The following is a 114,579-nucleotide window of genomic DNA, read 5'->3' on the forward strand; positions in this document are numbered from 1 at the left end:
CCAGTGCTTATCCCAGAGTCGGGGGCAGGTTACTCACGTGTTACTCACCCGTTCGCCACTGATCCAAGAAGCAAGCTTCTCTTCACCGTTCGACTTGCATGTGTTAAGCACGCCGCCAGCGTTCGTCCTGAGCCAGGATCAAACTCTCCGTAAATGTTTAATAGCCTCACCACCGAAGTGATGGGCACATCTAGTGCCGAAAGCCGCCGGAATAGGCGAACAATCAGCAAGTTTGAAACTGACAGAACAAATCATTACTGACTTGCTTTGTTGTTTAAATGTTTTCCAAAGGAATCTCTTGGCCCTTCACCGCTAGAAACGGATCCAAACCACGAGGTTTTTGGCATTTGACATTGTGCACGCTGTTGAGTTCTCAAGGATCGGACGCACCCGACTTCAGGCCAAAAGGCTGTCGCTCCGGGGCACTTCGATGTTGTTCTGTTTTTCTTGTCGTGATGATCAGATCCAGATTTGGACTGACCGCACGCCATCAAGCCCGACAGTTCGAATGAATTCGCTGCCAACACTTGGAAGTGGTCCCGCTTGAGGCCGGTAAGCTCTTCCGCTTTCCGCACCTGTGGGGTGACAAGAGATGACACTACGCGGGTTAGGAATGCCCCGCAATCCGGGGAGAATCCCGGGCGTGTCGCAAATCGACACCTGCCCGCAATGCGGCCGTAACCTGCCGGTCACACTGCGGGCCGACAGCGTCTACTCGACGAAGACGCCGGCCAGAGTCTTCTTGCCGCGGCGGAGCACAGCCACTCCCCCGGGCAATACCGAACCCTCAACCGTGGCCGCCTCATCGGTGACCTTGACGTTGTTGAGGTACACGCCGCCCTGACCGATTGCGCGGCGGGCCTCACCGAGACTCTTGGTCAGTCCGGTATCCACCAGCACCTGCATGACCTGCGCCTGCGGGAATGTGGTCGTGTTGGGAAGCGCCCGCAGGGCCGCCTCCAGGGTCTCCGGGTCGAGGTCGGCCAGGTCGCCCTGGCCGAACAGGGCCTGGGTGGCCTGAATGGCGGCATCCGTTGCAGACACCCCGTGCACCAGGCTCGTCACCTCGAAGGCCAGCGTGCGCTGGGCTTCGCGCTTGAACGGTTCGGTGGCCACCAGCTGCTCGAGCGCCTCGATCTGCACCCGGGTGAGGAACGTGAAGACCTTGAGCCGGGCGATCACGTCGGAATCGTCGGTGTTCAGCCAGAACTGGTACATGGCGTATGGGCTCGTGAGGGTGGGATCCAGCCAGACCGCGTTGCCCTCGCTCTTACCGAACTTGGTGCCGTCGGTGTTGGTGATCAGCGGGGTGCCGATAGCGTGCACGCTCGTGCCCTCGGCGCGGTGGATGAGGTCGGTGCCGCTGGTGAGGTTGCCCCACTGGTCGCTGCCACCGGTCTGCAGCACACAGTTGTGGCTGCGGTAGAGCTCGAGGAAGTCCATCCCCTGCAGCACCTGGTAGCTGAACTCGGTGTAGCTGATGCCCGCGTCGGAGTTCAGCCGGGCGCTCACCGCATCCTTTTTGAGCATGGTGCCGACCCGGTAGTACTTGCCGATGTCGCGCAGGAAGTCGATCGCCGACAGCGGCGCCGTCCAGTCCAGGTTGTTCACCAGGGTGACGGGGTTGTCCCCCTCCGCGCTGAGGAAGCGGGTGACCTGCGCCTGCAGGTAGCCGACCCATTCGTTGATGACCTCGGGGGTGTTCAGGGTGCGCTCGGCCGTGGGCCGCGGGTCGCCGATGAGGCCGGTGGAGCCGCCGACCAGGCCGAGCGGTCGGTGACCGGCCAGCTGCAGGCGACGCATCAGCAGCAGCTGCACCAGATTGCCCAGGTGCAGGCTGGCCGCGGTGGGGTCGAACCCGCAGTAGTAGGTGATCGGATCCCCGGCGAGCAGGTCGCGCAACGCCGACTCGTCGGTGGAGACGTGGACCAGGCCGCGCCAGGAGATTTCCTCCCAGACGTTGGCGAAAGTGGGATCGTTGGCTTGCTGGGCAAGGATGCTGGGGTCTGACACGAAGCCAGATTACCAGCGTCGGCCTCTCGGGCCGGGAGCCATGGCACCGACACGGTCAAGATATCAAGGCTGCAAGGTGAAGTGGGCTGGATTAATCTTTGAACCTTGATTAGGCTGCATTCAGGATGGAGGCTTAACCAATGTTTGTGATAACCGCCGACCAGATCGACAGCCGACACGATCGGGACCGAGCCAGCGAGATGATCGCCCAGCTGGCCGACCGTCACGCGGCGGCCTTCGCCCTGCCGCCCGACCAGACCTCCGGTGACGAGATCCAACTGCTGGTGCCGGCCGCGGCGGATGCCTTCGCCATACTGCTCGACCTGCACCGGGCGGGATTCTGGAGCATCGGCCTCGGCATCGGCCCCGTCCGCACTCCCCTGCCGGCCAGCACCCGACAGGCCACCGGGGACGCCTTCATCGCAGCCAGAACCGCGGTGACCAGGGCCAAGCGGGCCGAGGCGCGGTTCGCGCTCGATGTGCCGCCGCGCTCCGACGGCGCGGAAGCCGTCGCCCTCTCCACCGGCGCCGAGGTCGAGGCGCTCGTGACGATGCTGCTCCTGCTCCGCGCCCGGCGCACCCCGGAGGGATGGGAGGCCGTCGATCTGCTCGAGAGCGGCCAGCCGCAGACCGCCATCGCCCGCACCCTGGGCATTTCAACGGCCGCGGTCAGTCAGCGCGTGAAAAGCGCGCAGTGGAGAGTCGAGCTCGCGGCGCATCCCGCACTCGTTAGGCTGCTAGACAACCTCGACCGCGACACCAGCGAAACGGATGACCACCGCCGATGACAATCCTCGATTCCTTCTCCGTCGTGCTCTACCTGTACTGGATGATCCTGCTCCTGATCACGATGGCGTCGTTGATCCTGGCGATCCTGGCCTTCCGGCGCGGCTCGCAGCCTTTCGTGATCGCTTCCGCCTGGGCGCTGGGGGTGGCGCTGCTGCTCGCCGCGGTGCCCGTGGGCGACCCGGCGCCGGTGGCGTTCACCGTGGTCATCGCGTTGGCGGCCCTGGTTCTCGCCGTGATCGGCGGCGGTCCGGCTGCGGTGCTTGCCCTGCAGCTGGCGACGAAGGACTCGGTGGCTCCCGGCAGCCACGGCGGCATCATGGTCGGCACCGATCCGGCAGCCGTCGTCGCCGACAGTGCCGCGACCGCCGCGACGCCGACGGCGGTGCACGAGGTGCTCCGCGGCGGCCTCACCATCGGAATCCTCGAACGTCTTGCCGTGGCCGGCGCGATCCTGGCCGGGTTCCCCGAGGCTCTCGCCGTGGTCGTGGCCATCAAGGGCGTCGGTCGATTCACCGAGCTGGCCTCGTCCGAGGCCAGGGAGCGGTTCATCATCGGCACCTTCGCCAGCCTGATCTGGGCGTGCGCCTGCGTCATCCTGGTGAGCCTGGCCCAGTCCTAACCCCGGCGGGCACGACGAAGCCCGGCTCGCTGACAGACAGCGGCCGGGCTTTGTCGTTCGCGCTTCTTAGGCCTGCAGAACCTCGGGGAGTTCCTCGAGCGCCGCGTCGAGCGTGATGTCGACCCCGGTCAGGGCCTTGCTGACCGGGCAGTTCAGCTTGGCGGCGTTGGCCGCGGCCAGGAAGGTCTCGCTGTCCATGCCGGTCACTTCGCCGCGAACGGTGAGGTGGATGCCGGTGAGACGGAAGCCGCCAGCCGGATCAGCGCCGAGGCTCACGTCGGCCGACACGTCCAGGGCTTCGATGGTCACACCGTCGGACGCCAGCTCGGCCGAGAGCTGCATGGAGTAGCAGGCCGAGTGGGCGGCGGCGAGAAGCTCCTCCGGGCTCGTGAAGCCGTTCGCGCTCTCGGCGCTCCGCTTGGGGAACGAGACGTCGTAGGTGCCGAGGCCCGAGCTGGTCAGTTCGACCTGGCCCTCCCCGGCGTCGAGAGTTCCGGTCCAACCAGTGCGTGCGGTACGTGTGGGCATAACGGTGTCCTTTTCTGTGTGGTGGAGTGCTGGAGCCGGCCACGGAGGCCGGTTCGGGTCGGGAAAGATCAGGTGAGCGCGCGCACGCGCTCGGCGAGAGCGGCAATCTGGCTCTGCAGGTCGATGAGTTCGGGCATGGCAAGCCCTGTCGAGGCGCAAATCTGCTCGGCAATCTGCGGTGCGTGACTGCGCATCGCGTCACCGGCCGGGGTGAGGGCGATCTCCACGACGCGTTCATCGTTCGCGGACCGACCGCGCACGACCAGGCCGAGCGACTCGAGCCGCTTCAGCAACGGCGACAGCGTTCCGGAGTCGAGGTGCAACCGGTCGCCGAGTTGGCTGACCGTGCTGGTTCCGGTTTCCCAGAGCACGAGCATGGCGAGGTACTGCGGATACGTGATGCCCAGCGGAGCGAGCAGGGCGCGGTAACGCCCGGTGATCGCCCGAGATGCGGAGTAGAGCGCAAAGCAGATCTGCTGCTCGGGGGGAAGCATCTGTGGGACGGCCATGTTCAGACTCTAACACGGTTTTGCACAATTAGGTTGTACACAATCTAAATGTGCCGCCGAACCGCAATGCTGCTCTCGGCGTGATCAGGCCGGCGCGGGGAGGCTCGGGTGGCGCCGGTAGGCCGAGACGGTGCGGTCCCCCGCAATCCAGAAGCGCCAGGAGAAGTCGGTGCCGCCGCCGGCGCCGGCTACACCGGTGCGCGGCCCGGTCATGGCCGGCACCGGAACGTCGGGGAGGGCGAGATCGAACGGTTCGGCGGCCAGGTCGGCGCCATCCTGGTCGAGCCGGATGCCCATCGCCCGGGTCAGCCGGGCGGGACCTCGCGCCAGGTCGCGGTCGCTGACCGCCGGCCCGCGTCGGTCCCGAGCGTCGTCGATTCCGGAGACGATCTCGCCGGCGCGCAGCAACACACCGGATGCTTCGCCCGCCGGCGAGCAGACGATGTTGGCGCAGACGTGCATCCCGTAGGTGAAGTAGGCGTAGAGGTGCCCGCCTGGACCGAACATGCTGCTGTTGCGCCGGGTCTGCCGGCGGTAGGCGTGCGACCCGGGGTCGGTGCCGGCTCGGTAGGCCTCCACCTCGGTGATCCGCAGCACCGTGTCGCCGTGCCGAAAGCGGGCGCCGAGCAGAAGCGGGGCGACGTCGACCGCGTCCTGGCTGAACAGGTCACGGTCGACGCTCACGCTGCAGCTTCTCTCGGGAGGGTGCCGGTCTCAGCGCACCAGGGCGGAGGCGAGGCTGTGCACGCGGGCGACCAGCGCGGCCCGCTGTTCGGCAACCCGCACGGGGGCGGTGCCGGCCTGGCCGTCACGACGGGTGACCGAGCCCTGAATGGTGAGGACCTCACGCACCTCGGGGATGAGGTGCGGGGAGATCTCCGCCAGTTGCGCGTCGTCGATCTCGTGCAGGTCGAGGCCCCTGGCCTCGGCCACCTTCACCAGGGTGCCGGTGATCTCGTGCGCGTCCCGGAAGCTGACGTGACGTTTCACCAGCCATTCCGCGACATCCGTGGCCAGGGAGAACCCCTGCGGGGCCAACTCGGCCATGCGGTCGGTGTGGAAGGTGATCGTGGCGATCATGCCCGTGAACGCGGGCAGCAACACCTCGAGGGTTTCGATGGAGTCGAAGACCGGCTCCTTGTCCTCCTGCAGGTCGCGGTTGTACGCGAGCGGGAGGCCCTTGAGGGTGGTGAGCAGCCCGGTGAGGTTGCCGATCAGGCGGCCGGACTTGCCCCTGGCCAGTTCGGCGATGTCGGGGTTCTTCTTCTGCGGCATGATCGAGGAGCCGGTGGAGTAGGAGTCGTCGAGGGTGACGAAACCGAATTCGCGGGTGTTCCAGAGAATGATCTCCTCGGCCAGCCGGGACAGGTCGATGCCGATCTGGGCCGTGATGTAGGCGAATTCTGCCACCAGGTCACGGCTGGCGGTGCCGTCGATCGAGTTCTCCACGACGGCGCCGAAGCCCAGTTCGGTGGCGATCATCCCGGCGTCCAGGCCCAGGGTGTTGCCGGCCAGCGCGCCGGAGCCGTACGGGGAGAAGTCGGAGCGCTTGTTCCAGTCGGCGAAGCGTTCCAGGTCGCGCACCAGCGGCCAGCAGTGTGCGAAGAGGTGGTGCGCGAGCAGCACCGGTTGGGCGTGCTGAAGGTGGGTGCGGCCGGGCATGATCGCGGTCTCGTTGGCCTCCGCCTGCGCGGCGAGGGCGTCGATGAGGTCCACCAGCAGCCGGGCGATGACGGCGGCGTGGTCGCGCAGCAGCATCCGCACCAGGGTGGCGACCTGGTCGTTGCGGCTGCGGCCGGCGCGCAGTTTGCCGCCGAGCTCGGTTCCGACGATGTCGATCAGTCCGCGCTCCAGCGCCGAGTGCACGTCTTCGTCGGTCGCGGCCGGCTGGAACCGGCCGTCGTTGACGGCCTCATCGAGGGTGTCCAGGCCGGCGAGCATGCCGGCCAGTTCTTCCTCGGTGAGGTAACCGGCAGCGGCCAGGGCACGAGCGTGGGCGCGCGACCCACGGATGTCGTACCCGGCCAGCTGCCAGTCGAAATGGGTTGACTTGCTCAGGCGCGCCAACTCCGGCGACGGTCCGCCGGCGAAGCGGCCGCCCCAGAGGGCGCCCGCCTCGCCCGCACGGTTGATGCTCGTGTCGCCGGTCATAGCGGCTCCTACTTCGCGGCCTGGTCGCGGCGGGCCGCGATCTTGCTGGGCAGGCTCCACAGTTCGATGAAGCCCTTGGCCATCGACTGGTCGAACGAGTCGCCGGTGTCGTAGGTGGCCAGGTCGAAGTCGTACAGGCTCTGCGTGCTCTGGCGGCCGGTGACGACGGCGCTTCCGGCGTGCAGGGTCATGCGGATGTCGCCGGTGACGTACTTCTGGGTGTCGTTGATGAAGGCGTCCAGCGACTTCTTCAGGCCGGAGAACCAGAGGCCGTCGTAGACGAGTTCGCTCCACTTGGCTTCCACGCCGCGCTTGTAGCGGGCGACGTCGCGTTCGACGGTGACGTTCTCGAGCTCTTCGTGCGCGGTGATCAGGGCGATACCGGCCGGGGACTCGTAGACCTCGCGGCTCTTGATGCCCACGAGGCGGTCCTCGACGATGTCGATGCGGCCGACACCCTGGTCGCCGGCGAGCTTGTTGAGCAGCACGACGGCTTCGAGCGGGGTGACCGGCTTGCCGTCAACGGCCACGGGCACACCCTGGTCGAACGTGATGATGACCTCGGTGGCCGGGCGCGGGATCGACGGGTCCTGCGTGTAGGTGTAGAGGTCCTCGATCGGGGCGTTCCACGGGTCTTCCAGGAAGCCGGTCTCGACCGCACGACCCCAGACGTTCTGGTCGATGGAGTACGGGCTCTTCTTCGACTGCGCGATCGGCAGGTTGTGCAGAGCGGCGTACTCGATGGCCTTGTCGCGGGTGAGGGCGAAGTCGCGCACCGGTGCGAGCGAGGTGAGCTCGGGGGCGAGGGCGGTGACGGCGGCCTCGAAGCGCACCTGGTCGTTACCCTTGCCGGTGCATCCGTGCGCGACGCTGTCGGCGCCGAGGGCGCGGGCGGTGGCGGCGAGGTGCTTAGCGATCAGCGGGCGGCTGATCGCGGAGACCAGCGGGTACCGCTTCTGGTACAGCGCGTTGGCCTTGAGCGCCGGAACGATGTAGTCGTTGGCGAACTCGTCCTTCGCGTCGACGACGATGGACTCCACGGCACCGCAGTCCAGGGCGCGCTGACGGATGACATCCATGTCCTCGCCCTCTTGTCCGACGTCGACGGCCAGGGCCACGACCTCCTTGCCGGTGGCGTCTTTCAGCCAGCCGATGCCTACCGAGGTGTCGAGTCCACCCGAATATGCCAGTACAACCCGCTCAGCCATGGTTCTCCTTCATGATGTGTTCTTGGTTCAAGTTTATTGGTGGGGCGTGCCGGGCTGCGCTAGCGCACGTTGCGCGCGAGCAGCCAGACGAGCAGCGCTTTCTGGGCGTGCAGCCGGTTCTCGGCCTCGTCCCAGATGATGCTCTGCGGGCCGTCGATGACGTCGGCCGTGACCTCGAAGCCACGGTCGGCCGGCAGGCAGTGCATGAAGTGGGCGTCGGCCTTGGCCAGGGCCATCAGGTCGGCGTCGACGCGGTAACCGCCGAGCGTGCCGAGCCGGGTGGCCTTCTCTTCTTCCTTGCCCATCGACACCCAGGTGTCGGTGATGACCACGTCGACGCCGGCGACGGCCTCGGCGGGATCGGTGAAGAGGGCGACGGAGCCACCGGTCGTGGCCGCGATGGCCTCGGCGTCGGCGACGACCTGCGGGTCTGGCGTGTACCCGGCTGGCGACGCGATGCGCACGTGCATGCCGGCGGTCGCACCGGCGAGCAGGTAGGACTGGGCCATGTTGCAGGCGCCGTCGCCGAGGAAGGTGAGGGTCTGGCCGGCCAGGTCGCCGCGGTGCTCACGGATGGTGAGCAGGTCGGCGAGCAGCTGGCAGGGGTGGAAATCGTCGGAGAGGGCGTTGACCACCGGAACGGTGGTGTTCAGCGCCATCTCTTCGAGCCCGGCCTGGCCGTAGGTGCGCCAGACGATGGCGGCGACCTGGCGCTCGAGCACCCTGGCGGTGTCCGCGGCGGTTTCCTTGCCGCCGAGCTGGCTGCTGGCCGTGCTGATGATCAGCGGGCTGCCACCGAGGTCGGCGATGCCGACGGCGAACGACACCCGGGTGCGGGTGGAGGACTTATCGAAGATCACGGCGACGGTTTTCGGTCCGGCCAGAGGCTGGACCGCGAATCGGTCTCGCTTCAGTTCCAGGGCCAGATCGAGGATCTCGGCCTGTTCGGCCGGAGAAATGTCGTCGTCGCGCAGGAAATGGCGGGTCACGGGGTCACTTTCGCTGAATTCGTCGGTGTAATGCGGGATTCCTCCACCTTATCTGGCGGAGACGAGGCCGGGACTCGTCACGTGGGCCAGGGCGGCCCGAAAACGTTCCTCAAAATCGGCCAGCTCGGCGTCGCCCACGATCAGCGGCGGCGCCATCCGGATGCTGGACTCGTTCGCGGCGTTGATGATCAGGCCCTCGGTCTGCGCGGCGGCGGCCAGCTTGAGCGCCACCGGCTCGGTCAGGCCGATGCCGAGTAGCAGCCCGCGACCACGCACTTCGCTGATCAGCGGTGACTCGATGCCGAGGATGAGTTCACGCAGCTGCTCGCCGCGGCGGGCGGCGTTGCCGACCAGGTCGTCGCGCTCGATGACACCGAGCACGGCGTTGGCGGTGGCGGTCACGAACGGGTTGCCGCCGAAGGTGGAGCCGTGCTGGCCGCGCTGGAACAGGTCGCTGGTGGCGCCGAAGGTGACGAGCGCCCCGATCGGCACTCCCCCGCCGATGCCCTTGGCGACGGTGACGGCATCCGGGATCACGTTGGAATGCTCGTAGGCGAACCACTTACCGGTGCGGCCGGCGCCAGTCTGGACCTCGTCGATGATGAGCAGCACGCCGTGCCGGGTGCACAGCTCGCGGGCCCGTTGCAGGTAGCCCTCCGGCAGGTCGATGACACCGGCTTCACCCTTGACCGGCTCGAGGAACAGTGCGGCGACGGTGTCGTCGATTTCCCGTTCGAGCGCGGCGATGGTGGTGTCGATGTGCTGCACGCCGCCGGGGACGGGTTCGAACGGGCCACGCATGAGCGGCTTGCCGGTGAGGGCGAGGGCGCCCATGGTGCGCCCGTGGAACGAGTCGTTCAGCGCGAGGATGCGGCTGCGGCGGCCACCGGCGACGTTGAGGCGGGCGAGTTTGAACGCGGCCTCGTTGGCCTCTGCTCCTGAGTTGCAGAAGTAAACCCGGCCGGCGTCGCCCGCGCCGGTGAGGCGTTTGAGGCGTTCGGCCAGTTCGATCTGGGACGGCGAGGCGAAGTAGTTGGAGATGTGCGCGAGGGTGGCGATCTGGCTCTGGGCGGCGGCGACCATGTCGGGGTGGGCGTGGCCGAGCGAGTTGACGGCGATGCCGGCCAGGAAGTCGAGGTAGCGGGTGCCGTGCTCGTCCCAGACGTAGCAGCCCTCGCCGCGCACCAGCACGGCCAGTGGCGGCGACAGGGTTTTCATCATTGCGTCGGCGTAACGCTCGTGCAGGGTCATGCGGGAACCACCTCAGTACCGATACCGCTACCGGTGAAGATTTCGACCAGGATCGAGTGCGGCACTCGACCATCGATGATCGCCGCCTTGGCGACGCCGCCCTCGACGGCGTCCAGGCAGGCGGTCATCTTGGGGATCATTCCCGATTCGAGATCGGGAAGCAAGGTGCGGAGGGCATCAACGTCGATGACCGACACGAGCGAGTCACGGTTGGGCCAGTCGCTGTACAGGCCGGCCACGTCGGTGAGGATCACCAGCTTGGCCGCGTTCAGGCCCACGGCGAGGGCGGCCGCGGCGGCATCCGCGTTCACGTTGAGGGACTGACCCGGCACGTCCACGTCGGGAGCAATCGAGGACACCACGGGGATGCGGCCGGCGCTCAGTTGCGCGAAAACGGCCTCGGGGTCGACACCGATGACGTCGCCGACCAGGCCGAGGTCGACCTCTTCGCCGTCGATCACGACGCCGCGGCGACGGCCGCTGAACAGACCGGCATCCTCACCGCTCAGCCCGGCCGCCAGGGGGCCGTGCGCGTTGATGTGGCTGACCAGGTCGCGGTTGATCTGGCCGGTGAGCACCATCCGCACCACGTCCATGGCCTCGGGGGTGGTGACCCGGTAGCCGCCGCGGAACTCGCTCTCGATACCGAGGCGGGCGAGCATGGCCGAGATCTGCGGGCCACCGCCGTGCACGACGACCGGGCGGATGCCCGCGTACCGCAGGTACACCATGTCCTCGGCGAAGGCGCGCTGCAGTTCCTCGCTGACCATGGCGTTGCCGCCGAACTTGACGACGATGATCTGGTCGTGGAACTTCTTCAGCCAGGGCAGCGCCTCGATCAGCGTGGCGGCTTTGACCTTCGCCTCGGCGGGCGTGTTGTCGACGTCGTCGAGGGTGGGCACCGGAGGCACGGGTGGGCCGGCGGGGGCGGAAGCGTGAGCGTTCATCAGCTGGAGTACGCGCTGTTCTCTTCGACGTAGTCGTGGGTGAGGTCGTTGGTCCAGATCGTGGCGCGGGCGGTGCCGGCGTGCAGGTCGATGACCACCGAGACGGCGCGTGGGGTGAGGTCGACGAGCTCGCGGGGCTGGTCTGGCTCCCCCGCCGTGCAGACCTGGATGCCGTTGATGGCCACGTCGATGCCGTACGGGTCGAAGGCCGCATCCGCTTCGGGGATGGTGCCGACGGCGGCCAGCACCCGGCCCCAGTTGGGGTCGTTGCCGTAGATGGCGGCCTTGAACAGGTTGCTGCGGGAGACCGCGCGGGCCACCGTGACGGCCTCGGTTTCGCTCGCGGCGTTGCGAACCGTGATGGCCACGTCGTGCGAGGCGCCCTCGGCGTCGCCCTGCAGTTGCAGGGTGAGGTCGCGGCACAGCTCGGTGAGTGCGGCGGTGAACTCGGCCGGGTCGGCGTCGACGCCGCTGGCGCCGGAGGCCAGCAGGCTGACGGTGTCGTTGGTGGACATGCAGCCGTCGGAGTCGAGCCGGTCGAAGGTGACCCGGGTGGCCTCCCGCAGCGCCGCATCCAGCTGGGCCGAGCTGAGCTGCGCGTCGGTGGTGATCACCACGAGCATGGTGGCCAGGCCGGGCGCGAGCATACCGGCGCCCTTGGCCATGCCGCCGATGATCCAGCCGGCCGGTGACACCCTGGTGGCCTGCTTGGGTCGGGTGTCTGTGGTCATGATCGCCTGTGCGGCCGCGAGACCGGCGACGGTGGATGCGGCGTCGTCGGACTTGAGGGCCACTGCGGCGTCGAAGACACCGGCGGTGAGCTTGCCCAGGTCGAGCTGCTCGCCGATCAGGCCGGTGGAGCAGACCAGCACGTCGCCGGAAGAGACCTGCAGTTGCTCCGCCACGGCCTCGGCGGTGGCGTGTGTGGTCTGGAAGCCGATGCTGCCGGTGTAGCAGTTGGCGCCGCCGGAGTTCAGCACGATGGCGCTGACCCGGCCGTCGGCCATGACCTGCTGGCTCCAGATGATCGGGTTGGCCTTGCAGCGGTTGCTGGTGAAGACCGTGGCGGCGTTGTTGAGCGGGCCGAGGTTGGCCACGATGGCCAGGTCGAGGCCGCCGGACTTCTTCAGGCCGGCGGTGACGCCGGCTGCGGCGAATCCGGCGGGGGCGGTGACGCTCACGGGGCAACTCCATTCGTGCTGAGGCCGCGGGTTTCGGGCAGGCCCAGGGCAATGTTGGCGGATTGGATGGCAGCGCCTGCGGTGCCCTTGACGAGGTTGTCGACGGCCGTGACGGTGACCACGCGGCCGGCGGCCTCGTCGATCGCCAGGCCGATGAGGGCGGTGTTGGCGCCGAGCACGTCGGCGGTGCGCGGGAACTGGCCGCTGGGCAGCACGTGCACAAACGGTTCATCGGCGTACGCGGCGGCCCAGGCCTCGCGCACGGCTGCCGCACTGGTGCCCGGTACGAGGCGGGCGGTGGCGGTGGCGAGGATGCCGCGGGACATCGGCACGATCACCGGGGTGAACGAGATCGTCGGGTCGGTGGCGCCGGCCCAGCGCAGGCTCTGCTGGATCTCGGGGATGTGCCGGTGGGTGCCGCCGACGGCGTAGGGGTTGGCGGAGCCCAGGATCTCGGCGGCCAGGTTGGGCACCTTGAGCGCCTTGCCGGCGCCGGACGGGCCGACGGCGAGCACGGCGACGATGTCGGCCGGCTCGATCACGCCGGCCAGAATGCCGGGGGCCAGGGCGAGCGCGACAGTGCTGGCGTTGCAGCCGGGCGCGGCGATGCGGCGGGCGCCGATGAGCCGGTCGCGCTGGCGGCCGCCGGCGACGGGAAGTTCGGGCACGCCGTATGCCCAGGCGCCGAAGTAGTCGCCGCCGTAGAACGCGGCCCAGTCGGACTCGCTCTCGAGGCGGTGGTCGGCGCCGCAGTCCACCACGAGGGTGTCGGCGCTCAGCTGCGCGGTGAGCGCCCCCGAGGCTCCGTGCGGGAGGGCGAGGAAGACCACGTCATGGCCGGCCAGGGTGCTGGCATCCGTGTCGGCCAGCACGAGGTGGCTCAGCGAACGCAGGTGCGGCTGCACGTCGACCAGGCGCTGGCCGGCGTTGCTGTGCGCGGTGACCGTGCGCACCTCGAAATCGGGGTGAGCGGCCAGCAGACGCAGCAGCTCACCGCCCGCGTACCCACTCGCGCCCGCAACCGCTACCGAAAAGACCATGGATCAAACTTACTCGGGTGCTGCCGCAGCGCTGCAATCGCGAGGTGCCCCGCTGACTGCTCGCGGCACGCGTTCGTCCCGGCGGCACGTGTTGCAACACGTGCCGCCGCAGGTTAGACGTGCCGCGACCCCGCCCGGGCTCTCCACCGGTGCGAATGATGGGGCCGGGCGGGCAGCAGCTACTCGCGCAGGTGCGCCCCGTGGCGGGCCGCGGCGAGCTCCACGCCGGCCAGCTTCGCGTCGCTGGCCTCCTTGGCGGTGAGGGTGCGGTCCGGCGCCCGGAAGCGCAGCGCGAAGGTGAGCGACTTCTGCCCGGGCTCGATGCCCGTTCCGCGGTAGTCGTCCACCAGCTCGATGCTCTCCAACAGTGTTCCGCTGCCCTCGCGCACGGCGGCGAGCACGTCGCTGGCCGGCACCTGGGCGTCGACGACGAGCGAGAGGTCCTGGGTGGCGGCGGGCTTGGTGCCGATCACGGTGGCCTGCAGTTCCCCGGTTACCTGGGCGAACACCGCGGTCAGGTTGAGCTCCACGACCGCGACCACGGCAGGCAGATCGGCGCCGCGCGCCACGGCGGGCAGCAGTTCGCCCGCGAAGCCCACCGACAGCTCGCCGGCATCCGTCGCCACGAACAGTTCGGCGGTGCGGCCGGGGTGCATGGCTTGGTGGGCGCCCTGGCGCACGAGGATCGGCAGACCGACGGCGAGGCCGATCTGGGCGACGGCGGTGAGGGCGTCCTGCCAGGATGCGGCGATGGCCGCCTGGCCGGGCTGGTGGCGCACGGTGTTACCGAGCAGCACGATGCCGGCGGTGAACGGCTGCGGCGGGATGCCGGCGTTCAGCGTGGCCTCGAGCTCGGCGCTGGGCCGCACGGCGGCGGGGGGCACCACGGTGCTGCCGTAGCTGACGCCCTCGACCGGGCGGAAGACCGAACCGAGTTCGAAGATCGCCAGGTCGGTGGCGCCGCGGGAGAGGTTGCGGTGCGCGATCTGCAGCAGGCCGGGCAGCATCGAGGTGCGCATGAACGGCGCCTCGCCGTCGAGCGGGTTGGCCACCTTGATCTGCGGAACCGTGCTGCTGACCGGGTCGCCGAACAGGTTGTTGGCCTTCTCGGCGACGAACGGGTAGGCGAGGACCTCGGTGTGGCCGGTGGCGGCGAGCACCGTGGCGACCTGGCGCTTGAGCTGCTGCGTGCGGGTGAGGCCACGGCCGGGCGGGGCGACGGGCAGCACCGACGGGATGCGGTCGTACCCGACGATGCGGGCGACCTCCTCGGCGAGGGTCCACTTGTCGGTGAGGTCCGGGCGCCAGCTCGGCGCGATGACGGCCAGGCCGTCCGCGGTCTCCGTCATCGAGGCGCCGATCTCGGCCAGCGAGGTGCGCACCTCCTCGCGGGTGTAATCCAGACCGATCAGGCCGGAGACGAACCCGGTGGGCAGGTCGATCGGGGCGCGTTCCGGGGTGGCGTCGTGCAGCGAGCCGAGTCCGTCGGCCACTCCCCCGGCGAGTTCCTCGAGCAGCTGCACCACGCGGGCGGCGGCCACGGCGGCGACCTCGGGGTCGACACCGCGTTCGAACCGGCGGGAGGCCTCGCTGGGCAGCTTGTGCCTGCGGGCGGTGCGGGCGATCGACACCGGGTCGAAGTTGGCAGCCTCGATGAGCACGTTGGTGGTCTCCGCACCGATCTCGGTGGTCGCCCCGCCCATCACGCCGGCCAGGCCTATCGGCCCGGATTCGTCGGTGATCAGCAGGTCTTCAGCGTTGAGGGTGCGAGTGACGTCGTCGAGGGTGACGAGCTTCTCGCCGGCCGTCGCACGGCGCACGGTGATGCCGCCGGTGAGCTTGTCGAGGTCGTAGCCGTGGATCGGCTGGCCGAGTTCGATCATCACGTAGTTGGTGATGTCCACGATCAGCGAGATCGAGCGGATGCCGGCCAGCTTGAGTCGGGCAATCAGCCAGGCCGGCGACGGCCGGGTGGGGTCAACGCCGCGCACGACGCGGGTGACGAAGACGCTCGCGCCGATGCGGCCACGGATCGGGGCGACATCGTCGATCGAGACCGGGAACACTTCGGTGGAGGGCGTCGCGGTGACGGCCAGGGCCGGGTCGCGGAAGGTGGCGCCGGTGGCGTGCGCGTACTCGCGGGCCACACCACGGATGGAGAACGCGTAGCCGCGGTCGGGGGTGACGTTGATCTCCACGGCGGAGTCGTCCAGGCCGAGCAGGCTGATCGCATCCGTGCCCACCTCGGGGTCGAGGCCGAGGTCGCCGAGCACCAGGATGCCGGCAGACTCGTCGCCGAGGCCGAGTTCCTTGGCCGAGGCGATCATGCCGTCGGACACGTGCCCGTAGGTGCTGCGGGCCGCGATCGGGAACGGGCCGGGCAGCACGGCGCCGGGCAGGGTCACGACGACCTTGTCACCGACGACGAAGTTGTGCGCACCACAGACGATGCCGTGGATGGCGGGGCCGCCGTCGGCGGCGAGGTCGCCATCCGCGGCCACCCGCACCTGGCACCAGTTGATGGTCTTGCCGTTGGTCTGCGCCTCACCGACGAATTCGAGCACCTCGCCGACCACGATGGGTCCGGTCAGCTCGAAGCGGTGGATCTCTTCTTCCTCCAGGCCCACGCTCACCAGGGCGGCGTGCACGGCTTCGGGGGTGGTGCCGGGTTCGAGGTCGACGAATTCGCCGAGCCAGCTCAGGGGAACGCGCATCAGACGGCCATCCCATACTGCTGGCTGAACCGAACGTCGCCTTCGACCATGTCGTGCATATCCTTCACATCGTTGCGGAACATCAGTGCTCTCTCGACCCCGACGCCGAACGCGAATCCGGAGTAGACGTCGGGGTCCAGGCCCGCGGAGCGCAGCACATTGGCGTTGACCATGCCGCAGCCGCCCCACTCGATCCAGCGGGCACCGTCCTTGAAGGTGGGGTGCCAGAGGTCGAGCTCGGCGCTCGGCTCGGTGAACGGGAAGTAGTTGGGGCGCAGGCGCACCTTGGCCTCGTCGCCGAACAGCGCCTTGACGAAGTGGTCGAGGGTGCCGCGCAGGTGGGCCATGGTGAGGCCCTTGTCCACGGCGATGCCCTCGATCTGGTGGAACACCGGGGTGTGGGTGGCGTCGAGCTCGTCGGTGCGGTAGACCCGGCCGGGCGCGATGCGGTAAACGGGCGGCTCGGTGCCGAGCAGCGCACGCAGCTGCACGGGCGAGGTGTGGGTGCGCAGCACCAGGTGCGCCTCTGGCGGGTCGATGAAGAAGGTGTCCTGCATGGCGCGGGCCGGGTGGTCCTCGTCGAAGTTGAGCGCGTCGAAGTTGAACCATTCGCTCTCCAGCTCTGGTCCTTCGGCGACCTCCCAGCCCATGCCCACGAACACGTCGGAGACGCGCTCCTGCAGCAGGGTGAGCGGATGCCGCGCCCCGGCACGCCAGGTGGAGGCTGCGGCGGTGACGTCCACGGCTTCGGCGGCGAGCTGGGCGGTGGCCTCGGCTTCGACGATCGCGGCTTCGCGGGCGCTCAGCGCCTGGTTGACCCGGGCGCGGGCCTGTCCGACGAGCTTGCCGGCGGCGGCCTTCTGGTCGCCGGGCACGCTGCGCATGAGAGCGTTCAGAGCGGCCAGCGGCGAGGCCTCGCCGACGTGCGCTGAGCGCACGGCCTTGAGGGCGGCGGAGTCGGTCGCGGCGTCGATGGCCGCGAGGGCGGCGTCAACGGCCGCGGCGACGGCGGGTTCGGTTATTTCAGTGGGGGCAGACACGAGACCCAAGTTTAGTGCCCGGCCGCAAGTCGATTTGCGGCCGGGCACCCGGGTCTAGATTGCGCTGGCGCCGCTCGGCATCGGCTCGGGGGCCGGCTCGACGGCCTTGCCGAGCTTCGACCCCGACCGGCGCGCGATGATCCGAGCGATCCAGGAGAGGGTGAGGTTCATCGCCAGGTAGATCGCGAAGACCACGAGGAAGAACGAGAAGGCATAGCGGTTGCCGAAGAAGTCGGGCAGGTTGCGCACACCCACGCGGAGCAGTTCGCTGTAGCCCACGATGAAGGCCAGGGAGGTGTCCTTCAGCAGCACGACGAGCTGGGCGATGATGATGGGCAGCATCTGCCGGAACGCCTGCGGGAATTCGATCCGGAACCGGGTCGACAGCGGGGTGAGGCCGATCGCGAGACCGGCTTCGCGCTGACCGCGGGGCAGCGACTGGATGCCGGCCCTCAGCGCCTCGCCGATGATCGCGCCGTTGTACAGCCCGAGCGCCAGGACGCCGGCCCAGTACGAGCCGGTAGCGAAGACCAGCAGGATGAAGAGCATCATCAGCAGCACCGGGATGCCGCGCACGAACTCGAGCACGAATGCGGCCGGAACCCGGATGAGCTTATGGTCGGCCGAACGGATGAACGAGAAGAACACGCCCAGGCTCAGGGCGAGGACCGCGGCGACTCCGGCCATCTGGAGGGTGGCGGCCACGCCGTTGCCCAGGGTGCGCCAGACCTGCACGTCGGTGAAGACATCCCACCTGGTCGCGTCCCAGAGGCCGGGCTGAATGGCACCGTTGGCGCTCATCTTCGGCGCTCCGAGAGCGAGAATCAGAACGATCAGTCCGGCGAGGATGGCGATGATGCCGACGACGGAGATGACGAGGGAACGGGTGCGGGCCTTGGGCCCCGGGGCGTCATACAGAACTGATGTCATCGCAGAACCGCCACTTTCTTTTCCACCCGGGCGGCGATCTGGCCGAGTGTGATCGTGATGATCAGGTAGAAGGCGGCGACCGCCAGAAGGATGGGGATGACTTCGTCGCCGCGCAGGTTGGTCACCTGGCGGGCAGCCCCGAACAGCTCGAAGACGAAGAAGGCTCCGGCGACCGAGGTGTTCTTGGTGAGCGCGATGAACACGTTGATCAGCGGCGGGATGACCATCCGGACCGCCTGCGGCATGATCACGTAGGCGAGGGACTGGCCGAAGGTGAGACCAACGCTGCGCGCGGCCTCGGCCTGCCCGACCGGAACACCGTTGACGCCGGAACGCAGCGCCTCGGCCACGAACGGGGAAGTGTAGACGGTGAGGCCGATGACGGCGAGGGGGAAGTACCCGGGCGCGAACTGCAGATACGGCAGCATGGTCGCGGTGAAGAAGAGCACGAGGGTGAGCGGCGTGTTGCGCACGATCTCCGTGTACACGGTTGCGAAGCCGCGAAAGGATGCCACGGGCGAGATCCGGAGGGCCGCGACGATGACTCCGAGCACGAGCGCGCCTGAGCCGGAGAGGATCAGCAAACCGAGGGTGTTCCTGAAGCCTTCCAGGAAGGTCGGCAGGTTTTCGATGACTGCGTCCAAGACTCACCTCCTCTTCTGTAGTGGGTTTTTCACGATGGGGTATGGGGGTGGAACAACCGATCGGGACGGCCAGTGCGGCCGCCCCGATCAGGGTGTGCGGTGTCGCCTAGTAGCGGTCGACTGCCGGCGGCTCGGGCGTCTCGAGCACGGAACCCGCGGTCGCCTCCCAGGCGGAGGCCCAGGAGCCGTCCTCGTAGGATGCTTCGAGAACGTCGTTGATGAAGCCGCGGAACTCGGTGTCGTCCAGCGCCAGGCCGATGCCGTAGGGCTCCTCGGTGAACGGAGCGTCGACAACCTCGAACTCACCGGCGTTCTGGTCGGCGAGGCCGGCCAGGATCACGTTGTCGGTGGTGACGGCCGCGACGTCGCCGCTGCGCAGCGGGCCGAGGCAGTTGGAGTACGCATCCGTGGTGATCACGTTGGTGGTGTACTCGGCGATGTTCGCCTCTGAGGTCGAGCCGCTCACCGTGCAGACGGCCTTGTCGGCGAGGTCTTCCGGTCCGGTGATGCCGTCGGGGTTACCGGTGAGCACGAGCAGGTCCTGGCCGGCCTGGTAGTACGGTCCGGCGAACGAGACAACTTCCTTGCGCGTGTCGTTGATCGTGTACGTGGCCACGACCAGGTCGACGTCACCGTTCTGGATGAACGGCTCGCGGTTGGCTGAGACGGTCTCAACCCAGTTGATGCCGGATTCGTCGATGCCCAGCTCGGCAGCGATCAGCTTGCCGATTTCGACGTCGAAGCCGACCGGCGTGCCATCCGGGCCGAGGAGGCCGAACAGGGGCTGGTCGAACTTGGTGCCGATGGTGATCTCGCCGGCCTCGTTCAGTGCTGCCATGGTGGTGCCCTCGTCGAAGGTCACGTCTTCGGCAACGGGTGCCTCTTCTGTCGACCCGGCGCCGGAGTCGGTGCAACCGGTCAGCGCAAACGCTCCGACCAGGGCGATGGCTGAGATCATTAGACCTTTGTTGCGTCTCATGGTGTCCTCCTGTGTGCTGTGTGCTGTGTTCTCGCGCACCGATTAGTGGGCAAGTATTTTGGAGAGGAAGTCTTTCGCTCTCGAGCTCTGGGGGTCGGTGAAGAACTTCTCCGGGGTGGCCTCTTCGACGATGTCGCCCTCGGCCATGAAGATGACCCGGTCGGCCGCCTTACGGGCGAAGCCCATCTCGTGCGTGACGACGATCATGGTCATGCCCTCGTTGGCGAGGTCCACCATCACTTCGAGCACCTCATTGATCATCTCGGGGTCGAGCGCGCTGGTGGGCTCGTCGAGCAGGATCAGCTTGGGGTCCATGGCCAGGGCACGGGCGATGGCCACGCGCTGCTGCTGGCCGCCGGAGAGCTGGGACGGCATCTTCTTGGCCTGGTTGGCCACACCCACGCGTTCGAGCAGGGTCATGGCCTTCTTCTCGGCGTCGGCCTTGCTCATGCCGCGCACCTTGATCGGGCCGAGGGTGACGTTCTCGAGCACCGTCTTGTGCGCGAACAGGTTGAACGCCTGGAACACCATGCCCACATCGGCGCGCAGCTGCGCGAGGGCCTTGCCCTCTGCCGGCAGTTCCTTGCCGTCGATGGTGATCGAGCCGTTGTCGATGGTCTCGAGACGATTGATCGCCCGGCAGAGCGTGGATTTGCCCGATCCGCTCGGGCCGATGACCACAACCACCTCGCCCCGGTTGACCGTGGCGTTGATGTTTTTCAGAACGTGCAGTTCCCCGTAGTTCTTGTTGACGTCGGTCATGACGACCAGGGGTTCACCCCGGCGTACGGTGATGTTGGACGTCGCCGGCGATGCGTCTGTTGGCTCCATACCCCCAACTTAGGCCGTGAGGCGCCCCCTCGACCACCTTTGACGCGGCTATATCCCGGTCGGTAACCCAAACGTAATAGACGCCCGACCGGGAAAGATGCTAGGCCCGCTGCGAGAAAGCGCTCTCGTACAGGCACACGGATGCGGCGGTGGCGAGGTTCATCGATTCGGCGTGCCCGTAGATGGGAACGGTGATCGAACGGTCGGCCACGGCGAGGTCTTCCTCGGTGAGGCCGCGAGCCTCGTTGCCGAACAGCCACGCGGTGGGAGCGGCCAGCAGGCCGCTGTTGCGGGCCTCGAGCAGGTCGTCGCCCTTGATGTCGGCGGCCAGGATCTGCATGCCGGCGAACTTCGCCCGCTCCTGCACATCGGCCAGGGTGACGCCCACGGCGACGGGCAGGTGGAAGATCGACCCGGTGGACGAGCGCACCACCTTGGGGTTGTACAGGTCGACGCTGCGACCGGTGAAGATCACGGCGTCGGCGCCGGCGGCATCCGCTGCCCGGATGATGGTGCCGGCGTTGCCGGGGTCGCGCACCTCTTCGAGGATGGCGATGAGCTTGGGCTCGTTGGCGAAGATCTTCTTGATCGAGGTGGGAAACTGGTGGCAGACGGCGACGAAGCCCTGCGGGGTGACGGTGTCGGCCATCGTCTCGAGCACCTGCTCGGTGACGAACTCCACGTCGACGCCGGCGACGACGGCGGCATCGCCGATCTCGGTGTAACGCTCGAGCGCGGTCGGGGTGGCGTACAGCTCCACCACGAGTTCGGGGCGGAAGGTGAGGGCTTCGGAGACGGCCTGCGGACCCTCGAGGAGGAACAGTCCCGTCTCGGAGCGGGCGGCTCGGTTCGCAAGTTTCGCGACGGCACGCACGCGAGGAGATCGGGGGTTATCTAGCATGCATCCAGTTTAGTTGCCGCATGGCCAGGCGCCGGAATGCCCCGCCGGGCATGCAAAACGGGAGCGACCGCCAAAGGCGATCGCTCCCGTGAGACAAGCGGGTGTGACTACTTCGCAACCTTGGGTGCGGAGGTGTCGGCCGGCAGTGCTGCCTTGGCGCTCTCAACGATGGCCGCGAAGGTGGCGGGCTCGGTGACGGCGAGGTCGGCGAGGATGCGACGGTCAACCTGGATGCCGGCCAGGGCGAGGCCCTGGATGAGGCGGTTGTAGGTCAGGCCGTTCGCACGGGACGCAGCGTTGATGCGCTGGATCCACAGGCGACGGAAGTCGCCCTTGCGTGCACGACGGTCACGGTAGCTGTAGACGAGGGAGTGAGTGACCTGCTCCTTGGCCTTGCGGTACAGACGCGAACGCTGACCGCGGTAACCGGCAGCGCGCTCAAGAATGACGCGACGCTTCTTGTGGGCGTTGACGGCCCTCTTTACTCTTGCCATTTTCTAATTCCTTTAGGGGTACGGGGCCTAGTGGCCGAGAAGCTTCTTGATGGCCTTGACGTCGGCCTTGGCGAGAACCTGGTCCTGGTTCAGGCGGGACTTGCGCTGCGTGCTCTTGACCTCGAGGTTGTGGCGAAGTCCGGCCTGCTGCTTCATGATCTTGCCGGAGCCAGTGACCTTGAAACGCTTCTTTGTCCCAGAGTGGGTCTTCTGCTTAGGCATTCTTTTCCTCCTGTTTGGCTGCTTTATCTGCAGCTCTATGTGCATTGGCCTCTGCCTTGGCCTCTGATTTGTTCTTCAGCGGGCCAATCACCATGACCATGTTTCGACCGTCGATGGTCGGGCTCGATTCCACGGAACCGAACTCCGCCACATCCTCGGCAAATCTCTGAAGCAGACGTACACCCTGGTCGGGACGGGACTGTTCACGGCCACGGAACAGAATCATGGCCTTGACCTTGTCGCCGGCCTTCAGGAAGCCTTCGGCGCGCTTGCGCTTGGTCTCGTAGTCGTGCTTATCAATCTTGAGACGGAAACGAACCTCTTTGAGGATCGTGTTCGCCTGGTTGCGCCGGGCTTCTTTCGCCTTCTGCGCAGCTTCGTACTTGAACTTGCCGTAATCCATGATCTTCGCGACCGGCGGCTTGGACGTGGGGGCTACTTCGACCAGATCGAGGTCAGCCTCCTGTGCCAGGCGCAGGGCGACATCAATCGCCACGACCCCAACCTGTTCGCCGTTGGGACCAACGAGACGGACTTCGGGGACGCGGATACGGTCATTTGTACGGGGATCGCTGATGCGTCTCTCCTCTACTCAAGCATCGTGGCTACAGCCTGACAACGGATGTCGTCCGGAGACGAAGAGGAGACAATCGCGCACACAATTCCCGGGATCTGGAACATTTCCTTGTTCCGTCACTCATCAATCACGTGCGGCACCCTATCTGCCGTGCCTGCTGGTAACCAGCGAGCGACGGCGGAGTGCAAACTACCCGGTAACCTTTATGAAGCGGTCAAGCGCGGGTGGGAGATTATCCACTTTCGTACCGAGACTTTCATCTCGGAGCCCGGGTAAGCATAGCAGAGGAAACCAGTGAGCGACAATATCGACCAGGACCAGTCCGGCCAGGCCACCAGGGACATCGCGGATGTGGCGGCGGTGGAGATCATCACGACCGCGGCGGTGCACCTGATGAGCGCGTCGGCCGTGAAGGTCGGCCTCGCCGACGACCCCGACACGCAGATCGACCTGGATGAGGCGCGCAAGTTGATCACCGCCCTCGCCGGCCTGATCACGGCATCCGCCCCCGACATCTCGGACATGCACGCGCGCAGCCTGCGCGACGGCCTGCGCTCGTTGCAGCTGGCGTTCCGTGAGGCGTCGAGCATCCCCGACCCGATCGGCCAGGGCCCGGGGGAGAAGTTCACCGGCCCGGTCAACTAGCCCTCCCTCTACACCGCACCACGTCGCTGGTCGAGCCTGTCGACGCCGTGCTGAGCCTGTCGAAGTAGACCCCGTGAGCCGGCCTCACCAGGTCTCGACAAGCTCTACCGACGTGTGGGCGCGACCGTGCGCACTTCAGGTCTGGCAGCGCGGGCACCAGTAGGTGACCCGCTTTTCCAGTTCGCTGCGGCCCAATTCGCCCGAGCGGATGCGCGTGCCGCACCGCCGGCAGGGCTGCCGTTCCCGCCCGTAGACGAAGGTGCGCGCGCCCCGGCGCAGATTGCCGGTGGTGGTGCGCTCCGAGCGATCCCGGTTGGCGGTGATCAGCCGGTGCGCGAGCGCGACCAGTCCCTCCACGTCGGTCACCGCCGTGATCGGACGGGTGGGCAGCACCCCGCGCAGAAAACAGAGTTCGTTCACGTAGACGTTGCCGAGCCCGGCGAGGTTGCGCTGGTCGCCCAGGGCCACGGCCACCGGGCGCTCCCCCTCGCCGTCGCCGACCGCGGGATCGCCGGTCGCCTCCCCCGCCGCCCGCAGCCGGCGCACCGCCTCGGCGGAGTCCCAGCCCGGCCCGAGCAGATCGGGGCCGAGGTAGCCGAGGTGCTGTTCGTCGTCCGCGGTGGCAAAGAGTTCCAGGGTGCCCAGTTCGAAGCCCACGGCCACCCAGTCCGCGGTCTCGAGCACAATGCGGGCCTGGAACGCGGGTCGCTGCCAGGCGGTGCCGTGCCGGTAGAGGTGCCAGCTGCCCTCCATTTTCAGGTGCGAGTGGATGCTGGTCTCCCCCACGTGCGCCACCAGGTGTTTGCCGCGGCTGATCACCTCGTGCACAACCTGGCCGGTCAGGTCCACGGTGGCGTAGGCGGGCACGCGGATGTCGCAGCGCGTGAGCGTGGCGCCGTGCAGGGCCTCGTCGAGGCTGCGGGCGCTGCGGTAGACGGTATCGCCCTCAGGCACTGAGCCTCAGCCCCCGCGGGGTTTCGGTGAACCCGGCCGCGCGCAAGGCATCGCCCACCATGGTGCCGAGCACGAAGTCGGCATTGACGGTCTCCACGGCCAGCTTGGGCACCCGCCCTGCGGTGACCGTTGCGGCCAGCGACCGGGTGGCGGCGAGCACGGTCTCGGACGGCGCCGCTCGCGGCGTGCCCGCCTTGACCACCGGGCGGGCGGGGTCGGCAGCGGGGATCGTGCCCGCTCCGGTCTGGTCCGGCTCGGCGCCCTCGGCGCCGGTACCGGCGGCGGCCGGGTCGAACACCAGCACCGACTTGCCGCCGCGCTCCACGTAGAGCACCAGGTGGCCGTCGACGAGCACGACCAGGCCACCGGCCTTGCGCCCAGGCCGGTGACCGGTGCCCTCCGGCAGGGCGGGCCAAGGCAGCACGGCACCGTACGGGTTGGCCGGGTCGGTGGCGGCCAGGGTCACCGCGGTGGGTGCCGACCTGTCGCCACGTTCGGCGCGCTCGACCTGGTCGACGTAGCCGCGCATCCGGTCGATGGTGCCCGCGGTGGCGAATTGGGAGGCGCCGAGACCCTCGACGAAGTAGCCCCTGCGGCAGCGGCCCATCTCCTCGAAGCCGCTGAGGGTCTTGTAGACCAGGGCGAAACCGCCGAGTACGTTCTCGCCCATCACGGCACCGCGGGTGACCACCCCGTAGCGTTCGAGCATAGTCTCGCCCAGCGCGTGTGCGCGGCGGGTGGCGGAGGTGTCGGCGACGGGCACGATCGACCAGCGGCCGGAGACCGTGGGCGGGCCCTGCCGGCTGGGGATGCTGGGCCGGGGCAGGGCGCGGCCGCGGTGCAGCCGGGCCCGCGGCGCGGCGCGGCGGGTGGAGTGCGCGGTCTTGCCGCCGGAGACCAGCGACCGCACCGGGGCGAAGGTGTCGTTGCTCACCAGGCCCGACCAGACCAGGTCCCAGAGGGCGTCGACGAGGGCGGCGTCATCCTGGCTGCCGACCGAGTCGGCCAGCTGGCGGAAGAAGTACCCGCCGCCGCCACCCAGGGTGGCGAGGATCTCCCGCTGCAGCGGCGTGGTGTCCAGTTCGGTGGGCACGGGCAGGGTGAGTGGTGCGGTGTCGGCCAGGTGCAGGCTCACCCAGCCGTCGTTGCCGGCCAGGGTGCCGGCACCGGCCCAGAGCACCTCGCCGGCGTTGGTGAGTTCGTCGAGCATGCCCGGGTTGTAGTCGCTCACCCGGGCGGGCAGGATCAGGGTCTCCCAGGCGGAGGCCGGGATCCTGGCGCCCTCGAGCTGTTCGATCACCGACACCACGCCGTCGACGCCGCGCAGCTTGCCGCCCACGTGCTGCCAGGCCGGCAGGAACCGTCCAAGGGTGGCCTGGTCGACGGGCTCCACCTCGTGCCGCAGCGCCGCGAGCGAGCGCCGGCGTAGCCGCCGCAGCACCTCGGCGTCGCACCACTCGCTGCCGCTGCCGTGTGGGCGGAACTCGCCCTCGACGATTCTGCGGGCATCCGCCAGCCGGCGCAGCGCGCCGAGGGCGATGGCGGTGCCGAAACCGAACCGGGCGGCGACATCGGCGGTGGTGAACGGACCGTGGGTGCGGGCGTACCGGCTGACCAGGTCGCCGAGCGGGTCCTTGACGCTCTCGGTGAACGCCTCGGGGATGCCGGGCGCCAGCGGTACCCCCAGGGCGTCGCGCAGCCGCCCGGCGTCCTCGATCACCGCCCAGCGTTCCTCGCCGGCGATGCCCACTTTGAGGGCGCGGCGGGCACGGGTGAGGGTCTCGAGGTGAGCGCGCGCCTCGGCGAGGCCGGCGGCGGGCGGGGCGGATGCGTCGGCGCCGTCAGGCTCCGGCTCCCCCGCCGCATCCGCCGGGTCAGCCTGCTCGGCCACGCCGGCGGCCTGCAGCCGGGCGGCGACGTCGGCCACGGTGAGCGGCCCGAGGCCGCGGAGCAGGTCGGCGACGCCCTCCACCCCCTTGGCCCGGCGGTCGGGAGCCAGCCGCTGCAGCTCGGCGTCGGTGCGGTCGATCACCACGGGGTCGAGCAGCTCACGCAGCTCCACCCGGCCGAGCAGCTCGGCGAGCAGGCCGGAGTCGATCGACAGGGCCGTGGCCCGGCGTTCGGCCAGCGGCGAGTCGCCCTCGTACATGAACGCGGCCACGTAGCCGAACAGCAGTGCGTTGGCGAACGGGCTGGCCGAGTCGGTGCTGGTCTCCACCAGCCGGATCGCGCGGCTGGCCACCTGCTTGGCCAGGGCCACGAGGGCGGGCAGGTCGTAGACATCCTGCAGGCACTCGCGGATGGTCTCGAGGATGATCGGGAACGACGGGTACTCGCGGGCCACGTCGAGCAGCTGGGATGCCTTCTGGCGTTGTTGCCAGAGCGGCGAGCGGCTGCCCGGCCGGTACCGGGGCAGCAGCAGGGCCCTGGCGGCGCACTCGCGGAACCGGGACGCGAACAGGGCGGAGCCGCCGACCTCGTCGGTGACCAGTTGTTCGAGCTCGTCGGGGTCGAAGACGAAGAGGTCGGCGCCTGGCGGTTCGGACTCGGTGTCGGGAATGCGCACGACGATGCCGTCGTCACTGGCCACGCAGGCGCCGTCGATGCCGAAGCGTTCACGCACCCGGGCGCCAACGGCGAGGGCCCAGGGGGCGTGCACGGTGAGGCCGAACGGTGAGTGCAGGATGACCCGCCAGTCGCCGAGCTCGTCGCGGAACCGCTCCACGACCAGGGTCTGGTCGGTGGGCAGGTGGCGGGTGGCCGCGCGCTGTTCGTCGAGGAAGACCAGCAGGTTGGTGACCGCGCGGTCGTCCAGGCCCACGGCGGTGCAGCGCGCCCTGGCCTTCTCGGGTGAGAGCGCCGAGATCTCGCGCAGGAAGGCGCCGATGGCAGCGCCGAGTTCGGCGGGCCGGCCCAGGCCGTCACCCTTCCAGAACGGCAACCGGCCGGGCTCGCCGAACGCGGGCAGTACGAGCACCCGGTCGTGGGTGATCTCCTGGATTCGCCAACTGGTCGCGCCGAGCGCGAAGACGTCACCGACCCGGGACTCGTAGACCATCTCCTCGTCGAGCTCGCCGACCCTGCGGCCGGTGGCGGAGTCGCCGCCGACCATGAAGACGCCGAACAGGCCGCGGTCGGGGATGGTGCCGCCGCTGGTGACGGCCAACCGCTGGGCGCCCGGCCGGCCGGTGAGCAGGCCGGTGTCGCGGTCCCAGATGATGCGCGGCCGCAGCTCAGCGAACTGGTCGGACGGGTACCGGCCGGCGAGCAGGTCGAGGGTGGCCTCGTACGCCGAGCGGGGCAGGGTGGCGAACGGGGCGCTGCGCCGCACGGCGTCGAACCATTCCTCGGCGTCGATGGGCTCCAGCGCGACGGCGGCGATGGTCTGCTGGGCGAGGATGTCGAGCGGGTTGGCGGGCACCTGCAGCGATTCGATCATGCCCGACACCATCCGCTCGGCCGCCACGGTGGCGTGGATGAGGTCGGCACGGTGCTTGGGGAAGATGATGCCGCGGGAGATCTCGCCGACCTGGTGGCCGGCCCGGCCCACCCGCTGCAGACCGCTGGCCACCGACGGCGGCGATTCCACCTGCACGACCAGGTCGACCTCGCCCATGTCGATGCCGAGTTCCAGGCTCGACGTGGCCACGACGCAGCGCAGCCTCCCGGACTTGAGATCGTCCTCGATCATGGCGCGCTGTTCCTTGCTCACCGAGCCGTGGTGGGCGCGGGCGAGCAGCGTCTCTGCGCCCTCGCTCTGGCCGCTGCCGCCCATCAGCTCCGCCGGTGGGCGGGTGGGCGCACCGCTCTGGCGGGCGACGGATGCGGCGGGGTCGGCCGTGCCCTCCGCCGCGGGGGCACCCGCGAGCACCAGTTCGGCCTCCTCGGCCACGGCCAGCCGGTCGCTGTAGATCTCGTTGAACCGGGCGGTGAGCCGCTCGGCCAGGCGACGGGAGTTCGCGAACACAATGGACGAGGAGTGCGCGAGCACGGCGTCCACGATGGCTTCTTCGACGTGCGGCCAGATCGACCCGGTCTGCGGGGCCGCCGCCGAGGTCGACCCTTCCTGTGCTGGCACGGCGCCGAGCTGGGTCATGTCGTCGACGGGCACCACCACGCGCAGGTCGAACCGTTTCTCGTTCTTCGGCGCCACGATCTCCACCGGGGCCTGGCCGCCGAGGAACCGGGCGACCTCTGAGGCCGGCCGTACGGTGGCGGACAGGCCGATGCGTTGCGCCGGCTTCGCCAGCAGGGCGTCCAGGCGCTCCAGCGACACGGCCAGGTGCGCGCCGCGCTTGCTGGCCGCCACGGCGTGGATCTCATCGATGATGATGGTGTCGACCCCGCGCAGGGACTCGCGCGCCGCCGAGGTGAGCATGAGGAAGAGCGACTCCGGGGTGGTGATGAGGATCTCCGGCGGGGTCTTCACGAGTGCGCGCCGGTCGGCGGCGGGCGTGTCGCCGCTGCGCACGCCCACGGTCACGCGCACGGGAGCCAGGCCGAGCCGTTCGGCGGCCTGGCCGATACCCACCAGCGGGGCGCGCAGGTTGCGCTCCACGTCCACCCCGAGGGCCTTGAGCGGCGAGATGTAGAGCACGCGCGTGCCGGTGGGCGCGGGCGCATCCGTGCTGTCTGTCGTTGACGCGGAGTAGAGCCGGTCGAGGGCCCAGAGGAACGCGGCCAGGGTCTTGCCGGACCCGGTGGGTGCGACCACGAGGGTGTGCGACCCGCGGGAGATGGCATCCCAGGCGCCGAGCTGCGCTTCGGTGGGCGCGTCGAAGGCGCCGTCGAACCACGTGCGGGTGGCCGGCGAGAGGCGCTGGAGGATCTCCGTCATCTCCCTATCCTCCCCGATCCCCCCGACATTGCCCCGAACACCGCCGCCAACTGTTCCCCGTGCGGACAAATGGTCCCGGCGCACCGGGCGCAATTGTCCGCTTCGTTAACAGTTGTCGCTGGCAGCGGGCGGGGCGGGTCAGGCGGAGGCGACCAGCTGCACGCGGAGGGAGTCGACCCCGGTGGCGATCACATCGTCGGCGGCCCAGCGGGCGGCGAGCCTGGCCAGCGTGGCGTCGAGGTCGGCGCGGCTGAGGCCGTCGACGAGTTCGAGGACCACGATCAGTTCGGGGCCGGCCAGCCGGGCGTGCGGGTCACCGGCGGTGAGCTGCACCGAGAGGGCGGCCAGTTCGGTCGTGATGGATGCCTCGAAGGCCGCGGCGACCTGCCGGCTGGCGTAGCTCGGGGTCCACGGTGCGGACTGCGCGATGGCCCAGAGCGCCGGCCGGCGCAGCACGAACTCGGTGTCGGCGGTGGGGTCGAGCACCACCAGGTCGGTGTCCTCCTGCGCGGCGGCGAGAGCCACCCGCACCGCGTCGGCGGGCACGGGCCTGGCGGCCCTGTTCCAGGCCAGCATGGCCTCGGCGGAGGAGAACACCGGCAGCACGGCCCTGCCGTCCGGGCCGGCGACGGTGATGATCGACAGTTCCTGGGTCTTGTCGACCCGCAGGCCGTGCGGGCCCAGACCGTCGGCGGCAGCGGCATCCGCGTCGTCGGCGCCGAGAGCGGTCACCAGCGGGATGAGCAGGCGCGCCGAACGCAGGACGTCCACGACGCCCTCCTCCCCCAGTTCCCTGGCGCGGAACCGCCGCAGGGCGTCGAGCAGGGCGGGTGGCGCGAGGCCGTCGTCGTCGTCGAACTCGGTCGGGTCCACCGACCGGCCCGCCCACGGCTGGCCGGCGGAATCCCCGGCCGGAGCCCCGGGAAGACCGTCCGACCCCTCGGGTCGGCCGGTCGAGCCGAGGTTACGCGCCGGAGACATCCAGCGCCTCGGCGAGGGTGAAGGCGCCCGCGTACAGGGCCTTGCCCACGATGGCGCCTTCCAGGCCAAGCGGAACCAGCTCGCGCAGGGCGGCGATATCGTCGAGGCTGGAGACACCGCCGGAGGCGATCACCGGCCGGTGGGTGCGCTCCATGACCTCGCGCAGCAGCTCGATGTTCGGTCCCTTGAGGGTGCCGTCCTTGGTGACGTCGGTCACCACGTAGCGGGTGCAGCCGGCCTCTTCGAGACGCTCGAGCACCTGCCAGAGGTCGCCGCCGTCCTTGGTCCAGCCGCGGGCGGCCAGGGTGGTGCCGCGCACGTCGAGGCCCACGGCGATCGCGTCGCCGTACTGCGCGATCACACTCGCGGCCCACTCCGGGTTCTCCAGCGCGGCGGTGCCCAGGTTGATGCGCTTGACACCGGTGCCCAGCGCCGCTTCCAGCGAACGGTCGTCGCGGATGCCGCCGGAGAGTTCCACGTTCACGCCGCGGAGCTGCTTGATGACCTTCTTGAGCACGCTGGTGTTGTTGCCCCGGCCGAAGGCAGCGTCGAGGTCGACGAGGTGGATCCACTCCGCACCCTGGTGCGCCCAGTCCAGGGCGGCATCCATCGGGTCGCCGTAGTTGGTCTCCGTGCCGGCCTCACCCTGCGTCAGGCGCACGGCCTTGCCGCCCGCAACGTCGACGGCGGGCAGGAGGACCAGTTTCGGGGTCTTGGTGAACTCGCTCATGGGAGTGCCTTTTTCGTGTTCGTGCGGCCGCGCGCGGCGACCGGCTGGTGGGAAAGTTAGTCGCGAAGGGTGTCGAGCCAGTTCGACAGCAGGCGGATGCCCGCGTCACCGCTCTTTTCCGGGTGGAACTGGGTGGCCGTGAGCGGGCCGTTTTCGACGGCGGCGAGGAACGGTGCACCGTGCTCGGCCCAGGTGAGCCGGGGCACCGGGAACGGTGGCATCACGTCGAGAGTCCAGTTCTGGGCGGCGTAGGAGTGCACGAAGTAGAACCGTTCCTCTTCCAGCCCGCGGAACAGCACCGAGTCGGGGTCGGGGGTGACCGTGTTCCAGCCCATGTGCGGCAGCACGGGCGCCGGCAGCGCCGTGACGGTGCCCGGCCATTCGCCCAGCCCCTCGGTGTCGGCGCCGCGCTCGACGCCGCGCTCGAACATCACCTGCATGCCCACACAAATGCCCATCACCGGTCGGCCGCCGGAGAGGCGCTTGTCGATGATGTCGCCGCCGTGCGCGGCGTTCAGGGCCGCCATCACGGCGCTGAATGAGCCGACGCCGGGCACGAGCAGTCCGTCCGCCTCGAGGGCGAGCTTGCGGTCGCCGGTGAGGGTCACGTCGGCGCCGGCCAGCTCCAGCGCCTTCACGGCGGAGTGCACGTTGCCTGTGCCGTAGTCGAGGACGACGACGCTGGTCATAGCGCACCCTTGGTCGAGGGGATGCCGCTCACGAGCGCGTCGTAGGCCTTGGCCTGGCGGAAGGCGCGCGCGAATGCCTTGAACTCGGCTTCGGCGATGTGGTGCGGGTCCCGCCCGCCGACGACGGTCACGTGCACAGTGAGGCCGGCGTTGAAGGCGATGGCCTCGAACACGTGCCGCACCATCGAGCCGGTGAAGTGCCCGCCGATGAGGTGGAACTCGAATCCGGCCGGCTCGCCGGTGTGCACGAGATACGGGCGGCCGGAGATGTCGACGACGGCCTGCACGAGGGCTTCGTCCAGCGGCACCAGGGCGTCGCCGTACCGGGAGATGCCAGACTTGTCGCCGAGGGCCTGCTTGATGGCCTGGCCCAGCACGATGCCGATGTCCTCGACGGTGTGGTGCACATCGATCTCGATGTCACCGGTGGCGCGCACCGTGAGGTCGGTCAGGGAGTGCTTGGCGAACGCCGTCAGCAGGTGGTCGTAGAACGGCACGCTGGTGTGGATGTCGCTCACCCCGGTTCCGTCGAGATTGATCGAGAGATCAATGCTCGATTCGCTCGTTTCGCGCTGCAGGTGGGCGCGACGGGGCGAGGGCGTGACAGTACTCATGCCGCTAGCTTATTCGGCTGACGGACGAAGCCGTGCGATCGCGTCGAGGAACGCGGTGGTCTCCGCTTCGGTGCCGGCCGAGACCCGCAGGTGACCGGGGATGCCGACATCGCGCACCAGGATGCCCTCGGCCAGCAGCGCCTCGAACGTGGCCCGGGGATCGGCCACCCCGCCGAAGAGCACGAAGTTGCTGCCGCTGCGGAGCGGCAGGAAGCCCAACCGGCCCAATTCGGTCACCAGACGGTCGCGCTGCCGTCGGATGTCGTCCACCATGGCGAGCATCTCGCCGCTGTGGGCGAGCGCGGCGACGGCGGCCGCCTGGGTGAGCGCAGACAGGTGGTACGGCAGGCGCACCAGCCGCAGCGCATCCGTGACGGCCGGGTCGGCGGCCAGGTAGCCCAGTCGCACACCGGCGAAGGCGAAGGCTTTGCTCATGGTGCGGGAGACCAGCAGTCGTTCCCGGCCGGGCAGCAGACTCACCGCGCTCTCGGTCCCGTCAGGAGCGAACTCGGCGTAGGCCTCGTCCACCACCACGATTCCCGGGGTGGCGTCGTAGACGGCCCGGATGGTGTCCAGCGACAGCGGTGTGCCGGTGGGGTTGTTCGGCGAGCAGAGGAAGACGACGTCCGGCGTGGTCTGGCGCACCCACTGCACCGCGGTGTCCGGGGTGAGCTCGAAGTCGGCGTCGCGCCCGCCGGGGATCCATTCGGTGTCGGTTCCGGACGCGAGGATCGAGTACATCGAGTAGGTGGGCGCGTAGCCGAGCAGGGTGCGGCCCGGTCCGCCGAAGGCCTGCAGCACCTGCTGCAGCACCTCGTTGGACCCGTTCGCGGCCCAGATGTTGTCGCGGGTCAGCCCCTGACCGAGGTACCCGGCGAGGGCGTCGCGCAGCGGGGTGAACTCACGGTCCGGGTAGCGGTTGACGGTGAGGATCGCGTCCGCGAGGGCCTGGGCGATGTCGGCGGCGACATGAGGGGGGATGGGGTGGGTGTTCTCGTTGACGTTCAGAGCCACCGGCACGTGCAGCTGCGGTGCACCGTAAGGGATTTTTCCGCGGAGGTTGGCACGCAGGGGCAGGTCGTCGAGGCTGGTCACCCGAACAAGCTTAGTTGCGCGGGCCCGGGCACCTCGGTCGGACCGGGTCAGTAGGCGGCGGGAAGGGCGAGACGCTGACCGGGCTGCACGGCGTCCGAGGCGAGCTGGTTGAGGTTCACGATGTCGGCGATCACGTCGCGCGGGTCCTGCTTGGGCGCGATGGACTGCGCCAGCTCCCACAGGGACTGGCCCGATTCGACGGTGATGTATTCGAACGCCGCGGCGCTCACGCTCGAGGTGCCCTCGGCGGCGGCGACGCCGCCGTTGACGGCAACGGCGACGGACCCCAGGACCAGGGGCAGGGCGGCGAGGGTGGTCAGGACGACGCGGCCGCGGCGGGTGAGTCGCAGGTGCGTTCGGGGCGCGACCGGCGCCGTGGCGTGGCCGATGGTGCGGGTCGACCGATCGACGGCGATCGTGCCGGGCTTCACTGCATATGCTGCGCTCATGTCAGACCTCCTGGTAACGCATCCGGCCCTCGGCCGGGAGGGCCGGATGCGAATCTATGTTCCGAATATATCTTCGAGTGTTCGAACAATCAACCCTGTTTCCCGATATTATGAAAAGAGATTTCACAACACACTCGAATGCATGTCTTGTAATCTCCGCCGGTTTGGCTACAGTTTCGATTGGGTAGCAGTACTCAAACAGACACCACCGACATTGGCTTCCGACGGCGTCGCGGGGATCGCCGAGGCAGCACCGAGACACCACCCGGGCCGACACATCGGCACCGAACCGATCTACCAAGAGGAGCGACAAACGTGGCACAGGAGAGCACACCTCGGGACAAGGGCACCACTCGGCGCCGTAAGAGCCTGAGCGATAAACAGCGTGCCGTTATGGACGTCATCCAGCGGTCGGTGCGTGACCGTGGGTATCCGCCGAGCATGCGCGAGATCGGTGACGCCGTCGGCCTCTCCTCACTGTCGAGCGTCACCCACCAGCTACACCAGCTCGAGCTGAGCGGTTACCTGCGTCGTGACCCGAACCGGCCCCGCGCGCTCGAAGTCCTGATCGAGCTGCCGCAGTCCACCGACGAGGTCACCCCGGGCGCCCCGGATGACTACCAGGCCGGCATCCAGGTCGGTGACGCGGCAATGGTGCCGCTCGTCGGGCGAATCGCGGCCGGTATCCCGATCATGGCCGACCAGCAGATCGACGAGATCTTCCCCCTCCCCCGCCAGCTGGTGGGCAAGGGCGAACTGTTCATGCTCAAGGTCGTCGGTGACTCCATGATCGACGCCGCGATCTGCGACGGCGACTGGGTCGTCATCCGGCAGCAGAAGACCGCGGAGAACGGCGAGATCGTGGCGGCCATGCTCGACGGCGAGGCCACCGTCAAGGTGCTGCGCCAGCGCGACGGCCACACCTGGCTGCTCCCCCGCAACACCAACTTCGAGCCGATCCTGGGCGACTACGCCGAGGTGCTCGGCAAGGTCGTCGCGGTGCTGCGCTCCGTCTGATCCCCGCACCACCGCAACAGGCCAGGCCCCCGCGAGGGGACCTGGCCTGTTGCTGTGTCAGCGTGCGAGTCAGACCAGCGTGGCCCGCACCGCGCGGGTGGCGTCGACGATGTTGCCCAACGAGGCGACCGTTTCGGCGTAGCCGCGGGTCTTCAGTCCACAGTCCGGGTTCACCCAGACTTGGCGGGCCGGGATCGACTGGAGCGCCCGCTCGAGCAGCTCGGTGATCTCCGCGACCCCCGGCACTCGGGGCGAGTGGATGTCGTAGACACCAGGGCCGATGCCGTGATCGAACCCACTGGTCTGGATGTCCTGCACGACCTCCATCTTCGACCTGGCGGCCTCGATGCTGGTCACGTCGGCGTCCAGGTTCCGGATCGCATCGATCACGGCGCCGAACTCCGAGTAGCAGAGGTGGGTGTGGATCTGGGTCCGGTCGGCGACTCCGGCCGTGGCGAGCCGGAACGCGCCGACGGACCAGTCCAGGTAGTGGGCGTGGTCCCTCTTCTTCAGCGGCAGCAGTTCCCGCAGTGCGGGCTCGTCGACCTGCACCACCTGGATGCCCGCGGCTTCGAGGTCGGTGATCTCGTCGCGCAGGGCGAGCGCCACCTGCCGGGCGGTGTCGCCCAGCGGCTGGTCGTCACGCACGAACGACCAGGCCAGGATGGTGACCGGCCCGGTGAGCATTCCCTTGACCGGCTTCTCGGTGAGCGTCTGGGTGTAGCTGCTCCACTCCACGGTGATGGGCTGCGGCCGGGACACGTCACCCCAGAGAATGGACGGCCGGGTACAGCGGCTGCCGTACGACTGCACCCAACCGTTCTCCGTCACGGCGAACCCGTCCAGGTTCTCGGCGAAGTACTGCACCATGTCGTTGCGTTCGGGTTCGCCGTGCACCAGCACGTCCAGGCCCAGGTCCTCCTGCAACTGCACGACCCGTCCGATCTCGGCGCGCATCACGTCGCGGTAGTCCTCGGCCGCAAGCTCACCGGAGACCAGTCGGGCGCGCGCCCGGCGGATGTCACCGGTCTGCGGGAACGAGCCGATGGTGGTGGTCGGCAGCGGCGGCAGGCGCAGGGCCTGGCTCTGGGCGGCGAGGCGCGTTTCGTAGTCGCCGCGGCTGAAATCAGCCGGGGTGAGGGTGTCGAGGCGGGCCCTGACCGCGCCGTCGCGCACGCCAGGTGACCCTCGGCGGTCCGCGAGCGATGCGGTGGCGGCATCGAGCTCTGCCCGGATGGCGCTCAGGCCCGACGTGAGGCCGCGCGCCAAGGTGGCGACTTGACCGATCTTCTGGTCGGCGAAGGCCAGCCACCCGGTGAGCTCGGCGGCGAGCTTGGTCTCGTCCTCGACGTCGTGCGGCAGGTGCTGCAGCGAGGTGGAGCTGGAGACCGCGATGTTCTCGCTCAGGGCGCTGAGCTCACCGAGGGTGTCGAAGGCGCCGGCGAGGTCGCCGCGCCAGATGTTGTGCCCGTCGATGACGCCGGCCACCAGGGTGACGTCGGCCAGGCCGGGAACGATGGTGGGGACGGTGCCGCGGACAAGGTCCAGGCCGATGGCCTCGACCGGGGTGGCGACCAGCACGGGCAGGGCGTCATCGAGGCTGCCGTAGGGTGCGGCCACGAACAGGGCGGGCCGGGTGGTCAGGCCGCCGAGGGCGTCGTATGCCTGGGCGAGGGCGGCGAGGGTTTCGTCTCGGGGGATATCGATGCTCTCGCTGACCAGGCCGGGCTCGTCCAGCTGCACCCACTGGGCTCCCGCGGCGGCGAGACGTTCGATCAGCTCGGCGTACACCGGCAGCAGGTCGGCGAGGCGGTCGAGCGGGTGGAAGCCGGCGGGCGCGTCGCTGGACGGTTTGGCCAGGAGCAGCAGGGTCACCGGCCCGACGATCACGGGTCGGGTGATGAAACCGTTGGCGACGGCTTCCTCGAACTCCCGCACGATCCGGTCGCTGGCGAGGTGGAAGTGCGTCTCTGGCCCGATCTCCGGAACCAGGTAGTGGTAGTTCGAGTCGAACCACTTGGTCATCTCCAGCGGCAGGTTGTCCCCCGCCCCGCGGGCGAGCGTGAAGTAGCCGGCCAGGTCGAGATGCCCGTCGCCGTCGACGAGGTCGGCGAACCGGGCGGGGATGGCCCCGACGGCCACCTGCGCGTCCAGAACCTGGTCGTAGAAGGAGAAGCTCTCCGGGATCGACGAGTCGGTGCGACCCAGGCCCAGGCTGGAGAGGCGTTCACGGGTGGCCTGCCGCAGTCCCGCGGCGGTGGCCTCCAGCTCCGCGGCGTCGATCCGTCCGGCCCAGAACGCCTCGACGGCCTTCTTCAGTTCGCGGCGCCGCCCGATCCGCGGGTACCCGAGGATGGTGCCGCTGGGGAACGCAGGAGTGTCTGTCGTTGTCATCACTTGTCCTTCGTGGGGTGGCTGCCGGCGGCAGAGCCACCGGTTGGGCGGGTGGAGTGGGTGCGCCGGGTGTCGGCGGCCGACAGGATGCCGGCACGCTCGAGAACGGCGAGGACCGTCGCGTGCTGATTGAACGCGTACAGGTGCACGCCGGGAGCACCGCCGGCCACGAGCCTGGCTGCGAGGGTGGCGGCGTGAATGATGCCGATCTCCCGTTGGCCCTCGACGGTCGGCTCGACCTCGAGTTGAATCGCGAGGTCACTCGGCAGCTCCTCGCCGGAGAGCTCGAGGATCCGACGCAGCCGCCCCGGGCTGGTCACGGGCATGATGCCGGGCAGGATGGGGAACTCGACCCCGGCCTCCCTGGCCCGCTGGATGAAGCTCAGGTAGTGGTCGGCGTGGAAGAACAGTTGGGTGATGGCGAGGTTGGCGCCCGCGGCCTGTTTGGCCAGCAGCGTGTCGATGTCCTGGGCGGTTGAGCGGGAGCGGGGGTGCCCGTTCGGGAACGCGGCCACGGCGATGCGCACGTGCTCCCGTTCGGTCTTGACGGCACGCGCGCGGGGCAGGCCGGGGATGGGGGTCTCCTGGTATGGCACTCGTTCCGCCTGCACCCGGTGAATGAGCTGCACGAGCTCACCGGCGCTGTGCAGGTCTCCGAGAAAGGAGTCGCCCTCGCTCAGGCCCTCCGGTGGGTCGCCGCGGAGGGCCAGGAAGCTGCGCACGCCGGCGTCGAGGAACTCTCGGATCAGGCTGCTCGCCTCGGCGTGAGACGACCCGACGCAGGTGAGGTGGGCCATCGGGTCCACCCCGGTGTGGCGGCGGATGTATCGCAGCACATCCAGGGACGAGGTGCGGGACGAGCCCGACGCTCCGTAGGTGACCGAGATGAAGTCGGGGCCGGCCGCGGCGAGCGTGTCGATGGTGCCGTGCAGTGCGGTTTCGGCGGCCTCCGTTTTGGGCGGGTACAGCTCGAACGAGAAGGGTGTGTTCGGCGGACAGCGGGGGTCCGCGGACGTGGACTCGATGGACGCTGTCATGATTCCTCATTCGGCATGGTCGGTGACGCTTGCGAAGGCCAGGCGGCCGCGGACCGCCCTGAGCGCAGGCGGATGCTCGCGGGCGGGTGCCGGGCTCGGCTGTCGCTCCATGCCGGGCGGCGGTGCTCCCGGCGACGATGCAATGACTCTAACGGCGGTCATCGGGGCAGCCCAGCAGGATGGGCGAATATTACGTTCCGGGGCAGCTACGCGTTAACGACAGCGGGCGGCACCCCCTCCGTCGAGCGGATGCGGGTGCCGCCCGGGGGCGTGCCAATGGTGCGGTGTTGCGGTCTGCTGGTGTTACGGCGCGATGGCCGGGGCGACCACGAACGGTGTGAACTGGGCCTCGATGCCGGGCGAGACCAGCGCGGTGACCAGGGTGCCTGTCTCGGCGTAGTCGAGCGCGAGCACCTTGCCCTGTTCGTGCAGAATCGGGATCAGGTCGCCCCGGTCGTACGGGATCAGCAGGTCCAGGCGGATTTCCGGCCGGGGCAGCATCGTCTCGATGGCGGTGAGGACCGCGCTGATGCCCTCGCCGGAACGCGCGGAGACGAAGATCGCGTGCGGGGACAGTCCGCGCAGCACGAGCCTGTCGTCGTCGGTGACCAGGTCGCTCTTGTTGAAGACGACCAGTTCGGGGATGGCGCTGGCACCGACCTCACCGATGACTTCCCGCACCGTGGCCAGCTGGCTGGCCGGGTCGGGGTGGGAGGCGTCGACGACGTGCACGATGACGTCGGAGTCGGCGACCTCCTCGAGGGTGGACCGGAACGCCTCGACCAGTTGGTGGGGCAGGTTGCGCACAAAACCGACGGTGTCGGTGAGGGTGTACAGCCGGCCGTCCTCGGTGGTGGACTTCCGCACGGTGGCATCCAGGGTGGCGAAGAGCGAGTTCTCCACGAGCACGCCGGCCTTGGTGATCCGGTTGAGCAGGCTGGACTTGCCGGCGTTGGTGTAGCCGACGATCGCCACGGAGGGCACCGCGTTGCGCTTGCGGTTGGCCCGCTTGGCCTCGCGGGCCGGCTTCATCTCGACCATCTGCTTGCGCAGCTTGGACATCCGGGTGTGGATGCGGCGACGGTCCAGTTCGATCTTCGTCTCACCGGGGCCACGCGAGCCCATGCCGGCGCCGGCGCCACCGACCTGGCCACCGGCCTGGCGGGACATCGAGTCACCCCAGCCGCGGAGGCGGGGCAGCAGGTAGGCGAGCTGGGCCAGTTCGACCTGCGCCTTGCCCTCCCGGCTCTTGGCGTGCTGGCTGAAGATGTCGAGGATCACGGCGGTGCGGTCGATGACCTTCACCTTGACGACGTCTTCGAGGGCGCGCCGCTGGCTGGGTGCGAGCTCGGTGTCGGCGATCACGGTGTCGGCGCCGAGCGCCGCCACGATGGAGGCCAGTTCGAGCGCCTTGCCCTTACCGAGGTAGGTGCTGGGGTCTGGGGTGGCGCGGCGTTGCAGCAGGCCGTCGAGCACCGTCGCTCCGGCGGTTTCGGCCAGGGCAGAGAGTTCTCGCATCGAGTTCTCGGCGTCGAGCAGGCTCCGGGCGGAGTACACCCCGATCAGAACCACGTTCTCCAGGCGCAACTGCCGGTACTCGACCTCGGTGACGTCCTGGAGCTCGGTGGAGAGCCCGCCCACGCGGCGGAGCGCGTTGCGGTCTTCACGCTCGGTCTGTTCGCCGTCGTGGTCGCCGCCATCGAAGCCGCCGTCGGCCGGGCGGGCGGACAGCGCCTGCGCCGTTCCGCTCGCGAACAGCGAGTAACCGGTCGACCGGCTCTCGGCACTGGCCAGCACGCGCGCAACTACGTCATCGTCGTCGTGTGGAGCGTTTATATCAGTCATTGCTTTAACTCTAGTTCCTCTTTTTTCGATAAGTTCGCTGTATGGCTTCCGAACACTATTTCTCGTCGACTCCGGGCAGCGACCTGAAATTGCGGAAGATCACCGTGAAGATCGCCGGTGCGATCCGCGAGGTCACGACCGCGAACGCGATTTTCTCCCCCGAACACATCGACACCGGCACCAAGGTACTGATGCGCGAAGCGCCGCTGCCTTCCGGCGGCGGTGATGTGCTCGACCTCGGCTGCGGCTGGGGTCCGATCAGCCTGCACCTGGCGCTGGCCGACCCGTCCGCCACGGTGTGGGCGGTGGACGTGAACGAGCGAGCCCTCGAACTGGTGCGGATGAACGCCGCCAACCTCGGCCTCACCAACATCAACGCCGTTCTGCCCCAGGATGTTCCCGACTCGGTGTCCTTCGCCGGCATCTGGTCGAACCCGCCCATCCGGGTGGGTAAGGCCGAGCTGCACGCCATGCTCGAGCGCTGGCTGCCGCGCCTGACGCCCGGCACGGATGCCTGGCTCGTCGTGCAGCGCAACCTGGGCTCCGATTCCCTGCAGCGCTGGATCGCCGAGGAGTTCCCCGGCCAGCCCGGCGCGCTCGAGATCGAGCGTTACGCCACCGACAAGGGCTTCCGCATCCTCAACGTCCACAATCCCGCCTGACCTGCAGCACGGCTGCCTCACGGAGGCAACCCGGGTCAGCCCGCGGTCAGGCGAGTTTCAGGGTGCCGGTGAAGACCAGCTCGGCCGGGCCGGACAGGCTCACGTGCTCGCCGTCCTCGGTGGGGAACATCCGCACGCCCAGCACACCGCCAGGCACCTCGACCCGCCATTGGTTGGGCGCGCCGGCGCCGGCCCAGTGCCGGGTGGCCAGGGCAGCGGCGACGGCGCCGGTGCCGCAGGAGAGGGTCTCTCCGCTGCCGCGTTCGTGCACGCGCATGCGGATGCGGCCGACGCCGTCGACCACCAGCGGGTCGTGCGGCAGCACGAACTCCACGTTGGCGCCCCCGGCGGGGTCGGGGTCCAGCTGCGGGATGAACGTGAGGTCGACCTCGGTGAGTTCGTCTTCATCGGCGAGGGCGATCACCACGTGCGGGTTGCCCACGTTGATGCCGAGCCCCGGGCGGGCCACGGCGAGGTTCTTAGCCCGCACCAGGGTCTCCCCCGGTTCCAGGCGCCAACGGCCCAGGTCCACCTGGTAGCCGGTGGCGTTGCGCTGTACGTCGCGCACTCCGCTGCGGGTACCGATGGGCAGGGTCTCCCCCGCACCCAGCTCGGCCAGGCCCTGGTCGAGCAGGAACCGGGTGTACACGCGGATGCCGTTGCCGCACATCTCCGAGACCGTGCCATCGGCGTTCCAGTAGTCCATGAACCACTCGGCGGTGTCGTCCTCGGCCAGGGCGGCGGCGCCCGCGTCGAGGTTGGCCGAGCGCACGGCACGGATGATGCCGTCGGCGCCGACGCCGAACTGGCGGTCGCAGATGCCCCGGATCTGCTCCGGGCTCAGGTCGAGCCGTCCGTCGGGGTCGGCGACCAGGACGAAGTCGTTGCCGGTGCCGTGCCCCTTGGTGAACTGCAGATCAATGCCCATCTGCCCAGTTTAGGGACTCGGCAGCGGTGCGCCGTCTCCGGCCAGGTGGGTCGCGGCCTGGTCCACCCGGTCGGCATCGTCGGCGTCGATCCAGTGCGTGTTCGGGTCACGCTTGAACCAGCTCACCTGTCGGCGGGCGTACCGGCGGGTGAGTTGTTGGGTGGCCTCGACGGCCTCGGCCCGCGACAGGGTGCCGCGCAGCTGACCGAGTGCCTGGGCGTAGCCGATGGCCCGGCTCGCGGTGACGCCCGTCTCCAGGCCGGCGGGAAGCAGCCCGTGCACCTCGTCGACCAGGCCGGCCGCCCACATCCGCTCGACCCTGGCATCGAGGCGGGGGGTGAGCACCTCGCGGGGCAGACGCAGCCCCAGGGTCACCGACTGCGTCCAATAGACCGGGTCGCCGGGCAGCACGGCCACGTGCGGTGCGCCGGTCAGCTCGACGACCTCGAGCGCCCGCACGAGTCGGCGTCCGTTGCTGGCACCGATGCGTGCGGCCGATTCCGGGTCCACGGCCTTCAGCCGCTCGTAGAGTGTTCCTGGGCCCTGGTCGGTGAGCTCGCCCTCGAGGCGGGCGCGCACCTCTGGGTCGGTGCCGGGGAACTGGAAGTCGTAGACGACCGAGGAGACGTAGAGGCCGGAACCGCCCACCAGGATCGGCACGGCCCCACGGTCGACGATGTCGCTGACGGCGGCCCTGGCCTCCCCCTGATACCGGGCGACGGTGGCCTCGTCGGCCACGTCGAGCACGTCGAGGAGGTGGTGCGGCACTCCGCGGCGATCGGCCAGGGGCAGTTTGGCGGTGCCGATGTCCATGCCGCGGTAGAGCTGCATGGCGTCGGCGTTCACGATCTCGGCCGGCCGGCCGGCCTCGATCAGGCGGGTGGCCAGGTCGAGCGACAGCTCGGACTTGCCGGTACCGGTGGGCCCGACGATGACAACCAGCACCGGGGCTAGCGTTCCGCGTCGTCGACGGGGTAGATCGGGATGGTGGTGGCGCCGCCGTGCTGGTTCAGGTTGCTGAGGTTGAGGCTGGGTGCCGACGGGCCGCCGACGCGCAGGGTCGGCAGGCCCAGGGAGACGGCGCCGCCGGCGGACGCGGCCGGGGCGGGGACTCCGCAGGACTCGGCCTCTGCGCGGTCCCAGGCCTCGCCGGAGATGGTGCGGCGGATGCGCAACGGCGCACCGTCGAGGGAGTCGGCGATGAGGTGGAACGGTGCGGCCTGGGTGACCGTCACGGTGACCATGTCGCCGGGGCGGGGCAGGTCGCTGCCTGCGGGCACGTCGAAATGCACGAGGCGGCTGTCGGGTGCGCGGCCGCTGAGCCGATGGGTGGCTCCGTCCTTGCGGCCCTCACCGTTGGCGACGAGGAGCTCGACCTCGCGGCCGATGACCTTGCGGTTCTCCTCCCAGGAGATGCGTTCCTGCAGCGCGATCAGGCGCTCGTACCGGTCCTGCACGACGGCCTTGGGCACCTGGTCGGCCATCGTGGCGGCGGGGGTGCCAGGGCGGATCGAGTACTGGAAGGTGAAGGCCGTGGCGAACCTGGACTCCTCGACCACCCGCATGGTCTCGAGGAAGTCCTCCTCGGTTTCGCCGGGGAAGCCGACGATGATGTCGGTGCTGATCGCGGCGTCCGGCATCTGTGCGCGCACCCGGTCGAGGATGCCGAGGAACTTGGTGGACCGGTAGGAGCGGCGCATGTCTTTCAGCACCTTGTCCGAGCCAGACTGCAGCGGCATGTGCAGCTGCGGCATCACGGCGGGGGTCTCGGCCATCGCGTCGATGACGTCGTCGGTGAAGGCGGCGGGGTGCGGGCTGGTGAAGCGGATGCGTTCGAGCCCGGTGATCTGGCCGGCCGCGCGCAGCAGCTTGCCGAAGGCGAGCCGGTCGCCGAACTCGACGCCGTAGGAGTTGACGTTCTGACCGAGCAGGGTGACCTCGATGGCACCGTCGTCGACGAGCGCCTGGATCTCGGCGAGGATTTCGCCGGGGCGGCGGTCCTTCTCCTTGCCGCGCAAGGCGGGAACGATGCAGAACGTGCAGGTGTTGTTGCAGCCGACCGAGATCGACACCCAGCCGCTGTAGCTGGAGTCGCGCTTGGTGGGCAGGGTGGACGGGAAGGTCTCGAGCGACTCGAGGATCTCCAGCTGGGCCTCACCGTTGTGACGGGCCCGTTCGAGCAGGCTCGGCAGCGACCCCATGTTGTGGGTGCCGAACACGACGTCTACCCAGGGCGCCTTGGCCAGGATGGTGGCCTTGTCCTTCTGGGCCAGGCACCCGCCGACGGCGATCTGCATGCCGGCGTGCTTGCGCTTGACCGAGGCGAGGTAGCCGAGGTTGCCGTAGAGCTTGTTGTCGGCGTTCTCCCGCACCGCGCAGGTGTTGATCACGACGATGTCGGCCTCAGCGCCGTCGGCCGACACGTAGCCGGCCGCTTCGAGGGAGCCGCTGAGCCGTTCGGAGTCGTGCACGTTCATCTGGCAGCCGAAGGTGCGCACCTCGTAGGTGCGCGCCCGGCCCTCGTCGTCCCTCGCCGCCGGAGACGGCGCGATCACGGTGGCCTCGTGCACTGACGGTTCGGGGGGCGACGGGGTGGCGAGGAATGGTGCGGTGACGCTGCTCATAGTTCCCCCAGCTTACGCGTGCACGCGGAACGTTCTTTAGCGGAACCGGACGGTCGACGTGCGGCCGGACCCACGCCGGGACGCCAGTGCCGCCTTGACGGCATCGCGAACCACCGAGGAGGCGTAGCCCTTGCGCATCAGGAACCCGGTCAGGCGTCGATCGATGGTGGCATCGTCGAACCTGTCCAGCTGCTGCACCCGTTTGAGCGCGAGCTCTGTGGCACGTTCGGCCTCGTCGTCCGGCATCTCCTCGAGCTTCTCGGCGATCAGCTCCGCGTCGAGTCCGCGTTGACGCATTTCGGCGGCGACACCGCTGCGTCCCAGGCCCTTGCGTTCATGGTGGCTGTGCATGATCTGATCGGCGAGTTTCTCCTCGTCGAGGTAGTGCAGCTCGGCGAAGCGCTCGAGAATCTCCTGCACGGCCTCCTCGTCGATATCGGTGGACCGCAGCAGCTTTTCGGCCTCGACGACGGACAGCGAGCGGCCGCGGAGCCGCTGAAGCAGCATCTTCTCCGCGTGCTCGCGTTCCTCCACCGCCAGGTCCGCCGCGTCGTCGGCCTGCTCGGCCGGGCTCGCCCCCGGCAGGTAGGTCACCGGGGCGAGGCCGCCTCGGGCCGCCCGGGAACCGGCGGCGGCCCGATCAGACGAGGGCTCGAAGTGCACCATGGCGGCTAGGCGCCCTTACGGGACGCAGCCTTGGACGCGATGCTGGGCACCTTGGCGCCGTCGGTCCCCGTTGCCGCGCCGGTCGCCTCGGCCGCTGCCGCAGCGGTAGCGGCGTCATCCGTGGCCTTCTTCGCGGCCTTGCCTTCTGCCCCGATGCCGAGCTTGTTCTTGATCTTGGTCTCGATCTCGTTGGCCATGTCGGCGTTGCGCAGCAGGAAGTTGCGCGAGTTCTCCTTGCCCTGGCCGAGCTGGTCCCCGTCGTAGGTGTACCAGGCGCCGGACTTCTTGACGATGCCCTGGTCGACACCGAAGTCGATCAGGCTGCCCTCGCGGGAAATACCGACGCCGTAGATGATGTCGAACTCGGCCTGCTTGAATGGCGGCGCCATCTTGTTCTTGACGACCTTGACCCTGGTGCGGTTACCGACGGCTTCGGTGCCGTCCTTGAGGGTCTCGATACGACGGATGTCCAGACGCACGGAAGCGTAGAATTTCAGCGCCTTTCCGCCGGCGGTGGTCTCCGGGCTGCCGAACATCACGCCGATCTTCTCGCGCAGCTGGTTGATGAAGATCATGGTGGTGTTGGTCTGGCTGAGGCCACCGGTGAGCTTGCGGAGGGCCTGCGACATCAGGCGGGCCTGCAGACCCACGTGGGAGTCACCCATCTCGCCCTCGATCTCGGCGCGCGGCACCAGGGCGGCCACGGAGTCGATCACGATCAGGTCGATCGAGCCGCTTCGCACGAGCATGTCGGCGATCTCGAGGGCCTGCTCACCCGTGTCGGGCTGGGAGACCAGGAGGGCGTCGATGTCGACGCCGAGCTTCTTGGCGTATTCGGGGTCGAGGGCGTGCTCGGCGTCGATGAACGCGGCGATGCCGCCGTTCTTCTGCGCGTTGGCGATGGCGTGCAGGGTGAGGGTGGTCTTACCCGAGGACTCCGGGCCGTAGATCTCTACGATGCGGCCACGGGGCAGCCCGCCTATACCGAGCGCCACGTCCAGCGCGATCGACCCGGTGGAGATGGTCTCGACGGGTGCGCGCTCGTCGCTGCCCAGGCGCATGACCGAGCCCTTGCCGAATTGGCGGTCGATCTGGGCGAGGGCGGTGTCGAGTGCCTTCTCGCGGTCTGCTGCTGATGCCATGGTGTGCTCCTTTGGGTCGTGCGCGTGGCGCCTATAGGCTGTCGTTTCGGTTGCCGGGAGGACCCCGGTGACCGTCTTCGACAAGGCAGGTGCGCTGTGTCGTTGACAAACCCGACTGTACGCAGCACCCCAGACACTGGCCGGGGAATGCCACGACGGTGCATAATCCGTCTTCGACCTCTACTGTGGAGGAGCCTACCAACAACCGAACACGCATTCGACGTTGTCACGGTGTGTCGCAGATATATCCCGAGCGGACGTTCGACGTCGGGGCGAGTCAGGTGCGAGCGGGCGGCAGGCCGGCGCCGTGGCGCCTGGCCGGCGGCACATCCGTTTCGTCGCAGAGCGCGAGCCAGACGTCGCGGGCGGGGACTCCGCTCGCGAGGGCCTGGTCCGCTGTTCGTCCGAGCGCACCGAGGACCAGGTCGCGGGTGAGAACCCGGCCGTAGCCCTCGCCGAACTCGTCGTTCAACGCTTGGCGAAACTCGCTCAATCGCATGCTGCTGTACTTCCAGTTGCTGGGGGCATTTGGGCGCCGCCGTGGGGGAACGGGACTAGCGCACCATCATGCTGGCATCGAACTTCGCCACCAGTTCGTCCGGCACGGTGTCGGGGAATCGATCGATTCCCTCGATGACGGCCAACCGGTCGCCGACTTCGCGCATGATCACTGAAATGGGGGTGTCCAACGCCTCTGCGACGGAAGCGAGAATCTCCGAGGAGGCTTCCTTCTGGCCGCGTTCCACTTCGGACAGATAACCGAGGGCCACGCTGGCCTTGCTGGCAACCTGACGCAGTGTGCGCCCCTTCTGCAGACGGAAGTCCCTGAGCACATCGCCGATTTCCTGACGAACAAGAATCATCGGAACCTCCTTCTTCGTGCTGTCTGAACTGCTGGGGCCCACTCAACCGGTCAGTTTCGTGTGGCGGATGGCCAACAGTACTCTATCCATCCGACACCTTGAGAGTACCCAACGGTGACTGGACTTTTCTTGTGAATATGTGTTCTGTAACCCGGTGGTAACACGAACTATTCCGACAATTCCGGCTTTCCGGTTTCCCTCAGCCGACACACAGCTTCGATGGCGGCTGCAACGGTTTGCGCGCGAATGCCGGCACGGTCGCCGTGCAGCAGCAGGGCGAGCGCCCAGGACCGGTCCCCCGTGGCCACGCCCAGGTACACCGTGCCGACCGGGCGGCCGTCCTGTTCGTCCGGTCCGGCGACACCCGTGGTGGCCACGCCGATGTCGGCCGGCCGGCCGTCGACGGCCAGCGCCGACCGCACACCGATCGCCATCTGCCGGGCGACCTCCGGGTGCACGGCGCCGTGTTCGGCGAGCAGTGCGGCGTCCACGCCCAGCACCGACTGCTTGAGTGCGGTGGCGTAGGCCACCACTGCCCCGACCACGACCGCGGATGCACCGGGAACGCGCACCAGATCGGCCACGAGCAGGCCACCGGTCAGGGACTCGGCGACCGCGATGGTGAGGCCGGCGGAGGTGAGGTCGGCGATCAGGCCGGATGCGGCATCCGTGCGGGCGGTCACGTCAGGACTGGTGCGGCTGCCGGTTGACCCGGCGGGCCGCGACGAGGTATTCGACGCCGGTGTAGACCGTGAGCAAGAGCGCGATGGTCATGGTGATCGTGTTGACCCAGTGGATCCAGTCGCCGAGGATCAGCCAGAGCGGCAGCAGCGCCAGCGAGATCGCCACCGACTGGGCGATGGTCTTGAGCTTGCCGCCGCGGGAGGCGGGAATGACCCGGTCGCTGAGCATGGCGAAGCGGAACACCGTGATGCCGATCTCGCGCACCAGGATGAGGATGGTGACCCACCAGGGCAGCTCCAGCAGGATGGACAGGCCGATCAGCGCGGCACCGGTGAGGACCTTGTCGGCGATCGGGTCGAGCAGCTTGCCGAGGTCGGTGACGAGGTTGTACCGCCGGGCGATGGCACCGTCGATGCCGTCGGTGGCGATCGCCACGATGAAGAGCACGGCGGCCCACCAGCGCAGAGCGCCGTCGGCGCCGTCGTCGACCAGCAGCATCCAGAAGAACAGCGGTGCCAGCAGGATGCGCACCACGGTGATGATGTTCGGCAGGTTCCAGTTCGAGGACACCGCCGGGGTGGTCGGGGTTGCCATGGGTCAGTCCCTGTCCGTGAGTTGCCAGGCGTCCTCGTCCGAGTCGCCCTCTTCCTCAGCGTACCCGTCACTCATTTTCGCGACCGGGTCGTCGGCGTAGCGCGGGTCGGGCGAGGACTGCTCGTGCGCCTGCGAACGCTGGGACTCTTCGAACTGCGACTTGGCGGTGGCGGCGTGCTGTTCGGCATCCGACCCGCGCAGCTTGGCCAGTACGCTGGGCAGCTGTTCGGCGGTGACGAGCACGTCACGGGCCTTGGAGCCCTCAGACGGACCGACGATCTCGCGGGATTCCAGCAGGTCCATCAGGCGGCCGGCCTTGGCGAAGCCCACCCGGAGCTTGCGCTGCAGCATCGAGGTCGACCCGAACTGGGTCGACACGACCAGTTCGGCGGCGGCGAGGAGCACCTCGAGGTCGTCGCCGATGTCGGAGTCGATCTCCTTGCGGGGCGCCTCGGCGGAGACGTCTGGCCGGTAGTCGGGCCTGGCCTGCTGGGTGACGTGCTTGACGACCCGTTCGATCTCGGCCTCGTTCACCCAGGCGCCCTGCACCCGCAGGGCCTTGGAGGCGCCCATCGGCAGGAACAGGGCGTCGCCCTGACCGATCAGCTTGTCGGCGCCGGGCTGGTCGAGGATGACCCTGGAGTCGGTGACGCTGGTGACGGCGAAGGCCAGGCGGGAGGGCACGTTGGCCTTGATCAGACCCGTGACCACGTCGACGCTGGGTCGCTGGGTGGCCAGCACCAGGTGGATACCGGAGGCGCGGGCGAGCTGGGTGATGCGCACGATGGAGTCTTCGACGTCACGCGGGGCGACCATCATCAGGTCGGCGAGCTCATCCACCACTACGAGCAGGTACGGGTAGGGCTTGAGCTTGCGGGCGCTGCCGGCCGGCAGCACGATCTCGTTGTTCACCACGGCCTTGTTGAAGTCGTCGATGTGCCGGAAGCCGAAGCTGGCCAGGTCGTCGTAGCGCATGTCCATTTCTTTCACGACCCACTGCAGCGCCTCAGCTGCCTTCTTCGGGTTCGTGATGATGGGCGTGATCAGGTGCGGCACACCGGCGTATGCGGCGAGTTCGACCCGCTTGGGGTCGATCAGCACCATGCGCACGTCACTCGGCTTGGCGCGCATGAGCAGGCTCGTGATCATCGAGTTCACGAAGCTGGACTTACCGGAGCCGGTGGAACCGGCCACCAGGAGGTGGGGCATCTTGGCGAGGTTGGCGATGACGAATCCGCCGCCGACGTCCTTGCCAACGCCGATGGTCATCGGATGCGTGCTGTTGGTCGCCGTGGCGGACCTGAGGACGTCGCCGAGGGTGACGATCTCCCGGTCGGTGTTGGGGATCTCGATACCGATGGCGCTCTTGCCGGGGATGGGCGAGAGGATGCGCACCTCGTTGGAGGCCACGGCGTATGAGAGGTTCTTGCTCAGCGCGGTAACCCGTTCGACCTTGACTCCAGGGCCGAGTTCGATCTCGTACTGGGTGACCGTCGGGCCGCGGGAGAAGCCGGTGACCCTGGCATCCACCGAGAACTGGCTGAGGACCTCGGTGATGGACTTGACGACCTCGTCGTTGGCCGCCGATCTGGCCTTGGCCGGGGGGCCGGCCGTGAGGGTGGTGGCCGCTGGCAGCACGTAGGGCAGCACGGGCTGTTCGCCGAAGGTGATCTCGGTCGCGGACCGGTCGACCGCCGTGGCGGCCGCGTCGAGCTCGTCCAGGCCGGACAGCACGTCGGTGGGGTCAGTGGGGTCGTCGGCCTGCAGGCCGGTGGCCCGCGGCAGTGCCTCGACCTCTCCGGTGTACCGCTTGATGGCTTCCTCGGCCTTGAGCAGGTCTTCGAGAACCTCGGTGCCGTAGTGGTCCTGACCGCGCACAGCCGGCGGTTCGGCGGGCTCGAGGGCGGTGTCGAAGCCGCCGATGGCGGCCTCGGGACCGCGGTTGAGCAGGGTGCTGAGCGGGTCGGCTGCCGGCGGGTCGGCCTCGTGCCGGTCGCGGGCCGCCTGGCCGCTCGACGCGGAGGAGACGGCGCTGGAGAAGTCGGGATCTTCCTCCCGCTTGCTGGTGTTGCGGCGCCACCAGGGCAGCACACCCTCGTCGGTGTCGTCGTCCTGGGCGGGGTCGAGGCCGTCCAGCTCGATCTGCTTGGTCTTGAGGGCCTGGATGCGTTCCTGGCGGATCTCCTTGGCGGCCGCGCGTTCTTCCGGCGCGGGCAGCGGGGTGCCGAACAACCAGCCGTAGAGCTCGCGGCTGCGTTCGCCGATCTTGTTCGGCGGGGTCTTGGTGATGATGAAGAGGCTGAGGATCAGCAGCAGGATCACGACGATGGCGGCGCCCACCGTGGTGATGAGGAAGATCAGCGGAGCCGCGATCATCCAGCCGAGGACACCGCCGGACAGCGCGAGCACTTCGACGCCCTGGGTGGGTTCCGGCTGCCCGCCGAAGATGTGGCAGAGGCCGGAGACCGTGACCAGGAGCAGGGACAGGCCGATGCCGATGCGGCCGTTGTCGTGCACGGAGCTCGGATTGCGAAACAGCCAGACGGCGAACAGCAGCAAGATCACGGGCAGGGCGAAGGCCAGTCGGCCGAAGAGGGCACCGAAGGTCCAGGCATCCAGGGTCTGGGCGATGGGATCGTTGATCAGGAACCACTCGACCACGGCACCCGCGATCGCCAGCAGCACCAGGAAGAAGGGCAGGCCGTCGCGGCGCTCCTCCTTGGACAGCTGCTCGGGGCCGAGCGCGCGGGCGGCGCCACCGGCCACGTGGGCCAGGCCCATCCACAGCCGCACGGCGAGGCCGGGCTTGGTCTCGGCCGCGGGGAACTTCACGGTCTTCTGGGAGGTGGTGGTGCCGGCTTTGCCGCGCGCGGTCGTTCCGGATCCGCGCGCAGGCGTGCTGCGGGCACGCCCGGTCGACTTAGTGCTCGTAGCCATGTGTCCCACGGTACCGCCGGTCGCCGACATCGGCGTGAGCCCACGCCCAATCCGGCCCGCGAAAGCGGTCGTGTGGCGGTCTCAGCCTGGCGGAGGTGACCACAGGACCGCTTTCGCGAAACATCAATAACGGATGGCGTCGATGACCTTGACCCGCACCGCCACCAAGGCGGGCAGCAGGCCGGCGAGGGCGCCGACTCCGGTGGCGCAGGCGAGGCCGAGCAGGGCCGCCTCGACCGGGAACGGCGGGAAGTCGGTGACCATGCCCTGGCCGATGAAGCCCTGCACGGTGGGGTTGGTGACGATGAGGACGGCCCCGATCACCCCGACAACGCCGGCCACGACGGTGGCGACGATGCTCTCCATCATCACCGAGAAGAACACCCGGCCGGCGGTGGCGCCGAAGCTGCGCCGCACGCCGATCTCCCGGATGCGCTGCTTGAGCGTGACCAGGGCGATGTTCACCAGGCCGAGGGCACCGAGAAGCAGTACCAGGCCGGCCACTCCGGCGACCAGCAGCTTGATCGACGCGAACGGGTCCTCGGCGTACGCGGCGTAGTCCTGACGGCTCGCCGACGCCTGGGTGCCCTCTCCGAGCGCTCCCACCGCGTCGCGCTGCAGCGCAGCGGTCAGGTCGTCGCTGATCGCCGGAGGCACCCACAGCTCGTAGTTGGGGATGCTCCCGCCGGACGCCAGCTGCTCGGGCGTGGTGAGGGCCGTGAGGGTGTCCATCAGCAGGTACATACCCGGTTCGGTTTCCCAGGTGTTCACCGGGTAGACCCCGGTGATCACCGCGGTGGTCGGCGTGCCGCCCAGCAGGGTGGTGGTGGGGTGCGTGGCCAGGTCGGGGCGGCCGAGCCGGTCGTAGAAGATCTCATTGATCAGCACGGCCGGTGCGAGGCGCTCGGCGTCGCCGGCGGTGAACCAGGCCCCCTCTGACATCGTCACGCGGTGCATCGTGCCGTATGGCTGGTCGACGCCGATCACCTGAACGGGCACGGCGCCATCCGTGAACTGCACGGTCTGGGTGGAGTAGAGCACTCGGCTGGCGTAGTCGATGCCGTATCGGTCGAGCGACGTGCTCCAGAAGTCCTGCATCGCGTCGGCGTCGACGGCGCTGCCGTCGCTCGTCGACACGTACAGCGACAGGGTCGCGCTGCGTCCGCCGCTGCGTTCGTTCTGTTCCACGATGGACTGCTGGGCGACGGCGCCGAGGCCGACGACGGTGGTGATGGCGCAGACCGCGACGGCCACACCGATCAGCGAGAGCATCACCCGGGTCTTGTGGATGCGCAGCTCCTGCCAGGCCTCGACGAACGAACCGACGACGTTGCTGAGCAGCCGGTTCACGCCGGCACCGCCACGAGCTGGTGCTGCGGCGCATCCGGTTCGACGGATGAGTCGGTGACGGTGAGCACGCCGTGGTCGAGCCGCAGGTGCCTGCTGGCCAGCGCGGCGATGGCGGGGTCGTGGGTGATGGTGATCAGCGCGGCGCCTGAGCCGGTGGCGACCTCGTCGAGCAACGCCATCACATCCGCGCCGGTCTCGAGGTCGAGCGCGCCGGTGGGTTCGTCGGCGAGGATCAGTCGCGGGCCGCGCACCAGGGAGCGGGCGATGGCCACCCGCTGCTGCTCGCCGCCGGAGAGTTTGTCTGGCATGGCGCCGAGCCGGTGGCCCAGGCCGACCCGGTCGAGCATCTCGGTGGCGATCCGGGCCCGCTGCCAGAACTGCTTGCCCTGCGCGTAGAGCAGCGGGGTCATCACGTTCTCCAGCGCCGTGCGGCCCTGCAGCAGGTTGAACTGTTGGAAGATGAAGCCGACGTCGCGGCCGCGCACCCGGTCGCGTTCGGCGGAGGAGAACGACTTGACCGGGCGGCCGTCGAACTCGAGGACTCCCGTGGTGGGGTTGTCGAGCAGGCCGAGCAGGTTGAGCAGTGTGGACTTGCCCGATCCGCTGCGGCCCACGATCGAGACCCGGTCGCCGACGGCCACGTCGAGGTCGACGCCGCTGAGGATGGTCAGCGGGGGTGCGTCGACGAGCTGCACGGTGCGGGTCACGCCCGCCAGGTGCAGCAGGGTCACTGGATCATCACCCCGGAGTCGTCGCAGAAGGTGCTGCCATCCGGCATGACGGTGCAGCCGTCCATGGTCGGGGCGACGGCGCCCGGCACGAACTGGTTGACCAGGTCGCCCTCGGCCAGGCCGTCGACGACCTGCACGTTGGTGCCGTCGTTCATGCCCAGGGTCACCGGGCGTTCCTCTGTGCTGCCGTCCTCGAGGGCGAACCAGACCACGCCGGTCTCGGCGGATCCCTTCACCGCCGTGGTGGGCACGACGAGCACGTTCTCGGCCTTGCCGCCGGCGATGGTGATCTCGGCGGCGAGCCCCGGGAACACGGTGACCTCGGCCGGGATCGAGCAGCTCACGGTGGTGCCGGTGCCGCCGGCGGCCGGAGCGCCGTCTGAGCCCGTCGCATCGGCATCCGCGCCCGCCAGCGGTGTGCTGATGCGCAGGCCGGTGCAGGTGAACGGGGCCGGACCGTTGGTGATGGCGATGGAGGCCTCGGTCGGCTGGGTGACCAGCCGGTACTGCTGTTCGGGGCTGAGCGAGCCGCTCACCGAGTAACTGGGCGGGGCGACCTGGCCGGTGATCTCGCCGATGGCGACGGACTGGCCGTGGATCACGGTGAGGGCGCTGAGCACGCCGTCGGCCGGCGCGAACACCTTCTCGAAGCTGATCGCGGGCTTGGGCTGGGTGATGGTGACCATGCCGGTCTCATCGGTGGTCTCGACCGGGTCGAGCACGGTCTCCACCTTGATGTCGTAGATCTTGTCGCCGGCGGTGACGGTCTGGCCCGCGGCGAAGAAGATCTCGTCGACGGTGCCGACGGCCACGGCCTTGACCGGCACTGCGGCGTCGGCAGACACCGTGCCAGGCAGGGTGACGTCGTTGGTGATGGTGCCCAGGGCCACGGGAACCTGCGGCTCGACGACCTGCCCGGTCGGCTGCGCCGGGTCGAGGGCCTCCGCGGTGTCGGCGAAGAACGCCAGCTTCACCAGGGCCACGGCGATGGCGGCAACCACCAGCAAACGGAGGATCGGAAAGACCCACTTGCGCATCACAGTCACGGACATCCCCCAAGGCTTCGGTTGCACCTGCGCGGTGCGGCTGGCTCGAGCCTAGGGGCTGGCCAGGGCCGTCGGGGCGGGTTTCGGGCAATATCCTCCTGCAGGATGACCCCCCTTTCGGCGGGGTGAGCGAACGCGTCAACCCCCGGCGCCGAGGGCGGTCGGGGGTTGACGGATGGTGCGGGTGGACCGGCTGCTTAGGCCTCGATGATCATCGGAACGATCATCGGGCGGCGGCGGAAGGACGACTGCACCCAGCGGCCGACGGTACGGCGCACCACCTGGGTGAGCGCGTAGGTGTCGTGGCTGCCGCTCTGGGCGGCCTCGGCCAGTGCGGCCTCGATCTTGGGTCGCACGGAATCGAAGACCGAGTCGTCTTCGGCGAAGCCCTTGGCGTGGATCTCCGGGCCGGTGATGATCTTGCCGGTGGACTTGTCGACCACGACGATGATCGAGATGAAGCCCTCCTCCGACAGGGTGCGGCGGTCGACGAGGTCGGCTTCGGTGATCTCGCCGACGGTGGAGCCGTCCACGTAGACGTAGCCGAGGTCGAGCTGGCCGACCTTCTTCACATCGCCGTTACGGAGGTCGAGCACGGTGCCGTCCTCGGCGAGGATGGCCCGGTCGACCGGCACCCCGCTCTGCACGGCGATCTTGGCGTTGGCCACCAGGTGGCGGTACTCGCCGTGCACAGGCAGCACGTTCTTCGGGCGCAGCACGTTGTAGACGTAGAGCAGTTCGCCGGCGGCGGCGTGTCCGGAGACGTGCACCTTGGCGTTGCCCTTGTGCACCACGTTCGCGCCGAGCTTGGTGAGGCCGTCGATGATGCGGTAGACCGCGTTCTCGTTGCCAGGGATCAGGCTGGACGCCAGGATGACGGTGTCGCCAGGGCCGACCTCGATCTGGTGCTCGCTGTTGACGATGCGGCTGAGAACGGCCATCGGCTCGCCCTGCGACCCGGTGGACATGTAGACGATCTTGTTGTCCGGGATGTTCCCGGCCTTCTTGAAGTCGATCAGCACGCCATCCGGCACCTTGAGGTAGCCGAGGTCGGCGGCGATGGTCATGTTGCGCACCATCGAACGGCCCAGCAGCGCCACGCGGCGGCCGTTGGCGTGCGCGGCGTCGAGCACCTGCTGCACCCGGTGCACGTGGCTGGAGAAGCTGGCGATGACGACACGGCGCGGGGCGCGGGCGATGACGTCTTCCAGGACCGGGCCGATGGCGCGTTCGCTCGGCGTGAAGCCGGGAACGTCGGCGTTGGTGGAGTCGACCAGGAACAGGTCGATGCCCTCTTCGCCCAGGCGGGCGAAGTCGCGGAGGTCGGTGATGCGGTTGTCCAGCGGCAGCTGGTCCATCTTGAAGTCACCGGTGTGCAGCACGCTGCCACCCTCGGTCTTGATCGCGACGGCGAGGGCGTCGGGGATCGAGTGGTTCACCGCGACGAATTCGAGGTTGAACGGGCCGAGGCGTTCCTTCTGGCCCTCCTTCACCTGCAGGGTGTACGGGGTGATGCGGTGTTCCTTGAGCTTGGCCTCGATGAACGCCAGCGTCAGGCCGGAGCCGATCAGCGGGATGTCCTGGCGGAGCTTGAGCAGGTAGGGCACCGCGCCGATGTGGTCTTCGTGACCGTGCGTGAGCACGACGCCGACGATGTCCTTGAGGCGGTCCTTGATCGGGGAGAAGTCCGGCAGGATGAGGTCGACACCGGGCTGGTGCTCCTCGGGGAACAGCACGCCGCAGTCGACGATCAGGATCTTGCCGTTGATCTCGAAGGTGGTCATGTTCCGGCCGATTTCGCCGAGTCCGCCGATGGGCGTGACGCGGAGAGTTCCCTTGGGGAGCGCGGGCGGTGCGTATACGTCGTTGGGCATAAGCCCTCCTAGTGTGGAATTGGTGGGTCTGGAAGTGGTGGTGCTGTTTATCTTTTAGCGTGTGGTTCCGGCGACCTTGGGCAGCGCGCCACCGGCGGCTGCGTTGCGGTCTGGCCGGAAGTTGGTGAAGTCGACACCGGGGATGTTGCGGACGAGGTCGATTTCGTCTTCGATCATCGCGGCCTCGGATTCCTCCGGGCCGACCAGCGGCAGGCGCACGCGGGGGCTGCCGATGCGGCCCAGCCCGTGCAGGATGTACTTGGCCGCGACGGTGCCGGGGACGTGGGTCATCACGGCGCGCACGAGCGGTTCGAGCTGCTGGTGTGCGAGCGTCGCAGCCTTGAGGTCGCCCGCGTTGACGGCATCCACCATCTGGCGGTACGGCTTGGCCGCGATGTTCGCGGTGACGCCGATCAGGCCGGTGGCACCGATCGACAGGTGCGGCAACACGTTCGGGTCGTCACCGGAGAAGTAGAGCAGGTCGGTCTGGTTGAGCACCCGGCTGACCTGGGCCAGGTCGCCCTTGGCGTCTTTGACCGCGAGGATGTTGGGGTGCTTCGCGGCACGCAGGATGGTCTCGTAGTTGATCGGGATGCCCGTGCGCCCCGGGATGTCGTACAGGATCACCGGCAGGTCGGTGGCATCCGCGATCATGCGGAAGTGCGTGAGCACACCGGCCTGGGTGGGCTTGTTGTAGTACGGCGTGACGATCATGTTGCCGTCGGCGCCGGCTTTCTCGCTCTGCCTGGCGAGCTGCATCGCGTGCGCGGTCTCGTTGGAGCCGCCGCCGGTGATGATCTTGGCGCGGCCGGCAGCGACATCCTTGCCCACCTCGACCAGGCGGAGCTTCTCCGGGTCGGTCAGCGTGGAGGTCTCACCGGTGGTGCCGGTGACGACGATGCCGTCCGCTCCGGCGGTGATGACGTCGTCGATGTGCTTCTCCACACCGGCCCAGTCCACCTCGCCATCGGCCGTGAATGGTGTCACCAGGGCGACGAGGACCTGCCCGAACGGGTTGAAAGGAGTAGACACGTTTTACAGGGTATCGTCTGCGGCGGCCGCGCGCGCCGCTCGCGGGGTTCTCGCGCACGTCAGATCCCGGCCGTGCGGCGGTTCACGGCGCCCGCACCGGGCCGTGCCGGTGTCATCTGGCGTCACACGAGCCCCCGGTGGGCGCGCCTGGCGTAGTCTCTCGGCATGAATCCTGCCGCCGCCCTGCTCCTGATCGTGCTGCTCGTCGCGGCCACGACGGGGCTGGGCCTGTTCTGGCGGCGCCGGCAGGGCCGGCTCACGGCGGGGTCCGGCCGGGACGCCTGTGAACCGGTGACCGCGGCCCAGCTCGGCAGCGCGGCGTCGTTGGGACAGCAGGCGACACTGTTGCAGTTCTCGACCGAGTTCTGCTCCCGTTGCCCCGGCACTGCCGTGTTGCTGCGCGGTGTGGCCGGGGAGCGGCCCGGTGTGGCGCACCTGGACGTGGACCTCACCCACCGGGCCGATCTGTCGCAGCGGTTCAAAATCCTGCAAACACCCACCACCCTGGTCCTCGACCGTGACGGCCGGGTGCGTGCCCGGGTGGGCGGGGTACCCAACCGGGCCGCGCTGCTCGCCCACCTCGACGACCTGTCCCGCGTCGGCTGAGCCGCCCGCCGTCCGTTCACTTCCCCACAGAGCAGGAACCTCCCCATGACCGATCCAACCAGCCCAGCCCGACAGCCCACCGGAATCGACCCGCGCGGGCCCCGCTTCGGGGCGCTGATCACCGCGATCGTGCTGCTCGTGGTGATCTTCCTCGCGCTGGTGGGCGCATCGGGGGCCGCCCTGGTCGTGCTCGCCGGTCAGACGGTCGTGTTCGCGTGGGGCACCTTCGCCGGCGTGGCGCGGCATCCGTACGGGCTGCTCTACCGCAGCCTGGTGCGCCCGCGGCTGGGACCGCCGGCCGAGCTCGAGGACCCGGCGCCGCCGACCTTCGCCCAGGGGGTCGGGCTCGCGGTGGCCCTGACCGGCGTGGTCCTCGGCCTGGCCGGGGTGCCGCTCGGTGTGCCCATCGCCGCCGCTGCCGCGTTCGTGGCCGCGTTCCTCAACGCCGTGTTCGATTACTGCCTGGGCTGCCAGCTCTACCTCCTGCTGGTGCGGGCGCGCATCCTGGGCCGCACTCCCAGCTCCGCCTGACCCTCCGCCTGACCGCGAGTTGCCCGCCTGACGGGCAGTTCACGAATGGCGCCCGGGAATTTCCTGGGAGCGTACAGGCGTGCCGGTTAGGCTGGTGATCCACTTTCCAGGAGGTATCACCATGGCTTTGACCAGCGAAGCAACCACCGTATGGACCGGCGACCTGATGAGCGGCTCCGGTACCGTCACCCTCGACTCCTCGCACGCCGGCTCCTTCCCGGTGAACTGGAAGGCCAGGGCGGAGGGCACGGCGAACACGACCAACCCCGAGGAGCTGCTGGGCGCCGCTCACGCATCCTGCTTCTCAATGGCCCTGGCCAACATCCTCACCAGTGCCGGTCACGCGCCCACCAGCATCCAGACCACCGCGGCCGTCACGTTCGTCGCCGGCACCGGCGTCACCGGCAGCCACCTGCTCGTCAGTGCCAGCGTGCCCGGCATCACCGAGGAACAGTTCGAGGCCTTCGCCGAAGACGCCAAGGTGAACTGCCCGATCTCGCAGGCCCTCACCGGTATCCCGATCACCATCGAAGCCGAACTGGCCTGAGCGGCAGCCGGACACTCCCATGCGCATACTCATTTCCGGTTCCTCCGGGCTGGTCGGCACCGAACTGCGCCGCCAGCTGCAGGCCGCGGGGCACTCCGTCGTCAGTCTGGTGCGACGCCCGTCGCGCGGTCCCTCGGAGATCCGCTGGGATCCGGCGACGCTGAGTCTTGATCCGACGGCGTTCGACGGCATCGATGCCGTGGTCAACCTGTCCGGGGCGTCAATCGGACGACTGCCCTGGACGAAGGCGTATCGTCGCCAGATCATGGAGTCCAGGGTGCAGGCCACCCGCACGCTGACCGACGCGATGCGCCTGGCCGCCACACCACCGGCGGTGCTGCTCAACGCCTCAGCGGTCGGCGTGTACGGCAACCGTCCAGGGGAAGAGCTCACCGAGGAGTCAGCGCACGGCACCGACTTCCTCGCCACCGTCGTGACGGCGTGGGAAGCGGAGGCCAGACTCGCTCCGGCATCCACTCGGGTGGTCATGTTGCGTACTGGTTTGGTGCTGGCCAAGGGCGGTGCCCTCAAGCCGCTGCTGCCAATCGTCAAACTCGGTCTCGGCGGGCCGCTCGGCCGTGGCACGCAGACCTGGCCGTGGGTGAGCCTGCACGATGAGGCGGCCGCGATCGTGCACCTGCTCACCTCCGAGCTGAGCGGTCCGGTGAACATCGCCGGGCCCGCTCCGGCCACCGCGAACGACGTGATCCGGGCCGTGGCGACGGCCCTGCGCCGTCCGTTCCTGGTTCCGGTGCCGGAGAAGGTGCTCACGCTGGCGCTGCAGGATGCCGCCAAGCAGCTGCTGCTCTCCGACCAGCGGGTGAGTTCGGCCCGACTGCAGGCCGACGGCTTCAGGTTCACGCACCGCACGGCCGCCGAAGCGGTCACCTGGATGCTGCGCTAGCCTCACCGCCGTATCCCGCTTTTCGCGACGCGCGGGTCGCGCGCCGTTTCGCGGGTGGCACGGAGGGTGTTGATTTTTGGGCGTGGCGTTCCGGACCGTGTTTGGATGGTCGGGGAAAATTGATTATGGCTCGCAATTATCGTCCTGTGGATCGTGATCAACCTTTTCTGGTGCCGCCAGATATGCGGGAGTGGTTGCCGGCGGATCATCTGGTGTGGTTCGTCCTCGAGGTCGTCGCGGAGTTGGACACGAGCGTGTTGCACGCGAAGTCCAAGCGCGGTGGCACGGGCCGTGAAGGCTATGACCCGGACATGTTGTTGGGTGTGTTGTTTTACGCCTCGACGCAGGGCATCAGGTCGTCTCGTCAGATCGAGCGGGCGTGTTCGGAGGATGTTGCGTTTCGGGTGTTATGCGCCCAGGACGTGCCTGATTACACGGTGTTGGCGAAGTTCCGCCAGGCCCACCAGGATGCGATGGCTGGCTTGTTCGCGCAGGTGTTGGCGTTGTGTGTTGGTCGGGGTTTGGGCCGGTTTGGGGTGATTGCGGTGGATGGGACGAAGATCAAAGCGAACGCGTCGAAAGAGAAGATGCGCACGTTGAAGAAGTTGCGTGAGCTTGCCGCGGAAGAGTTGGCCGCCGCTGCCGACGTCGACGAGGCTGAGGACGCCGCCCTGGTGCCGTCCGCGAGCGAGGACCTGCCGCCGGGGTTCGAGCCGGGGTCGGATCGCCGGTCCAGGATTCGGGCGGCGATCAAGGACCTCGAAGAGGTCGTCGAGGACGAGAACAAACCCCACGACGACGCGTTGGAGAAACGGTTGGCTAAGGCTGAGGCGAAGCTGGCCCGGTTGGAGGCGAACCGGGCGGCTCTGCAGCAGAAGTATGACGACGCGGTTGCGAATAACCGGCCGACCCGGCCCGCACCGCGGCCGGACACGACCCGGCTTCAGGATGCCCGGAAGGGCGTCGCTCACGCGCACACGCTCCTGGCGCGTTCTGCCGCGCAGGCGGCGAAGGAAGCCTCGGGCGAGGCGGATCGGATCCGCCGGACCCGGCGGATTCTGCAGCGCAACACCACCGACCCGCAGGCCCGGATGATGCACACCCGGAACGGTTACATCATGGGTTACAACGCTCAACTCGCCGTCGCTGAGGGCCAGTTGATCGTCGCCGTGAGCGCGACGGATGCCCCGAACGATCAGGAACAACTCGTGCCCATGATGCGGCAAGTTGAAGCGGCCCTGCAGCACTGCCGAGCCGTGACGGACCGCACCGATCTGGACGTTGGGACCGTCGTGTTTGACAACGGATACCTCTCCGAAGACAACGTCGCCGCACCCGGTTACGACCGTTTGATCGCGCCGGGCCGCGGCACGATGAAGGATGGCAAGTGGGCTGGGAAAGTGAAGGGCCAGGAGGGCCACAAGATCACCGGCGCCGCTCAAACGATGCTCACCAAGCTCGCCTTGCCGGGCAATCAAGAGATCTATAACCGGCGTTCACCGATCGTTGAACCCGTCAACGGGCACCTCAAAGACCGGCGTCGCCTGCGGCAATTCGGCCGCCGCGGCCTCGCCGCTGTTGATGCCGAGCTCAACTTCGACGCGATGACCACGAACCTGATGAAACTCTTCACCCAGGTCTGGCAACCAGCCCGAATCGCGACCTAACAGCCCCTGGGAACCCAGGGCTCCGGCAGAGAAACCGGCCAACACGGGGCCGACCACGCCCGAAAACGGCCGGCGATCAGCCGCATCCGCCTCAAAAGACAAGGTCGCCGCCGCCGACCACCCGAGCCCAAAAACCAGCCGACCACCGACACAAATAATCAACAGCCTCCACGCCACCCGCGAGGCGGCGCTGCACCCGCGCAGCACCCCGGGGTCCACACCCGGCGCGGCCGATGGGCCCTCCTCCCCCGATGCTCCGGGTCGACGTTGTGCACCGTTCCCGGCCCGGAGTACCTCGGCCGGGTCCGTGCGGGCAGAGTCCCTCCATGACCGACCCCCGCCCCCAGCCCGCTCACCTCCCCGAGGTGATCCTTGCCGCCGATTTCCGGCACGCGTTCGGCGTCGACCTGCGCCTGCGCCGAGGTGCCCAACGTGGCATTCTGCACCGCTTGGGGCGGGGTCAGTACACTCCGGCGGAGGTCTGGGCCGGCCTGAACCGCGACCAGCGGTACGCGGTGACGGTGCGCGCGGCAGCGCACAGCCGAACGGGTGCGTTCCCGCTCTCGCACCACTCGGCCGCGGCACTGTGGGGGCTGCCGCTGCTGGCGCACTGGCCGCACGAGGTGCATTTCCTCACCGAGCGTGCGTCCGGTGGCCGGTCGGACCCGGGCATCCGCAAGCACGCGGTGGGCTTCGACGACCAGGACGTCGAGCTGCGCGACGGGGTGCTCGTGACGTCCATCGCCCGCACGGTCATCGAACTGGCCACGGTGGTAGACCTACGCTCGGCGGTCGCCGCGGCCGACCGGGCCCTGGCCGTCGACCGCACAGGCCGCACCCCACCACTCACCGACCGGGCGGCCCTGCTCGAGACCTGGCAACGGATGCTGCCCTTCCGGGGATCCGTGCGGGCGCGCACGGTGATCGACTTCGCCACGGATCTCTCCGGATCCCCGATGAATCGGGCAGCCGCGTCTCGATCGCGCTGGCCGGATTGCCCGATCCGCTGCTCCAGTACCGATTCGTCGTCGACGATCGGGAGGTGTACACCGACTTCTTCTGGCCGTCCAGACGCGGCGTGGGCGAGAGCGACGGTCGGGTGAAGTACTTCGACCCCGTCATGCTCGCCGGGCGCACACCGGCTGAGGTGGTCTACGAGGAGAAGCTGCGTGAGGACGCCATCCGACGCCAGGTCACCGGCTTTGTGCGGTGGGACCACAGCACGGGCATGAGTGTGCCCCGCCTGACGGCCCGCCTCGCCGTGCTGGGCCTTGAGCCTGGCCGTCCGCGTCTGATGGGCTGAGGCCTTGGACACCGCGGCAACGGCGATGCGGGTGCCCGTCGGAGCGGAACCCCACAGAGCCGGCCGGAGGGGCGCAGGGGCGCTAGGAGGCCGACTTCTCCAGGGCCATCGCGGTGCGGAGCGCACCGCGGGCACGGCGGCGGTCGCCGGAGGCGTCGTAGGCGAGCCCCAACCGGAACCAGGCGCGCCAGTCCTCCGGGGCGGCATCCACGGCATCACGGAACTCGGGGAACTGCGCGTCGGCGGCCTCCCGGTACGGTCGCCCGCTCGGCCGGGTCGGCAGATCGTCGATGGGCAGTGCGCCCTCGGCATCAAGCTGCTTGACCAGGCGTTCGCACCTCGCACCGAACAGAATTTCCCGCACCAGCGCCCAGGCGCCGATGATCGGCAGCACGATGAGCGCGACCCCGATGAGGATGCCTTCGGGTTCGCCGCTCTGCACGAACAGCACCGCACGCCAGCCGACGAGCACCAGGTAGAACACCAGCAGAACGGCCATCACGACAACGGCGATGCGACCCTTCATTCGCCGGGCTCCATCTCTGCCTCTTCCGGCCGGGCCGGAGGCACCGGTTGCGCCGGCGCTGCGTCGGCAGTCTCGCCGCCCAGTCCGAGGTCGATGAGCCGGTCGAGGCCGACGGTGACGCCGACACAGTCCCGGGTGGCGGCCAGGGCCACGAGGATGCCGCGCTCGTACGCATCCGCTGAGAGCGTGTTGTGGGTGATGGTGAGGGTCTCCCCCGCGCCGCCGAAGATCACGTCTTGGCGTGCGAGCACCCCGGCCAGACGCAGGCTGTGCACGGGCACGGTGGCCACCTGCTGGCCGCGGGCACGCTGGTCGATGTACGGTGCGGCGACTGGGCCGAGGCCGGCCCTGGCGGCCGCCATCAGCTCGGCGGTGCGCACCGCGGTTCCCGACGGGGAATCGACCTTGGCGGCCTGGTGCGCCTCGACGATCTCGACCGAGTCGAAGAACCGGGCGGCGAGGGCCGCGAACGCCGTGCCCAGCACCGATCCGAGCGAGAAATTGGGGATGATGACGACGCCGACGTCGCTGCGCCCCTTGAGCTTGTGACCGAGCGCGTCGATGCGGGCCTGGGACCAGCCGGACGTGCCCACCAGCACCCGGATGCCGTTGTCGAGCGCGAAGTCGACGACACCCTGGCTGACCGACGGCATCGTGAGGTCGATCGTAATGTCGGCGCCGAGCATCTCGCTCAGTTCGCTGGCCGAGTTGAGTCTGGCGACCACCTCGTAGCCCGGTTCTTTCTCGACCAGGTCGCAGACCAGGCGCCCCATCTTGCCCGTTGCGCCGACGATGGCCACCCGTGTTGTCATACGGCCAATCTACCAAGCGGCAGGAGCGGTTTCGCCGGCGCGCGGCCGATGCGACGTCGACAGCCCAGCTGCTGCGAGCCCGGCGCGGCCCGACGACGACGCCCCCGGGTTGAGAAGGCCGAGAACCGGTGCTTCTATCTGTCGGGTAACACTGCAATGTCCCCAGTCCCAGCGCAGAAGTTCGATGGCGCTTTCCGCACCGAGCCGGAAGAGGTGTCAACGTGGCCGATCCATCCGCCGGAAACGTGCCCGGCCAGCCGGGAGATCGGTCTGCATCCCGCCGCCGGGAAGAGGATGAACTCAGGCGACTGCGCACCGCGGCCCTGTTCGCCGCCGCGGCCGACTCCTCGGCGGAGGCCCGGCTCGGCATCCACCAGCGGATCGTGCTCGACCACCTCGAGATCGCCGAGATCGTGGCGAAGCGTTACGCCGGCCCGCGCTCGGACTGGAGCGACCTGAAACAGGTGGCGAGCCTGGGCCTGATCAAGGCCGTCAAGGGCTTCGACCTGGCCAAGGGCAGTGACTTTGTCGCCTACTGTGTGCCCACCATCGCCGGCGAGGTGAAGCGTCACCTCCGTGATCACGGCTGGTTCGTGAGGCCACCACGCGCGGTGCAGGACCTCCGCGCCCGAATCACCGAAGAGAGCCAGAGTCTGGCGCAGGCCCTCGGCCGCGAGCCATCCTCTCGCGACCTGGCCAGCGCACTGTCGGTGAGGGTGGGCCAGGTCACGGAGGCGCTGCAGAGCGAGGGCAGCCTGCGACCGGTGTCGCTGGACATCGGCCCGGACGCCGACGGTGACGACCTCGCGCACCCGCGCTCCCTGCTGGCCGTGCTCGCCAGCGATGACGCCGTGCTGGAGCAAGCCGAAATGCGGGTGCTCGTGGTGCAGGCCTGCCGGGGGCTCACCGCCCGGGAACGCCACATCGTGTATCGGCGGTACTTCGAAGACTGGACCCAGGCCCAGATCGCCCTGGAGTTGCGGGTCACCCAGATGCAGGTGTCGCGCCTACTCGGCGGCATCCTGGTCAAATTGCGTCGGGAGCTGGGCGTGGCGCCAGCACCACCGGCAGCCCCTGATGGGCCCCGGCACGGTCAACGCGGCCGGCCGAGGGACTCGACGGCGGCGACCACTTCTGCCGACGTCACGGCCAGGAGCGCCGGGTCCGGCTGAGAGGCGAACGGGTCACCGGTCCGGTGACGGTCGCCGGTCAGGGCGATATGCGGCCCGTCGGCCGGAGGCCCCCACAGGGACGGCGGCATCGGCCCGAACAGAACCACGGAGGGCGTGCGGTAGGCGCTGGCCAGGTGGGCGGCGCCGGTGTCTGCGGAGACCACGACGTCGGCATCGGCGATGAGCCCGGCGAACTCGGCCAGGCCAAGGCGCCCTGCGAGATTGGCCCTGCCCGGCAGACCTGCGGCCCGCACGACGGCCGCGGCCCTGGTCTGGTCCGCTTCGCTGCCTGTGACCAGCACCTGTCGGCCGTCGTCGGAGAGGGCTCTGGCCACCGCCGCGAAACGGTCGGCCGGCCACCGCCGGGAGGCGTAAGCCGCGCCCACGTGCACGATTGCCGCTCCGGGCACCACTCCGGGCAGAGCCGGCCGGGCGATCGCCACCTCGGCGGGGTCCGCAGGCATGCCGTGGGCGTCCATCAGCCGGCTCCATCGAACCCGTTCGTGCAGGCCATCCTGCCAGGTAGGTCCGGCCCAGCCCGGCTCGCGGTGCCCGATCTTGCGTCGAGCCGCGAGCGCGTCGAGCAGGCGCGTACTGACCGGACCGCGACCGTGCAGGTTCACCACCACATCGGCCTCTCCGGCGCGCATTTTGATCGGCGCCTGAATTCCAGATGTCGGCAGCACAGCGTGGATACCCCCGATCAGGTCCACCACGGGCTCGAGCCAATCGGGCGTCGCGAGCACCAGCCGATGTTCCGGACAGTTCCTGTTCAGCGCGCGGAAGGCCGGCACCGCGGTCAGCAGGTCCCCGAGGCCCAGGGCGCGCAACACCAGGAGCACAGGTCGGCCCGGATCAGCCGGCGGGCCTGCGGATGCATCTGGCATGCCACCACCATGGCAGCGTTCGGCCGTCACGCCAGTACGGTCCGGCGGACGTTTAGCCCGGCTCCGCCGGGGGAACAGGTTCACCATGACCGAGGCAGGATTCGCAGGCACCCGTGCTGTGCTCTTCGACAGGGACGGCACTGTGGTGGTCGATGTGCCCTACAACACAGATCCCGGCAGGGTCGAGCCGATGCCGACGGCGATCCCGGCCGTGAGGTTGTTGCGCAAATGCGGGCTGCTGGCCGGTATCGTCACGAACCAGTCCGGCGTGGCCCGCGGCCTGATCAGCCATGAGGACTCAGACAGGGTCAACCGGCGCGTCGATGAGATCTTCGGTGGCTTCGACGTGTGGTGCGTCTGTCCACATGCACCGGAGGAACACTGTTCCTGCCGCAAGCCCAAGCCAGGACTGATCCTGCGCGCGGCCGACCGGCTCGGGCTCAGCCCTGCTCAGGTGGTAGTGATCGGCGACATCGGCTCCGATGTCGATGCCGCCACGGCCGCCGGTGCCCGGTCCATCCTGGTGCCTACCCCGCACACCCGCTTCGGCGAGATCTTGGGGGCGCCTGTCGTCGCGCCGGACCTTTTCGCCGCCGTCGACGAGCTCCTCGCCGACCTGCCCTGCAGGAGACGGACGTGACCCGCCGCGTACTCGTGGCCAGGCTGGACAGCCTGGGCGACGTCGTGCTCGCCGGACCCGCCGTGCGGGCCGTCGCGGCAGGCAGGCCGGGCGAAGCCACCGAGGTGTGGCTGTTGTGCGGCCCCCGGGGAGCCCCGGCCGGTCGGCTCCTGCCGGGCGTGCACGAGGTTCTGACCTGGTCCTGCCCGTGGATAGCAGACCCGGCCCCTGCACCCACGCCGGAGAAGGTCGACGAGCTGCACGAGCTGGTGCGCTCCTGCGACCCTGACGAGGCGGTGATCCTCACCTCCTTCCACCAGTCGCCGCTCCCCCTGGCCCTGCTGTTGCGCCTGGCCGGAGTCTCCCCCATCGTCGGCGCGTCAGTGGACTACGCGGGCACTCTCCTGGACCTGCGACTTCGGCCTGGTGATGACTTCCCTGAGGACCAGCCGGAGGTGCTCAGAGCGTTGCGTATCGTCGCCGCCCTGGGGTACACGCTGCCCTCCGGTGATGACGGCCGTCTGCGCCTGCTGCCGGTTGCCCCGGTTTCTGCCGCCGGGTCATACCTCGTTGTGCATCCGGGCGCTGACGCGCCGGCGCGAAGCTGGCCGGCCGAGCATTTCAGGGCGCTCGTGGCGATGCTGACGGACCGCGGCCTCAGGGTGACCGTGACGGGTGGGCCCGGCGAGAGGGAGCTGACCCGGTTCGTGTGCGGGGTCGACGGCGTCGACCTGGGCGGATGCACGGACGCCGCCGAACTGGCCGCGCTGCTGGCCGGTGCGGCCGCCGTGATCACCGGAAACACCGGGCCCGCCCATCTCGCAGCCGCGGTGGGCACGCCCGTTGTCAGTCTGTTCGCCCCGGTCGTTCCGCTCGTGCGATGGGGACCGTACGGGGTCGATTGTGAGATCCTCGGCGATCAGGATGCGCCCTGCCGTGGCAGCCGTGCCCGCACCTGTCCGGTGCCCGGGCATCCGTGCCTCACCGGCGTCTCGCCGACGGATGCCGTAGGGGCGACGTTGCGCCTGCTCTCCCGCACCGGACGGCACAGCGGGCGGAAGGCCGGTGCGGCGTCGTCGGTCACCACGACCGGAGAGGGGGCGGCATGAGGATTCTGCTCTGGCACGTGCACGGCACCTGGGCGGATGCCTTCGTACGGGGCGGGCACGACTACGTGTTCCCGGTGACCCTGCCCGGCGACCCCTGGGGACTCGGCCGCTCCGGTCGCGTCTGGCCGGAGGGTGCCCGCGAGGTGAACGTGGCGGATCTGCGCAACACCGACGTGGATGCGGTCGTTCTGCAGCGCCCACGGGAAATCGAGCTGTGCACCCGTTGGCTCGGCCGCCGCCCGGGCCGGGACCTGCCGGCCGTGTTCCTGGAGCACAACACTCCCCGAGCCGACGTGCCCAACACCAGGCATCCGCTCGCGGACCAGAGCGACATCCCTATCGTGCACGTGAGCCACTTCAACGACCTCTTCTGGGACTGCGGCCGCGCGCCGACCACGGTCATCGAACACGGCATCATCGACCCCGGCGCGCTCTACACGGGTGAGCTGCCCCGGATGGCCGCCGTCATCAACGAACCCAATCGGCGGTGGCGCGTCACCGGAACCGACCTGCTCCCCCGGTTCGGCGCCGCGGGCCCCGTCGACGTCTTCGGGATCCCCGACGGGGCGCTTCCCTCCGGCGGGGTGGAGCACCGCGGCGACCTTCCCACCGGGCGATTGCATGCCGAGCTCGCCAGGCGCAGGCTGTACCTGCACCCGGCGCGCTGGACCTCGCTCGGCCTGTCGCTCATCGAGGCCATGCAGCTCGCCATGCCCGTGCTCGTCCTCGCCAGCACGGAGGCGGTCAGGGCCGTTCCGGCCGAAGCGGGTGCCATCTCCACCGACGTCGAGGACCTTCTCGCCGCGGCCCGCGTGTTGTTGGCGGACCCTGATGAGGCCCGGCGCCGCGGCCTACTGGCGCGGGCTGCGGCGCTGGAGCGTTACGGGCTGCCGACGTTCATCGACCGGTGGGGTGAGGTACTGGGTGAGCTGACCCGGCGAGCGCGACCCGCCTCTTCGACCGCCGCACCAGACGACACGCCGACGACAGCGCAGACCGCGGCCGCCGGCACAGACGGGAGTCGACGATGAGAATCGCCCTGGTATCCGAACACGCGAGTCCTCTCGCCGCGCTCGGCGGCGTGGATGCCGGCGGGCAGAACGTGCATGTCGCCGCCCTCGCCTGCGCACTCGCCAGACTCGGCCACACCGTGACGGTTTACACGCGCAGGGACGACGATTCCCTGCCCGACCGAGTGGACGCGGCGCCTGGCGTCGAGGTGGTGCACCTGAACGCTGGTTCACCGGTACCCGTGCCCAAGGACGACCTTCTCCCCTACCTTCCCGAACTGGCCGCCGGCCTCGCCGCCGAATGGGCCCGGACCGCTCCAGACGTCGTGCACGCTCACTTCTGGATGTCCGGGCTCATCTGCATTTCCGCGGTTCAGACGGTGGCCGACGCCGGCCGACCCCGCATACCAGTGGTGCAGACCTTCCACGCGCTCGGTACCGTCAAGCGGCGGTACCAGGGCCCGGACGACACCAGTCCCCGGGAACGGCGCACCCTCGAACCCTGGGTGGGACAGACGGTGGACGCGATAATCGCCACCTGCTCCGACGAGGTCACGGAGTTGAGCGCGATGGGGGTGGCCCCGTCGACGGTATCGGTTGTGCCGTGCGGAGTGGACCTGTCCCTGTTCAGACCGGACGGCCCGCGCGAGCAGGTGCCGGCGACCCGGACCAGGCTCGCCGTCGTCGGCCGCCTCGTGCCGAGGAAGGGTGTGGAGCTGGTGATCGCAGCCCTGGCCCTGCTCAGGGACGCCGGCAGGGACGACGTCGACCTCCTCATCGTCGGCGGCGGACGTCCCCAGGATGCCATGCACGAGGATCCCGACGGCGTGCGGCTCCTCGGAGTCGCGGCGGAGCACGGGGTGTCCGGCCAGGTGATCCTGCGCGGCCAGGTGCCGCAGGCTGAGTTGCCGGCCATCCTGCGTTCGGTCGCCGTCGTCGTCTGCGCTCCCTGGTACGAACCGTTCGGGATCACGCCGCTGGAGGCCATGGCCTGCGGAGTGCCCGTCGTCGTGGCGAAGGTCGGCGGGCTCACCGACAGCGTCGTCGACGGCGTGACCGGCATCCACGTACCGTCTCGCGACGTGCCCGCCATCGCCGGCGCCGTGCGCAGCCTGCTCGAGGATCCCGATCGGGCTGCGGCCCTGGGCCAGGCCGGACGTGCCAGGGTTGCCAACGGCTATTCCTGGGATCGCATCGCAGCGGCCACCGTCGACGTCTACCGCACCGTGCTCTCCGCGCAGGTGCCGAACGTCACGCCAGGACCCACCGTGACGCCGGCCGCACCGGCCGCTGCGTTCGCTGCTCCACAGGCCTCCGTGGTCACCCGACGAGAGCGCCGGCCATGAGCCCCCGCCCCTCCACCCAGCCGCGATCGCTGGCGGCAGCGGCTCCCGGCGTCGTTGTCACCGCGCACATCGCGGAGCTTGCCGCCGTCGCCGCCACCCTCGCCGCGGAGGCCGAGCGGCTCGACGGCTGGGGCCGGGAGCTCTGCCGACGGCTGCTCGCCGGGCACAGGTTGTTGGCCGGAGGCAACGGCGGCTCCGCTGCCGAGGCCCAACACCTCACGGCCGAATTGGTCGGCCGCTATCAGGGCGAGCGGGCGCCGTTCTCAGCCATCGCCCTGCACGCCGACACCTCCAGTCTGACCGCCATCGGCAACGACTACGGTTTCGAGGAGATCTTCGCCCGGCAGGTGAGCGCGCACGCCCGCAACGGAGATGTGCTGATCCTGCTCTCCACCAGTGGCCGCAGTCCCAACCTGGTGCGTGCCGCAGAGGCGGGCCGTGCCGCAGGCGCCGTGGTCTGGGCGCTCACCGGATCGGGTCCGAACCCGTTGGCGGACATCGCCGACGACCGGATTCTGCTGCCAGGACCGGCCGCCACCGTGCAGGAGGTGCAGTTGGTCGCGGTGCACGCGCTCTGTCTCGCGTTCGAGGAACAGCTCGCCCGCAGCCGGTCCGGCACGGGGTGGGCATCATGAGGATCGTGGTGGTCGGCGACGTGCTCCTGGACGTGGACATCGCCGGCACCAGCGAACGGCTCAGCCCGGATGCCCCGGTGCCCGTCGTCGATGTCACCACCTCCTCGATGCGTGCCGGCGGCGCGGGCCTGGTCGCGGTTCTGCTCGCCGCTGACAGCGCAACCGGACCTGACGGCGCGGAGGTCACCCTGGTCACCGCCGTGTCAGACGACGCCAGGTCCCGTGACCTGCGCAGGGCCCTCGCCGGCGTGCGCACCGTCGCCGGGTATTCACCGGGTCCTACCCCGGTCAAGACGCGCGTGCGCACCAATGACCACGCCGTGACCCGTATCGACGAGGGCTGTGGGCCTGTGGCCGCCCCGCAGGTCACAGCCGCGATGCTCGAAACCGTCGCAGCGGCTGATGCGATAGTCGTGGCCGACTACGGGCGTGGACTGGCTGCCGATCCGGCGGTACGCGAAGCCCTCGACGGGCGGCGTCCCGGCATTCCCCTGGTGTGGGATCCGCACCCACGCGGCGCCCTGCCGGTGGCGTCGGCCACTGTCGTCACCCCGAACCTCGCCGAGGCGGCACTCTTCTCCGGCAGGCCGGCGCAGGGCGTGGCCGGCGCCGGCGAGGCCGCCGGCGCCCTGGCCGCGGCCTGGGGGTGCGGCGCTGTTGTGGTCACGCTGGGCGCTCTCGGCGCGCTCCTGCTCACATCGCCGTACGCTGGCGGGCCGGCCGGCCCCCTCCCGTTGTTCGTGCCTGCCGTTCCGGTCGGCGTCCCGGATGCCTGCGGGGCCGGCGACCGGTTCGCCGCATCGCTGACCCTGGCTCTGGCACGGGATGCCGGCCTGTCGGACTCCGTCAGGGTGGCTGTTCGGGCGGCCGGCGCCTTCCTCACCGCAGGCGGCGTCTCCGCCCTCGGCCGACCGGCCGCACCTCCCCCGGATGCTGCCGGCAGCGCCGCGACCCTGGCCGGCACAGTCCGCGCCGCCGGAGGGACCGTCGTGGCCACCGGCGGCTGCTTCGACCTGTTGCACGCCGGCCATGCCCGCACTCTCGCGGCGGCCCGGCGTCTGGGTGACTGCCTGATCGTGTGCCTCAACTCCGACGACTCCGTGCGCAGGCTCAAGGGCGAGAACCGTCCGATCCTGGCCCAGCAGGACCGCGTGGACCTCTTGTTGGCCCTGGAGTGTGTCGACGCCGTGCTGGTCTTCGACGAGGACACACCCGAAAAGGCGTTGGAGAGCATCCGGCCAGACCTCTGGGTCAAGGGTGGCGACTACACCGGCGCCACCCTGCCGGAGTCGGCCCTGATGCAGAGCTGGGGCGGGCAGAGTGTGACCGTGCCATACATCGCGGCCCGGTCCACCACCCTGCTGGCCGGTGCCCTCGCCAGGGTCGGCTGAGTGGTGGCCGACACCGCCCTACCGCCCAGCCAGCCGTCCGTACACCCGCATCCCCGACACAGACCCTATACCGACCCGGATACCGACACCCGAGGAGCCCTCATGAATGACACGTTCCCCCGCCCCGGCCGCGTTCTCGTCACCGGAGGCGCATCCGGTCTCGGCGCCGCCGTCGTGCACGCGGTGCGCACGGCCGGCGGCCAGCCGATCGTGCTCGACCGGGACCCCGTGCCCGGCGACGGGGTCCTCTCCTTCGCCGTTGACGTGTCCGACAGGGTCGCCGTCGGGGCCGCGGTGCTCGAGGCGGCCGACGCACTCGACGGTCTGGATGCCGTGGTGACGGCGGCCGGCATCGACAGATGCGGGCGGCTGGACGAGGTGGAGGCCGCCGAGTGGGAGCGGGTGATCATGGTCAACCTGCTGGGCACGGTGAACGTCGTGCGGGCCGCGTTGCCGCACCTCCGCCAGACCCACGGTCGCGTCGTCACGGTCGCGTCCTCGCTGGGCCTGAAGGCGGTGTCGGATGCCACGGCGTACTGCGCGTCGAAGTTCGGCGTGATCGGCTTCACCCGGGCGCTCGCGGCGGAGACTCGGGGGCAGATCGGGGTGACGACGTTGATTCCCGCCGGTATGCGCACGAGGTTCTTCGACGACCGAGACGAGAAATACCGCCCGAAGGACGACTCCAAGCTGAACGACCCCGCCAGGGTCGCCGCGGCCGTCACCTTCGCGTTGGCACAGCCGACGGGGTGCGAGGTGCGCGAGCTTGTCATCACCCACGAGGAGGATGATTCCTGGCCATGAGGTCCCGCACGTCGTCGATCACGGGCTCGACCTGCAGACCCGCGACGACCGAGTCGTCGTGGACACAGCGCACCGGACCGCTGAAATCGGCCCCGCATCGGCTGCAGGTCATCGTCCAGGACACGTGCACGCGATGTCGGGCACGCATGAGCGGGCCTGCCGAGAGCAGATTGCCGATCCAGAACAGGCTCACTGTGGCCGTTCCGACGGCCTGCGCTAGATGACGCGGTCCGCTGTCGTTGGCGACCAGGATGTCGGTTTCGGCGAGCACGCCGACGAGGCCGGCCAGGTCGATCCTGCCGGCGAGCGACACCGGCTGGGCCGGTCCGGAGAAAGACGGCACACTGGCAGGCCGCACTGCGGCAGCCAGCACGGCGTCGGCGAGTCCACGCTCGGCTTCGTCGCCGAGCACCACCACCCGCGCTCCGGCGGCCAGCGCGGCCCTGGCCACGTGGCCGAACCTCTCGGCCGGCCAGCGCCGTCTGGGGTCCGTCGCGCCAGGGTGGATGGCCACGACGGGCCCGGACCCGGCTGGCAACAGCTGCGTGCCCCTGCGGCGCTCTGCGCCAGTGACCGCGAGGAACGGTTCCAGCGTCACCGGCGCGGCTCCGGCCAGACCCACCACCTCGAGGGCGCGCACCAGCTCGTGCTGTGTCTGGGCGTACGGCAGGGTGCGCTCCAGCGTCGGCGCGTCAGGCGTGGCCATCCCCACCACATGGCGGGCTCCGATCTCGAGCAGGAACGGGTTCGACTCGCGGCCACCGCCGTGCAGCTGCACCGCCACGTCGAACTCCTGCCGGCGCAGCCGCTGCACGAGCCGAAGGTGCCCGGCGGCGTGCTCGCTTCCGGCGCGCAGCTCCCGCCCGGCCGGGAGTTCCTCCACGTGGTGGATGGGGCCAGGACGCGCCCTCAGGAGCCGGTGGTGCGCACCGGTTCCGAGCAGGGTCAGCTCCGCGCCGGGGTAGGCCGCGGCCAGGGCCGCGAGGGCGGGTTCGACCACCAGCAGATCGCCCAGCCCACCCCCTCGCAGTACCAGGATGCGCCGAACGCCGTCGAACCGGGCCGCCACCGGGCCGAAGGGCGCCGGCAGTCTGCCTCGGGTGTCCTGCCGGTCAGCCACTGACACTCCTTCGTTCGTTCGTTCGTTCGGATCGGGCGGAGGCGGCAATCGCGGCCGGGTCCTTAGTCTTCGTTGTGCCCCCGGAATCCGGAATCGAAACCCGGGTGTGCGCGTGGGCGGATAGGGGTATAGGACCAGCAGGCTCCGCATACCACGCAGCACAAACCGGGCCCCTGACCCGGGCACCGGATCCAGAGCGATCGCCACCCACCAGACCGGAAGGACAGACTGATCACCCACGGCTCGCACCCTCTGGGGCCCGACGCCGCTTGGCGCGGGTCAGGTCCGCTGCGGCCGGACCTGCCCGCAGAACTCAGGGTGGCCGCGCCCGCGATCACCGTGATCGGGGACCACCTCCTCGACGTGTGGTGGAGCGGCACCAGCGACAGGCTCTGCCGGGAGGCGCCGGCGCCGGTGGTCGACCTCGCCGCGCGAGTGATCCGGCCAGGCGGTGCGGCGAACACCGCCATGAACCTCGCGGCCCTCGGCGCCAGAGTGCGCGTCGTCGGGCTGGTGGGTGCGGACGACGCCGGTCGGGCCCTGCGCCGGGCCCTCGGCGACGCCGGCATCGACGTGACCGGGTTGGTCGTGCACCCCGGCGTGAGCACGACCACCAAGACCCGCATCGTCAGCGGCGGTCAGACGCTCGTGCGCGTCGATGACGCGCACCGGGGTGCGCTGCCAGACGACGCCCGACGTTCGGTGCTCGACGCAGCCAAGCGCGCCAGGCTGGTCTCCACGGCCGATGTCTTCGCGGATTACGGACTGGGCCTGTTCGACGCCGACGGCATCCGGGAACTGGCCGGTCACGACACCGTGGCGCCGCTCACCGTGGTCGACGCGCACGATGTCGCGCGTTTTGCCGTCCTGGCCCCCCAGCTGGTGAGCCCCAACGCCGCCGAGGCGGCCAGGGCGCTGGGCCGTCCGGTCCCCGTCGACCACCGCGCCGACTTCTACCTCGAGCACGCCGAACAACTACGCAGCCGCACCGGTGCCGACGTGGTCGCCGTGACCCTCGACGTGGAGGGGAGCGTGCTTCTCGGGCCGGACGGCTCCAGGTACCGCACCGCCGCGTTGCCCGCTCCGGAGCAGAACGCCGCTGGCGCCGGCGACACCTACGTCGCAGCGCTGACAGTGGCGCGTGCGGCAGGCCTCTCCTGGCCGGTCAGCGCGGACCTGGCTCAGGCGGCCGCCGATGTCGTGGTGCGCCGGCCCGGCACCGCCGTCTGCTCCACCGCCGATCTGGTCTATGCGCTCGGCGGTGGCAGCGACCAGGTTCTGACATCCGACGCCGTGGCAGAGCGGATGCGGGTGGAACGTCAGTCCGCCCGCCGCGTTGTTTTCACCAACGGCTGTTTCGATGTGCTACATCGCGGCCATGTCGCCTATCTTCGCCAGGCCCGCCGGCTCGGCGATCTGCTCGTCGTCGCGGTCAACGACGATGACTCCACCCGCCGGTTGAAAGGCCAGGGCCGGCCAGTGAACCCGGTCGCCGACAGGGCGGCCGTGCTGGCGGCGCTCGGCTGTGTCGACTACGTCGTCGTGTTCGACACCGACACACCGATTCCGCTGATCGAAGCCCTGCGTCCCGATGTGTACGCCAAGGGTGGAGACTACACTCCCGACATGCTCGAGGAGGCCCAGGTGGTGCAGTCCTACGGGGGTGAGGTGCGCATCCTGGACTATGTGCCCGCGCACTCGACAACCGCGATCGTCAACCGGATCCTCGGTTCGGCGTCGGTGCGGACCGCCGCGGCCGACTCGTGATCTCCCGGCGCTGGTCCGGTGACTGGGCTTTGCCGCCCGAGCCGTCCTCGGCGAACCTGGAGGTGCTCATCCCGACGGTGGACCGGGCCGCGGAGCTCGCCGTGACACTGGCGGGTCTGGCCGGCCAGGACGATCCGCCGTTCAGCGTCACCGTGAGCGACCAGTCGGAGACCAGCACCGAGTCCCGTGCGGCGGTGAATGCCATGATTCGGGTGCTCCGCGCCCAGGGCAGGGAGGTGCGCTACCTCGAGCACCGGCCCCGGCTCGGACTCGCCGAACACCGGCAGTTCCTCCTCGACCAATCGGTAGCCGACAGCGTGCTCTTCCTCGACGACGACGTGTGGCTGGAGCCGGGCATGCTGACGAGACTCTCGGACGCCCTGGACACGCTGCGATGCGGTTTCGTCGGAGCGGCGGTGCAGGGGCTCTCCTATCTGAACGACAGCAGGCCGGCGCAACGGGAACCGTTCGAGCCCTGGGGCGCCTCCGTGCGACCGGAGGTGCTGCGCAGGGGTTCTCCGCTGGTCAAGCGGATGACCCTGCACAACGCGGCCAACCTCACCCATCTGGCCGGTGAACTCACCCTCGACACCGGCAGCTGGCTCGCGTACAAGATCGCCTGGGTGGGCGGCTGTGTGATGTTCCGGCGGCGGCTTCTGGTCGAATGCGGCGGGTTTGACTTCTGGAGCACGCTGCCGGCCGCTCACGTGGGCGAGGACGTGGCGGCGCAATGGCGGGTGATGGAACGTTTCGGCGGTGCGGGCATCCTGCCCAGCGGTGCCGTGCACCTGGAAGCACCGACCACTGTGCCAGACCGGAGCACTGAAGCCGGCGACATCGTCTTCGGCCCTGCCACGGCAACGTGGCCGGACGACACTGCGCCTGACGGCAGCGGCGCCACGTACCCTTGAGCCATGCCACAGTTCACGGAAGTACCGGTCACCGATGCGGGATCCATCGCCTTGCTCACTCAGTATTTCAGCGACCGCGCCTCCACCTTCCCGAGCTCGGGAGGCTACCGCACGACGTTTCCACCGCCAGAGCAGTTCGTGCCGCCGCGCGGCCTGTTCCTCCTGGTCAGCGAGGACGTCCTGCCGCGAACCTTCGTGGGTTGCGGCGGCATCCGTCGCATCGACGACGGCGAGAACGGCGCGGTGCGCTACGAGGCGAAGCACCTCTGGCTGCAGCCGCAGGTGCGCGGCCGCGGTTGGGGGCGTCTGCTGCTGGCCGAGCTGGAGCGGCGGGCCCGCGGGTTCGGCGCCACGGAGATGGTGCTCGACACGAACGCCAGCCTCGAGGCGGCCGGTGCGCTGTACCAGCGCTCTGGTTACGAGGATGTGCCGCCGTACAACGACAATCCCAACGCCACCAACTGGTACCGCAAGCTCCTCGTCTGACCTTCCCAGCCGCCAGGCCCCAGTGCGGCCGTCCGCGCCGGCATAACTCCTGCAGTTCACCGCGGCGCCAGCCGACGGATGCCGGAATCACGCGGAACTGCTATCGCGCCGGCAAGATTCTGCAGGAGTTATGCTCTGCAACGGCCGGGTGGGGCGAGGCAGCGGCAGCGGCAGCGGCTCAGAACAGGAGCGGTTCCGGCAGGCCGGTGCGCAGTTCGACGGGCAGATGGCCGAGGTCGTTGTGGGTGACCAGCGACCAGGGCCGGCCGGGCTTCTGCTGCAGCACGGTGAGACCGCAGTTCGCCTGGTTGATGCTGATCCACCGCCAGTCCGGGGCGCCAAGCACCTCGCGCACGAACCAGCCGATTACGAAGTTGTGGGTGATCAGCAGGTCGTGCCGGGGGCCGCGCTGCGGATGCAGGAACTCCGCCGCGGCGTCGTCCATCTGGGCGCGGCCGGCATCGATCTGCTCCTCGCTGACCGAGTTGAAGAACGGCGAGTACGACTGCGGCATCTCGGGGGCGCGCCCGGTCGGCACGCAGTCGAAGAGCAACGGTGAGGCCACCGGGGTGAGCGCAGGCAACCGGTCGGCGATGATGTCCGCGGTCTCGGCGGCACGCTGCAGCGGCGAGTGCCAGGCCCCGGTGAATGGCACCCCGCCGAGGCGTTCGGCAATGAGGTGGGCCTGGCGCTTCCCGCGCGGCGAGAGTGGGCCGTCCGGCAGGCCGTATTCGGCATCCTGTTGTTCGCCGTGTCGCACAAGGTAGAGGTACTGGGGCATCATCGCCCTTTCGGTTGCATTCGGTGGAGCGAGCCGGGTCTGGGACTGCTGTGGAGCGTCTGGTTCAGGTGGAGCGGCTGGTCAGGTGGGTCAGGTCGCGCAGGGGGGTCAGTAGAGCGGGTCAGGCCGGCGGAGCGGCCACCGGGCGCGGAACGATGCCATCGAAGACGGTGTCGTCGAGCGCACCGACGGCGGCGACGGAGAACGGCCGGGAGGACATCTCCACCGCGAGCTGCTGCACGTCGTCCGCAGTGACCAGCGCCAGGCGGCGCAGCGCCTCGTCCAGGTCCACGAACTCGCCCAGGGTGATCTCCGAGCGGCCGAGCCTGGACATCCGGGTGTCTGAGTCTTCCAGGGCCAGGGCGGATGCGCCGGAGAGCTGGCCGGACGCTCGCGTCATCTCGTCCGCGGTCACACCGTGTTCGGCGAGGCGGTGCAGCTCGTCGAGCATGATCTCGGCGACCTGCCCGGCCTTCGTGGGCGTGCAGCCGGCGTACATGCCGAAGATTCCGGCATCGGAGTAGCCGGGCGCGAACGAGTAGACCGAGTAGGCCAGGCCGCGCTTCTCGCGCACCTCCTGGAACAGGCGGGACGACATGCCGCCACCGAAGATGGAGGTGAGCACGTTCATCGCGACCCTGCGGTCGTCGGCGGCGACGAGCCCCGGTACGCCGATGAGCAGGTTCGCCTGCTCGAGCGGGCGGTGCACCACCGAGATGGGCTGCCCCTGGCTGATCACGGCGGCGGTGCCGGAGCGACGCCCGACCGGTGCGGCGTACTCGCTCAGATCCCAGCCGGCCTGCAGCAGCGCCCGGGTGACGGCGGCAACGAGCACGTCGTGGTCGACGGCACCGGCCACGGTGACCACGAGATCCTGCGGCCGGTAGTTGGCCCGGTAATGTTCCCAGACCGCGTCCCGACTGGCGGCGCGGATGGTGTCTGGGCTGCCGCCGATCGGGCGGCCCAGCGGATGCCCGCCCATCACGGCCTGGAAGAACCTCTCGTTGGCCACGTCGGCCGGGTCGTCATCGGCCATCGCGAGTTCTTCGAGGATGACGCCGCGCTCGGTCTCGAATTCTGCCGGGTCGAGCAGCGACGAGGTGATCATGTCGGTGAGCACCTCGACGGCCATGGTCAGGTCGCGGTCCTGAACCTTGGCGTAGTAGCAGGTGTATTCCTTGGCGGTCATCGCGTTGTGCTCGCCGCCGACGGCGTCGAAGGCGATGGCGATGTCGAGTGCGGTGCGCTGCTTGGTGCCCTTGAACAGCAGGTGTTCGAGGAAGTGGGTCGAGCCGAAGTGGCCTGGCTGTTCGTCGCGAGAGCCCACGGCGACCCAGTAGCCGATGGTGAGGCTGCGACTGCCTGGCACCTGCTCGGTCACGATGCGCACACCGCTGGGCAGAACGGTCCGTCGCACGAGGGACTCGCCAGCGGCCCGAAACGATAGTTCGGTCAGGTCAAGAGGAAATTCAACGGCACCGTTCATATCCCTTCCACCTTACGACACCGCGCCGGGCGGAACCTGTTGCACCGGGCCGACGGGGGAAACCGGCGGCTCCCGGTGCCCTATTGCCCGGCGCCGGGTCGTGTTACTGTCGCGCTGTCGAAGGCCGGTGCCCTCCCCAAAACGCCGGGTTCGACGCCTCCCGCCGAACCGGGAGGACGCCGCACAACAGCCGTACCCGGGCGACCCTAGCGCCCGGCACGATCCGATGGTGGTCGGTCGCCCTGGCGGCCGGCCACTGTCGTGTCGACACCCAGTCGTGTCGACACCCCGTCGTCGATACCCCGTCGGTGGCACCCCGTCGGTGGCACCCTGTCGATGCCGGTGCCCGCGAGCTTACGCGGACACCCGACCGAGATCGACCATGTCGGCCCGGCCCAGTCGCACCGACGCCGCGGCCACCAGGGCGTCCACGTGTTCCGGCCGGCTCGCGCTGGCCACGGGCGCCACCACATCGGCCTGGGCCAGCAGCCAGGCCAGGGCGATGCTCGACGGCGCCACACCGTGGTCATCGGCGATGCGCTCCACCGTGGCGAGCACCTTGAGTCCGGCGCGGTTGAGGTATGCGGATGCGCGCCCGGCGCGAACCGTGTCGGTGAGGTCGGACTTGGAGTGGTACTTGCCCGTGAGAAAACCGTGCGCGAGCGCGAAGTACGGCATCACCGCAAGGCCCTGCGCATGGGTGACCAGGGCCAGGGCGGATTCGAACGAGACCCGGTTCATCAGGTTGTACGGGGTCTCGATGGCGACGAAGCGGGGCAGCCCGTTCGCGGCGAGCACCCTGGCCTCCATCAGGCGTTCGGCCGTGAAGTTGGAGGCGGCGAGGTGGCGCACGGTGCCGCTGCGGATCAGGGTCTCCATCGCACCGAGGCTTTCTTCCAGCGGCACGTCCAGGTCGTCGTAGTGGAAGTGCAACAGGTCGATGTGATCGGTGCCGAGGCGTTCGAGGGAGGCGTGGACCGCACCGACGATGCTGCGGGGAGACAGGCCGGGGTTGTCGCGGTTGCGGCCGATCTTGGTGGAGATGACGATGTCGTCGCGCACCCCGCGGGTGCGCATCCAGGAACCGATCACGACCTCGCTGCGACCGGCCGCGTAGCTGTCTGCCGTATCGAGGAGGTTGCCGCCGAGTTCGTAGTGCCGGTCCAGGATCGCCATGGCGGTGTCACCGTCGGTGGTCCAGCCGAACACACTGCAGCCCAGTGCAAGCGGGTGCACGCTGAGGTTGGTGTCGCCGATGGTGCGGCGCAGAGCACGCTGGGGGATGCGAGCGGTTGCGGGTGTCCTGGCGATCGATGCGGAGTCCAGCAGGCCCGCTGATGTGACCTCGACGCCCACGTTGCCCGCCTGCACCCCGTGAGTGCTCACACCGCCCCTGACCACCATCACCAACCGTCCTGCCTACCGTCATTCAGCCGCGCCAACCGCTCTATACAGCCGAGAATAACCCGATCCGCGTATTCCGCTGGGGGCGCGCGGTAAGCGTTACCGAAACGTGCGGGATACCCACCGAAACAGCCCAGGAAGGGCGCTCCCAGCCGCCGGTCCGGCTGCGAGAGTAGTCTTTTCGGCATGTCACCCACCGCGCTTCACGACATCCCCCTCACCCTCATCGACGGCACCCCCACCACCTTCGGCCGATTCGCCGGCAAGACCGTGCTGGTGGTCAACGTGGCCTCCAAGTGCGGTTTCACGCCCCAGTACGCCGGCCTCGAAGCCCTGTACCGCCGGTTCGCCGACGACGGCCTAGTCGTGCTCGGAATGCCGTGCAACCAGTTCATGGGCGAGGAACCCGGTAGCGAAGACGACATCCAGCAGTTCTGCCAGCTGAACTTCGGGGTGACCTTCCCGCTCACCGCCAAGATCGACGTGCGCGGCAAGCACCAGCATCCGCTCTACGCCGAACTCACCGCGTTCAAGAAGGGTGTGCTGCCTGGCCTGATCAAGTGGAACTTCGAGAAGTTCCTGGTGAACGCGGACGGCGTCGTGGTCGACCGGTTCGCCTCCACCGTGGAACCGGAGTCTGACCAGCTGGTCGCCGCGATCGAGAAGGCGCTGGCAGACAAGGCCGCCTGAGCGGGCCGGTCAGGCGTCCCAGCTGCACACGCAGAGTTCGTTACCCTCCGGGTCGGCGAGCACCCACCAGTCCGGCGCGTGTTCGTCGGTGAGCAGTACTCCCCCGACATCGACGATGTCCTGCACCCGCTGTTCGCAGTCGGCTATCGGCACGTACACGTCCAGGTGGATGCGGTTGCGCTCGGTGCGCTGGATCTCCATGTGCTGGAACCACACGCGCGGCCCCGTGCCACGCGGGTCGAGCAGTTCGATGTCGCCCGCCTGGCCCGATTCCAGGTAGCCCAGACCGACCCGCCAGAATGGCCGGACCGCCTCCTCGTCGCTGCAGTCGATGGCCACGTCGGTGCGGGACGGCGGCAGTTGCGTCGCCTCGATCGACTGGGCCGCGGCCAGCTGTTGGATGCGCAGGGCGAGGTTCAGGTCCCGCTGGGTGACCCCGCCGGCATCGTGGGAGCTCAGCGTGAAGCCGACCTCACCGAAGGTCAGGGTGACGTCGGGGTGATGGTTCAACGCATCGGCCTCGGCCGCGACGGCGTCGACGAGGGCCACTCCCGCCGCGAAGGTGCGCGTGCGGTAGCCGGCGTACAGGGAACCTTCCAGGTGGATGAAGTCTCCCCCGGCGAGGACCGAGTGGGTCTGGGTGGGGGTCAGGGTCTCGCGGCTGTCGGTCACCCGACCACTCTCCCGCTCCCCGTGCACCGGGTCAAGCCTGGTGGTCTTCGCCGAGGCTGGCGCGAGCAGGTTCGGCGACCCGCGAAAAGCCGACCGCTTCCGCCTCGCGCACCCATATCCCGCAACAGTGCGCATTGTGCCCTGTTCGAGGGACATTGTGCGTGCTAGCGTCAGGCAGTATGCACCGTCTGGATAAAGTCGACTTCGAACTCCTCCGGGCGCTGTGCGCCGAACCGCACAGCAGCTTCGTGAGCCTTGCCCACACCCTCGGACTGTCCCGCAACACCGTGCAGGCGCGGATGACCCGGCTCGAGGAGTCGCAGGTGTTCCTCGACTTCGACCGTCGCATCAGCGCCGCGGCGCTGGGCTACCCGCTGACGGCGTTCATCGAGGTGTACATCGAGCAGAAACAGGCGGCGGAGATCATCGCCGCGCTCACGCAGATCCCCGAGATCGTGCAGGCGCACGGCATGAGCGGTGCCGCAGACCTGCTGGTGCGGGTGGCGTGCGCCGACGCGGAGGACCTCTTCCGGATCGACCGCACCATCCTCGCCTGCGACGGGGTGGAACGCACCGAAACCTCCCTCGCCATGGGTGAGCTGATCCCGTTCCGGGTCACACCGCTGCTCGAGCGCGGTGTGCAGCCGCGCGGCTGAACCACACCAACCGCACCAGCCCCGGCCGCCGCATCCGCTGCACGCGCAAAAAACCCGTCCTGCCGAAGCAGGACGGGCTTTCTGTCTTACCGACGCACCTGGCGAGAGGTGGTCGGCAGAACTAGTGACTAACCTTCGGCCGGAGCTTCGGGTCCCTCTGATGCGGCGTCGCGACCGTGCGTGTCGGCCTCATCGGCGAGGACCGGAGCGAGCGAAAGCTTGCCACGGTCGTCAATCTTGGTGATCTCAACGAGGACCTTCTGGCCCACGCCGAGGACGTCTTCGACGTTCTCCACGCGCTTGCCGCCGGCGAGCTTGCGCACTTCAGAGATGTGCAGCAGGCCGTCCTTGCCCGGGAGGAGCGAGACGAAGGCGCCGAAAGCGGCGATCTTCACGACAGTTCCGAGGAACTGCTCGCCGACCTCGGGGTTGGTGGGATTCGCGACGGAGTTGACCATGATGCGAGCGGCCTCGGCCGACGGACCATCGACAGCGCCGATGTACACGGTGCCGTCTTCCTCGATCGAGATGTCGGCTCCGGTCTCGTCCTGGATCGAGTTGATCATCTTGCCCTTCGGGCCGATGAGCTCGCCGATCTTGTCGACGGGGATCTGCACGCTGATCACGCGGGGCGCGGTCGGTGCCATCTCGTCTGGGGCGTCGATCGCGGCGTTCAGCACGGCGAGGATCGTCGTGCGAGCATCCTTCGCCTGCGTCAGCGCGCCGGCCAGGACCGACGCGGGAATGCCGTCGAGCTTGGTGTCGAGCTGGATCGCGGTGACGAACTCGGCCGTGCCGGCAACCTTGAAGTCCATGTCGCCGAGGGCGTCTTCGGCACCGAGGATGTCGGTGAGAGCCGCGTAGCGGGTCTTGCCGTCGACGGTGTCGGAGATGAGGCCCATCGCGATGCCGGCGACCGGTGCGCGCAGCGGCACTCCGGCGTTCAGCATCGACAGGGTGGAGGCGCAGACGGAACCCATCGAGGTGGATCCGTTGGAGCTGAGCGCCTCGGACACCTGACGGATGGCGTACGGGAATTCCTCCCGGCTGGGCAGCACGGGAACCAGGGCACGCTCAGCGAGCGCTCCGTGGCCGATCTCGCGACGCTTGGGCGTGCCGACCCGACCGGTTTCACCGGTGGAGTACGGCGGGAAGTTGTAGTTGTGCATGTAACGCTTCTTGGTGACCGGGCTCAGGGAGTCGATCGTCTGCTCGAGCTTGAGCATGTTCAGCGTGGTGACACCCAGGATCTGGGTCTCGCCGCGCTGGAAGATAGCGGAACCGTGCACGCGCGGGATGACCGCAACCTCGGCGTCGAGCGGGCGGATGTCGGCCAGGCCGCGTCCGTCCATGCGAACACCCTCGTTGAGCACGCGGGAGCGCACGACGAGCTTGGTGACGGACTTGTATGCCGCGCCGACCTGGTTGTTGGCGGTGGCGGGCAGCTCGCCGGCTTCGACCTTGGCCGCGATGGCGGTCTTGACGGATGCCTTGAGCACGTCGTCGGCATCCTGACGCGCGATCTTGTCGGCGATCAGGTAGACGTCCTTGAGGCCGTCGTACGCGAGGGCTGCGACGGCGTCGTAGGTCTCGGGGGTGTACGGCGGGAACAGCGGGTAGTTGCCGGTGGGCTTGGAGGCCGCGGCGGCCACCTGCTGCTGGGCGACGACGAGCTGCTTGATGAACGGCTTGGACGCCTCGATGCCCTCGGCGATGACCTCTTCGTTCGGCTTGATGGCGCCGCCCTGGATCAGCGTCCAGGCGTTGTCGGTCGCTTCGGCCTCGATCATCATGATCGCGACGTCTTCGCTGCCATCGGCATCCGTCACAACGCGGCCGGCGACGACCATGCTGAACACGGCGTCAACGACCTGCGAGTGCTTCGGGAAGGCGACCCACTGGCCGGAGCCGTTGTCGTCGGGGATGAGGGCGACGCGGACGCCACCGATCGGGCCGGAGAACGGCAGGCCGGCGATCTGGGTCGACATGGACGCGGCGTTGATGGCCAGCACGTCGTAGTACTCGTCGGGCGCGATGGCCAGAACGGTCACGACAACCTGGATCTCGTTGCGGAGTCCGTCGACGAACGACGGGCGCAGCGGCCGGTCGATCAGACGGCAGGTGAGGATCGCTTCGGTCGACGGGCGACCTTCGCGGCGGAAGAAGCTGCCCGGGATGCGGCCAGCGGCGTACATGCGCTCTTCAACATCGATGGTCAGCGGGAAGAAGTCGAAGTTGTCCTTCGGCTGCTTGCTGGCGCTCGTGGCGGAGAGAAGCATGGTCTCTTCGTCGATGTAGGCGGCGGCTGAGCCCTGTGCCTGCTGGGCGAGACGCCCGGTTTCGAAACGGATGGTGCGCTTGCCGTACTTGCCGTTGTCAATAACGGTTTCGGCGAACGTGATTTCTGGACCCTCCATATGGGGGTTCTCTCCTTTGTTTAGACTCGTTTGCCCGTGTGGCGCGCGAGTGGGACATCGGAGCAGGATCAGGCAGGACTAGCTGCCGAACATGTGTTGGGCGCTGACGTTGCTGGCCACCAGTAGAAATTCACCAACGGCGCCTGGTCAGGCGTGTTGGGAAACCACCACCGAGGACCAGCGTCTTGCCAGTCTGCTCCGGGTGTTGCGCGGTGAATCCGAAGATCCACCTCGTCAAGCCTAGCAGAGCAGGGCTTAAACGATAGGGATGCGGGCGTCGAAGACCGGTCCGTCGGCGCAGACCAGCGGGCCCTCCACGCTCGCGTCGGTGCGCACAGGGGCGGCGCAGCCGTGGCAGTAGCCCAGGCCGCAGGCCATGTGCGCCTCCAGCGACGCCTGCACCGGCACGCCCCAGAAGGCGCCGAGTTCGGCGGCCAGCCTGGCGAGCACGCCGGCGCCGCAAACCATGACGACATCGGGCGGGGTTCGCTCCGGAGTCGATGCGTCGAAGTGGTCGCGCAGCCGGGCGGCCAGGGTGGTCAGGGCGCTAGAACCGTCTCGGTCGGTGGCTTCGAGCACCCGCACACCCAGTTCGGCGCAGTCGGCCCGGCCGAGCAGTTGCTCCGGGCGTTGGCCGCTGAGCACCATGGTGGTGCGGATGCCCAAAGCCGCGGCATCCTCGGCGGCGCCCATCACGCCGCAGATACCGACGCCGCGGCCGATCAACAGGGCGGATGCGGCACCGGCGGCGAACTCGAAGCCGCGGCCGAGCGGGCCGGTCACCTGCAGCGTCGCACCGACGGCAACGGCGGCGAGGGCACGGGTGCCGCGGCCGACGATGCCGTAGATCAACTCGATGGTGCCGGGCGTTCCGGGTCTTTCGGGTGTGCCGGCGATGGCCGCTCGGCGACGGTGGATGGCCATTGGGCGCGGCAGGAGGATGCGGTCGCCGCCGCTGGGCGGCACCGTGAGCATCACGAACTGGCCGGCCTGCGCGGTGTGCGCGATGGTGCTGCTGGCCAGGACCAGCCGGCGGTAGCGCTCCCCCACCGGCTCGTGCACGAGAACCTCGGCGTCGTCCCAGACCGGTTGCGGGCGTGGCCCGGCCTGGCGCGGACGCACCGAGATGAGTCCGTCCAACGCCGCGGCATCCGCCTCGGCACAGACCCGCGCCTGCGCGGCGGCCGCCCGGCGCGCCGCGTCAGCGGTCCTGCGCTCGTCGAGCGTGTCAATGCTCACAGTGCGGCCTCCAACTCGAGCAACTCGCGGATACTGCCGAGGCCGGCAATCAGGCACCGCTCCCGCAACCCCCGAGCCACCTCCACCGCCGCGAACGGCCGCGCGAAGCTCGCGGTGCCCACCTGCACGGCGCTGGCGCCCACCGAGAAGTAATCCAGGGCATCCTCGACGCTCTCGACGCCGCCGCAGGCGATCACCGGGATCTGCACCGCCCGCGAGGCGAGCCAGACCAGGCGCAGCACGATCGGCTTGATCGCCGGCCCGGAGAGGCCGCCGATGACGTTGCCGAGAATCGGCCGGCGCGTGAGCGCCGCCAGCGGCATCGCGGGGATGGAGTTGGCCACGCAGACCCCGTCCGCTCCGGCTTCCTCTGCGGCCAGGGCGCAGTCGGCGATGGACGCGACCAGCACCGGCAGTTTGACGATGATCGGCCGATCGGTGACGAGGCGAACGGCGGCAACGACAGCGCGGATGGCGGCGGGGTCCGAGCCGATGTCGGTGCCGTCCCGGTCGAGGTTGGGGCAGGACACGTTGAGCTCGTAGGCGGCTCCGTGCTCGCCGAGGGCGGCGACGACCGGGGCGTATTCGCTCACCCGGTGCCCGCCGACGCTGATGATGGTGGGCACGGTCAGGGCCGCGTAGCGCGGGTGCAGTTCGTCCAGGTAGCCGGCCGGGCCGCGACTGGGGATGCCGACGCTGTTGACCATGCCGGCGGGGATCTCGGTGAGCCGGTGCACGGGGTTGCCGCCGCGGGCGGAGCCGAAGACGGTCTTGGTGACGGTGGCGCCGAGTTCGCCCACGGGGATGAGCGCGCCGAGCTCCGGGCCGAAGCAGCCGGATGCCGGCATGACCGGGGTGTGCAGGGTGAGGTTGCCGATGCGCACGGAGAGGTCAACGGCGGGGGCACCGGCTGCCGTACCGACCGGCGCGGCGGCGAAGAACGCGGCGCGGGCATCCGGCTGGTCGGTGTCTGAACGTACGGCGACCATGTGACGACCTGTCTGCGCGGTTGTCACGGCGTCCGTCTCTCAGGACGCACTCTCTCCGGCGCACCGCGACTCAGTCTGCCGCGCACCCCGCGCCGTCAGCAGAGCCGAAAGTCCCGGCAGCTGCTCGCTCGGATGCCCGGCCACGCACTGAACTAGCGGGGCGGGAACATGCCGGCGGGGTTGAAGTCCGCTGGCAGTTCGAACGGGTCGCGCACCCGGCTGGAACGGTCGGAGCGGGCGACGAGGGCCGAGAGCTCGCCAGCGGCACGTTCGATGCGTGCCGGCAGGGTCTGCACCCGGCTATCGATGCGTCCGCCGTCGCCGGTGCCCCAGTCCTCAGAGGCGGCGAACACCGAGGTGGGCACCACCACGGCGTGCAGGTAGGTGAACATCGGCCGCATCGCGTAGTCCAGCGCCAACGAGTGCCGCGCCGTTCCGGCCGTCGCGCCGATCAAGACGGGCTGGTCGGTGAGACTGCGGTTGTCGATGACGTCGAAGAAGCTCTTGAACAGGCCGCTGTAGCTGGTGGTGAAGATCGGCGACACGGCGATCAGGCCATCCGCTGCGGTGACGGCCTCGATCACCTCTTCAAGCCTGGGGTTGGCGAAACCGGTGAGCATGTTGTTCATCACGTCCTGCGCGTAGTCGCGCAGTTCGTAGGTGACCACCCGGGTCGTGACGCCCTCGTCGGCCAACCGCGCCACGGTGGCCGTGGCGAGCTTGTCGGCGAGCAGCCGGGTGGAGGAGGGCTGGCTGAGCCCGGCGGAAACGACGGCCAGAGTGCGCTCGGTCACGACTACGCCCCGGTCTTGCCGGCGCCGGCCAGGCCGAACGCGGCCCCGGTCGCCCGGCGGTGCGGTGCGATGGCGCCGGCGGTGTCGAGGTCGTCGCGCACACCGGATGCCGCGGCCGCGGGTGACGAGGAGCGCTCGGCGGCCAGCCGCAGCGACTCGTGGGTGGGGCCATCCGGCACATCGGCCGGGCGGTTCTTCGCGAACTCACGGCGCAGCACCGGCACAACCTCCTCGCCGAGGATGTCGAGCTGCTTCAGGACCGTCGCCAGCGGCAGGCCGGCGTGGTCCATCAGCCAGAGCTGGCGCTGGTAGTCGCCCACGTAGTCGCGGAAGCCGAGGGTGCGGTCGATGACCTCCTGCGGGCTGCCGACGGTGAGCGGGGTCTGCGAGGTGAACTCCTCCATGCTGGGGCCGTTGCCGTACACCGGGGCGTTGTCGAAGTATGGCCGGAACTCACGCTTGGCGTCCTGCGAGTTCTTGCTCATGAAGACCTGGCCGCCGAGCCCGACGATGGCCTGCGCTGCGGTGCCGTGGCCGTAGTGCTCGAAGCGGTTGCGGTAGTACTTCACCATTTTCGCGGTGTGCGAGGCGGGCCAGAAGATGTGGTTGGAGAAGAATCCGTCGCCGTAGTAGGCGGCCTGCTCGGCGATTTCTGGGCTGCGGATGCTGCCGTGCCAGACGAATGGCGGCACGCCGTTCAGCGGGCGCGGTGTGGACTGGAAGCCCTGCAGCGGGGTGCGGAACTGACCTTCCCAGTCGACGTAGTCTTCCCGCCAGAGACGGCGCAGCAGGGCGTAGTTCTCCAGGGCGAGCGGGATGCCCTGGCGGATGTCCTGGCCGAACCAGGGGTAGACCGGGCCGGTGTTGCCGCGGCCCAGGGTGAGGTCCACCCGCCCGTCGGCGATGTGCTGGAGCATCGCGAAGTCCTCGGCGATCTTCACCGGGTCGTTGGTGGTGATCAGCGTCGTCGCGGTGGAGAGGATGATCCGCTCGGTCTTGGCCGCGATGTAGCCCAGCATGGTGGTCGGCGACGAGGGCACGAACGGCGGGTTGTGGTGCTCGCCGGCGGCGAAGACGTCGAGTCCGACCTCTTCGGCCTTCTGCGCGATAGTGAGCATGGCCTTGATGCGGTCGTGCTCGGTGGGGGTCTGCCCCGTAGTGGGATCGGTGGTCAGATCGCCGACTGTGAAGATTCCGAACTGCATTTCCAGCCTCCAAGACTCAATGCGTTTGCATGTATGTGGGTGACAACGGCAGTCCGGGAGATCTTATTCCCGGCGCCGCTCCCCGCGCTGCTCCCGCCGTGGCTAGCGGCGTGGCTAGCGGCGTGGCTAGCGGCGGGGCCACCCGGTTTCCCTGGGATCGGGGTCCAGGGTGAGGCGGGCGAGGGTGTGCTGGATCGCGACGGCCGCCGCGCCCCTGGCCCAGGACGAGGTGCCGCCGTCATCCACGCTGATTTCCAGCGGGGTGGCTTCAGGGTCGCGACCGGCACGCGCCGCCTGTACGATCTCCGCCGACACGATGTTCCACAACCCCATCCCCTCACCGGAGAGCACGATCGTGTCGACCATCGCGAGGTTGGTGATCAGCGCCACCAGCCGGCCCAACGCCCGGCCGGACGCCTGCAGCACGCCCAGCGCGAGCGGGTCGCCGGCTCCAGCGAGAGCCAGTGCCTCCGCGTAGCCGACCTCGCGTCCCAGCAGCCGCCCCGCCTCTGAACGGATGGCCGACTCGGTGAGCATGGCATCGGAGCAGCCCGGGTGGCCGGCTTCGCAGACCGGGCCGTCGGGGTCGAGTGGCACGTGGCCACCCAGGCCCAGGCCGCTGTTGCGGGTGCTGATGACCGCGTCGTTCACGACGAGCCCGTAGCCCACCCCCACGCCGATGGTGAGCACCGCAAAACTCGCGGCCCTCCGCCCGGCCCCGAACCACTGCTCGGCGGCGGCGAGGCTGGCCACGTCGTTCTCGATCAGCACCGGCACGCCCAGGCGTTCCTCGAGGGCGTCGGCCAGGTTGACGTCCCGCCAGCCGAGGAAGGGAGCGCGGGTGACGACGCGGGCGCCGGTGACGTTGCCGCCGACGGACACACCGACCGCCGCGACGGTCTCGGTGGCGGAGAGCTCGCCGATCAGCGCGACGAGGTCGGCCACGACGGAGTCCACCGTGCGGGCGGCGAGGGTGCGCTCGGCCGACCCGAGCTCGGTGGTGCGCAGATCGGTCAGAACTCCGAAGGCCTCGTCCGCGGTGAGTTTGATACCCACGAACCGGCGGCCGTCCATCCGCACATCCAGCGGCCGGGTGGGCCGCCCCACCCCGGTGGTGCTCTCGTCGCTGACCTCGACGAACAGCCCCCGGTCGAAGAACGGCCGGCTCAGCCGGGTGAGGCTGGCCGGAGAGAGCTGGAGGCGGCGCCCGAGGTCCCCGCGGGAGATCGGGCCGTGCATGAGGACGGCCCGGGCCAGGGCCAGGGCGGACTCACTGAGCGGCGCTTGCTGGAGGGGCGGACTAGCGTCGGTATTCCCGAACAAAATGATCGCCTCCCTGGCTCCCGAGCGGGTAGCGTCTCATCTTGACATACCGGCCCACCCGCACCCGCTGCCGCCCACCGGGGGTGACCCGCTAGATTGGGCGGAGGACTTCTTTCCACCAGAAAACCAATTCGAGCCGCTGGATGCGCGTCTGCCTGGACGACTCCCCGGCCAGGAGGACCCCACGTGACCAGTGTCGACGACCGCACCCCCACCGAGCCCACAGCAGCCGAGCCAGAGCCCGCCGCGACGGCGGCGCCGTGGTGGACCACTGCCGTGGTCTACCAGGTCTACCCGCGCAGCTTCGCGGACTCCAACGGTGACGGCATCGGCGACCTCAATGGGGTGCGCGGCAAGCTCGACTACCTGGCCGAGCTCGGCATCGACGCGATCTGGCTCTCGCCGGTGTACCCGTCCCCGCAGCACGACAACGGGTACGACATCCGCGACTACCAGGACATCGACCCGGTGTTCGGCAGCCTCGCCGAGTTCGATCTGCTGCTGGCCGAGGCCCACGAGCGCGGCATCAAGATCGTCATGGACCTGGTGGTGAACCACACCAGCGACGAGCATCCGTGGTTCGTCGAGTCGCGCTCGTCACTCGACAACCCCAAGCGCGATTGGTATTGGTGGCGGCAGCCGGGCGCGGCCGGCGGCGAGCCGAACGGCTGGGGCAGCGCGTTCAGCGGCCCGGCCTGGACCCTCGACGAGACGACAGGCGAGTACTACCTGCACCTGTTCGCCACGCAGCAGCCCGACCTCAACTGGGAGAACCCCGAGGTGCGCCAGGCCGTGTACACGATGATGAACTGGTGGCTGGACCGCGGCGTCGACGGGTTCCGGATGGACGTGATCAACTTCATCGCCAAGCAGCTGGAGCTGGTCAGCGGGCCGGAAGCGTCGACCCGCGGCGGCTCCCCCATGGGAGCGCAGATCCACGACTACCTGCAGGAAATGCACCTGGCGGTGTTCGCCGGGCGCACCGGTGAGCACCTCACCGTGGGCGAGATGCCCGGCGTGAGCATCGACGACGCCGTGCTGTTCACGGATGCGGCGCGCGCCGAGGTCGACATGATCTTCCAGTTCGAGCACGTCTCGCTGGATCAGGGCACGCACAAGTTCGACCCGCTGCCGCGCGACCTGGTGCCGCTGAAGAAGAGCCTGGCCCGGTGGCAGGACGGCCTGGCCGAGACCGGCTGGAACAGCCTGTACCTGAACAACCATGACCAGCCCCGGTTGGTGTCCAGATTCGGCAACGACGAGGAGTTCCGCTACGAGTCGGCCACCCTGTGGGCGCTCGTACTGCACCTGCACCGTGGCACGCCCTACATCTACCAGGGCGAAGAGATCGGCATGACCAACGTGCGCTTCGACGGCATCGAGCACTACCGCGACATCGAATCGCTCAATCACTATCGCGAGGCCGTTGAGCAATTCGACCAGTCGCCGGCCAGCGTTCTGGCCGGGGTGCACGCCATGGGCCGCGACAACGCGCGCACGCCCATGCAGTGGGACGACTCCGCCCACGCCGGTTTCAGCGCCGGCACCCCGTGGTTGGCGGCGAACCCGAACTACCCGCGCATCAACGTCGCGGCCGACCGGGCCGCAGAGCGCAGTGTCTTCGCGTTCTACCAGCGCCTGATCGAGCTGCGCCACACCGACCCGGTGGTGGCGCTCGGGGCCTTTCAGTTGATCGAACCCGACCACGAGCAGCTGTACGCGTTCACGCGCATCCTGAACGGTCAGACCCTGCTGGTACTGGCGAACGTGTCGGATGCGCCGTTGACGGTGCAGGGCGAATGGCTGCCAGACGACATCTCGGGGGCGACGCTGCTGCTGGGCAACTACCCCGGTGACGGGTCAGCCGCGCTGCGCCCCTGGGAGGCCCGCCTCTACCGGCTCTAACAGAGCCGCTTCTGTGATTCGGGAACAGGTGAGGGGAGCTGGGCGGGCTACTTCTCGCCGCGGAGCGCACGTTCCTCGCGTTCGATCTCCTCGCGACGGGTGGCGTCGACGAGGAGCTTGGCGTTGATGCCCACCAGCGAGTGGCGGCGGCCGTAGGCGAAGTACACGGCGAAGCCGAGCGCCAGCCAGATGGCGAACCGCGCCCAGGTGAGGGTGGTGAGGTTGAGCATCAGCCAGAAGCAGAGCACGGCCGAGAGGATCGGCAGGAACGGCGACCACGGCACCTGGAACGAGCGCTTGAGGTCCGGGCGCTTCTTGCGCAGCACCACCACGGCGATGCTCACGAGCACGAACGCCGACAGGGTGCCGATGTTGATCATCTCTTCGAGCACGCCCACATCGGTGAGGCCGGCGATCAGCGCGACGGCGGCACCGGTGATGATCTGGATGCGCACCGGCGTGCGGCGCTTCTCCGAGGTGACGCTGAGCCAGCGCGGCAGCAGGCCGTCGCGGCTCATGGCGAACAGCACCCGGCTGAGGCCGAGCAGCAGCACCATGATCACGGTGGTGAGGCCGGCCAGGATACCGATGGAGATGACCTGGGCGGCCCAGCCGGCACCTACGGCGATGAACGCGGTGGCCAGCGAGGCGTTGGGGTCTTCGGCGAGCACGGTGTACGGCACCATGCCGGTGAGCACCAGGCTGACGCCCACGTAGAGCACCGTGACGATGGCCAGGCCCGCGAAGATGCCGCGCGGCAGAGTCTTCTGCGGGTTCTTGACCTCTTCGGCGCTGGTGGCGACCACGTCGAAGCCGATGAAGGCGAAGAACACCAGCGAGGCGCCGGCGAGCAGGCCGAACACGCCGTACTGCGCGGGGGCGGCACCGGTCATGAAGGAGAACAGCGACTGGGTCCAGACGTCACTGCCGACGCCATCCGTGGTGGGCACGGCCTCGGGGATGAACGGCGAGTAGTTGGCCGGGTTGATGAAGAACGCGCCGACGATGATGACGAACAGCACGATCGCCACCTTGACGATGGTGAACACGCTGGCCACCCGAGCGGAGAGCTGGGTGCCGAGCACGAGCAGGGTGGTGAAGATGGCGACGATCACGAAAGCGCCCCAGCTCACATCCAGGCCGATCACGTTGATGGTGGCGGGGATGTCCCAGTCCCAGAGCGCGAAGACGTTGCTGAGGTAGATGCCCCAGTACTTGGCGATCACAGCGGCGGCGGTGAGCATCTCCAGGATCAGGTCCCAGCCGATGATCCAGGCCAGCAGTTCGCCGAGGGTGGCGTAGGTGAAGGTGTACGCGGAGCCGGCGACGGGCACCGCTGAGGCGAACTCCGCGTAACACATGATCGCGAGGGCGCAGGTGACCGCGGCCAGGATGAAGGCCAGCGTCACGCTCGGACCGGCGTAGCTGCCGGCCGCCTTGGCGCCCACCGAGAAGATGCCGGCACCCACGGCGACCGCCACTCCCATGATCATGAGGTCCCAGGTGCCGAGGGTGCGTTTGAGGCTGTGCCCCTTCTCCAGGGAATCCTCGATCGAGGATTCAATGCTCTTGGTCCGCCAGAGACTCATGGGTGTATCCGTTCCGTGTAAAGCTCAAGTTTAGGGCCGCGTGTGCCCGTTGGGCAGACCGAAAGTCCCGGCAGGCAACCTCAACGTTTCGTGAGTATCCCGGCGCAGGCATCCGCCTCTGGCTAACGTGGAATGGGTGTCGGGTTCCGGTCGGATCCGCCGACCACCGATCAATCACCCGATCAGAAGGAGAGAACACATGACGACCACCGAACTTTCCGGCAAGCGCATCGCCTTCCTGCTCACCGACGGTTACGAAGACAGCGAGCTCTCCAGCCCCTGGCAGGCCGTGACGGATGCCGGCGCCACCGCCGTCCTGGTCTCCCCCGCCACCGGCAGCATCACGGGCAAGAAGGGACATTCCCAGTACGTCGACCTCGCCGTGGCCGAAGCCAAAGCAGACGACTTCGATGCCCTCGTCCTCCCCGGCGGTGTCGTGAACGCCGACCACCTGCGGATGGACACCGACGCGATCGCCTTCACGCGGGACTTCTTCGCCGCGCACAAGCCGGTTTCGGCCATCTGCCACGCCGCCTGGATCCTGATCGAGGCCGGCGTGATCGAGGGGCGCACCCTCACCTCCTATCCGAGCCTGAAGACCGACCTGGTCAACGCGGGCGCCACCTGGGTGGATGAGGAGGTGGTGGTGGACCAGGGCCTGGTCTCCAGCCGCACCCCGGCCGACTTGCCGGCGTTCAACGCCAAGGTGATCGAAGAGATCACAGAGGGCGCACACGCCGGTCAGACGCTGTAGCCGCTCAGCCGGGACGCCTGGCGTTGGGCAGCTGAAGCACGGCCTCCGCGGCCTGCTCGAGGGCCCGGCCGTAGGCTGCGCCGTGACCGGCGGCGTGCACGGCCAACGGATGCAGCTGGTGCAGCTGGTGCAGCGGGGTACGTGCCCGCCAGCCGGGCACCAACCGTGCGGCCGACTCGTAGCCGGCGGTGATGTCGTCGAGGAAGGGGCAGCCGAACAGGGCGAGCATCGCCAGGTCGGTCTCGCGGTGACCACCGTGCGCGGCCGGGTCGATCAGCACCACCCCGTCCGCTGACCACAGCACGTTGCCGGTCCACAGGTCACCGTGCAACCGGGCCGGCGGGGCGCCGTCGTCGAAGTCGCCGGCCTCGATGCGGGCGCAGGCGGCGTGCACGACCTCGGACTGGCGCGCCGTGATCCCGCCGACGTCCAGGGCGATGTCGAGGTATGGCAGCACCCGGAAGCGCGCGTAGAAGGCACCCCAGGTGGGCTCCTCGGCGGCCGGCAGGCTGCGGTTGCCGATGAACAACGGGCCGCTCCAGGCATCCGGTGGCGCACCGAAAGCCGTCGCACCGGCCGAGTGGGTGACCGACAGGGCGGCGCCGAACGCGCGCGCGGCGGCCCGGGTGGGCGGCACCTCGTCGACGGTCTCGAGCACGATGTGACCCGGCTCAAGGTCCAGCACCTGCGCCGTGCGCACTCCGCCAGGCACCGCCAGCCACACCAGCCCGGCGGCCTCGGCCTCGAAGAAGCCGGACGGTGCGCCGTGGCGACGCTTGTTGAAGCCGCGGGGGTCTGCGCCGAAGTCGGTCATCTCTCCACTGTGGCCGCATGCGCGCCCCGCCGCACCCCCTTCGCCCCGCGTGCCGGGAGAAAAAGATGTCAAGGCAGGGTTGACATCAGGGTGCTCGTCAAGACATTCTTGACACATGAAGACCACGACCGAGTTCCCACGTCCACGCTGGTACGCCGCCGCCGTCATCGGTGCCGTACTCGCCATCGCCGGCTTCTCCGCCGCCGCCGCACTGGTCGACGACGACCTGGCCGACGGTGTTTTCGGTTTCTTCACCGGCATACTCGCCGCGTTGCTGCTCGCCGCGGTGCTCTGGGTCGAAATCGGCCGGTACCGGCTGGCCCGCATGCGCGACGCGGCGGCCCTCGACGCGCTCGAGCCCCTCCGTGCCGCCTCAGACACCGGTGTGGCCGCCCCGACCAGCCGCAGCCAGACCACCGAGCGATGACGGTTCAGCCCGAGGGACGCATCCCGACCCTGCTCACCACCGCAGAGGCCACCGCGGTGCGGGACGCCGTGGCCGAGGCCGTGCTCGGCGCCCCGGCCGGCCTGCGTGCCGATCTCGAGCGCGACCCGGATGCCTACCTCCGCCTGGTCAGTGCCAGCCGGACGGCCGCGGAGGAAACCAGTCGGATCCTGCGGGACTCGATCAACGGCGCCCGCGCCGCTGGGCACAGCTGGGACACCCTGGGCAAACTCCTCGGCGTGAGCCGGCAGGCCGCTCAGCAGCGGTTCTCCAGCACCAGCCAGCCGGCGCCGGCGCGCTCGGCAGACGCCGGGCAGCCTGCCCGCAAGGTGCTGAGCCCGGTCACCGCGTTCGACGAGATGGCCCTGCTGGCCGCCGAGGGCCGCCGCGGCTGGCACGTGGTGGATTTCGGCACCCTGTTCCACGTGCTGGAGGCCTCCGACCGGCAGTGGGAGCACCGCCGACTGCTCTGGACCCCTGGCAATGCCGCCCGGCGGCACCTCGAGGCCGACGGCTGGAGCCTGGTGCGCGAGACGACCTTCCCGTGGGGCTACTACACCCGGGAGCTCGATGCGCCGGCGGAGCCGGTCTGACCCGCGGCATCCGGGCACACAAAACGGGCCGCCACCCGAGGGTGACGGCCCGTTTCGAAGAAGATCGCGTTATCAGCGAACCATTCGGCTACTACCTAGCGGCGCAGGCCGAGACGCTCGATGAGCGAGCGGTAACGGTTGATGTCCACGTCGGACAGGTAGCCGAGCAGACGGCGACGCTGACCAACCAGGAGGAGCAGGCCACGACGCGAGTGGTGGTCGTGCTTGTGCTCTTTGAGGTGCTCCGTGAGGTCGAGAATGCGCTGCGTAAGCATTGCAATCTGGACTTCGGGGGAACCCGTGTCGCCCGGGTGGGTAGCGTACTTTTCGATGATCGCCTTCTTAGCATTAGCTTCGAGTGCCATAGATGGGATCCCCTTTCTCTCACTGCGCGGTGCTCGGGGCAGAATGCCTGAGCTCTCTTTATCCGCGGCCGTTGAACGGCAACCTCAAGAGCTTAGCAGAGTTGACCCTCCCCCGCCGGATGCGGGTTCCTCCCCGCGCGAACCACCACATCAAGCGCGGGTTGGGCGAGCCCGCGCTCACACTCGCCGATGATTGAATAGTCCTCCCCCGCGTGGGGGATGCACAGCATCAGCACGAGCACCAGCCGCACGACACGAGGAGCACTCCCGATGGCATCGAACAGCGTGAACCAGAGCGCCTCCCCCGTGACCACCTCGCCGGCGAGCACTCCGACATCCGGTGATATCACCCTGTCGCTCTCGGCGACGCCCGTGCTCAGCTACGCCCTCGCCTACAACCGCATCAACGTGGTCGGCCGGGTGGGCGTCGACAACCGCGGCCCTGCCCTGCGCGAAGCCGTGCTGCGGCTCGAGGTGGTCAGCGCCGGCGACACCGTCGGCAGCGCACGCGACCTGCTCGTCGACCTCGCCGCCGAACGCCCCGCCACCTTCACGGATGTCTCCCTCACCGTCGACCCCGCCGCGATGCTGCTCATCGAGGAACAGCGCCCGGCGGAGATCCGCGCCAGCCTGCTGGTCGGCGGCACCGTTCTGGCCGAGGCCGCAACGCCCATCCAGCTGCTCGCCGCCCAGCAGTGGATCGCCCAGCCCGTGGAGCTCGCGCTGGAGATGCTCTCCGCGCACGTGCTGCCGAACCACCCGGAGATCCCTGCCCTGCTGGGCGAGGCCGCGGAGCTGCTCGAAGCGCGAACCGGTTCGGCGGCGATGCCGGGCTACGGCCACGGGCCCGAGCGGGTCGACCAGGTGGTCGAGGCCGTGTTCGACGCCATGCGGGCCCGCGGTATCCGTTATGCCACCCCACCGGCCAGTTGGGCCGACGAGGGCCAGAAGGTGCGCACCCCCGGCGAGGTGCTCGGCAGCACGCAGCCGGCCGCCGGCGCGGACGAGGCCCCAGAGAGCGACGCGCCCATCGCGGCAGACACCACGGCAAACCTCACGGCAGGCTCACCGTCCGGCCCGCTGCCCACCGGCGGCGTGGGCACCTGCCTCGACACCGTGGTCGTCCTGGCGGCCGCCCTCGAACGGGCCGGGCTGCATCCGTTGCTCTGGGTCGTCGCCGGGCACGCGTTCCTCGGCTACTGGCGCGAGGAGGAGACCCTCAATGCCCCCGCGCTCACCGATGTCGCCGAGGTGATCAACCTCATCGACCTCGACCTGATCCGCCTCCTCGAGACCACCGCGGTCACCGACCGGCACGCCGGCACTCCGGTCAGCTTCGCGCAGGCACAGCGCTCCCCCTACCTGCAGTGGCTCGCCGACCTCGGCACCGTGATCGGCGTCGTCGATGTGGTGCAGGCGCGCCGCACCCACATTCGGCCGTTGCCGGCCCGCACCGTGGCCGCGGACGGCACCGTGATCGTCACCGAGTACCGGCCCGGCGAACCGGCCGCCACCTCGGCAACCGCCCCCGGTACGACGGATACGACTCCCGCCGGAACCCCGCCCGGTGCCACCACCGCGACCTCGGCCCCCGCAGCGGCCGCCGAGCTGGCCACCCCACCGCGCATCAGCCAGTGGAAGAATGCGCTGCTCGACCTCAGCCTGCGCAACCGGCTGATCAACTTCACCGAACGCGGTGCCCTCGCGATGACCGTGCCCGACCAGCAGCTGGCCGGCGTGGAGGACCTCGTCACCGACGGTACCGGCCTTTCGTTGCTGCCCGCGGACCGGATGAGCACGACGGACAAGGAGCGCGGCACCCGATTCGGCCGGGACCTGCCCGTCGACCAGCTCACGGCCGTGCTCAACGACAAGCACGCCGTGTACGCCGACGTCACCGATGCCGCATACGCCACCAGGCTGCGGGCGCTGGCCTACAAGGCGCGCACCGTGGTGCAGGAGACCGGCGCGAACAACCTCTACCTGGCGTTCGGGTCGCTGGTCTGGACCGTGAACGACCGGGAGCTGCGCAGCCCGCTGGTGCTCGTGCCCGTGGTACTCGAACCGGCCGGCCGAGGCGGCGACTACCGGGTGCGGCTCGACGAGGCCGGCGCCTCCACCCCCAACTACTGCCTGCTCGAGAAGCTGCGCCAGCTGCACGGCCTCACCATCCCTGGCCTGGCCACTCCGGCGGAGGATGCCGCCGGCATCGATCTGGCCGCCGCGTTCCGCGCCACCAGGGAAGCCCTGCTGACCGCCGGCCTGCCGTTCCGGGTGGAGGAGACCCTCGACCTGTCCATTCTGCAGTTCGCGAAGTTCCGGCTTTGGAAGGACCTCGACGAGAACTGGCAGACCCTGGCGCAGAACTCCCTGGTCAACCACCTCGTGCACACCCCAACCCAGCCGTTCGTCGACCCGGTGCCGCTGCCGCACGCCGTCGACCTCGACGCTCTCGGCGCCGAGTGCCCCGTTCCCGGCGACTCGTCGCAGCTCGCCGCCGTGGCCGAAGCCATCGCTGAACGCACCTTCGTTCTCGAGGGCCCTCCGGGCACGGGCAAGTCGCAGACCATCACCAATCTGCTCACCCGTGCCGTCTACGAGGGCAAGAAGGTGCTCTTCGTCGCCGAGAAACGCGCCGCCCTGCAGGTGGTGCAGGCCCGCCTGAACGAGGTGGGCATGGGCCCGTTCGCCCTCGACCTGCACGACAAGGCCAGCAAGCCGGCGGCCGTGCGAGCCCAGATCCGGCAGGCCCTCGAACACGAGGTGACCGTGGACGGCCAGGGCCTGAAGAACGACCTCGACGTGCTCGGCACCGCCAGGCGCGGCCTGGCCAGGTACACCGACCGGCTGCACGAGGAGAACAACGCCGGCCTGTCGTTCTACTCCGCCCGCACCGCGCAGCTCACCGCCGACGACGACGTGCGGGCGCTGCCCGTGCCGGCCGACCTGCCCGCGCGCATCACGGCCGACGAGCTGGCCGAGCTGCGACGGATGCTGCGGGACCTGCCAGACGTGACCGATCCGGTGCGGCCGCGGCCGCAGCATCCGTGGGCATTCGTGACCGCCCCGCCGGCCACCCCACTGGACCCGGCCCAGGTGGCCAGGGCCGCCGCCGCGCTCGACGAGGCGCTGGCGGCCCTACCCCGCACCGACGGGACGAACACCGCCGGGACGAACACCGACCCCGCCGCCGCGGTGGTCGCCACCGTGGCCAGCCCCACCGAGTTCGTCACCCTCGGTCGTCTCGCCGCCGCCGATCGGGTACCCCTGGCGACGCTCGACGGCACCCGCACCCCTGCCTGGGTCGCCGCCGCTGCCGCCGCCGAACAGGCCACGACGGCCTTCAGCCAGGGCGCCCACCCGGCACTGACCGTGCTCACCCCCGGCGCCCTGCGGCTCGACGCCGCGGCCCTGCACCGTGACGCCCAGGCGGCGGATGCGTCGGGCTTCTTCGGTCGGCGCGGCCGCCGGAAGGCCGTGCTCGCCCGCCTCACCGGCGACCTGCGTCCAGGCGCGAAGCTGCCCCTCGGCGCGCTCTCCACCGTCACCGGTCAGCTCGCCGACAGCCACGCCGAACTGCTGGCCCTGCGAGCCACGGTGCGTGCCGTGGACGGCGTGAGCATCGACGACGACTGGAACCCGCTCGCCGGAGACACCCCGCAGACCGGCCGCGACCTGCTGGTCGGCCGTCTGGCCTGGCTGCGCTGGGCAGGTGGCGTCGTGGCGCCGGACCACCGGGAGCTCGGCGCCGATTTCGTGGCCGCGCTGCGCGAGTACCTGGAGCCGGAGAACCCGGCAAGCCCGGCCAGGCCCGATGCCGCCCTGGCCGCCGCACTCGAGCGTGCCCTGCTCGCGCTGCAGGCCGTGCTCACCGCCACCGGGGCCGGGCCGGCCGCCGTCACCGCCTGGGCCGCAGACGGCGGACTGGTGTCGGTGTGGAGCCGCGGCGCCGACGAACGCGACGCGCAGGCCCCCGGCCTGCCCACCCTGGTGCGGTGGGTGGCGCTGCTCGAACACCTGCAGCCGCTCAGCCGGCTCGGGCTCACGGCCGCGCACGCCGCGATCCTCCGCGGCGAGGTCGACGCCGACGACGCCGGGCTGGCGTTCGAGAAGGGCCTGGCCATCGCATCCGTCGCCGAACGCGGTCAGGCCACCACCCTGGACCAGTTCGACCCGGCCGCGCAGAACCGGTCGATCACCCGCTTCACCACCTCCTCGGGCGCGGTGCGCAGGCACCTGCCCACCTTCATCCCGTACAGCGTGCTGCGTCGGCGCACCATCGGCGCCACGGCAGGTGCTGTGGCTGATGCCACGGCTGAGACGGATGCCGCCAGCACGGCCAGACTGGGCCTGCTCAAGCGTCAGCTCGACCGGCAGCGCGGCGGCATGGGGGTGCGCGAGCTGATGCACGAATTCGGCGACCTGATCACCGACATCCTGCCGTGCATGCTGATGAGCCCGGAGTCGGTGGCGCGGTTCTTCCCCGCCCAGGCCGACCTGTTCGACATCGTGGTCTTCGACGAGGCCTCGCAGGTGCGGGTGTCCGATGCCGTCGGTGCCATGGGTCGGGCCCGGTCGGTGGTGGTCGTCGGCGACAGCAAGCAGATGCCGCCCACCTCGTTCGCCGAGTCCGCGATCGGCTCCGGCGACGACGACGGCGACACCCTCGAGTTCGTGCGCGACGAGGAGTCGATCCTGTCGGAGTGCGTGCAGGCGCAGGTGCCCAGCAAGTGGTTGTCGTGGCACTACCGCAGCCAGGACGAGTCGTTGATCGCGTTCAGCAACCGGGCGTACTACCGCGACCGGTTGTCGTCGTTCCCGGCGCCGCATCACGGCGGGGTCACCGACGGTTCTGCTGGCAGTGTCGGCTCGACTGGCAGTGCCGGCTTGACTGACAGTGCCGGTGCGGATGCCGCCGCCGGCGTCGCGGGCTACGGTGTGAGCCTTCGCCGGGTCGACGGCTCGTTCCTGCGCAGCGGAAAGGGTAAGAACCTGCGCACCAACCCGGTCGAGGCCGAGGCCATCGTGGCCGAGATCGTGGCCCGCTTCGCCGCCGACCCGGACGGCGTGCCCTCGATCGGTGTGATCACCTTCAACGTGCAGCAGCGGGCCCTCATCGAGGGAAGCCTGCGCGACAGCGGCGATCACCGCATCGTGAGTGCGTTGGAGAGCGACAGTGACGGCCTGTTCGTGAAGAACCTCGAGAACGTGCAGGGTGACGAACGCGACACCATCCTGTTCTCCACCGCGTTCAGCGCGGATGCCTCCGGCCGGCTGCCGTTGAACTTCGGTCCGCTCAACCTGCCGGGCGGCGAGCGCCGCCTGAACGTGGCGATCACCCGGGCCAGGCGCCAGGTGATCGTGTTCAGCAGTTTCGCGCCCGCCGACCTGCGTGCGGAGGAGACCATCTCCGCCGGGGTGAAGGACCTGCGCGCCTACCTCGACCTCGCCGCCGGCGGCTCCGACGGGCTGGCCAGCCCGCTGCGGCAGTCCGGCGCGCTGGACCGGCACCGGGAGGAGATCGCCGAGTCCCTGCGCGAGCGCGGCTTCGCGGTACACACGGATGTGGGACTCTCCGACTTCCGGGTGGACCTGAGCGTGGCGACCATCGGGGCGCCCACGCATCCGGTGATGGCCATACTGCTCGACGGTCCCACCTGGGCCGCCCGCCGCACGGTCTCCGACCGGGACGGGTTGCCGGTCGAGGTGCTCTCCCGGCTGATGGGCTGGCCGGCGGTGGAACGGGTGTGGATGCCGGAGTGGCTGGGCGACCGGGACGCCGTGCTCGACCGCCTCGCCGAGCGGCTGAACGCCCTGGATGCCGCCCGCCAGGCGCACGAGGCGGCCGCGCTGGCCTAGCTGCACGCTCGCGGCACGCGTTCGTCCCGGCGGCACGTGTTCCAACCTGGGCCGCCGGGCACAACGCGTGCCGCCGGGAACACCACGTGCCGCGACAACAGCGCAGCTCAGAGCACGGTGAACCCCGCGGCGAGCGGCGCCCGGCCGGTGGCGGCGCGCAGCAGCGGCGCGGCCACCCCCTGGTGCACGGCCAGGTCGGCGAGCACGTGCAGGGTCGCGGCCGCGGCGGCCGCCGGCACGGTCTGCTCGGCGGCCGGCACGCCCTGGCTCTGCAGCAGGTCGCTGGTGTGCACGGTGAGTTCCACCGTGCGCGACGGCAGGTACTCGGCAATCCGGATGCGCCCCGCCGGGGTGTCCGCCGGTTCGGTACCGCTCAGCGTGGCCACCCGGGCCAGCACCCGGGCGGCGATCGCGGCGACGGCGGCCGCCGGCTGGGCGCCCAGGGTGGCGGCGGTCTCCCGTCCGCGCTGGGCGATGATCTCCGGGGTGCCGGCGGCGAGCGCTCGAGCGAAGTACGCGGCCGGGGAGGTGACCTCCACCGGGGCGGCACTGCCGGCGGCATCCTTCTCGGCGGCCAGGTCGAGGTAGGTCTCGACGGTGGAGAGCGCGCGACTGGTGTGCCCGATGAGGTCCCGCACACTCCATTCGCCCAGGCCCACCTCGTTCCAGCCGGCCGGCTCGTCGGTGGCACGCTCGGCAATGCCGGCGGTCACCGACACGAACCACCTGGTGGCCGCGTCGAAAGCGACCACGATGTCTGTCCAGTTCCGCGGAGTCTCACTCATGCCGCCAGAGTAGCGGCACCGTGCTCCCCGGGTACAGGGCGGCCCCGTTTCCTCTCGCCGCCAGGGTCAGAACACCCGTGCGGCGATCTCGGCCGGCGCCCCCAGCAACGCCTCGATCTCGTCGTCGAGCCGCACCAGCGTCAGCGACGCCCCGGCCATGTCGAGCGAGGTGCAGTACTCGCCCACATAGCTGCGTCCCACCGTGATGCCCAGCTCGGTGAGCCGCTCGTGCGCCCGCCCGAACAGGATGTACAGCTCGCTGATCGGGGTACCGCCCAGCCCGTTGATCATCAGCGCCACCCGGTCACCGGCCACGTATGGCAGGTCGTTGACGACGGCATCCAGCATCTCGTCGGTCATCTCGTTGGCGCTGGTCAGCTTGGCGCGGCGCCGGCCGGGTTCACCGTGGATGCCAACGCCCACCTCGATCTCGTCGTCGCCGAGCTCGAACAGCGGTGAGCCCTTCGCGGGTGGCGTGCAGGAGGTGAGGGCGATACCCATGGTGCGGGTGACGCTGTCGACCTTCTCGCCGATGCGCACCAGTTCGTCCAGGTCAGCGCCCTGCTCGGCGGCTGCGCCGACGGCCTTCATCACGAAGAAGTTACCGGCCACCCCGCGCCGGCCCACCGTGTAGGTGGAGTCCTGCACGGCGACGTCATCGTCGATGAACAGGGTCTTCACGTTCACACCGTCGGCGGCGCTGAGTTCCTGCGCCATTTCGAAGGCCATCCGGTCGCCGGTGTAGTTGTTCACCAGCAGCAGCACCCCTTTGGGCGAGGCCAGCAGTTTGGTGGTCTCGTAGACGTAGTCCATCGGCGGTGCGGCGAACACGTCACCGGGGCAGGCGGCGTCGAGCATGCCCCTGCCGACCGTCATCACGTGCGCCGGCTCGTGCCCCGAGCCGGATCCCTGGATGATCGACACCCGGTCGGGGCTGGGGCTGTCGGCGCGCATGATCAGGTTGTAAGCGGGCACGTACTTCAGCGTGTCCGGGTTGGCCAGGGCGATGCCCTTGAGCATCTCGGGGACGTACTGCTTCGGATCGTTGACGAATTTCTTCATGGCTCCCTCTCTGGGCGGTGCTGGCGGTGGCGGTGCTGGCGGTGCTGAGTTGCTGGCAGTGCTGAGGTCAAGCAGTCAGTGCGGTCAGTCGGTGCGCGAGTCAGTCAGTTCGGTCAGTCGGTTCGGTCAGTCGGTGTGGCTGGACGGCCGCTCGGTCTCGACCCGGTCGGCCCACTCGGCGCTGAGCCGTTCCAGGATCACCGCGACCGCCACCGCGCCGGGGTCCGGCGAGCCGATGCTGCGCTCCCCCGTGTAACTGGCGCGGCCGCGTCGGGCCTGCAACATCGAGGTTTCGTCTGCGCTCCGCCTGGCTACCCCGGCCAGGTGCCGCAGGGTGGTGGGCGCGTCGGTACCGGCCGCCAGGTCGCTCTCCAACGCCGCCGCCACGGGAACGAGGGCGTCGAGCAGGGTCTTGTCGCCCAGATCGGAGTGGCCGCGGGTCTTGATGCCGTCGATGGCGTTGCGCAGCATGTCGAGGGCGTCCCTGCCGGTCACCTCGTCCTTGCCCTTGACGGCCATGGACGCGCGCAGGAACGCTGTTCCCCAGAGCGGCCCGGAGGTGCCCCCGATACGCCCGGAGATCACCCTGCCCACCTTCTGCAGGAACGCACTCGGGCTGGACCGGTCGTATTCGTCCCAGTCCGCGAGCACGATCTCGAACCCGCGGGCGAGTGAGTAGCCGAAGTCGCCATCGCCGACGACAGCGTCGAGGTCACCGAACTCTTTCTCGTTGTCCACGCAGGTCGAGGCGATGCTGTGCACCACGAATTCGGTGTCGGCCAGGCTGGTCATGGGGTCTCACTCTCTGTCTGGGCGGCGGCTGTCTGGGCGCCTTCTGTCTGGGCCGCTTCTGTCTGCGCCGTGCTGGCGGATGCGCCGGGTGCCGCCAGAAGGATCGCGGCCAGATCGCTCAGGCGCACGTACCCCCTCGGGCGTATTCCCAGCGGGTCGCGCAGCACCTCGGCGGCGGGGCCGGTCGCCTCCCCCAGGGAGGAGACCACGAGGGCGGCGCCGGCGAAGTCCTCTTCGGCGGTGTAACTGCTCACCGTCACCACCGTGGTCAGACCCGCGGCGAGCGCCGCCTGCAGTCCATTGGCGCTGTCCTCGATCACGAGGGTCTCTGCGGGGGTCGCACCCAGTTCCCTGAGGGCATGCAGGTAGATATCGGGGGCGGGTTTCTTGGCCGGCACGATATCGCCGGCGAACACCCGGAAGCGTTCCGCCAGCTCGGCTCCCACGGCATGCGTGAGCACTGCCCGCACCGACGCGTCGGCGGAGGTCGACGCCACGGCGAGGGTCCAGCCGGCGCGGGCGGCCTCCTCGGTGAGCCGGCGGATACCCGGCCGGCCCGGCAGGACGCCGGCGGCCACCCGTTCGGTGTAGATCGCGGTCTTGCGGGCGTGCCAGGCCCGGATGGTGTCGGCCCAGCCGGCCGGATCGCTTGGCAGACCGAGCTCCAGGGCCAGTTCGGGGGTGAGGATGCTGGTCATCCGTTCCTTACCGCCGCCGATCTTCACCTTCTCGGCGTAGTCGGCGTCGCTCCAGTGCACGGGCACCCCGAACTCGTCGAAGGTCTGGTTGAACGCCGGTAGGTGGCCGTCCCGTTCGGTGTCGGCGAGCACCCCGTCGCAGTCGAAGATCAACGCCGGCATCTCAGGCCTTCCCCGCGCTGCCGAACTGCTCGGCCAGCCCAGTGGTGAGGTTGACGATGTCGGTGCGCACCTTGGCGAACAGCGACGGCGGGTCCCACTTGTCGCGGGCCTGCGCATCCGTGAGGAAGGACAGGTTGGATTTCATGTAGGTGATCTTGAGCGCCGTGGAGATGTTCACCTTGGCGCAGCCGCGACTGATCAGATCGGTGAACTGGGCGTCGGTCATGCCACTGCCGCCGTGCAGGGCGATGGGGATGGGGTGGGCGGCGACGAGGTCGCTCACCCGCTGGAAGTCGAGCACCGGTTCCCGCTTGTAGACGCCGTGCGCGTTACCGATCGACGGCGCGAACACATCCACACCGGTGGCCTCGATAAACCTGAGTGACACCTCCAGGCTCTGTCTGGCGGCCTCGGTGTCACTGCCGACGCCGTCTTCCACACCGGTGATGGACTCGATCTCGCCCTCCACGTGGGCGCCGAAGCTGCGGGCCTGCCGCACCACCTCGATGGTCTGGCGCTGGTTCTCCTCCACCGGCAGGGTGGATGCGTCGAAGAGCACCGAGTTCCAGCCCCGCTCGAGGCACTCCGTGATCACGTCCCGGTCGGGGCAGTGGTCCAGGTGCAGCGCCACCGGCACCTCGATGCCGGCGGTCATCGCCGACCACATCGCGAACAGAACGTCTGACCCGATCGACTTGACGGTCTTCACCGACGTCTGCACGATCACCGGCGAGCGCGCTTCGACCGCCCCGGCGAGGACCGCCTCCATTGTCAGGTCGTTGACGATGTTGATCGCGGGAACGCCGTATTTCTCGGCGAACGCACGATCGACGATCTCCTTGAGAGTGCTCACGGCCATGTGCGCCTCGCTTCCTCGCGTGTTGCTGGGGACTGTAGGCGTCAACCGGGCAACGGGCAATGGGCAGCGCGCAATGCGGCAAGGGCAGCGGGCAGCGCGCCATCGCTCTCACGGCGCACCTCCACGCTCGCAGCACACCTGTGTGCTCGCGGCGCAGGGTAATGCGCGAGTTATCCCCCGCTACGAGCACCACCCTGCGCTGCGAGGGTGGGGCACGGTGGCGCGGGCGCCAGCTAAGCCAGCGCGGGTTGTTTGCTGAGCCCCGGCTCGTTCCAGGTCTTCACGATGGCCCAGCCGACGGCGGCGATGGGCACGGCGAGCACCGCACCGATGATGCCGGCCAGAACGGTACCGGCGGTCAGGGCGACGAGGATGACCAGCGGGTGCAGTTTGAGTGACTGGGCCATCACCACGGGCTGCAGGAAGTTGCCCTCCAGCTGGTTCACCAGCACCACGATGCCGACGACGATCAGCGCCACGACGAGACCGTTCGCGACCAGGGCGACGAGCGCAGCCAGGATGCCGGCCACTGTCGCACCGATCAGCGGGATGAACGACGCGAGGAAGACGATGACGGCCAGCGGCAGCGCCAGCGGCACACCGAGGATGGCGAGGCCGATGCCGATCGCCGCGGCGTCGACGAACGCCACGATGGCCGTGCCCCGCACGTAGCCGCCGAGCACGCGCACCGAGGTGGTGCCGATGCGACGGCCGCGCTGCAGGCGCTCCCCGCGGAACGGGCTGAGGAAGAACTTCCAGATGACGTCGCCGTCCTTGAGGAAGAAGAACAGGATCACGATGACCAGCACGAGACCGGTGAAGAATTCGCCGGCCGCCGCGGCTCCCGCGAGGGCGCCCGAACCGAACTGGCTGCTGGTGAGGAACTCGACGCCCTGGTCGCGGAAGTCCTCGAGCTGGGTGGCGTCGATGGCCAGCGGACCCTCGGTGAGGTAGGTGAACAGCTGGTCGATACCGTCGGAGGCGCTCGTGGCCAGCTCGCTCCACTGATTCTCCACGGCGACCACGATGAGGGTCACAATGCCACCGAAGACGATGATGGCGGTGAGGAGGGTGACCCAGGTCGCCACGATGGGCGACAGGCCACGGCGGCGCAGCCATCCGACGACCGGGCTCAGTGCGGACGCGAGGATGATGGCGATCAACACCGGGATCACCACGAGCTTCACCTGCACGAGGATGAACACGATCACGGCCACCAGCGCGAGCGCCAACAGAATCTGTGCGCTCCGCAGTCCGAGCCAGCCCAGCTTGTCGGTCAGCAGGGTGCGCAGCGTCGTCGGGGCGGATGTCTGGGGAACGGCCTGACGGGCGCCGGAGTTGTCGGGAATTCGCATGTCACCACCCTAAACAAGGATTCGGGGCAGATCCGGGTATAACGCGCAGAGATCGTGGTGAGAACGAAGCGAATTTTTGCCCTCGACGTTCATACAATACACAGGTTTTCACTCTGCGACACCCGTGAAATTCCCAGCGTCGTGGAGTGCAGTGGAGGGTGTTCCGGCGCGGTCTGTTGCCGAGAACGAACCACCGAGAAGCACCACAGAGGATGCCGTGCGCCACAAGCGCGAACCGACCGGTTCAGGTGTCAGGACAGGTATCAAGGAGGATACAAAATGGCAGGAAACAGGGCAGTTGCTTACGAGGGACCGGGCAAGGTCGACGTTATCGACATCGATTACCCCACCTTCGAGCTGAAGGACGGACCCGGCGTGAACCCGGCGAATGTCGGCCGGCAGGTTCAGCACGGTGTCATCCTGAGAACCATCACCACCAACATCTGCGGCTCGGACCAACACATGGTGCGCGGCCGCACGACCGCCCCGACCGGTCTGGTGCTCGGCCACGAGATCACCGGTGAGGTCGTGGAGGTCGGCCGCGACGTCGAATTCATCAAGGTCGGCGACATCGTGTCCGTCCCGTTCAACATCTCCTGCGGTCGCTGTCGCAACTGTAAGGAGCGCAAGACGGGCGTCTGCCTGAACGTCAACCCTGACCGTCCGGGTAGCGCATACGGCTATGTCGACATGGGGGGTTGGGTCGGCGGGCAGTCGCAGTACGTGCTGGTGCCGTACGCGGACTGGAACCTGCTGAAGTTCCCCGACCGGGAGCAGGCCCTGGAGAAGATCCTCGACCTCACCATGCTGTCGGACATCTTCCCGACCGGATTCCATGGTGCCTTCACGGCGGGGATCGGCGTGGGCTCCACGGCCTACATCGCCGGCGCCGGCCCGGTGGGCCTCGCGGCGGCGGTCTCGGCACAGCTACTCGGAGCGGCCGTCGTGATCGTCGGCGACCTCAACCCGGAGCGGCTCGAGCAGGCCCGCAGCTTCGGCTGCGAGACCGTGGACCTCACCAAGGGTGAGCCGCAGGATCAGATCGAACAGATCCTCGGTGTGCCCGAGGTGGATGCGGCGGTGGACGCCGTCGGATTCGAGGCGCACGGCCACGGAAAGGACGCCGGCAAGGAGAAGCCGGCCACCGTGCTGAACTCGCTGATGAAGGTGACCGCGGCCGGTGGAGCGCTCGGAATTCCCGGGCTCTACGTCACGGGCGACCCGGGCGCCTCCACGGAGGAGGCCAAGGTCGGATCGCTCTCGATCAGCCTGGGCACCGGCTGGGCCAAGTCGCTGTCGTTCACCACCGGGCAGTGCCCGGTGATGAAGTACAACCGGCAGCTGATGATGGCGATCCTGCACGACAAGGTGCAGATCGCCAAGGCCGTGCACGCACAGCCGATCAGCCTCGAGGATGCCCCGCGCGGGTACGCCGAGTTCGACGCCGGTGCGGCGACGAAGTACGTGCTCAACCCGAACGGCTACCTCAAGGACTGAGTGAATTCAGACCTGGCTAGCCTGTAGGCAGCGACCGGGATCGGGCGGCATCACGCGGCCCGGTCCCGGTTTGTCGCGCCGGGCGCGGGTAGCCTGATCTGGTCGCATGCCCGCGGCTCCGAGCAAAAGGACCGGCCCCGATGCCCCGCACAGACACCCCCTCCACGCCATCCGAGGCTGAACGGAGAGGCGGCTCCGGCCTGCGCTGGGATGCGATCATCGTCGCCGGCGGCAGGGCCAAGCGGCTGGGCGGCATCGACAAGACCGCCCTGGTCTGGCGGGGCCGCAGCCTGCTCGACGGCGTGGTGGCCGCGAGCACCGGCTCTCGGCGCACCTGCGTGGTCGGATCCGACGCGAACCTCCCCGCTGACGTGGTGCGCGCGGTCGAGCAGCCTCGCTGGGGCGGCCCGGCCGCGGCGATGGTGGCCGGCCTCGACGCCCTGGCCCGCGAATCCGGGGACGTCTCCCCTGGCGCAGGTTCAGCGGGCACAGGTTCGGCGGGAGCGGACTGGGTCGTCGTCCTCGCCGGCGACCTGGTGCGAGCGGACGAGGCCGTGCCATACCTGTTGGCCGAACTCGACAGGCTTCTGACCGCCGCGCAGGCCGGCGCCGCGGCCCACCGAACCATCGACGGCCTGATCAGTGTGGATGCCGGCGGCCGGCGCCAGCCGCTGCTCGCCGTCTACCGGCGTGCGGCTCTGCACTCCTCCGCGCTGCTGCGTGCGGCGGACAACCTCTCGGTGATGAGCCTGATCGGCCCGCTCAACCTCGTGGAATTGCGCCTGCCCGACGCCCTGGCCGACGACGTCGACACCCCGGCCGACGCGGCGAGGCTCGGCATTGTCCTTCCCCCTCCCTCCGCACCGCTGGGCACCCCGCAGCACGAGCGGTGACTGGCTAGCCTTGACTCAGACGACACCGTCGTCGACGATCCTCGAGGAGTCCGCTATGCCCATGATCCACACCGGCCGATCGGCCCTCTGATGGAGTGGTCGGAGGCCAGAGCCACGGTGCATCGGCTCGGCGCGGAGATGCCTCGCACCACCGAGATCGTGCCGCTCACGGACGCCGTGGGACGCACCCTTGCCGGCGCGGTGCACTCGCTGACCGCCCTGCCGAGCTTCGCGTCCTCGGCCATGGACGGCTGGGCCGTCAGCGGCGACGAGCCGTGGCTGCTCGGCGAACCGATCCTGGCCGGCGACACTCCGACGACGGCGATCCTCGCGCCGGGGACCGCGCGGCCCATCGCCACCGGCGCCTGCGTGCCCGCCGGCACCCACGGCATCCTGCGCTCTGAGAACGGTGAGCTGGTGTCTGCCGCCGGCACCGTGCCCACGCTCATCCGCGCGGCGCACACCGGGGCGCACGAGCCGGCGCCCGGCGAGCACGTGCGCGCCCGCGGCGAGGAGTGCGGACTCGACGAACGGATGCTCGAGCCCGGCTGCCTGCTCACGGCCCCGCGGGTTGCTCTGGCGGCGGTGACGGGCCACGACACCCTCACCGTGACGGCACCGCCGACCGTGGAGCTGGTGCTGCTGGGCACCGAGGTGATCGAGTCCGGCATTCCCGGCCCCGGCCAGGTGCGTGACGCGTACTCCCCCGAGTTTCCGGCCCTGCTCAGCGGTTTGGGCGTGCGGCTGAGCGCGCTGCGGCGGCTGCCCGATGACCTCGAGCAGACCATCGACGCCATCCGGTCGAGCACCGCCGCGCTGGTGATCAGCACCGGCGGCAGTGCCCGCGGCCCGGCCGACCACCTGCGCGCCTCGCTCAACGCGCTCGGCGCCACCGTGCTCATCGATGGTGTGCGGATGCGCCCCGGGCACCCCGTGATGCTCGCCCGCCTCATCGACGGCCGCCTGATGCTCTGCCTGCCCGGCAACCCGCTGGCCGCGATGCTCGTGCTGGCCAGCCTGGGTATTCCGCTGATCGACGGGATGCTCGGCCGCCCGCTGGTGCCGCTGGGCCGGGTGACCCTCGCACACGACGTCGCCAACCTCAGCGGGTCGACCCGGTTGGTGGCGTACCGGCTCACGGACGAGGGCGCGGTGCCAACGGCACGTCAGGGTTCCGGCATGTTGCGCGGGCTCGCCGAGGCCGACGGTGTTGCCGTGGTGCCGGCCGGCGGGGCGTGCTCCCCCGAACCCGTCGCCACGGTTCCGCTGCCCTGGTAGCCGGTGTGCCACACCCTTGTCGGTGACCGGGTCGGCGTGCTAAACCGAAGGGGATCGACAGAGATCGAGGCCGTGGGTCCGCTGCGTGAAGGTCAGATTCCCTGTCGACATATTCGGGAAAGAAGACAGACATGGCGACCTTCACAATCGGCTACTTCGTCGGCAGCCTGAGCAGTACCTCCATCAACCGCACCCTGGCCACGGCACTGATCGCTCTCGCCCCTGAGGAACTCGAATTCACCGAGATCCCGATCAGGAACCTGCCCCTGTACAACCCGGACTTCGACACGGACTTCCCGCCGGCCGGCCGCACTCTCAAGGCGGCCATCGACTCGTCGGACGGAATCCTCTTCGTCTCCCCGGAATACAATCGCTCAATCCCCGGCGCACTGAAGAACGCGATCGACTGGGGGTCCAGGCCGTGGGGCACCAACTCCTTCGCGCGCAAGCCCACCGGCATCATCGGCGCGTCTCCGGGCGGCATCGGCACCGCCGTCATGCAGTCGTCGATGCGCAGCGTCCTGAGCTTCCTCGATGCGCCTCAGCTGAACTCGCCAGAGGCTTACATCAGCTTTGACGCTGCCGCCTACGGTCCCAACGGCGAGGTCACCGATGAGGGCACCCGGTCATTCCTTCGCCACTACATGGAGGAATATTCGGCTTTCGTGCAGCGGGTGCTCACCGCGAACGCACCTGGACACATCGGTGACGAGGACCCCAGTTCGAGAAAGTGACGCAGGAGACCCATGAACCCCGCAAACGACACCGGCCGGCTCGACGACCTGAGCCGACGTCTGACCCAGGCGCTGCAGATTCTCGACCTCGAGGTCGACTACCCGTTGCTGCTCGGCCTGGCCGCCGAGACCACCCGAGCCGTGGGTCCGGCCGGCGGACCGATCAGCACCTTCCTGGTGGGATACGCGGCCGGTATGACGAGCACCTCCGGCAAACCGGCCACCACAGACGCCGTTCAGCGCGCCGTCGGCGTGGCCAGGCAGGCCACCCGGAAGACCGGTGACGGCGGCATCGACGACGGGTGGGCGAACACCGCCCAGTAGCCGTCGGTGCAGTAGCCGTCGGTGCAGCGCCGGCCCCCTTACGTGGTCAGCACCGCCTCGACCGTGCGCGCCGGCTCCAACCGCACGATCACCGCCTTCGACACCGGCGTATTGCTGCCCTCCGCGACGTGGTCGAGAGGTACAAGCACGTTCGCTTCCGGGTAGTACGCCGCCGCACAGCCCCGCGCGGTGGGGTAGGACACGGCCCGGAACCCGCGCAGCACCCGCTCGACGCCGTCGTCGTACACCCCGTGCACATCCACCAGCTGCTCGTCGGCCAGGCCGAGCTCGACGAGGTCGTTGGGGTTCACGAACACCACGTGCCGGCCCTTCTTGATGCCGCGGTACCTGTCGTCGTGTCCGTAGATGGTGGTGTTGAACTGATCGTGCGAGCGCAGCGTCTGCAGGATCAGCGTGCCCTCCGGTCGGTCCAGGTACTCGAGGTCGTTGACCGTGAGCATGGCCTTGCCGGTGGGTGTCGGGAAGGTGCGGGAGTCCCTCGGCCCGTTCGGCAGCAGGAACCCGCCGTCCAGGCGGATGCTGGTGTTGTAGTCCGCGCATCCGGCCACAACATGCGAAATGTGTTCCCTGATCAGGTCGTAGTTGCGCTCGAAACCAGCCCAGTCCACGTCCACGTCTGTACCGAGCACGGTTCGCGCCAGGCGACTCACGATGGCGACCTCCGAGAGCAGACCTGGCGCGACCGGCGGTACCGTGCCCCAGGACGGATGCACCGCGCAGACGGTGTCCTCCACCGACACGAACTGCACCCCGGTGGCCTGCCGGTCGATCTCGGTGCGGCCCATGGTCGGCAGGATCAGCGCCTCATCGCCCACAACCACGTGTGAACGGTTGAGCTTGGTGGACACCTGCACCGTCATCTCGGCACCGCGCATCGCGGCCTCTGCGGCCTGGGTGTCGCTGATCGCCGACACCAGGTTGCCGCCCATGGCCATGAAGAACCTGACCCGGCCATCCCGCAGCCCCTCGATGGTCTGCACCGAATCGAGCCCGTGTTCCCGGGGCGGAT

106 protein-coding genes and 1 rRNA gene (1 of these 107 only partly in view) are annotated in these 114,579 nt (G+C 69.2%); 35 read left to right on the top strand and 72 right to left on the bottom strand.

What is annotated here, in order from left to right:
- Together K2F54_RS07905 and tyrS are read right to left on the bottom strand one after the other, a co-directional pair.
- Positions 1–154: ribosomal RNA gene (locus tag K2F54_RS07905) — 16S ribosomal RNA — on the bottom strand; the annotation flags it as partial.
- A gap of 557 nt (positions 155–711) precedes the next feature.
- Positions 712–2,013 carry a tyrosine--tRNA ligase gene (gene tyrS, locus K2F54_RS07910; protein ID WP_220605331.1) on the bottom strand — a complete coding sequence of 434 codons (1,302 nt, stop codon included), beginning with the start codon at positions 2,011–2,013 and terminating at the stop codon, positions 712–714.
- A gap of 140 nt (positions 2,014–2,153) precedes the next feature.
- Between tyrS and K2F54_RS07915 the strand changes: the two genes are divergently transcribed.
- Both K2F54_RS07915 and K2F54_RS07920 read left to right on the top strand, forming a co-directional pair.
- The gene (locus K2F54_RS07915; protein WP_220605332.1) at positions 2,154–2,801 is read left to right on the top strand and encodes a SatD family protein; all 648 of its coding nucleotides are present in this window, start codon (positions 2,154–2,156) and stop codon (positions 2,799–2,801) included.
- Positions 2,798–3,421, top strand: a complete 624-nt coding sequence (locus K2F54_RS07920) for a hypothetical protein (RefSeq protein ID WP_220605333.1) — start codon at positions 2,798–2,800, stop codon at positions 3,419–3,421. Before K2F54_RS07915 ends, K2F54_RS07920 begins: the two co-directional genes overlap by 4 nt.
- 66 nt (positions 3,422–3,487) lie before the next feature.
- Here K2F54_RS07920 and K2F54_RS07925 read toward each other — a convergent pair whose 3' ends face one another.
- The 20 genes from K2F54_RS07925 to infC all read right to left on the bottom strand — a co-directional run bounded on the left by K2F54_RS07925 (position 3,488) and on the right by infC (position 22,557).
- Complete coding sequence (locus K2F54_RS07925) at positions 3,488–3,949, bottom strand: OsmC family peroxiredoxin (RefSeq protein WP_220605334.1); 462 nt, start codon at positions 3,947–3,949, stop codon at positions 3,488–3,490.
- A 68-nt stretch (positions 3,950–4,017) separates the two neighbouring features.
- On the bottom strand, positions 4,018–4,458 hold the full coding sequence (locus tag K2F54_RS07930; protein WP_220605335.1) for a MarR family winged helix-turn-helix transcriptional regulator: 441 nt from the start codon (positions 4,456–4,458) through the stop codon (positions 4,018–4,020).
- Positions 4,459–4,542: 84 nt separating this feature from the next.
- Positions 4,543–5,142, bottom strand: coding sequence for a DNA-3-methyladenine glycosylase (locus tag K2F54_RS07935; RefSeq protein ID WP_220605336.1), 600 nt, complete (start codon positions 5,140–5,142; stop codon positions 4,543–4,545).
- Between the two features lie 30 nt (positions 5,143–5,172).
- A complete protein-coding gene (gene argH / locus K2F54_RS07940; protein ID WP_220605337.1) occupies positions 5,173–6,609 on the bottom strand; it encodes an argininosuccinate lyase in 1,437 nt (478 codons plus the stop codon).
- Between the two features lie 8 nt (positions 6,610–6,617).
- A complete protein-coding gene (locus tag K2F54_RS07945; protein WP_220605338.1) occupies positions 6,618–7,817 on the bottom strand; it encodes an argininosuccinate synthase in 1,200 nt (399 codons plus the stop codon).
- A 59-nt stretch (positions 7,818–7,876) separates the two neighbouring features.
- Positions 7,877–8,806 carry an ornithine carbamoyltransferase gene (gene argF / locus K2F54_RS07950; RefSeq protein ID WP_220605339.1) on the bottom strand — a complete coding sequence of 310 codons (930 nt, stop codon included), beginning with the start codon at positions 8,804–8,806 and terminating at the stop codon, positions 7,877–7,879.
- A gap of 48 nt (positions 8,807–8,854) precedes the next feature.
- A complete protein-coding gene (locus K2F54_RS07955; RefSeq protein WP_220605340.1) occupies positions 8,855–10,057 on the bottom strand; it encodes an acetylornithine transaminase in 1,203 nt (400 codons plus the stop codon).
- Positions 10,054–11,004: an acetylglutamate kinase gene (argB, locus tag K2F54_RS07960; RefSeq protein ID WP_220605341.1), complete on the bottom strand. Its 951-nt coding sequence runs from the start codon at positions 11,002–11,004 to the stop codon at positions 10,054–10,056. The genes K2F54_RS07955 and argB overlap by 4 nt, the downstream gene beginning before the upstream one ends.
- Positions 11,004–12,185 (bottom strand): bifunctional glutamate N-acetyltransferase/amino-acid acetyltransferase ArgJ, encoded by a 1,182-nt coding sequence (argJ, locus tag K2F54_RS07965; RefSeq protein WP_220605342.1) that lies wholly within the window; start codon positions 12,183–12,185, stop codon positions 11,004–11,006. Before argJ ends, argB begins: the two co-directional genes overlap by 1 nt.
- On the bottom strand, positions 12,182–13,225 hold the full coding sequence (gene argC, locus K2F54_RS07970; protein ID WP_220605343.1) for an N-acetyl-gamma-glutamyl-phosphate reductase: 1,044 nt from the start codon (positions 13,223–13,225) through the stop codon (positions 12,182–12,184). The genes argJ and argC overlap by 4 nt, the downstream gene beginning before the upstream one ends.
- A 179-nt stretch (positions 13,226–13,404) precedes the next feature.
- Positions 13,405–15,939 (bottom strand): phenylalanine--tRNA ligase subunit beta, encoded by a 2,535-nt coding sequence (pheT, locus tag K2F54_RS07975; RefSeq protein ID WP_220605344.1) that lies wholly within the window; start codon positions 15,937–15,939, stop codon positions 13,405–13,407.
- Positions 15,939–16,979, bottom strand: coding sequence for a phenylalanine--tRNA ligase subunit alpha (gene pheS, locus K2F54_RS07980; RefSeq protein WP_220605345.1), 1,041 nt, complete (start codon positions 16,977–16,979; stop codon positions 15,939–15,941). Before pheS ends, pheT begins: the two co-directional genes overlap by 1 nt.
- 54 nt (positions 16,980–17,033) lie before the next feature.
- On the bottom strand, positions 17,034–17,909 hold the full coding sequence (locus K2F54_RS07985) for an amino acid ABC transporter permease (protein WP_220605346.1): 876 nt from the start codon (positions 17,907–17,909) through the stop codon (positions 17,034–17,036).
- Positions 17,906–18,553, bottom strand: coding sequence for an amino acid ABC transporter permease (locus tag K2F54_RS07990; RefSeq protein WP_220605347.1), 648 nt, complete (start codon positions 18,551–18,553; stop codon positions 17,906–17,908). The genes K2F54_RS07985 and K2F54_RS07990 overlap by 4 nt, the downstream gene beginning before the upstream one ends.
- 106 nt (positions 18,554–18,659) lie before the next feature.
- Positions 18,660–19,511, bottom strand: coding sequence for a glutamate ABC transporter substrate-binding protein (locus K2F54_RS07995; protein ID WP_308287575.1), 852 nt, complete (start codon positions 19,509–19,511; stop codon positions 18,660–18,662).
- Between the two features lie 63 nt (positions 19,512–19,574).
- Entirely contained in the window at positions 19,575–20,303 is a 729-nt protein-coding gene (locus K2F54_RS08000) for an amino acid ABC transporter ATP-binding protein (protein ID WP_220605465.1), read from the bottom strand.
- A gap of 160 nt (positions 20,304–20,463) precedes the next feature.
- Positions 20,464–21,264 carry a TrmH family RNA methyltransferase gene (locus K2F54_RS08005; RefSeq protein ID WP_220605349.1) on the bottom strand — a complete coding sequence of 267 codons (801 nt, stop codon included), beginning with the start codon at positions 21,262–21,264 and terminating at the stop codon, positions 20,464–20,466.
- A gap of 107 nt (positions 21,265–21,371) precedes the next feature.
- Positions 21,372–21,758, bottom strand: coding sequence for a 50S ribosomal protein L20 (rplT, locus tag K2F54_RS08010; protein WP_220605350.1), 387 nt, complete (start codon positions 21,756–21,758; stop codon positions 21,372–21,374).
- Between the two features lie 27 nt (positions 21,759–21,785).
- Positions 21,786–21,980: a 50S ribosomal protein L35 gene (rpmI, locus tag K2F54_RS08015; RefSeq protein WP_066594389.1), complete on the bottom strand. Its 195-nt coding sequence runs from the start codon at positions 21,978–21,980 to the stop codon at positions 21,786–21,788.
- Positions 21,973–22,557 (bottom strand): translation initiation factor IF-3, encoded by a 585-nt coding sequence (gene infC / locus K2F54_RS08020; RefSeq protein WP_084020755.1) that lies wholly within the window; start codon positions 22,555–22,557, stop codon positions 21,973–21,975. Before infC ends, rpmI begins: the two co-directional genes overlap by 8 nt.
- Before the next feature lie 294 nt (positions 22,558–22,851).
- Here infC and K2F54_RS08025 point away from each other — a divergent pair, with 294 nt between their 5' ends.
- A complete protein-coding gene (locus K2F54_RS08025) occupies positions 22,852–23,202 on the top strand; it encodes a DUF1844 domain-containing protein (RefSeq protein ID WP_220605351.1) in 351 nt (116 codons plus the stop codon).
- A gap of 135 nt (positions 23,203–23,337) precedes the next feature.
- Here the strand turns inward: K2F54_RS08025 and K2F54_RS08030 are convergent, their stop codons facing one another.
- The 8 genes from K2F54_RS08030 to K2F54_RS08065 form a co-directional block, all read right to left on the bottom strand.
- Positions 23,338–24,156 carry a DNA-formamidopyrimidine glycosylase family protein gene (locus K2F54_RS08030; RefSeq protein WP_220605352.1) on the bottom strand — a complete coding sequence of 273 codons (819 nt, stop codon included), beginning with the start codon at positions 24,154–24,156 and terminating at the stop codon, positions 23,338–23,340.
- The gene (locus K2F54_RS08035; RefSeq protein WP_220605353.1) at positions 24,149–28,993 is read right to left on the bottom strand and encodes an Lhr family ATP-dependent helicase; all 4,845 of its coding nucleotides are present in this window, start codon (positions 28,991–28,993) and stop codon (positions 24,149–24,151) included. Before K2F54_RS08035 ends, K2F54_RS08030 begins: the two co-directional genes overlap by 8 nt.
- Before the next feature lie 138 nt (positions 28,994–29,131).
- The gene (locus K2F54_RS08040) at positions 29,132–29,974 is read right to left on the bottom strand and encodes an SseB family protein (RefSeq protein ID WP_220605354.1); all 843 of its coding nucleotides are present in this window, start codon (positions 29,972–29,974) and stop codon (positions 29,132–29,134) included.
- Positions 29,958–30,704, bottom strand: a complete 747-nt coding sequence (priA, locus tag K2F54_RS08045) for a bifunctional 1-(5-phosphoribosyl)-5-((5-phosphoribosylamino)methylideneamino)imidazole-4-carboxamide isomerase/phosphoribosylanthranilate isomerase PriA (protein WP_220605355.1) — start codon at positions 30,702–30,704, stop codon at positions 29,958–29,960. The genes K2F54_RS08040 and priA overlap by 17 nt, the downstream gene beginning before the upstream one ends.
- A gap of 56 nt (positions 30,705–30,760) precedes the next feature.
- Entirely contained in the window at positions 30,761–31,393 is a 633-nt protein-coding gene (gene hisH, locus K2F54_RS08050) for an imidazole glycerol phosphate synthase subunit HisH (RefSeq protein ID WP_220605356.1), read from the bottom strand.
- Positions 31,390–32,007, bottom strand: coding sequence for an imidazoleglycerol-phosphate dehydratase HisB (gene hisB / locus K2F54_RS08055; RefSeq protein ID WP_220605357.1), 618 nt, complete (start codon positions 32,005–32,007; stop codon positions 31,390–31,392). The genes hisH and hisB overlap by 4 nt, the downstream gene beginning before the upstream one ends.
- 9 nt (positions 32,008–32,016) lie before the next feature.
- The gene (locus K2F54_RS08060; RefSeq protein ID WP_220605358.1) at positions 32,017–33,102 is read right to left on the bottom strand and encodes a histidinol-phosphate transaminase; all 1,086 of its coding nucleotides are present in this window, start codon (positions 33,100–33,102) and stop codon (positions 32,017–32,019) included.
- Positions 33,103–33,149: 47 nt separating this feature from the next.
- The gene (locus K2F54_RS08065) at positions 33,150–33,551 is read right to left on the bottom strand and encodes a LysM peptidoglycan-binding domain-containing protein (protein WP_220605359.1); all 402 of its coding nucleotides are present in this window, start codon (positions 33,549–33,551) and stop codon (positions 33,150–33,152) included.
- Between the two features lie 315 nt (positions 33,552–33,866).
- On the opposite strand from K2F54_RS08065, the gene lexA reads away from it, so the two are divergent.
- Entirely contained in the window at positions 33,867–34,568 is a 702-nt protein-coding gene (lexA, locus tag K2F54_RS08070) for a transcriptional repressor LexA (protein WP_220605360.1), read from the top strand.
- 69 nt (positions 34,569–34,637) lie between these two features.
- On the opposite strand, the gene metE is transcribed toward lexA, so the two are convergent.
- The 3 genes from metE to hflX all read right to left on the bottom strand — a co-directional run bounded on the left by metE (position 34,638) and on the right by hflX (position 39,844).
- On the bottom strand, positions 34,638–36,962 hold the full coding sequence (gene metE / locus K2F54_RS08075; RefSeq protein ID WP_220605361.1) for a 5-methyltetrahydropteroyltriglutamate--homocysteine S-methyltransferase: 2,325 nt from the start codon (positions 36,960–36,962) through the stop codon (positions 34,638–34,640).
- Positions 36,962–37,999, bottom strand: coding sequence for a methylenetetrahydrofolate reductase (locus K2F54_RS08080; RefSeq protein ID WP_220605362.1), 1,038 nt, complete (start codon positions 37,997–37,999; stop codon positions 36,962–36,964). Before K2F54_RS08080 ends, metE begins: the two co-directional genes overlap by 1 nt.
- 303 nt (positions 38,000–38,302) lie before the next feature.
- Positions 38,303–39,844, bottom strand: coding sequence for a GTPase HflX (gene hflX / locus K2F54_RS08085; RefSeq protein WP_220605363.1), 1,542 nt, complete (start codon positions 39,842–39,844; stop codon positions 38,303–38,305).
- Between the two features lie 41 nt (positions 39,845–39,885).
- On the opposite strand from hflX, the gene K2F54_RS08090 reads away from it, so the two are divergent.
- On the top strand, positions 39,886–40,506 hold the full coding sequence (locus K2F54_RS08090; RefSeq protein ID WP_220605364.1) for a class I SAM-dependent methyltransferase: 621 nt from the start codon (positions 39,886–39,888) through the stop codon (positions 40,504–40,506).
- Positions 40,507–40,552: 46 nt separating this feature from the next.
- Here the strand turns inward: K2F54_RS08090 and dapF are convergent, their stop codons facing one another.
- The 15 genes from dapF to dapA all read right to left on the bottom strand — a co-directional run bounded on the left by dapF (position 40,553) and on the right by dapA (position 56,977).
- Positions 40,553–41,434 carry a diaminopimelate epimerase gene (gene dapF, locus K2F54_RS08095; RefSeq protein ID WP_220605365.1) on the bottom strand — a complete coding sequence of 294 codons (882 nt, stop codon included), beginning with the start codon at positions 41,432–41,434 and terminating at the stop codon, positions 40,553–40,555.
- Positions 41,435–41,443: 9 nt separating this feature from the next.
- Positions 41,444–42,379 (bottom strand): tRNA (adenosine(37)-N6)-dimethylallyltransferase MiaA, encoded by a 936-nt coding sequence (gene miaA / locus K2F54_RS08100; protein ID WP_220605366.1) that lies wholly within the window; start codon positions 42,377–42,379, stop codon positions 41,444–41,446.
- Between the two features lie 5 nt (positions 42,380–42,384).
- Complete coding sequence (gene miaB, locus K2F54_RS08105) at positions 42,385–44,058, bottom strand: tRNA (N6-isopentenyl adenosine(37)-C2)-methylthiotransferase MiaB (RefSeq protein WP_220605367.1); 1,674 nt, start codon at positions 44,056–44,058, stop codon at positions 42,385–42,387.
- A gap of 36 nt (positions 44,059–44,094) precedes the next feature.
- Positions 44,095–44,724 carry a regulatory protein RecX gene (locus K2F54_RS08110; protein ID WP_220605368.1) on the bottom strand — a complete coding sequence of 210 codons (630 nt, stop codon included), beginning with the start codon at positions 44,722–44,724 and terminating at the stop codon, positions 44,095–44,097.
- A 5-nt stretch (positions 44,725–44,729) separates the two neighbouring features.
- Positions 44,730–45,866, bottom strand: a complete 1,137-nt coding sequence (gene recA / locus K2F54_RS08115; RefSeq protein ID WP_220605369.1) for a recombinase RecA — start codon at positions 45,864–45,866, stop codon at positions 44,730–44,732.
- 277 nt (positions 45,867–46,143) lie between these two features.
- Positions 46,144–46,365 carry a DUF3046 domain-containing protein gene (locus K2F54_RS08120; protein ID WP_220605370.1) on the bottom strand — a complete coding sequence of 74 codons (222 nt, stop codon included), beginning with the start codon at positions 46,363–46,365 and terminating at the stop codon, positions 46,144–46,146.
- A gap of 55 nt (positions 46,366–46,420) precedes the next feature.
- Positions 46,421–46,729, bottom strand: a complete 309-nt coding sequence (locus tag K2F54_RS08125; protein WP_220605371.1) for a helix-turn-helix domain-containing protein — start codon at positions 46,727–46,729, stop codon at positions 46,421–46,423.
- A gap of 167 nt (positions 46,730–46,896) precedes the next feature.
- A complete protein-coding gene (locus tag K2F54_RS08130) occupies positions 46,897–47,412 on the bottom strand; it encodes a CinA family protein (protein WP_220605372.1) in 516 nt (171 codons plus the stop codon).
- A 1-nt stretch (position 47,413) separates the two neighbouring features.
- The gene (pgsA, locus tag K2F54_RS08135) at positions 47,414–48,007 is read right to left on the bottom strand and encodes a CDP-diacylglycerol--glycerol-3-phosphate 3-phosphatidyltransferase (protein ID WP_220605373.1); all 594 of its coding nucleotides are present in this window, start codon (positions 48,005–48,007) and stop codon (positions 47,414–47,416) included.
- A gap of 3 nt (positions 48,008–48,010) precedes the next feature.
- Complete coding sequence (locus tag K2F54_RS08140; RefSeq protein ID WP_220605374.1) at positions 48,011–50,944, bottom strand: FtsK/SpoIIIE family DNA translocase; 2,934 nt, start codon at positions 50,942–50,944, stop codon at positions 48,011–48,013.
- A 123-nt stretch (positions 50,945–51,067) separates the two neighbouring features.
- Complete coding sequence (locus tag K2F54_RS08145; RefSeq protein ID WP_308287576.1) at positions 51,068–52,294, bottom strand: ABC transporter permease; 1,227 nt, start codon at positions 52,292–52,294, stop codon at positions 51,068–51,070.
- Positions 52,291–53,025: an ABC transporter ATP-binding protein gene (locus K2F54_RS08150; protein ID WP_220605375.1), complete on the bottom strand. Its 735-nt coding sequence runs from the start codon at positions 53,023–53,025 to the stop codon at positions 52,291–52,293. The genes K2F54_RS08145 and K2F54_RS08150 overlap by 4 nt, the downstream gene beginning before the upstream one ends.
- Positions 53,022–54,077, bottom strand: coding sequence for an efflux RND transporter periplasmic adaptor subunit (locus K2F54_RS08155; RefSeq protein WP_220605376.1), 1,056 nt, complete (start codon positions 54,075–54,077; stop codon positions 53,022–53,024). Before K2F54_RS08155 ends, K2F54_RS08150 begins: the two co-directional genes overlap by 4 nt.
- A 191-nt stretch (positions 54,078–54,268) precedes the next feature.
- Entirely contained in the window at positions 54,269–55,945 is a 1,677-nt protein-coding gene (locus K2F54_RS08160; protein WP_220605377.1) for a ribonuclease J, read from the bottom strand.
- 54 nt (positions 55,946–55,999) lie between these two features.
- The gene (gene dapA, locus K2F54_RS08165) at positions 56,000–56,977 is read right to left on the bottom strand and encodes a 4-hydroxy-tetrahydrodipicolinate synthase (protein ID WP_110126236.1); all 978 of its coding nucleotides are present in this window, start codon (positions 56,975–56,977) and stop codon (positions 56,000–56,002) included.
- A gap of 165 nt (positions 56,978–57,142) precedes the next feature.
- Here dapA and K2F54_RS08170 point away from each other — a divergent pair, with 165 nt between their 5' ends.
- From K2F54_RS08170 to K2F54_RS08200, 7 genes are all read left to right on the top strand, one after another.
- On the top strand, positions 57,143–57,583 hold the full coding sequence (locus tag K2F54_RS08170) for a TlpA family protein disulfide reductase (RefSeq protein ID WP_220605378.1): 441 nt from the start codon (positions 57,143–57,145) through the stop codon (positions 57,581–57,583).
- A gap of 45 nt (positions 57,584–57,628) precedes the next feature.
- Complete coding sequence (locus K2F54_RS08175; protein ID WP_220605379.1) at positions 57,629–58,114, top strand: DUF4395 domain-containing protein; 486 nt, start codon at positions 57,629–57,631, stop codon at positions 58,112–58,114.
- 121 nt (positions 58,115–58,235) lie between these two features.
- Entirely contained in the window at positions 58,236–58,661 is a 426-nt protein-coding gene (locus K2F54_RS08180; protein WP_220605380.1) for an OsmC family peroxiredoxin, read from the top strand.
- Positions 58,662–58,680: 19 nt separating this feature from the next.
- Positions 58,681–59,565, top strand: a complete 885-nt coding sequence (locus tag K2F54_RS08185; RefSeq protein ID WP_220605381.1) for a TIGR01777 family oxidoreductase — start codon at positions 58,681–58,683, stop codon at positions 59,563–59,565.
- A gap of 125 nt (positions 59,566–59,690) precedes the next feature.
- Positions 59,691–61,232: a transposase gene (locus K2F54_RS08190; protein WP_220605382.1), complete on the top strand. Its 1,542-nt coding sequence runs from the start codon at positions 59,691–59,693 to the stop codon at positions 61,230–61,232.
- A 326-nt stretch (positions 61,233–61,558) separates the two neighbouring features.
- Positions 61,559–62,335 carry a hypothetical protein gene (locus tag K2F54_RS08195; RefSeq protein ID WP_220605383.1) on the top strand — a complete coding sequence of 259 codons (777 nt, stop codon included), beginning with the start codon at positions 61,559–61,561 and terminating at the stop codon, positions 62,333–62,335.
- The gene (locus K2F54_RS08200) at positions 62,311–62,535 is read left to right on the top strand and encodes a hypothetical protein (protein ID WP_220605384.1); all 225 of its coding nucleotides are present in this window, start codon (positions 62,311–62,313) and stop codon (positions 62,533–62,535) included. The genes K2F54_RS08195 and K2F54_RS08200 overlap by 25 nt, the downstream gene beginning before the upstream one ends.
- An 82-nt stretch (positions 62,536–62,617) precedes the next feature.
- Here K2F54_RS08200 and K2F54_RS08205 read toward each other — a convergent pair whose 3' ends face one another.
- A complete protein-coding gene (locus K2F54_RS08205) occupies positions 62,618–63,061 on the bottom strand; it encodes a tetratricopeptide repeat protein (protein WP_220605385.1) in 444 nt (147 codons plus the stop codon).
- A complete protein-coding gene (dapB, locus tag K2F54_RS08210; RefSeq protein WP_220605386.1) occupies positions 63,058–63,873 on the bottom strand; it encodes a 4-hydroxy-tetrahydrodipicolinate reductase in 816 nt (271 codons plus the stop codon). Before dapB ends, K2F54_RS08205 begins: the two co-directional genes overlap by 4 nt.
- A 221-nt stretch (positions 63,874–64,094) precedes the next feature.
- Between dapB and K2F54_RS08215 the strand changes: the two genes are divergently transcribed.
- On the top strand, positions 64,095–65,045 hold the full coding sequence (locus K2F54_RS08215) for a sigma-70 family RNA polymerase sigma factor (protein WP_220605387.1): 951 nt from the start codon (positions 64,095–64,097) through the stop codon (positions 65,043–65,045).
- Here K2F54_RS08215 and K2F54_RS08220 read toward each other — a convergent pair.
- Positions 64,967–65,932 (bottom strand): glycosyltransferase family 9 protein, encoded by a 966-nt coding sequence (locus tag K2F54_RS08220; protein WP_220605388.1) that lies wholly within the window; start codon positions 65,930–65,932, stop codon positions 64,967–64,969. The genes K2F54_RS08215 and K2F54_RS08220 overlap by 79 nt on opposite strands.
- A gap of 142 nt (positions 65,933–66,074) precedes the next feature.
- On the opposite strand from K2F54_RS08220, the gene K2F54_RS08225 reads away from it, so the two are divergent.
- The 7 genes from K2F54_RS08225 to K2F54_RS08255 all read left to right on the top strand — a co-directional run bounded on the left by K2F54_RS08225 (position 66,075) and on the right by K2F54_RS08255 (position 72,846).
- A complete protein-coding gene (locus K2F54_RS08225; protein ID WP_308287577.1) occupies positions 66,075–66,572 on the top strand; it encodes a D-glycero-alpha-D-manno-heptose-1,7-bisphosphate 7-phosphatase in 498 nt (165 codons plus the stop codon).
- Positions 66,569–67,660, top strand: coding sequence for a glycosyltransferase family 9 protein (locus tag K2F54_RS08230; protein ID WP_220605390.1), 1,092 nt, complete (start codon positions 66,569–66,571; stop codon positions 67,658–67,660). Before K2F54_RS08225 ends, K2F54_RS08230 begins: the two co-directional genes overlap by 4 nt.
- Complete coding sequence (locus tag K2F54_RS08235; protein WP_220605391.1) at positions 67,657–68,691, top strand: glycosyltransferase; 1,035 nt, start codon at positions 67,657–67,659, stop codon at positions 68,689–68,691. The genes K2F54_RS08230 and K2F54_RS08235 overlap by 4 nt, the downstream gene beginning before the upstream one ends.
- Entirely contained in the window at positions 68,688–70,016 is a 1,329-nt protein-coding gene (locus K2F54_RS08240) for a glycosyltransferase (RefSeq protein WP_220605392.1), read from the top strand. The genes K2F54_RS08235 and K2F54_RS08240 overlap by 4 nt, the downstream gene beginning before the upstream one ends.
- On the top strand, positions 70,013–70,651 hold the full coding sequence (locus tag K2F54_RS08245; RefSeq protein WP_220605393.1) for a D-sedoheptulose-7-phosphate isomerase: 639 nt from the start codon (positions 70,013–70,015) through the stop codon (positions 70,649–70,651). The genes K2F54_RS08240 and K2F54_RS08245 overlap by 4 nt, the downstream gene beginning before the upstream one ends.
- Positions 70,648–72,042, top strand: a complete 1,395-nt coding sequence (locus tag K2F54_RS08250; protein WP_220605394.1) for a PfkB family carbohydrate kinase — start codon at positions 70,648–70,650, stop codon at positions 72,040–72,042. The genes K2F54_RS08245 and K2F54_RS08250 overlap by 4 nt, the downstream gene beginning before the upstream one ends.
- Positions 72,043–72,144: 102 nt before the next feature.
- Entirely contained in the window at positions 72,145–72,846 is a 702-nt protein-coding gene (locus K2F54_RS08255) for an SDR family oxidoreductase (RefSeq protein ID WP_220605395.1), read from the top strand.
- Here the strand turns inward: K2F54_RS08255 and K2F54_RS08260 are convergent.
- Complete coding sequence (locus tag K2F54_RS08260; protein ID WP_308287578.1) at positions 72,815–73,966, bottom strand: glycosyltransferase family 9 protein; 1,152 nt, start codon at positions 73,964–73,966, stop codon at positions 72,815–72,817. The genes K2F54_RS08255 and K2F54_RS08260 overlap by 32 nt on opposite strands.
- Positions 73,967–74,284: 318 nt before the next feature.
- Between K2F54_RS08260 and rfaE2 the strand changes: the two genes are divergently transcribed.
- From rfaE2 to K2F54_RS08275, 3 genes are read left to right on the top strand one after another with little or no spacing between them, the layout of a single operon-like run.
- Entirely contained in the window at positions 74,285–75,733 is a 1,449-nt protein-coding gene (rfaE2, locus tag K2F54_RS08265; protein WP_220605396.1) for a D-glycero-beta-D-manno-heptose 1-phosphate adenylyltransferase, read from the top strand.
- A gap of 29 nt (positions 75,734–75,762) precedes the next feature.
- Positions 75,763–76,644 carry a glycosyltransferase gene (locus K2F54_RS08270; RefSeq protein ID WP_255576861.1) on the top strand — a complete coding sequence of 294 codons (882 nt, stop codon included), beginning with the start codon at positions 75,763–75,765 and terminating at the stop codon, positions 76,642–76,644.
- Between the two features lie 3 nt (positions 76,645–76,647).
- Positions 76,648–77,130 carry a GNAT family N-acetyltransferase gene (locus K2F54_RS08275; RefSeq protein WP_220605397.1) on the top strand — a complete coding sequence of 161 codons (483 nt, stop codon included), beginning with the start codon at positions 76,648–76,650 and terminating at the stop codon, positions 77,128–77,130.
- A 178-nt stretch (positions 77,131–77,308) separates the two neighbouring features.
- Here K2F54_RS08275 and K2F54_RS08280 read toward each other — a convergent pair whose 3' ends face one another.
- From K2F54_RS08280 to K2F54_RS08290, 3 genes are all read right to left on the bottom strand, one after another.
- Complete coding sequence (locus tag K2F54_RS08280; RefSeq protein WP_220605398.1) at positions 77,309–77,911, bottom strand: histidine phosphatase family protein; 603 nt, start codon at positions 77,909–77,911, stop codon at positions 77,309–77,311.
- 121 nt (positions 77,912–78,032) lie between these two features.
- Positions 78,033–79,397, bottom strand: coding sequence for a M16 family metallopeptidase (locus K2F54_RS08285; RefSeq protein ID WP_220605399.1), 1,365 nt, complete (start codon positions 79,395–79,397; stop codon positions 78,033–78,035).
- Between the two features lie 354 nt (positions 79,398–79,751).
- Positions 79,752–80,783, bottom strand: a complete 1,032-nt coding sequence (locus K2F54_RS08290; protein ID WP_308287579.1) for an aldo/keto reductase — start codon at positions 80,781–80,783, stop codon at positions 79,752–79,754.
- Positions 80,784–80,987: 204 nt separating this feature from the next.
- Here K2F54_RS08290 and K2F54_RS08295 point away from each other — a divergent pair, with 204 nt between their 5' ends.
- Entirely contained in the window at positions 80,988–81,491 is a 504-nt protein-coding gene (locus K2F54_RS08295; protein WP_220605400.1) for a glutathione peroxidase, read from the top strand.
- A 9-nt stretch (positions 81,492–81,500) separates the two neighbouring features.
- Here the strand turns inward: K2F54_RS08295 and K2F54_RS08300 are convergent, their stop codons facing one another.
- A complete protein-coding gene (locus K2F54_RS08300; RefSeq protein ID WP_220605401.1) occupies positions 81,501–82,163 on the bottom strand; it encodes a 4a-hydroxytetrahydrobiopterin dehydratase in 663 nt (220 codons plus the stop codon).
- A gap of 179 nt (positions 82,164–82,342) precedes the next feature.
- Between K2F54_RS08300 and K2F54_RS08305 the strand changes: the two genes are divergently transcribed.
- Complete coding sequence (locus K2F54_RS08305; RefSeq protein ID WP_220605402.1) at positions 82,343–82,819, top strand: Lrp/AsnC family transcriptional regulator; 477 nt, start codon at positions 82,343–82,345, stop codon at positions 82,817–82,819.
- A gap of 128 nt (positions 82,820–82,947) precedes the next feature.
- On the opposite strand, the gene K2F54_RS08310 is transcribed toward K2F54_RS08305, so the two are convergent.
- The 6 genes from K2F54_RS08310 to K2F54_RS08335 all read right to left on the bottom strand — a co-directional run bounded on the left by K2F54_RS08310 (position 82,948) and on the right by K2F54_RS08335 (position 90,786).
- The gene (locus K2F54_RS08310) at positions 82,948–85,236 is read right to left on the bottom strand and encodes a polyribonucleotide nucleotidyltransferase (protein ID WP_220605403.1); all 2,289 of its coding nucleotides are present in this window, start codon (positions 85,234–85,236) and stop codon (positions 82,948–82,950) included.
- A gap of 255 nt (positions 85,237–85,491) precedes the next feature.
- Complete coding sequence (locus tag K2F54_RS19535) at positions 85,492–86,475, bottom strand: iron-sulfur cluster-binding protein (RefSeq protein WP_220605404.1); 984 nt, start codon at positions 86,473–86,475, stop codon at positions 85,492–85,494.
- Positions 86,472–87,464, bottom strand: a complete 993-nt coding sequence (locus K2F54_RS08320; protein ID WP_220605405.1) for a dihydroorotate dehydrogenase — start codon at positions 87,462–87,464, stop codon at positions 86,472–86,474. Before K2F54_RS08320 ends, K2F54_RS19535 begins: the two co-directional genes overlap by 4 nt.
- A gap of 152 nt (positions 87,465–87,616) precedes the next feature.
- Positions 87,617–88,258: an FMN reductase gene (locus tag K2F54_RS08325; protein ID WP_220605406.1), complete on the bottom strand. Its 642-nt coding sequence runs from the start codon at positions 88,256–88,258 to the stop codon at positions 87,617–87,619.
- 2 nt (positions 88,259–88,260) lie between these two features.
- Positions 88,261–89,463, bottom strand: coding sequence for an LLM class flavin-dependent oxidoreductase (locus K2F54_RS08330; RefSeq protein WP_220605407.1), 1,203 nt, complete (start codon positions 89,461–89,463; stop codon positions 88,261–88,263).
- A 126-nt stretch (positions 89,464–89,589) separates the two neighbouring features.
- Positions 89,590–90,786: an ROK family protein gene (locus K2F54_RS08335; protein ID WP_255576862.1), complete on the bottom strand. Its 1,197-nt coding sequence runs from the start codon at positions 90,784–90,786 to the stop codon at positions 89,590–89,592.
- Positions 90,787–90,972: 186 nt separating this feature from the next.
- On the opposite strand from K2F54_RS08335, the gene K2F54_RS08340 reads away from it, so the two are divergent.
- A complete protein-coding gene (locus K2F54_RS08340; RefSeq protein ID WP_220605408.1) occupies positions 90,973–92,691 on the top strand; it encodes a glycoside hydrolase family 13 protein in 1,719 nt (572 codons plus the stop codon).
- Between the two features lie 47 nt (positions 92,692–92,738).
- Here K2F54_RS08340 and K2F54_RS08345 read toward each other — a convergent pair whose 3' ends face one another.
- A complete protein-coding gene (locus tag K2F54_RS08345) occupies positions 92,739–94,280 on the bottom strand; it encodes an amino acid permease (RefSeq protein ID WP_220605409.1) in 1,542 nt (513 codons plus the stop codon).
- A gap of 199 nt (positions 94,281–94,479) precedes the next feature.
- Here K2F54_RS08345 and K2F54_RS08350 point away from each other — a divergent pair, with 199 nt between their 5' ends.
- A complete protein-coding gene (locus K2F54_RS08350; RefSeq protein ID WP_220605410.1) occupies positions 94,480–95,034 on the top strand; it encodes a type 1 glutamine amidotransferase domain-containing protein in 555 nt (184 codons plus the stop codon).
- A 4-nt stretch (positions 95,035–95,038) separates the two neighbouring features.
- On the opposite strand, the gene K2F54_RS08355 is transcribed toward K2F54_RS08350, so the two are convergent.
- A complete protein-coding gene (locus tag K2F54_RS08355) occupies positions 95,039–95,848 on the bottom strand; it encodes a fructosamine kinase family protein (RefSeq protein ID WP_220605411.1) in 810 nt (269 codons plus the stop codon).
- A 115-nt stretch (positions 95,849–95,963) separates the two neighbouring features.
- On the opposite strand from K2F54_RS08355, the gene K2F54_RS08360 reads away from it, so the two are divergent.
- On the top strand, positions 95,964–96,275 hold the full coding sequence (locus K2F54_RS08360; protein WP_220605412.1) for a hypothetical protein: 312 nt from the start codon (positions 95,964–95,966) through the stop codon (positions 96,273–96,275).
- A complete protein-coding gene (locus K2F54_RS08365) occupies positions 96,272–96,886 on the top strand; it encodes a hypothetical protein (protein WP_220605413.1) in 615 nt (204 codons plus the stop codon). The genes K2F54_RS08360 and K2F54_RS08365 overlap by 4 nt, the downstream gene beginning before the upstream one ends.
- 95 nt (positions 96,887–96,981) lie before the next feature.
- Here K2F54_RS08365 and rpsO read toward each other — a convergent pair whose 3' ends face one another.
- Positions 96,982–97,251 carry a 30S ribosomal protein S15 gene (gene rpsO / locus K2F54_RS08370; RefSeq protein ID WP_066594293.1) on the bottom strand — a complete coding sequence of 90 codons (270 nt, stop codon included), beginning with the start codon at positions 97,249–97,251 and terminating at the stop codon, positions 96,982–96,984.
- Positions 97,252–97,521: 270 nt separating this feature from the next.
- On the opposite strand from rpsO, the gene K2F54_RS08375 reads away from it, so the two are divergent.
- Positions 97,522–103,110: a DUF4011 domain-containing protein gene (locus K2F54_RS08375; RefSeq protein ID WP_220605414.1), complete on the top strand. Its 5,589-nt coding sequence runs from the start codon at positions 97,522–97,524 to the stop codon at positions 103,108–103,110.
- A 107-nt stretch (positions 103,111–103,217) separates the two neighbouring features.
- Here K2F54_RS08375 and K2F54_RS08380 read toward each other — a convergent pair whose 3' ends face one another.
- From K2F54_RS08380 to K2F54_RS08405, 6 genes are all read right to left on the bottom strand, one after another.
- Complete coding sequence (locus K2F54_RS08380) at positions 103,218–103,895, bottom strand: maleylpyruvate isomerase N-terminal domain-containing protein (protein ID WP_220605415.1); 678 nt, start codon at positions 103,893–103,895, stop codon at positions 103,218–103,220.
- A 66-nt stretch (positions 103,896–103,961) separates the two neighbouring features.
- Complete coding sequence (gene dhaK, locus K2F54_RS08385; protein WP_220605416.1) at positions 103,962–104,957, bottom strand: dihydroxyacetone kinase subunit DhaK; 996 nt, start codon at positions 104,955–104,957, stop codon at positions 103,962–103,964.
- Positions 104,958–105,083: 126 nt separating this feature from the next.
- Positions 105,084–105,749, bottom strand: a complete 666-nt coding sequence (dhaL, locus tag K2F54_RS08390) for a dihydroxyacetone kinase subunit DhaL (RefSeq protein ID WP_220605417.1) — start codon at positions 105,747–105,749, stop codon at positions 105,084–105,086.
- Positions 105,746–106,609, bottom strand: a complete 864-nt coding sequence (locus K2F54_RS08395; RefSeq protein ID WP_220605418.1) for an HAD-IA family hydrolase — start codon at positions 106,607–106,609, stop codon at positions 105,746–105,748. The genes dhaL and K2F54_RS08395 overlap by 4 nt, the downstream gene beginning before the upstream one ends.
- A gap of 1 nt (position 106,610) precedes the next feature.
- Complete coding sequence (locus K2F54_RS08400) at positions 106,611–107,468, bottom strand: class II fructose-bisphosphate aldolase (RefSeq protein ID WP_220605419.1); 858 nt, start codon at positions 107,466–107,468, stop codon at positions 106,611–106,613.
- 233 nt (positions 107,469–107,701) lie between these two features.
- Positions 107,702–108,823, bottom strand: a complete 1,122-nt coding sequence (locus K2F54_RS08405) for an AI-2E family transporter (protein WP_220605420.1) — start codon at positions 108,821–108,823, stop codon at positions 107,702–107,704.
- A gap of 279 nt (positions 108,824–109,102) precedes the next feature.
- Between K2F54_RS08405 and fdhA the strand changes: the two genes are divergently transcribed.
- From fdhA to K2F54_RS08430, 5 genes are all read left to right on the top strand, one after another.
- On the top strand, positions 109,103–110,320 hold the full coding sequence (fdhA, locus tag K2F54_RS08410; RefSeq protein ID WP_220605421.1) for a formaldehyde dehydrogenase, glutathione-independent: 1,218 nt from the start codon (positions 109,103–109,105) through the stop codon (positions 110,318–110,320).
- A 140-nt stretch (positions 110,321–110,460) separates the two neighbouring features.
- Entirely contained in the window at positions 110,461–111,213 is a 753-nt protein-coding gene (mobA, locus tag K2F54_RS08415) for a molybdenum cofactor guanylyltransferase (protein WP_220605422.1), read from the top strand.
- A gap of 90 nt (positions 111,214–111,303) precedes the next feature.
- Positions 111,304–112,491, top strand: a complete 1,188-nt coding sequence (locus K2F54_RS08420) for a molybdopterin molybdotransferase MoeA (protein ID WP_220605423.1) — start codon at positions 111,304–111,306, stop codon at positions 112,489–112,491.
- 131 nt (positions 112,492–112,622) lie between these two features.
- Complete coding sequence (locus K2F54_RS08425; protein WP_220605424.1) at positions 112,623–113,225, top strand: NADPH-dependent FMN reductase; 603 nt, start codon at positions 112,623–112,625, stop codon at positions 113,223–113,225.
- Between the two features lie 12 nt (positions 113,226–113,237).
- Complete coding sequence (locus K2F54_RS08430) at positions 113,238–113,549, top strand: DUF6457 domain-containing protein (RefSeq protein ID WP_220605425.1); 312 nt, start codon at positions 113,238–113,240, stop codon at positions 113,547–113,549.
- Between the two features lie 38 nt (positions 113,550–113,587).
- On the opposite strand, the gene K2F54_RS08435 is transcribed toward K2F54_RS08430, so the two are convergent.
- On the bottom strand, positions 113,588–114,579 hold the final stretch of the coding sequence (locus K2F54_RS08435) for an FdhF/YdeP family oxidoreductase (RefSeq protein ID WP_220605426.1). The gene runs 1,372 nt beyond the window's last position; the window shows 992 of its 2,364 coding nt (coding positions 1,373–2,364); its start codon lies beyond the right edge, outside the window — the gene reads right to left on this strand; it ends in the stop codon at positions 113,588–113,590.

The organism is Cryobacterium inferilacus (assembly GCF_019599185.1).
GTDB lineage: Bacteria > Actinomycetota > Actinomycetes > Actinomycetales > Microbacteriaceae > Cryobacterium > Cryobacterium inferilacus.

Bases quoted from the DNA above. Each gene is read 5' to 3' on its own strand.
- K2F54_RS07915 (WP_220605332.1), top strand. From the start codon at position 2,154: ATGTTTGTGATAACCGCCGACCAGATCGACAGCCGACACGATCGGGAC.
- K2F54_RS07920 (WP_220605333.1), top strand. From the start codon at position 2,798: ATGACAATCCTCGATTCCTTCTCCGTCGTGCTCTACCTGTACTGGATG.
- K2F54_RS07925 (WP_220605334.1), bottom strand. From the start codon at position 3,949: ATGCCCACACGTACCGCACGCACTGGTTGGACCGGAACTCTCGACGCC.
- K2F54_RS07930 (WP_220605335.1), bottom strand. From the start codon at position 4,458: ATGGCCGTCCCACAGATGCTTCCCCCCGAGCAGCAGATCTGCTTTGCG.
- argH (WP_220605337.1), bottom strand. From the start codon at position 6,609: ATGACCGGCGACACGAGCATCAACCGTGCGGGCGAGGCGGGCGCCCTC.
- K2F54_RS07945 (WP_220605338.1), bottom strand. From the start codon at position 7,817: ATGGCTGAGCGGGTTGTACTGGCATATTCGGGTGGACTCGACACCTCG.
- K2F54_RS07955 (WP_220605340.1), bottom strand. From the start codon at position 10,057: ATGACCCTGCACGAGCGTTACGCCGACGCAATGATGAAAACCCTGTCG.
- argB (WP_220605341.1), bottom strand. From the start codon at position 11,004: ATGAACGCTCACGCTTCCGCCCCCGCCGGCCCACCCGTGCCTCCGGTG.
- argC (WP_220605343.1), bottom strand. From the start codon at position 13,225: ATGGTCTTTTCGGTAGCGGTTGCGGGCGCGAGTGGGTACGCGGGCGGT.
- pheT (WP_220605344.1), bottom strand. From the start codon at position 15,939: ATGCGCGTTCCCCTGAGCTGGCTCGGCGAATTCGTCGACCTCGAACCC.
- K2F54_RS07985 (WP_220605346.1), bottom strand. From the start codon at position 17,909: ATGACATCAGTTCTGTATGACGCCCCGGGGCCCAAGGCCCGCACCCGT.
- K2F54_RS07995 (WP_308287575.1), bottom strand. From the start codon at position 19,511: ATGATCTCAGCCATCGCCCTGGTCGGAGCGTTTGCGCTGACCGGTTGC.
- K2F54_RS08005 (WP_220605349.1), bottom strand. From the start codon at position 21,264: ATGCTAGATAACCCCCGATCTCCTCGCGTGCGTGCCGTCGCGAAACTT.
- rplT (WP_220605350.1), bottom strand. From the start codon at position 21,758: ATGGCAAGAGTAAAGAGGGCCGTCAACGCCCACAAGAAGCGTCGCGTC.
- rpmI (WP_066594389.1), bottom strand. From the start codon at position 21,980: ATGCCTAAGCAGAAGACCCACTCTGGGACAAAGAAGCGTTTCAAGGTC.
- K2F54_RS08035 (WP_220605353.1), bottom strand. From the start codon at position 28,993: ATGACGGAGATCCTCCAGCGCCTCTCGCCGGCCACCCGCACGTGGTTC.
- K2F54_RS08040 (WP_220605354.1), bottom strand. From the start codon at position 29,974: ATGTCTCCGGCGCGTAACCTCGGCTCGACCGGCCGACCCGAGGGGTCG.
- priA (WP_220605355.1), bottom strand. From the start codon at position 30,704: ATGAGCGAGTTCACCAAGACCCCGAAACTGGTCCTCCTGCCCGCCGTC.
- hisH (WP_220605356.1), bottom strand. From the start codon at position 31,393: ATGACCAGCGTCGTCGTCCTCGACTACGGCACAGGCAACGTGCACTCC.
- hisB (WP_220605357.1), bottom strand. From the start codon at position 32,007: ATGAGTACTGTCACGCCCTCGCCCCGTCGCGCCCACCTGCAGCGCGAA.
- K2F54_RS08065 (WP_220605359.1), bottom strand. From the start codon at position 33,551: ATGAGCGCAGCATATGCAGTGAAGCCCGGCACGATCGCCGTCGATCGG.
- metE (WP_220605361.1), bottom strand. From the start codon at position 36,962: ATGACAACGACAGACACTCCTGCGTTCCCCAGCGGCACCATCCTCGGG.
- K2F54_RS08080 (WP_220605362.1), bottom strand. From the start codon at position 37,999: ATGACAGCGTCCATCGAGTCCACGTCCGCGGACCCCCGCTGTCCGCCG.
- hflX (WP_220605363.1), bottom strand. From the start codon at position 39,844: ATGACTGATATAAACGCTCCACACGACGACGATGACGTAGTTGCGCGC.
- K2F54_RS08090 (WP_220605364.1), top strand. From the start codon at position 39,886: ATGGCTTCCGAACACTATTTCTCGTCGACTCCGGGCAGCGACCTGAAA.
- dapF (WP_220605365.1), bottom strand. From the start codon at position 41,434: ATGGGCATTGATCTGCAGTTCACCAAGGGGCACGGCACCGGCAACGAC.
- miaB (WP_220605367.1), bottom strand. From the start codon at position 44,058: ATGAGCAGCGTCACCGCACCATTCCTCGCCACCCCGTCGCCCCCCGAA.
- K2F54_RS08110 (WP_220605368.1), bottom strand. From the start codon at position 44,724: ATGGTGCACTTCGAGCCCTCGTCTGATCGGGCCGCCGCCGGTTCCCGG.
- recA (WP_220605369.1), bottom strand. From the start codon at position 45,866: ATGGCATCAGCAGCAGACCGCGAGAAGGCACTCGACACCGCCCTCGCC.
- K2F54_RS08120 (WP_220605370.1), bottom strand. From the start codon at position 46,365: ATGCGATTGAGCGAGTTTCGCCAAGCGTTGAACGACGAGTTCGGCGAG.
- K2F54_RS08125 (WP_220605371.1), bottom strand. From the start codon at position 46,729: ATGATTCTTGTTCGTCAGGAAATCGGCGATGTGCTCAGGGACTTCCGT.
- pgsA (WP_220605373.1), bottom strand. From the start codon at position 48,007: ATGGCAACCCCGACCACCCCGGCGGTGTCCTCGAACTGGAACCTGCCG.
- K2F54_RS08140 (WP_220605374.1), bottom strand. From the start codon at position 50,944: ATGGCTACGAGCACTAAGTCGACCGGGCGTGCCCGCAGCACGCCTGCG.
- K2F54_RS08155 (WP_220605376.1), bottom strand. From the start codon at position 54,077: ATGTCCGTGACTGTGATGCGCAAGTGGGTCTTTCCGATCCTCCGTTTG.
- K2F54_RS08160 (WP_220605377.1), bottom strand. From the start codon at position 55,945: ATGCCCAACGACGTATACGCACCGCCCGCGCTCCCCAAGGGAACTCTC.
- K2F54_RS08170 (WP_220605378.1), top strand. From the start codon at position 57,143: ATGAATCCTGCCGCCGCCCTGCTCCTGATCGTGCTGCTCGTCGCGGCC.
- K2F54_RS08175 (WP_220605379.1), top strand. From the start codon at position 57,629: ATGACCGATCCAACCAGCCCAGCCCGACAGCCCACCGGAATCGACCCG.
- K2F54_RS08180 (WP_220605380.1), top strand. From the start codon at position 58,236: ATGGCTTTGACCAGCGAAGCAACCACCGTATGGACCGGCGACCTGATG.
- K2F54_RS08185 (WP_220605381.1), top strand. From the start codon at position 58,681: ATGCGCATACTCATTTCCGGTTCCTCCGGGCTGGTCGGCACCGAACTG.
- K2F54_RS08190 (WP_220605382.1), top strand. From the start codon at position 59,691: ATGGCTCGCAATTATCGTCCTGTGGATCGTGATCAACCTTTTCTGGTG.
- K2F54_RS08195 (WP_220605383.1), top strand. From the start codon at position 61,559: ATGACCGACCCCCGCCCCCAGCCCGCTCACCTCCCCGAGGTGATCCTT.
- K2F54_RS08205 (WP_220605385.1), bottom strand. From the start codon at position 63,061: ATGAAGGGTCGCATCGCCGTTGTCGTGATGGCCGTTCTGCTGGTGTTC.
- dapB (WP_220605386.1), bottom strand. From the start codon at position 63,873: ATGACAACACGGGTGGCCATCGTCGGCGCAACGGGCAAGATGGGGCGC.
- K2F54_RS08220 (WP_220605388.1), bottom strand. From the start codon at position 65,932: ATGCCAGATGCATCCGCAGGCCCGCCGGCTGATCCGGGCCGACCTGTG.
- K2F54_RS08235 (WP_220605391.1), top strand. From the start codon at position 67,657: ATGAGGATTCTGCTCTGGCACGTGCACGGCACCTGGGCGGATGCCTTC.
- K2F54_RS08240 (WP_220605392.1), top strand. From the start codon at position 68,688: ATGAGAATCGCCCTGGTATCCGAACACGCGAGTCCTCTCGCCGCGCTC.
- K2F54_RS08245 (WP_220605393.1), top strand. From the start codon at position 70,013: ATGAGCCCCCGCCCCTCCACCCAGCCGCGATCGCTGGCGGCAGCGGCT.
- K2F54_RS08250 (WP_220605394.1), top strand. From the start codon at position 70,648: ATGAGGATCGTGGTGGTCGGCGACGTGCTCCTGGACGTGGACATCGCC.
- K2F54_RS08255 (WP_220605395.1), top strand. From the start codon at position 72,145: ATGAATGACACGTTCCCCCGCCCCGGCCGCGTTCTCGTCACCGGAGGC.
- K2F54_RS08275 (WP_220605397.1), top strand. From the start codon at position 76,648: ATGCCACAGTTCACGGAAGTACCGGTCACCGATGCGGGATCCATCGCC.
- K2F54_RS08280 (WP_220605398.1), bottom strand. From the start codon at position 77,911: ATGCCCCAGTACCTCTACCTTGTGCGACACGGCGAACAACAGGATGCC.
- K2F54_RS08285 (WP_220605399.1), bottom strand. From the start codon at position 79,397: ATGAACGGTGCCGTTGAATTTCCTCTTGACCTGACCGAACTATCGTTT.
- K2F54_RS08295 (WP_220605400.1), top strand. From the start codon at position 80,988: ATGTCACCCACCGCGCTTCACGACATCCCCCTCACCCTCATCGACGGC.
- K2F54_RS08305 (WP_220605402.1), top strand. From the start codon at position 82,343: ATGCACCGTCTGGATAAAGTCGACTTCGAACTCCTCCGGGCGCTGTGC.
- K2F54_RS08310 (WP_220605403.1), bottom strand. From the start codon at position 85,236: ATGGAGGGTCCAGAAATCACGTTCGCCGAAACCGTTATTGACAACGGC.
- K2F54_RS08320 (WP_220605405.1), bottom strand. From the start codon at position 87,464: ATGGTCGCCGTACGTTCAGACACCGACCAGCCGGATGCCCGCGCCGCG.
- K2F54_RS08330 (WP_220605407.1), bottom strand. From the start codon at position 89,463: ATGCAGTTCGGAATCTTCACAGTCGGCGATCTGACCACCGATCCCACT.
- K2F54_RS08345 (WP_220605409.1), bottom strand. From the start codon at position 94,280: ATGAGTCTCTGGCGGACCAAGAGCATTGAATCCTCGATCGAGGATTCC.
- K2F54_RS08350 (WP_220605410.1), top strand. From the start codon at position 94,480: ATGACGACCACCGAACTTTCCGGCAAGCGCATCGCCTTCCTGCTCACC.
- K2F54_RS08355 (WP_220605411.1), bottom strand. From the start codon at position 95,848: ATGACCGACTTCGGCGCAGACCCCCGCGGCTTCAACAAGCGTCGCCAC.
- K2F54_RS08360 (WP_220605412.1), top strand. From the start codon at position 95,964: ATGAAGACCACGACCGAGTTCCCACGTCCACGCTGGTACGCCGCCGCC.
- K2F54_RS08365 (WP_220605413.1), top strand. From the start codon at position 96,272: ATGACGGTTCAGCCCGAGGGACGCATCCCGACCCTGCTCACCACCGCA.
- rpsO (WP_066594293.1), bottom strand. From the start codon at position 97,251: ATGGCACTCGAAGCTAATGCTAAGAAGGCGATCATCGAAAAGTACGCT.
- K2F54_RS08375 (WP_220605414.1), top strand. From the start codon at position 97,522: ATGGCATCGAACAGCGTGAACCAGAGCGCCTCCCCCGTGACCACCTCG.
- K2F54_RS08380 (WP_220605415.1), bottom strand. From the start codon at position 103,895: ATGAGTGAGACTCCGCGGAACTGGACAGACATCGTGGTCGCTTTCGAC.
- dhaK (WP_220605416.1), bottom strand. From the start codon at position 104,957: ATGAAGAAATTCGTCAACGATCCGAAGCAGTACGTCCCCGAGATGCTC.
- dhaL (WP_220605417.1), bottom strand. From the start codon at position 105,749: ATGACCAGCCTGGCCGACACCGAATTCGTGGTGCACAGCATCGCCTCG.
- K2F54_RS08395 (WP_220605418.1), bottom strand. From the start codon at position 106,609: ATGCCGGCGTTGATCTTCGACTGCGACGGGGTGCTCGCCGACACCGAA.
- K2F54_RS08400 (WP_220605419.1), bottom strand. From the start codon at position 107,468: ATGGCCGTGAGCACTCTCAAGGAGATCGTCGATCGTGCGTTCGCCGAG.
- K2F54_RS08405 (WP_220605420.1), bottom strand. From the start codon at position 108,823: ATGCGAATTCCCGACAACTCCGGCGCCCGTCAGGCCGTTCCCCAGACA.
- fdhA (WP_220605421.1), top strand. From the start codon at position 109,103: ATGGCAGGAAACAGGGCAGTTGCTTACGAGGGACCGGGCAAGGTCGAC.
- mobA (WP_220605422.1), top strand. From the start codon at position 110,461: ATGCCCCGCACAGACACCCCCTCCACGCCATCCGAGGCTGAACGGAGA.
- K2F54_RS08420 (WP_220605423.1), top strand. From the start codon at position 111,304: ATGGAGTGGTCGGAGGCCAGAGCCACGGTGCATCGGCTCGGCGCGGAG.
- K2F54_RS08425 (WP_220605424.1), top strand. From the start codon at position 112,623: ATGGCGACCTTCACAATCGGCTACTTCGTCGGCAGCCTGAGCAGTACC.
- K2F54_RS08430 (WP_220605425.1), top strand. From the start codon at position 113,238: ATGAACCCCGCAAACGACACCGGCCGGCTCGACGACCTGAGCCGACGT.